Below are 115,343 nucleotides of genomic sequence, written 5' to 3' on the forward strand. Positions count from 1 at the left end.
GGAAAACATTCCTGTAAATGGGGTTGTGTTGCCCATAACAACAATATATTTAGATGCGCTAGAAGGCGGTCGTGTAGAGGAAAAGTTTGTAGAAGATGGCGCTATAATGAAAAAAGGGGAGCCTATTATAAGATTGTCTAATACAGATTTAGAATTAAGTCTTGTTAATCAAGAAACATCGGTATATAATTTACTAACGCAAATGCAAATTTCTCAAAATGCAGCACGTCAAAATACAATCAATAAATTAAATCAGTTTACCGATGTTGAAAATAACCTAATAGAAGCAAAACGCGTTTATGAGTTAAATACAATTTTATATCAGAAAGAGGCTATTGCGCGTCAAGATTATGAGTCCTCTATTAATAATTACAATTATCAGAAGCAACGCATGCAATTAGCAAAAGCAGTCTTACGAGAAGATTCTACATCTGCAAAACAAGAAATAAATCAAGCTAAGAGTTCTTATGCTAGGACTCAAAGTGCCTTAGCACTTATGCGAAGAAAGGTCGAGGATTTAGTTGTTCGAGCTCCAATAGATGGTCAATTAACAGCTTTAGATGCCGAAATAGGTCAATCTAAGCAAAAAGGAGAGCGCTTGGGACAAATTGATGTTTTGAGTGGCTATAAGGTAAGGGTCGATGTCGATGAGCACTATATATCAAGAATTTATAATGGACAAAAAGGCATTGTTACTTTAAACAATAAAGTGTACCATTTAGTCATTAAAAAAGTATTTACACAAATTGTTAATGGGCGTTTTCATGTCGATATGCAATTTGAAAGTGATATTCCAGTAGGGATTAGGCGGGGACAAAATTTACAAATAAAGGTTGCATTGAGTGCAGAAAAACAAGCGTTTCTGGTACCAAAAGGAGGTTTTTTTCAAAAAACAGGAGGCAATTGGATTTTTAAGCTAAGTGATGATGAAACTACGGCATATAAGGTAAATATCCGTTTGGGGAGTCAAAATACCGAATATTATGAAGTTTTAGAAGGGGTAAATGATGGTGATAAGGTTATTACTTCAAGTTATGATACCTATGGAGACACTCAAGAACTAATATTAAAATAAAGGCAATTAATTAAAAGAAGAATTACATGATACAAATAACAGATTTAGAAAAATTTTATAAAACAGAAGAAGTACAAACCATAGCGCTAAATAAATTATCCTTTACTGTTAAAGAAGGAGAATTCGTTGCTATTATGGGACCTTCAGGCTGTGGAAAATCTACATTATTAAATATTTTAGGGTTATTAGATGATCCAGATGGCGGGAGTTTTAAATTCAATGGAAAAGAAGTTGCTGGATATAATGAACGTAAGCGATCAGACTTGCGTAAACATAATGTAGGTTTTGTATTTCAAAGCTTTAATTTGATTGATGAGTTAACTGTTTTCGAAAATGTTGAATTACCATTAATTTATACTGGAGTTAAGCCAGCACAAAGAAAAGAACGCGTAGAAGCAGTTTTAGAAAAAATGCAAATCATGCACAGACGCAATCACTTTCCTCAGCAATTGTCAGGAGGGCAGCAGCAAAGAGTAGCAGTTGCAAGAGCCGTTGTAAATAATCCTAAGCTAATCCTGGCAGATGAGCCTACAGGGAATTTAGACAGTACCAATGGTAATGAGGTTATGGATTTACTTATAGAATTAAATGAAGCTGGCACAACTATTATTATGGTAACACATAGCGAACACGATGCTAAATATAGTCATCGCATTATACGTATGTTAGACGGGCTAAAGGTTACAGAAAATATTTTAATATAAAAGGAAAAGGCATTGGGAATGCAATTAATCAATCAAATAAACAATCAAAAAAATAAATAGTTATGATTAAGAATTATATAAAAATAGCCTTTCGTAGTCTCCTAAAAAATAAAGGTTATAGCTTTTTAAATATTTTTGGGTTGGCTATAGGGATTACGTGTGCGAGTTTGATTTTTCTTTGGGTGGAAGACGAAATGAGTTTTAATGCTAATTTTGAAAATGAAGATCAAGTATATTATGTGCCAACAAACCAGAAGTATGAAGGGGAATGGCGAACCTTTTATTCTACACCTGGACCATTAGCAAAAGCACTGAAAGATGATGTTCCTGGTATTATAAGAGCTGCAAAAACATTTAAAGATGATTTGTTATTTACTGTTGGGGACAATGCAATTAATAGAGCAGGACTGTATACAGATTCAGATATTTTTGACATTTTTGGACTTTCCTTTATCGAAGGAAATGCTGCAAGTGCTTTTAAGGCACCTGAAGCTATAGTTTTAACCCAAACCATCGCCGAACAGCTTTTTGGAGTCAATACTAAGGTTTTGGGTAAATCTATTAAGGTAAATAATACTACAAACTACTTGATAACGGGGGTTATTAAAGACCTTCCAGAGAATGTGAGTTTTCCTTTTGATTGGTTGGTGCCTTTTGAGCGATTTGCTATTGGAAAAGACTGGGTGATGGAGTATGGTAGTAATTTTACAGATACTTTTGTTGAGCTTTCACCAGAAGCGAATTTTGAATTGGTAGACTCTAAGGTGCGTCAGCTTTTAGAAGAAAAAACGGGAGATAAAGAAACCGTTGCTTTTTTACACACAATGAAAGATTGGCATTTAAGATCTAAATTTCAGGGCGGAAAAGTAGTAGGCGGAAGGATTGCTCATATTCGTCTATTTACAGCTATTGCAATTATTATCTTGCTCATCGCTTGTATTAATTTCATGAATTTATCTACCGCTAGAAGTGAAAAACGAGCAAATGAAGTTGGCGTACGTAAGGCCATGGGATCTGGGCGTTCTCGGTTAATGTCTCAGTTTATTACTGAAGCCTTATTAATGGCTGGTATTGCAGCAGTAGTCAGTATTATTATGTTATATGTATTGTTGCCTCAATTTAATTTATTGATAAATAAACACTTAGATCTAGAGGTAACAAAACCATTACATTTGTTTGTACTATTGATGATCACATTATTTTGTGGTTTTTTCGCAGGAATTTATCCCGCTTTTTACTTGTCTTCATTTAAACCTGTTGAGGTCCTTAAAGGAATAAAAGCAACCACAGGGAGTGCTACATTTATACGAAAAGGATTAGTTGTTGGGCAATTTACAATATCCATAGTATTTATTATAAGTACAATATTGGTTTATCAACAAATTCAACATGTAAAAAATAGAGATTTAGGATACGATAAAGAGCAGTTAATTCGAATGAATGTTAACGGAAACATAGTAGATAAATTCTCTGTAATACAGCAGGATTTAATAAAAACTGGCGTTGTAGAAGATGCCGCTTTTATTAATTCTCAATTATTATCAGGAGGAAATAATGGATCAGGATTAAAGTGGAAAGGAGGAGTAAATACAGAGGATGTGTTAATTTCTTTTAGGTATGTGAGTCCTACATTTCTAAAAACAACAAACATAAAAATTGTAGAAGGAAGGGGATTTAATAGAAATAAAGCATTAGATAGCGTGCATACAATTATAACAGAGTCATTTGCTAAATTAATGGGCGAGGGAAGTGTTATTGGAAAAACAATTAATAGAGGCGGAACAACTTATGAAGTTATAGGAGTTGTTAAAGATTTTTTATATGGTAATATGTACGGTACAAGTGATCCTGTAATGTTTCTTAATTCAGACGAACAGGCAAGATTTTTATATATTAAAACAAAAGAAGGCATAGAAACAAACACTATACTCTCTAGAATAGAAACTGTAATGAAAAAGCATAACCCTGCTTTTCCTTTTGAGTATGCATTTGTAGATGATGCATTCAATAATAAATTTAGAAGCGAACAACTTATAGGCAAACTATCTTGGATTTTTGCATTATTAGCGATTCTAATTTCCTGTCTAGGGCTGTTTGGTTTGGCGGCTTATACTGCAGAGCAACGTAGTAAGGAAATAGGTGTAAGAAAAGTATTAGGAGCTAGTATAATCGGAATTGTTAAATTACTCTCTAAAGATTTTTTAAAACTAGTCGTTGTTTCAATTTTAATAGCCGCTCCCATTGCTTGGTTGCTAATGCGAAATTGGTTAAATGATTTTGCTTATCGCATAGAAATTAGTTGGTGGATTTTTGTTGTCGCAGGATTGGTTGCGATATTTATTGCACTTATAACGGTTAGTTTCCAATCTTTTAAGGCGGCGATTGCTAAACCAGTCGATAGTTTAAAAACAGAATGATTATTGGTTGAGTTTTACTTAAATGGCATTGTAAAATAAAGTAACACGTTTTTAGAGGAGAATACTATTTTAAAAAGACTAAAAATGATTAAGTTGTCTATATTTTATGAGGGAATGTAATTCTAAAATAATTAACCGCTGTAGTCTTTTAAGAATTTAATACAAAAGCTCCTTTTACGGGAGCTTTTGTATTAAGCATTGAATTATATTTACAGTTATAACTCAAAATTATAACCAAAACTTAATTGTACAACGGTGTTCGTAGCCTTAATACCCATATTTCTAGGAAATGATGTGTACAATTGTTTGACGTCTATTAATTCATTAAATCCTTGATATAATAGAAATTCTATAAAAAAATCTTTTATATTAGTTCCTATTCCAAGATTAAGACCATAATCAGTTTTTTTTAAATCACCATAATTATATTTCCTTTTTTTTGTGTCTATCAAAAAACCGACTTGCGGGCCAGCTAGAATATATGGTTTATTAAAAAATTTAAAGTTAAGAGGCACATTTATATAGGAAACTTCATAATTAATATTAGTATTGAAATCTTCTCTATCTCCTTGTTGGGAAAATATAAGTTTAGGACGAAAGGCTATTTTTTCTGAAATGCTTAGTTCATAGGCAGCACCTATATGAAGGCTAAAAGAATTACTATGGATTCCTACACTTTTTAAAATTTGATCTGAAAATGTAGCTGCATTTACTCCAGCAAATACGCCTATTTTATTTTGAGATGTTGATAAAAAAGGTAAAAAGATTAATATTCCAATTAAAAAAGCTTTTTTCATTGTTTGAATTTTAGGGTTTAGTTCTTTTTATTATAATTGTTGTGAAATATAGTAATCAAAACTGAAATAGCATTTTTTATTTTAGTTAAGTAGTCTTACTCTAAACGAGAAACCTTTAATTTTTTGAATAGTTATACTTTATAGACCTTAAATAATTGACTACCGCATTCTATTTTAAAATGAAAAACTTGCCATTCGTTTAAAATTGTATTACAAGAATATATGTAAATAACAAAAAGACTAGTATTTTCCAATCTCTTGATCAGCAATAGGGAGCTATTTTCTATATGCGGTAACTTAGACCAAAACTAAAGTTGCGTCCTATATTAGATATATTATCTATTTTTAATCGCGACAGATGATTTATATAACTCTTATTTGTAAGGTTGCTTCCGGTAATATTAAAGGTAAAAGTATTTTTTAATATTTTAATATCTCCTCCAAAACCAGTACTTAATAAAGCATACGCATCTGTAGGTGTTTCAAAGGAACTAACATTGTTTTGTTTAAATGTGTTTTTTAATTTTATAAAAACATAAGCTTTAGTAAGCCAATTTTTTTCAAACTCTATACGTATCGTATTGGTTAAACTATTAGCAGGAATTAGTGGTAAATAAGTGTCATCATCTTGTTTCCCTGTAACAGTTTCAAAGCTACTTTCAACATGCAGCCAGTCTAGCGGGTGAGGATGTAGGTGAAACCCAAGCTCTCCTCCATATAAATTTGCGTTTTGTTGTGTGTAATTAAAAACAGGATCCTCATCAATTAAATCGCCGCTTGGAGATAGGTAGATGTAGTCTTTTATGCTGTTATAAAACCCATTAGCAAATAATTCTAAATGCTCGTTTTTAAATTCTAAAGCTAAATCTACTTGTATATTTTGCTCATTATTAAGCTCTGAATTTCCAATCTCAAAACGGTTGGTTCCTTCATGAGAACCAAAGCTCGTCAGTTCTGCTAAATTAGGCGCTCTAAAACCAGTCGCTAGGTTTAGGCGAGTCACAATATTTTTTGCAATGTTTGTTTTGGCTCCAATAGCACCATTAAAACTATTAAAACTTTTGCTTATTCCATTTTTAACAGCAATGTTTCGGTTGTCGAAACGCGCTCCCAATTGAACGTCTAAAGTTTCAAAATGGATATGAGAAGTTGTTAGTATACCAAAGTCGTTGGTTGTTGCATCAGGAATAAGCTGTTCTTCTCCGCTATTTGTATTGGTTTGGTGCATCCCTTGTACACCTACTATTGTTTCGAATTTCCCTAACTGTTGGAGGTTATATTTAATATCATAATTAGCTGTTTGAAGTTTCATGTGTAATGCTGGTTCCAAAACCGATTCGTCATGGTTTTCTTCTTCCTCTTCGTTATGGTCTTCTCCTTCATCATGATGATGGTCTTCAAATTCTTTTCTGTCGTTATAGGTATAGCCAATGTTTAAATCTAAGCTAGAAGTGTCAAAGAAAAGAGTTGATTTAGAACTAAATATATGATTGGTTAAATCTTGATAAGGCAATAATACACTTCTGGCAGTAGATTGTTCTCCGATGCCTTCAGGAATACCAAGTTTAGAATGGTTGACATTGTATCTAAAATCGGTTTTAAATTTAGATTTTTGGTAACCTATCCCTGCTTTAAAGTCTTGTTCTCTAAAGCGCGTATTAGTTACTCTGTAATCTTCAGTGTTATAATCTGAATGTTCTGATAAGAGTCCTCTAAATAAAAATTTAACGGTTTCTCCAGAAGATTTAAAACCGATATTGGAGGAATAGCCTTCCGTATTTGTAAAATAATTGCCATTAAAGTCGCTTGAATGGCTATTTTGAGAAGCGTATTTTTCTGGATTCAAGTATAATACGCCTCCTAAGGCATCACTACCGTAAAGTAAGGACGCAGGACCTTTTATAACTTCTACACTCTCTATTCCAGCATCGTTTACACCTAAACCGTGCTCACTACCAAATTGCTGGTTTTCTAATCTAATTCCTTGAGCATAAACCAAAACCCGGTTAGAGCTTAAACCTCTAATCACAGGTTTGCCTATACTTAAGCCTGTAGAAACACTTTCAACTCCTGCAATTTCAGTAATACCATTGGCTAAACTCGTAGCACCGTTTTGCTTTAATGTAGAAACATTTTCGCGCTCTACTTTCATAACATTATCACTTTGTAATTTATGAAAAGGAGTTGAGACTATGATTTCTTCCATTTCAATCGCTGATGGTTTTAGGGCAATGTTAAACGTTTCTAATGGAAGCTGAAGGCTTTGAGAAAAAGTTTCATAACCTATTAAGGAAATTACAATTTTTTGCTGACCTATGGGAAGCTGTGATAGTTCGAAATACCCATCAATATTAGTCGTTGTTCCTTTTTCTAATTGTGGAAAATAAATACTTACAAACTCTAAAGGGCTATTGGTGTTTTTATCTGTTATAGTTCCCGTAATTGTTTGTTGTGCAAATAAGCTTGTCATTGCTAGAAATAGCAAGACAGAAAAGTGTTTTTTCATTTATATTGTTATCGTTTAATAAATAGTACCTTTTTTCCTAAAGACTAGAAGGAATAAAATATTTTGTGCAATGCTTATTAAACAAATAAAGGAGGCCCTCGTAACGAAAAATTTAAGAATTCATAATCACTAATAAAGTGATACTGTGAGGAAATTGTTTTATGATTATTTTTTATTAAAATAAATTCTAAATCATTGAAATTTATCGAGTAAGCTGTGTTTACTTCGAACTTATAAAATTCACAATCTATATCTAAACTATGAAAATGGATTTTGGTTTGATCTTCACAAGTTATATGCTCGTGATTTTCTAAAAGATGTGTAAGCTTAACAACAGAAGGCATAATAACAGTTATAGTAAGTACCAAAACTGCAATTTTATAAAATAGATGTTGTTTTATGTTTTTCATTTATTTTAAAAACTTACCCAATCCAAACCTGCTTAGCATTTTCTTTTCGAAAGCCCAAAAGAAATTGAATTGCCCTAATAACCATCCAAAAGCAACTAATAAAATTTGATAAAAGACTAATCCAATGATAACATATAATATCCAGTAAACAACAATATTTAAGTTTTCTTTAGTAATTCCAATCAGTTTTATAATAGGGCGTCCAATAAAAACGGAAGAGGAACCTGTTATTGCAAAGACTATAAAAATACGTATCATTTCCCATTTGTATTCTACAATCCATTTGGTTTCCAGCTTTTTAAATAAGAATAAAAATAATTTTAAAAAGCCATAACTTAGAATAATGGTAACTATCATGGTAACCATTAAGGGATACGTTTTAGTTAAAATATTCGAAAGCTTAAATGCAGAATATATTACAGCTAATCCACCAAAAAAAGGAAATAATAGCTGCCAATTTTGTTTAATTTCCCAGCGACTTTTAAATTGCTCCATAAACTTTATTTTAAAGCAACAAATATAATTTAATTTATAGGAACTCTAGTACTTAAAAGATTCTGTTTATAGTTGTTTTGAAAGAAAAGGAAATAATTATATAACAAATAATTCACATCGTAACCATAATTAATATGTCGTTTATAGTCAATTTGTAATTCATAAAGGTTAGGATTATATTTGTTTACTTGTAATACTCTAGCATTCCATTCAGTAACATAACGAAAATTTTTATTTTCTAAAAACGTTTGGGTATAAAACCCTTTAGGTTTTGCTCGTGAAGCTAACCAAGAATTAAAACCAGGTTCTATAATTATAATTTCATATTCTAACGCAGCGTTAGATATTTTAAGTGTATCACTAATTTGTGTTTGTGAGTGCTCATTTTCGTTAGTAGTTTGCTTTGTCTGCTTAGATGTGTTACAACTAAAAGCTAAACTAAAGAGAAAAAGTATTAAAAGTAATTTTTTCATTTGTATCCTTATAAATTGTTATTTTCAATCAGAGAAAAGTAATTCAGATTTACCGTTCTGTAAATTAAATATTTAGTGTCTATTTCCTTTTCTTATATAAAAAAGAGTGATTTTTTAATAAAAATACAAAAATTACTAATGCATAGGTATTAAATATAATGTCTAATTTAAATAAAATATTGCCTCCTTTGTATTATTCTTTAGTAGGTTAATTTCTAAATAAACTAATATATATTACGCTGTTAACCGCTTTGCTTGAGGTGTTTCGTGTTTTTAATTGTAATTTAACTTTGGTTTAAAAGAAATTACTATCTTTAATTATATAATACAATAACGCTATTTTGAGCGCTTCCAAATCACTCCCTAATTTAAGCGCATAGTTCAAGAGAATAAAAGGTGAAAAATGAAGTATCAGCTTTTTGAAAAAATAAAATTATAGACATCATACAGAAATTAATTAAAAAGAAGCTAGAATAGAGATATAACCGGTAGTAAAAGCGATTTATGTTTAATTTTTTAAAACTAAAGTTAAAAATAACCTATGAAAAAAATAACAATTAGATTTACTATTGTTTTAGTGTTGCTCTTTACTATGGTTAAAGGTCTAGAATGGTGGATTGAATATAATTTTGAAGCGACGATTAATTCAAATCCCGAAAGAGCATATAATATAGTGTATTCCAATTTTGATTTAGATACTTTTTTTAAAGGCGTTACACTATATGATGTTAGTATCGCACCATTAAATCCTCAAAACGGAACAGTGATTAAAGGCAATGTAGATTATGCCACTATTAATGGACTCGAATGGATAGATTTGTTGCTTCGTAAAAGGTTAAATTTAGATGAAATAGCCTTTGAACATCCAAAATTTGAAGTAACCTTAAGTAATGATGTTACTAAAAAAACAAGTGGAAAAGGTTTACAATCTATGTTTGGAGACATCTTGTCTCGTGCAAATATTAATAATTTTCGCATAGACAATGGTGCCGTTGTGTTAAGAGACCCTATATCGCAGGATATAAAAGGTCAAGTAAAGAAAATACAAGTGCTAGCAACCGAAATAGATACCGACTCTTTGAGATTTAAGCACTTAATACCTTTTGAAATGGGGGATTTAGAAGTGAATATAGATAGTGTAGCTTTTGAACTTAACGATTACACACGTTTTAAATTGGATCGGTTTCATTATAATTTAAAAAACAAAGAAATTTTATTAAATAATGTGTCTTATGGTTATTTAATAGATTGGGTTGAAGTTAGTAAGCGAAAAGGCCATCAAACCGATATTGTAGAAGTGGATTTAAAAGCGCTTGCCATCAATGAGTTCGATCCTTCAAGCGATTTTTACACACAATTGGATATTGTTGCAAAACAAGTTAATGTTGATGGGTTGAATGTTAAATTGCATCGAAATAAAAATATCCCAAGGCCTAAAGAGGAGTATATGCCCACATTTCAAGAGGTTATAAATGAAATTCCGATCGCATTTCTTATCGATTCTGTTGCGATTTCTAATTCATCGGTGATTTATGGAGAACTTGGTGTTAAACGAATTGAATCGGGGGCACTAAAAATAGAAGGTATTGATGGCGACATATTGGGATTAACTAATATGCCCGAGGAACAAAAACGGTTAGGGAAATTAAATGCTAAAATAAAGGCCAGTCTTGTAGGGGAAACGGCAATCAATATTAACTTTAAAGCGCCATATCACAATGAAACTTTTTTGTTAGATGTTGCAGTTGGAGTTTTAGATATGACACATTTAAACTCCGCGATAAAACCTTTAGCAGGAATGGAAATGGTCTCAGGCCATATGAAGCGGATTCAATTTAATATGAATGCGGGAGAATACCAATCTCAAAATAAGTTGGTATTTGATTATGATAATTTATTACTCAAATTAATTAATGAAAAACGAAAGGACAAAGCTAAAAAAAAGGTACTACTCTCTGCAATTGTAAACGGCGTTGTACGAACAGATAATTTACCAGATCAAAAACGATATCTCATTGCAAAATATCAATCTGAAAGAAATGTATATCGCTCGCCTATAAACTATATTATAGAAGGCTTGATTCAAGGTTTCATGAGGATTGTACCAGGTAAATTAGTTCAAAAGTTAATTATAAACAAAAGTAAAAAGGATGCAAAAAAGAAAAAGAAGAAGAAAAAATCTTGACACTATAGTGTTATTTCTTCTTTAGCATATACAGAATGATTTTCGCTGTTTTTTGTGACTAGATACATTGTATAAAGCAGTTTAATAGACGAATAAACAGCTAAAAATAATCTCCCTTTAGGAAAAGAGAGATTAGTGATGTAATGTTTATTTTTTAATATAAAATAAGTTGCAGCTAAATAGATTTTTTTAAAATCGCATAGTTGTTCTTATATTGAACACACGAGGAGTTAAGTAATTTGGAATAGCATATTGTCGTTTGCTATATACATCTCTTACCCAAGTGTTAGTAATCGAATTTTGTGCATCAAATATGTTGAAAATTTCAAAACCAAATGAAAGGTCTTTAAATGCTTTTTTCCAGCCGCTATCAAACTGTTTTTTGGCATCAACAATTACGAATTGGAAACCAAGGTCTGCACGTTTATAATCTGGTAAGCGATTTTGAAATACGTATGGGTCTGCATAACTTGGGGAACCTCCAGGTAACCCTGTATTATATACCAAATTTAAATACATTTTCATATTCGGTATGTTGGGAACATAGTCTTGAAATAGTGCAGCAAATTTTAAGCGTTGATCTGTAGGTCTAGCAATATAACCGCGATCATTTATGTTTTCTTCAGTTTTCAGATAGCCAAAACTAAACCAGCTCTCTGTACCAGGTACAAACTCTCCGTTTAAGCGAAGATCTAAGCCATATGCAAAAGCCTTAGCCGAATTGTTTGCACGATAGCGTATACGAACGTTTTCAACAGTGTACGGATTAACATCGGTTAAGTTTTTATAATAAGCTTCTGTTGTTAATTTGAAAGGCCTATCCCATAATTTAAAACTATAATCATTTCCTAATACTAAATGAAAAGACTTTTGCGCTTTTACATTAGGTTGTACGATACCATTTGCATCTCTTAACTCTCTATAAAAAGGAGGTTGGTAGTATAAACCACTACCAATTCTAAATAACATATCCTTTTCCCAATTGGGTTTTATAGCAAATTGAACTCTTGGACTAAAAACCGTTTGCGATTCGTTTTCTAAGTTAGAATTTTCATCTGTTACAGTCCAGTTATGAGCACGAGCACCAACATTATACCAAACGTCACTATCTCCTAATTTAGAACGCTTGCTCCATTGTAAATACGCTTGAACACGATTTATCTGGGTATTATTCCTTGCCTGTACATTTTGAAATGCAGCCAAAGGTGTTGTGTCTGGAGTATAGGGTTGGTCATTAAACCCTCCAATATTTGGAGGATTTATAGAAAAACCAGCAGAATCTATAACTTCCCATTCTATTAAGCGGTCTCGAATATCTTCATTAGTATATTTTATAGACCATTTAAATTCATTTTCATTTACAGTGTACGTTCCTTTATGTTCTACTGTGGTAATTAAAGCATCCAGATCATTTCTACCATGATTTAATTGTCCGCCAATACCTTCACTAAATTCTACTTCACCTAAATCTTCATCTCCAATATTACTGTTTACTTGCCCTAAGCTGTATTGGGCTAAAATATCAAAATGTTCTTCCTCCGTTGTATGATAAGTAGAGGTAACTAAACTTAAATTTAAATTATCATTAACGTTGTAACTCCCTTGTAGAGCTCCAAAAAGAGTTTGATAAGCATCGCGTTCTTGCCCTTCATAAAACACTAAAAGCGCCAATGGATTGTCTAGTGTACCAAAGTTTGTTTGACGGGTTTGCGGTTCGTAATTGTATTTGTTAATCGCTGCGTTTCCTAGAAAACTTAATTCGAATTTGTCTGTAAATTGATACGTTAAATAACTTTGTAGGTCTACAAATTTTGGATCGTAATTAGTTTCTGTTTCTTTTGCATTTACTAATAGGCTATTATCTCTATAACGTAGCCCTGTTATTCCTGAGAACTTGGAGTCTTTACTTCTGGTTTCTACAGCTAGACTTCCGCCTAAAAGGCTTAAATCTGCAGCAATACCAAAAGCCGTTGGTTTTTTATAAGTAATATCTAAAACAGAAGACAGTTTGTCTCCATATTTGGCTTGAAACCCACCAGCAGAAAAATCAACATTGGCCACCAAATCACTATTAATAAAGCTTAAGCCTTCCTGCTGACCAGAGCGTATTAAAAACGGGCGGTATATTTCGATGCCATTTACATAGACTAGGTTTTCATCAAAATTCCCTCCACGTACAGAATATTGAGTACTTAATTCATTATTCCCACTAACACCTGGTAATGTTTTTAAAAGGTTTTCTACACCAGCATTTGCTCCAGGAATTTTTCTAATAACTTCTGGTTTTATGCTAACAATTCCTTCAACATCTTTTCGTTTTCTTCCGGTTAAAATAATTTCAGAAACCTGTTCTATATTAATGTTCATAACAGGATTAAATTCAAAGATTTCTCCGTTTTTTAAGTTTGCTGTTATTGTTATCTTTTTATGTGAAACATGAGAAAATACTAGCTTTACATCTGTGTTAGCAGGTATTTTTAACTTATAAAAGCCATTTAGGTTGGTTTGTGTACCCGCTTTTCCAGCTTTAATATTTACGCCTTCAATAGGTAAATTATGAGCATTTAAGATGACACCATTTATTGTTGCGCTTTGCGCGAAACCTAAAAGGGGCAAAATAAGAATGATAAGTTTTAGTAAAGTATCTTTGGTTGTCAAGGTTATATTGGTTTTACGCCGTTATAAAATTAGGGGTTAATCTATAATATAGTGCTTAAGGCATTTGAGCTAATTACTTATTTTCTGTAAAAGGTAGATTCAAATGTAGTGCTATTTCCTACATTATCCGTAACTATTACTTTTAAATTATTTTTAGTGTCTGTAACAATGCCATCATTGAAATCATATGTTAATATTTTTGTTTTGTAATCGTATTCCATTAAAATCCATTTTCCGTTTACGGTTGCTCTATAATTAGAGATGCCAGAGGTTTTATCGCTAATCTTGAGCTTTAAAAAGCGGTATTTACTTAGCCAAGAGCCATTTTTAAAATTTTTTGGAGTTATAATTGGAGCATCTGTATCTGTTGCTAAAACATAAGTTCCCAAATCCTTGGTTCGTGTACTTAAAATATTTCCTTTTCTTTTTGTACGTGAATAACTAGGGAAATTATTCCAGCCAACTAATTCTGCAATATATAACTGATTAATGTCTGTTTTATTATATTGACTAATATCGTAAGAAATGGTAAAATACTTTTTAACAGGAATAATAGGTTTGTGTAATGTTAAAGTATCGTTTTCTACACTAAAATCGATATGAAAATTATCATAAAACGTGTGTTTGGGAAAATTTACTGTAACATTCCCATCAGCTAAAATTTTAGCTTTATCTGAAATAATATAGTCTTGAGCAGTATTAGTTTCTTTAAAATCGTTAAGTTGTTTCTTTTGGCCTTTAATGGTAATATCCAAAAGGGTTGTATTTTCTTTAAAGTCACTAATTTTAACTTTATAAACAGATGCAGTGCTATCTGTAATAGTAATATAGCCATTATCACTAATATTATTATATAAGCTCAACGGATTGTTTTTTTCTACAAATAATTTCTGAAGCCTATGCTTTTCTGTTTTATAAAGTTCATAATCTATTAAACGATTTAAATGTTTCGTTTCAGCAAAAGAAAAGCGACTAAAATCAATTTCGAAATTTTGAATGCCGTTATAGTAAGTTTTTATATTATAGACCCCGTTTTTATTAGCTGCTAAATCTTGTCTGTCTATAGTTTCAACACTAAAGCCTATAGTCCCATAAGCAGCAATATCTTCAATCTTATAATCCCCGTTTTGTTGAGGAATTAAGCGTAGTTTTTGTTTTTCGGAAGCGCCATTAATATGTGCATTTTTACCAATAGGGTAGGCGTATACACTAGAAATAATAGGTTTTTTAGAATCCTTTACATCCATACCAAATAACATAGGGTTTACAGGTCTTTCTGCATTATCACGAATTTCGAAGTGTAAATGCGGACCACTAGAACTGCCAGTGTTTCCAGAGTAAGCAATAAGGGCGCCTTTTTTTATTTGCAATTCGTCTACAGTAGGAAATAACTCAATCTCAAAAGATTCTTTTTTGTACTGCTTTTTTTTAAGATAAGCTTCTATTTCTGGTGAAAACTTTTGCAAATGAGCATAAACACTTGTGTAACCGTTTGGATGCGTAATATATAATGCTTTACCATAGCCATAATGCGCAATTTTAATTCTACTTACATAGCCATCAGCAACACCAAAAACTTTTAGACCTTGCACTTGTTTTGTTTTAATATCGAGTCCGGAATGAAAATGATTAGGACGAAGTTCGGCAAAGGTTCCTGCTAATACAATAGTTATATCCAAAGGGGATCTAAAATAATCTTGAGGATATTGGGTTTGTCCAAAAAGGGAAGTGCTTAAAAGTAAAAACAATAGGAGCTGTCTCATAAAAAAATCTTGTTACTGCTAATGTATAAATTTGATAACAATTACCAAAGACAAATCCAAAAGACTAAGTCATAGTACTGATTATGAGTCTTAAGCCTACGTTTTAAAATTTATGAAAAAACAATTGTAAAATATCACCAATTAAATTAACTTTGTAAGCTAAGTATTGATAATTGCAAATGAGTAATATTGAAGATATTGTAGATGCTCTTGAAGATAAAGTTAGTAAAATTTTACACAAACTAGATGTTCTTAAGCAAACCAATATAAAATTATCTCAAGAATTAGAGCAATCTCGAAATATAATTCATAACCAAGGCTCTGAATTAGAGATTTGGCAAGAGAAATATGAAACCCTCAAAATGGCAAAAACAATACTGGGCAGTGATAATGATAAAAGAGAAACCAAACTCAAAATAAATACATTAATAAGAGACATTGACCATTGTATAGGCCAATTATCTGAATAGTGTAACATAGTTAATTTATGGCGGAAATGCTTAAAATAAAGCTTTCTATAGCAGATAGAGTCTATCCTTTAACCATACAACCTAGTCAGGAAGAAGGGTTGAGATTGGCTGCTAAGAAAATTGATGCTATGATAAAACAATTTGAGCAAAGTTATTCTGTTAGAGATAAACAAGATGTTTTAGCAATGTGCGCTTTACAATTTGCATCTCAAGTAGAACAGGAAGCTTTGAATAAAGAGCACACGAATATGCATATTGAAAAAAAGTTAGACGCTTTAAATAATGTATTACATTCGTATTTAAGCTCTTAAAATGTTCTTATAAATAAAATAAAGGTTACTGCCTACATTAATTATTTTTTTGATAAACTCAACGTTAATTCTTTAAAAAGGGTGAGTTTAAGTTGTAAAAGCGAGCTGTCATTTAGAACAGATACTTGATCAATTTGTTAGCCCTAAACTTATTTTTAAGGGGTTTATACAAAACTAAAATTAGTGTAGGCTTTTTTTATATTCTAAACTAACTAAAAATGGATAACACAATTGTATTAATTGTAGGCGGTATAGCTATAGGCGCAATAATAGGTTTTATTGCAGCTAAACTGCTAGAGAAAAATAATGCCTCCAAACTGATAAAGAGTACTAAGAAAACGGCTTCGGCAATTTTAAGAGAAGCAAAAAGCGAAGGAGAAAGTATTAAAAAAGACAAAATACTTCAAGCTAAAGAAAAATTTATTGAATTAAAATCGGAACATGAAAAAGTCATTCTTTCTAGAGATAAAAAAATGGCTGAAGCAGAGAAACGTACAAGAGATAAAGAATCTCAAATATCAAATGAATTATCTAAATCTAAAAAAGCTACTGCTGCTTTAGAAGCAAAATCAAATGATTATAATCATAAAATTGATGTTCTAGAGAAAAAACAAAGTGAATTAGATAGGCTTCATAAAAGCCAAGTAGAACAGTTGGAGGTTATCTCAAGTCTTTCTGCTGAAGAAGCTAGAGCTCAATTGTTAGAATCACTTAGAGGTGAAGCTAAAAGTGATGCGATGGCGTATGTACAAGATAAAATTGAAGAAGCTAAACTTACAGCACAACAAGAAGCTAAGAAAATTATTATAAATACAATTCAACGCATTGGTACAGAAGAAGCTGTAGACAACTGTGTTTCTGTATTTAATATAGAATCTGATGACGTCAAAGGACGTATCATTGGGCGTGAAGGACGAAATATTAGAGCGATTGAAGCTGCAACAGGAGTTGAAATTATTGTAGACGATACCCCTGAGGCTATTATTTTATCTTGTTTTGATTCTGTTAGACGTGAAATCGCAAGACTATCACTTCATAAATTGGTTACCGATGGAAGAATTCATCCAGCCAGAATTGAAGAAATAGTTAAAAAAACAAGAAAACAAATTGAACAAGAAATTATAGAGGTTGGTAAGCGTACTGTTATAGATTTAGGAATTCACGGATTAAACCCTGAGTTAATTAAAATGGTTGGACGTATGAAATACCGCTCATCATACGGGCAAAACTTATTACAACACTCCAGAGAAGTCGCTAAATTGTGTGGGGTAATGGCGGCAGAATTAGGTTTAAACTCAAAACTAGCAAAACGAGCAGGGCTATTACATGATATAGGTAAAGTTCCAGATGCCGAGACAGATATGGAAACACCTCACGCTATTTTAGGGATGCAATGGGCAGAGAAATATGGTGAAAAGAAAGAAGTTTGTAATGCTATAGGAGCACACCATGATGAGATAGAGATGACTTCATTATTATCTCCAATTGTGCAAGTTTGTGATGCTATTTCTGGTGCCAGACCCGGTGCCAGACGCCAAGTATTAGATTCGTATATACAACGCCTTAAAGATCTTGAAGATGTCGCTTTTGGCTTTAATGGTGTAAAGAAAGCTTATGCAATTCAAGCTGGTAGAGAATTAAGAGTTATTGTTGAAAGTGAAAAAGTAAATGATGAAAAAGCAGCTGATTTATCATTTAATATCTCTCAAAAAATTCAAACAGATATGACTTACCCAGGTCAAGTAAAAGTTACAGTTATTAGAGAGACACGAGCTGTAAACATAGCAAAATAAAAAGAAACACTTTTAGTAGTTTAAAAAATCCAGCTTAATTTAAGCTGGATTTTTTATTTAAGAATATGTTTTATATTTAAAATTAAATGTAAGACGCTATAATAAAAATCCTTTGAGTTTTTTTAAGAATCTTATGTGTTGTTAATTATTGCTGCATTTTTAAATAATAATCTGCAGAATGTTTACCAGAGCCATAAACTAGAAAAAAAATACAAGCCAATAGCGTAATAGAAGCTAATATTAAGTTGGTGGAGCTTAACTCACTTGTAAGTCCAATATATATGGCACCTACTAAGAGAGGGATTTGAGCGACGACTCCCCATCTTGTTAATAATCCAAAAGTGATTAAAAGCCCTCCTATTAAATGTGCAGGAATAACATAATGGAGAGCAAACATGCCTCCAACCATATCTTGTATAGGTTCAAATAGATTATTTAGAGTTTGCATATTTTGCATAAATTGAAGCCCCTTAATAAATAAGAAAACCCCCAAGGCTATTCGCAATAGGTCTATAGTGAAATAAGTGTGTGCGTTGGCCCACTTATTAAGAGTTTTGATCGTACCCATAATTTAAAGTGTTGATTTACAGGTTTTTAATATACGAAAAAAAACTTAAATCTCCTACACCTGTATAACCCCCAAATTGAATGGTTTTTCAATAGGAGAATGGTTCGCAGCTTCAATACCCATGCTAATCCATGTCCTTGTATCTAAAGGGTCTATAATGGCATCTGTCCATATTCTGGCCGCGGCATAGTAAGGCGATACTTGATCATCGTAGCGGGACTTTATTTTGTTAAATAAAGCTTCTTCTTTTTCTTTTGTAAAGGTCTCACCTTGCTTCTCTAAAGAAGCTTTTTCAATTTGTAATAAAACTTTAGCGGCACTATTTCCACTCATTACAGCAAGTTCTGCACTAGGCCAAGCTGCAATTAATCTAGGGTCGTATGCTTTACCACACATGGCGTAATTTCCTGCTCCATAGCTGTTACCAATAACAATTGTAAACTTAGGAACAACACTATTACTAACAGCATTAACCATTTTAGCACCATCTTTTATAATACCACCATGTTCACTTTTACTCCCAACCATAAAGCCAGTAACATCTTGTAAAAAGACTAAAGGTATTTTTTTCTGATTACAGTTAGCAATAAATCTAGTGGCTTTATCTGCGCTGTCATTATAAATAACACCTCCAAACTGCATTTCTCCTTTTTTAGTTTTAACCAATTTTCGTTGATTAGCTACAATTCCAACAGCCCAACCATCTATTCTTGCATAGGCGGTGATAATAGTTTGTCCATAACCCGCTTTATACTCATCATACTCTCCCTTATCTACTAATCGTTTGATAATGTCATACATATCATATTGATCTGCCCTAGATTTAGGAAGAATACCATATAGGTCTTCTGGATTGTCTTTAGGTTTTTCAGCCTCAATTCTATTAAAACCTGCTTTGTCATAATCGCCAATCTTATCTACAATGCGCTTAATTGTATCTAAGGCATCATAATCATCTTTTGCTTTATAATCTGTAACTCCAGAAACTTCACAATGGGTAGTTGCACCTCCTAAGGTTTCATTGTCAATACTTTCTCCAATAGCAGCTTTTACCAAATAACTTCCTGCTAGAAAAATACTTCCTGTTTTATCTACAATAAGTGCCTCATCACTCATAATAGGTAAATAAGCACCTCCTGCAACGCAACTCCCCATAACGGCTGCTATTTGAGTAATACCCATGCTACTCATTACTGCATTGTTTCTAAATATACGTCCAAAATGCTCTTTGTCTGGGAAAATTTCATCTTGCATTGGTAAATATACTCCAGCACTATCCACTAAATATATGATAGGCAATTTATTTTCTATAGCAATTTCTTGTGCTCTTAAATTCTTTTTACCAGTAATAGGGAACCAAGCACCTGCTTTTACAGTAGCATCATTGGCAACAACAATACACTGTTTTCCTTTTATATATCCTATTTTCACGACAACACCTCCAGAAGGACATCCGCCATGTTCTGCGTACATATTGTCTCCAGCAAAAGCCCCAATTTCTATACTTTTGGCTTTTTTATCTAGCAAATAATCAATACGTTCTCTAGCAGTTAATTTACCTTTAGCATGATGTTTTTCAATACGTTTTTCGCCTCCACCAAGTTTTATTTTGGCAAAACGCCTTTTTAAATCAGATAAAAGTAATTTATTATGGTCTTCGTTTTTATTGAAGTCAATATTCATATAATATAGTATTTAAGGTAAGCGGGCAATTTTTATGGAGCTAAAATACAAAAGTTTTAAAGTTAAATACCATAAAAAACATAATCTCTATTTACCATTAATTGTGAAAGATTTAATAAGTAAATATTTTAGATTTGGTTACTTTTACTATAGAAATAGATTTTTATATGAAAAAAATAATAGCCTTTGCTGGGAGTAGCAGTAAAACATCAATAAATAAAAAACTAGCGACTTATGCGGCTAACCAACTTACTAATGTTGAAGTAGAAGTATTGGATTTAAATGATTACCCATTACCTCTGTATGACATCGATTATGAAATAGAAAATGGAATTCCAGAAAATGCAAAGTTGTTTTTAGAAAAAATACAAAGTTCAAAAGGGATTGTATTATCCTTAGCCGAGCATAATGGTGCTTATGCTACGGTATTTAAAAATATTTTTGATTGGATGTCTAGAATAGATGGACAATTATGGTGTAATATCCCCATGCTATTAATGGCTACTTCACCAGGGGGAAGAGGAGCTGCTAGTGTTTTAGATTTAGCAAGCAAACGTTTCGAACACATGGGAGGGAACATTGTGTCTCAATTTTCATTGCCTTCGTTTAACGATAATTTTTCGAATACAGGAGTGGTAGACCCAGAGTTGCATATCGCATTAAAAAAGGCCATACATATTTTTAATGAAGCGATAGTATTAGCTTAAATATATTCTAAATGAAATATAATACGGTAAAAACATTAGGGAAAAGTGACTTTGTGAATATGGGAGCGGTTAGATTAAGACAGCCTATTCCTACGGAAAGTATAGAAATGATCGATCCATTTGTGTTATTGCACCATTACGGGCCGTATGCTATAGACGAAAAGAATAATCCTTTCGATTTGGGGCCACATCCCCACAGAGGTTTTGAACCCATTACGTTTTTATTACAAGGGGAACAGTTGCATAGAGATTCGTTGGGAAATAAAAGTGTAGTTGCAGCAGGAGATGTACAATGGTCTACAGCAGGTCGTGGTATTATTCATTCGGAAGGACCAACAAAGGAATTTGTAAATAAAGGCGGTGTTTTAGAAGGCATACAACTTTGGTTGAACTTACCTTCAGAAAAAAAAATGATTCCAGCAGCATATCAGCATATCAAGTACCATAATTTTAATAGTGTTAAATCTGACGATAAAAAAATATCAATTCAAATAATAGCTGGAGAATTAAAGCAGGTTTACGGTAAAATTAAAACGCAGACCGCTGTGAATGCATATTTAATTTCTGCCGAAAAATCGGGAATGGAAACAATAGATATTGCCAGCAATCATAATGCTTTGTTGTATTTAATTAGTGGTAATGTTTCTATAAATAATGAAGTGATATTAAGTGAAGGCGCCATTCAATTAATTGAATTTAAAGACGATGGTACTGGTTTTAAAATAGAAGCAATAGCAAATAGTAAATTACTGTTTCTTTCTGGAGAGCCATTACAAGAGAAAGTGACGTCTTGGGGACCATATGTTATGAATACACAAACAGAGATCATGGAAGCGCTTAGAGATTATCAGCAGGGAAAAATGGGTTTTCTTTCTAGATGATTAATTAAAGTAGATCATAAAAGATATTTTTTTGTCTAAAAAGACGATATTTGCGTTTTACTTATAAATTTAAATTAATAGTTTCAAAAAATAATTAAAAATGGCGATGAATAAGAATACGGTGCTAGCATGGGCTACCACGATAATGATAATTGTAGGATTGGCATTAATAGCACTTGGTGCATTTAGATATGATGATGTAGCTGGTTGGGGCTTTGCAGCAGTAGGAGTTGGCTTTTTTTCAATTGCATGGGTATTCAATGCTTTAAAGGGACGCGTTTAAGCGAATGGCCCATTTTTCATTTCAATTATTATAATAAAATAAATATATGTCTGACGATAAAAAAGTGATTTTTTCAATGTCTGGTCTTACCAAGACATTTCCTGGAGCTAATACTCCTGTTTTAAAGAATATTTACCTAAGTTTTTTTTATGGAGCTAAAATAGGTATCCTAGGTTTAAATGGATCTGGTAAATCTACATTGTTGAAAATTATAGCAGGAGTCGATAAAAATTTTCAAGGTGATGTTACATTCTTGCAAGATTATTCTGTTGGGTACTTAGAACAAGAACCGCAATTAGATGAGAATAAAACAGTTCTTGAAGTTGTAAAAGAAGGCGCCGCAGAAACAGTTGCTATTTTAGAGGAGTATAATAAAATTAACGATATGTTTGGCTTGGAAGAAGTTTATAGTGATGCAGATAAGATGCAGAAGCTAATGGACAGGCAAGCTGTGCTTCAAGATGAGATCGATGCTGCTAATGCATGGGAATTAGACACTAAATTAGAGATTGCTATGGATGCCTTGCGCACACCAGATGGCAATAAAAAAATAGGAGTGCTTTCTGGAGGAGAACGCCGTAGGGTTGCTTTATGTCGTTTGTTATTAAAAGAACCAGATGTGCTTTTATTAGATGAGCCTACCAATCACTTGGATGCGGAATCGGTACATTGGTTAGAACATCACTTAGCGCAGTATAAAGGAACGGTTATCGCCGTGACTCACGATAGGTATTTCTTGGATAATGTTGCGGGCTGGATTTTAGAGCTTGATAGAGGTGAAGGTATTCCTTGGAAAGGGAATTACTCTTCTTGGCTAGATCAAAAATCGAAACGATTAGCACAAGAAAGTAAGACCGCATCTAAACGTCAAAAAACACTAGAAAGAGAGCTGGATTGGGTTAGACAAGGAGCAAAAGGACGTCAAACAAAGCAAAAAGCTCGTTTGAAGAATTATGATAAGTTGCTGAGTCAAGACCAAAAACAATTGGATGAAAAATTAGAGATTTATATTCCTAATGGACCACGTTTAGGGACTAATGTTATCGAGGCTTCAGGAATTAGTAAAGCTTATGATGATAAATTATTATATGAAAATTTAAATTTTAATCTACCACAAGCAGGAATAGTAGGAATAATCGGTCCTAATGGAGCGGGTAAGACAACTATTTTTAGAATGATAATGGGTGAAGAGACTGCAGATAAAGGAACATTTACTGTTGGTGAAACCGCTAAAATAGCATATGTAGATCAATCTCATGTAAACATAGATCCAGAAAAATCGATTTGGCAAAATTTTAGTGAAGAGCAAGATTTAGTGATGATGGGAGGGAAGCAAGTGAATTCTAGAGCATATTTAAGCCGCTTTAATTTTAGTGGAAGTGAGCAAAATAAAAAGGTGAAGTTATTATCTGGTGGAGAACGGAATCGCTTGCATCTAGCTATGACACTTAAGGAAGAAGGTAATGTTTTATTATTAGATGAGCCTACAAATGATTTAGATGTAAATACATTGAGAGCGCTAGAGGAAGGTTTAGAAAATTTTGCTGGTTGTGCAGTCGTTATCAGTCACGACCGTTGGTTTTTAGATAGAATCTGTACGCATATTTTAGCTTTTGAAGGCGATTCTCAAGTTTACTTTTTTGAAGGAGGCTTTAGTGAGTATGAAGAAAATAAGAAAAAACGCCTAGGAGGTGATTTAATGCCAAAACGTATAAAATATAAGAAACTGGTTAGATAAACTTAAAAAATATTTGATATGTTAAAATAAAAAGCCTGCAAATACGCAGGCTTTTTATTTGTATTTAAAATTCATAATCATCTAAATCTTTTCTTTCTTTTTCTAGCTTATAGACATTTACTATGCTAATTACTAATAATACAAGCACAGCAATTAAAGCTATTGAAAGTATGGTTACTATTTTTTGGGAAACAATATTTTCTATAATAGAGCTATTATTAATTGAGTAGAACATTTTAGGTGGAATTATTGATTAAAGTCAAATCTGGTTATACAAATATAAAAATTTAATTAACTAAACCGAATGATTTTATATTTATTTAATTATCCTGTTTTATAGGGGCTAAGGAGGTTAAGTGTGTTTTACGTTATTTTTTTTATCGATTAAAGGGTGTTTAATACGTTTATCTGTATTTCTTGAAAAACAATTAATATTGTTAAAACCTTGTAAAACAGCAATATAAAATTTACTTAAGCGATTAACCCTAATTAATAGGTGCTTTAAACTTACAAACGAGGCTTATATTGTCTTTTAATCGATGGAAATTAATTTAAAAATAATGAATAGGTGTTATCTTAAGATTAACAATTTGTTATGTAATAAGAAATTACATTTAGAATGTACTTCTTTTTTCTTTTAATTTAAATACAATGTATTGTTTATTGTGAGAGGGCTTATCTCTTAAAATATAACATATAACAGCTTATTAGCTATTAAAATAATTCAATGTTATTCATCTAAGTTTTTTACTTAAATAAGACTTAACTTTAATGGCGTAAATAATAATATACAATAAAGGAAATGAAGTTTAAATTAGGTATTAATTGTTTATTGAATATTTATTTGTTCTTGTTAAAAACAGGAATGAGATAAGAAATGGTGTAGCTATAGCCAACACCAAAGTTACCACTATCATAAGTTTTGTTAAATCCAGGAATATAGTAGTTCTCGAAAGTACCAGGTTCAGTTTCAGAAACAATATTTTTTAATTGTATATTAAAACTAAAAAATAGATTGTTTAATATTTCTGCTTTAACACCTAAAATCAATTCGATCCAAATTGCAGAGAGTCCATCAACTTTTAAGGCTTCGTTAGTAGTGTATTGCGGGTGCCAAAATTGATTTGTATTGTAAACCGTATAGCTATTTAATTCTTGAGAGAAAGTGCTAAAGCCTCCTCTAAAGCCTGCGTAAATCATATTCTCCATATCTAACCAGTTGGTATACATGTTATAATCAAAACCCGCTTTAAAATAATTTCCAGAAGCTGTTGTACTTATAAAATCTGTACTTGTGTCCTTTTCTTCTGTTCCAATTTCTGCTGAGAGATACCAATTATGGGTTAATCTATAATCTCCGCTCAATTCGAAGCCCTTGTATTCATCATCTAATGAGGAGCGGATAAGTTTGCTTAAGTCTCCCCCTAAACGAAGTCCATATTTTTGTTGTATTTTCAAAGAATCTTTTTTAAGATCGGCCTTATCTTTTTGAGTTTCATTTTGTGCGTTTACGTTTACACAAAATAAGAAAAGGGTTAGAAAAAGACTAATGAAATAGGTTATAGTGTGCTGTTGTTTCATTTTCTACAGTTGGATTATCATTAACCGGAATAGCATTTAATATCCAGTTGTTTGAGTCAGGCTCTACAGTTATTAGTACATTTTCAAAAACACTTTTATAGCCACAAGCTCTAGAGACATAAATATCTTTTCTGTTGTATTCTATAGTGATTAGGTCTCCATTTCTAAGAGAAATATCATCTGTAGTATCATCAGGTGTACCATTATCGTCTATAAGGCTATAATCTTTATAAAGTATAAATTGAGTGCTGTTTTCAGTTGTTTTTAAAGGCAGTAGTACTTGTGCTGTGGTTATGTCATTAAAATCAGGTAATACATGCTCCATGTTATCGGCGTCTTCTACTCTAAAACCCACTACGTTTTTAGGACTATCTGTATTAGAATTGTTTAAAAAGTCAATAACTAAACTTGGAGTAGTTGGGGTTTCTTCAGGACAGATATCATCCCGTTCACAAGCCAGAATGAAGGTAAAACTAAGGAGAAGTAAGGTAATACGTTTTCTCATTTTCATATTATACTATTGTAACTGTAATGTTATGAAAGTTAATCTATTTAATAAATTAGTTATTTTATTAAGAGTATAGCTAAACAGTCTCTTTTTTTATAATTATTTTAATTTGTAAACATTAAGTGTAGTCTTACGATTTTTTGTTTAAAAATTTTATCAGAAATTTAAAGCGCTTTTTGATGGTAAGTACAAAGAATAAATCTAGGTAATGTACGAGCAGAAAGGTTTAAATATACATAACATAAACGTGATAAACAAAGCAATAATACCTCTATTGTTTTTTAGTTAATATCATAAGGATATAGCATATAAAAGCAAGGTATTGTTTTGTAATAAGTACACAAGGGCGAAGTTAATAATTTAGCTATTAAAATCATCTTAATTATTGCAATTTATTATATAATATTTAATCCTTTTTTGACTAAATATTTAATTAATAGTGGTATGCATTAATAACGGGAAAGATAATCTTAGTTCTATTATATCGCGCTTATATGTAGTATATTTAATATAACAGATTAGAGACTCTTAAAAATGTTTTTATTTCTTTTTGAAATCAAACCCCATATTCAGTTGTAGCATAATTGGCCAAATGTTTCTATTGCCATTTGTATCCAAATAGTATTGCGGTCCAATATCAAATAACAAGTCAAAATTCTTTCCATATTTTCTTTGTATTCCCCAAGTGGGACCAAATGCAAAATCAAAATCAGAACTACAATATACATTTTCCGCTATTGAATTCCCACGTGTTATAAATCACCTTTACTTTCTCTTTTAAAATTTCGAGATGATTTACTATATTGCTTTTACATCATTTCTTACAAGCTAATTTAGATGTATGTTCTATGGCCTTAGAGAACTCCTTTGTTATTCATATAGCCATTCAAATTTAAATGCAGAATGAGTCGTTTATCTGTAAGTTGGTAATGGTGTAATTTATTGATTATAAATATGTTATAAATTATTTCACGTTGATATTTAAATATATTAACTTTGAAAAAGTTCTAAATTAGTGTTTAGAACTCGATGAACCTTAAACTTTAAAATTATGAAATCAATTATTAAAATTACAGGGATACTACTTTTTGTACTTTCTTTAAGTTCTTGCAGTAAGGACAGCATTGAAGACATAAACGATAATCAGTCGATTGATAAAATAATGTCTGAAATTACTACACTTGGTAATGAAATTGAAAAAGCTGTTACATTTCAAATAGTTTTAGAAGGCGGTAAGTTTACTAAAAAGAATGTTGAAATTGTTGCTGATATTAAATTTATAAATGCTTTTAAAAATGGTTACAATGGCACATTTAATGCATTAAAACAAGGTACTGTACAAATTGATTGTGAAACTGAAGATGGTACTATTACTACTTATTGTGATGCCGCTGATGGTAGTTGTGTGGGTAGTGCAATTAAAAATTGTTTAGATAATGGAGGTTGTGCAAGGGTTTGCAATGCTAGGATTATTTATATTCCAAAAAAATTAAGTTAGAATATAATCATTGTGTAGCTTGTTAAAAAAGGGGAGGAGTACAAAGAACATTTCTTGAACAGGTTTAAGAAGATTAACTGTTCTTGTATTTACTTTTGTTTGAATTAAAATTTATATCAAACATGGAACAAAGAGTAAATATTTATGAACAGGAACCTAAAGCATACGACGGAATGTTTGCTTTAGAAGCCTTTTTAAAGCAATCGCCTTTAAGTAAACAGCAAATCTCATTAATCAAAATGCGTGCTTCCCAAATTAATGGCTGTGCCTATTGTATTAATATGCATACAGAAGAAGTAATAAAGGCAGGCGAAACACATCAACGCTTACATATGCTCAATGCTTGGAAAGAATCAAACCTGTTTTCGGACGAAGAGCAAGTGCTACTGAAAATTACAGAAGAAATAACATTGATCAATGAGAACGGTCTAACAGATAAAACATACCAAAACGCCCAGCGTTTATTTAACGATGAAACTATTATAGCTATCATTATGGCTGCAACGACAATAAATGCTTGGAACAGAATTGCTATAAGTACAAGAATGAAATAAGTAATAGAAAGCAGGTACCAGTAAAAGGTATTAATTATTATTAGGCAAGTTTCTAAAAAAGACCTATAAAACATATAAAGCTCCTTAAAAAGGAGCTTTTGTATTTAAATGAGTTAAATACAAAGTGCCAGAATAACGTAGAATGATTCTTAATTAAGGCTAAAACGCTTTTAGCTTAAAAACCAAGTGTTTATACGTGTAATTAAATTATAAACAATCTGTAATTTTAATTTATTGGAAATCTAATAGTTTCATAATTAACCAATAAAAATTCAAAATGTCATATTTAAATACACCAAGGCTTACCTTTTCTGGGAAGTTTCAAGCCGATCCATCAACTGTAAATAATGATCCAAATCATTTTAACAACGCCACTTTTCAACCTAACTATCAAAACTATAGAGACGAAAAAAATGCTAATGGTTGGTGGAACCCGGATGGCACAGGTAATTTTAGATTAATAGACCTTACTATTCAAAGTGTAACTTATCTAGATGGCACTCAAGCGAAAGACCCTAAGGATGATCCCATTATAGGGATGAGTATTATGGATACCGATAGTCGTGTTGCTGGGAAAATAGTTGATTTAGATTCTCAACAACAAATGGTTTCAGAAATATGGGGTTTAATAATACGTATCGGAAAAGGGGAAACAGTTTATGTAAAAGGCGATTATGAAGTGGCTGCATTTACAAACATATGGTTTAATCGTTCTACAGACAAAACGGGCGATGCTGGAGCAGGAGCAAGCTACCAGTCTATAATTAAAAACTTAGAATGGACTATTGAGAACTCAGGTTCTAGATATTTAAAAGAATTAAAAAAAACAAGTAGTAAAAGTTTATCGATTCAATTTACAGTAGACCGTTATAATGGCGACCATACTTCTCCGGAGTTTACTATAGGTAGAATGGCAGGTACTATTGGCCCTGCATTTGCAGGAGAGCCTATTCATCATGTAAGTGGGAGGCAGTTGTTTCCTAAGGTTTCAACAGTTAATTATGCTATGGCTATTGTTGATGAAAAACTTAAAAGAATCGTTTTAAATTTTTCTAATTCCTTACAGTTTGGCATTGCGCCTGAAAAGAAAATAGACATTATTGATACAGAAGGAAAGCCTGAAAAAATAAAGACAGCAGCTATAGGTGTTGTAGAAACAGCCAACTTAGTTCTTGCCGTAAATACAGGAACCGCCAATAATCCAAACTATATTTATTTAGGTAAAATAAATTATAAAGCATCAGGATGGTATGAACAAGGCTCAGGGATCTGTACTTTCCATTTATCCGATAAAAATTTAGCGCTTGTTCAAGTGAATCCATTAGTTATTCTAGATTATAAGTCCACACAAAATAACGTATTCGATTTAAACGAAACCGTTACATTAATGTTTCAAGAGCAAGTTAATTATGTTGTAGCAGATAACTATGTATATCGCTTAAATCCAAAAGAAAAAGCTCATGTTAATTTTTATGCAACGCAATTAGGGAAACCATTAGCAAATAAATCTATCGTTACACAGTTTGACTCAGATGAATTATTGCAACGTTCTGGAGGGCCTGCAGTTGGAGTCCCAACAAATGCTTTAAATTTTAGTGCAACTCTTACTACGAATAAAAAGGGGTTGGCTAATTTAGAATTAAAAGCCAATGCTCCAGGAAATCCGAGAGGTTTTATTGATGGACAGGTCTATGCTATTAATTACAATCTAGAAGGCGATTTTTTTGCAAATTGTAATCCTTCAAATTTTATTAGTGTTCTTGTTTTCGATACTGTAAATCCTAAAATAATAGCTAACCCTACATGGTCAGATTTACAACCTATAATGCAGTTGTTTTCTAATTTATATCCCCTTATGTCAAAAGGGGTGTTCAAATTAGCAAATGAAAACGTTGTTAATGAACATGCGAAAATTTTAAAATTTGTCTTTGCTAAGGATATATCCGATCCCAATTACATGCCAGTTACCAGAGACCTTTCTAAAGATAAGCAACAAATGATTTTAAATTATTTGGATGGCATTTTAAAAGCAAAACAAACGGGTGAAGCAAATACATAACTAATTAAATACATATTTTAAAAATTATGATTTTACTTAAAAATATAAAAATAGATTCTATTGGAGGTTTAAAAAATGCTGTACAACAAGCAATAGTATTAGAACATGCAACCATTCCGCCATACTTAACAGCTATGTTTTCTCTCGCAAATACTAAAAACACAAAAATAGCAGGGCTTATTCATTCTGTTGTTATTGAAGAAATGTTGCACTTAACGATTGCTTGTAATTTATTAAATGCAATAGGCGGAAGCCCCGTATTAAATAAACCTGGTTTTGTGCCTAAATATCCAGGACATTTACCCGGAGGTGTAGAAAAGAGTTTAGTTGTACCTATTGCTAAGTTTTCAAAGGAAATAGTTAAAACTGTTTTTATGGTTATTGAAGAACCAGAAACACGAATAGATATAAAATTAAAACGCACTACGGGTAGTAGTCGGTTGTTAGAATTGCAAGCAAAAGCAAAAGAGATGGAGGCTCAAAAAGAGATAACTATTGGAATGTATTATCACTACTTAAAAATAATATTAGAGATTCATGAAATTATAGCTCACTTAGAAAATAAAACCATTTTTATAGGAGACCCCAAAAAACAAGTGGTTGATAATAAATGGTTCCCTAAAAATGAATTATTCCCTATAACAAACTTAAAAACAGCTATAAAAGCAATAAACCTAATTGTAGATCAAGGCGAAGGGACTTCAACAGATCCTTTTATTGAAAGTAGCGATGAACCGAAAGGTGAGCATCAGCCAGCACATTTTTATAGGTTTGAAGAAATATACGAAGGTAAAACATTAGTAAAAGACCCTAAAGCAGCAGTTGGTTATTCTTATTCTGGCGAACCCATTCCTTTCTTTCCTGCACAAATACCAAATATGGCAGAAAATCCGAAAATGAGCAATTACCCTAAAAACTCTTTGGCGTACTTAAATAGTAAATTGTTTAATTATAATTATACAAGTCTCTTAAATAGTTTACACCAAACATTTAACGGCACACCTAATGCGTTAAATAATGCTATGGGCTCAATGTATGCTTTGCGATTATATGCTTTAAAATTAATGGCATTACCAGACCCTACAAATCCTGGGTATGTTGCTGGACCAAGTTATGAATACGTCACAAAGGATGAGTTAACTATAGCTGAATTAACAATGCTTAAAACTAATAAATCAACAGTAAAAATTTAAAATATGGCTAATACCATACATGCAACCATTCCCAATATAGTATTTCAGGATATGGTTTATAGTAAATTGTTAGATAATGAATTGCGTTGGCTGATTAACAATAGTGCTTTTAAAATTACAGAGGCATTAGAGGATCAATTTTTGGGTATTTATAGTTTAGTTTTTCGTTTTATAGCTAATGATAATGTTGAATGGGATACTAAAGAGTTAGCCTTTTTAGAAAAGTTATATCCTTCTTTTTCCAAAAAAGTGTGGACCAAGCAAACCATTTGTCGTGCAGTGCTTATGACTAAATTACCTCAAGAAAGCAATGCGCGAATTTTTAAAAACCTTCTCCAAAAAGGGAGCGTAAGAGAGCAAGAGGATTTTTATAGAAACCTTTTCTTTATCGAGAACACAAAAGCATTTATTCCGTCTGTAGAAGAAGGTATTAGAACTAATGTCACCGATATTTTTGATGCTATTGCATTAAATAATCCACATGCGGCTAGTTTTTTATCAGAAAACGCATGGAATCAATTGGTTCTTAAAGCTATTTTTATGGGGCGTCCATTATATAAAATATATGATCTTCTTAAACGAAATAATGAAAAATTAGCACTAATTCTTAACGATTATATTCAAGAACGATGGTCTGCAGGACGAACCGTATCTCCAGAAGTATGGCAATTAATGATTGGATATAGTCACCCTGTACTTCAAGCGACATTAAAAAAGGCTATAAATTCAAACAATGAACTAGAGCGTAGCGCTGCACAAATTGCTTTACAAGAAACAGCTCCAAGAATATTAGTAAATGATTCTGTGTGGGTTGATATCGGAAAAAAATTCAATAATATTAAATAATACATTTATGCAATATATAGATCCCCATATTCATATGGTTTCACGAACAACAGATGATTATGAAGCGATGAGAGCCGCTGGAATAGTCGCAATTATAGAACCTGCATTTTGGATGGGACAACCCAGAACTTCTGTAGGCTCTTTTCAAGATTACTTTAATAGTTTAGTGAATTGGGAACGCTTTCGCGCTTCACAATTCGGAATTAAACACTATTGTACAATTGGATTAAACTCTAAAGAAGCAAATAACGAGGCTTTAGCAGAACAGGTTATGGACTTATTACCATTATATGCTGCCAAAGAAGGTGTGGTTGCTATTGGGGAAATTGGTTATGATGATCAAACACAAGCTGAAGACAACTATTTTAGGCAACAAATAGAGTTAGCAAAACAACTAAAACTTCCAATAATGGTGCATACGCCACATCGCGATAAAAAAAAGGGTACTTTAAAAAGCATGGCCGTTTTGGAAGAACATAATGTAGCTCCATCTATGGTTGTTATAGACCACAATAATGAAGAAACCGTTAAGGCGGTATTAGATCGTGGGTATTGGGCTGCATTTACCATTTATCCTAATACTAAAATGGGGAATGAGCGTATGGTTGCGGTGGTTAAGCAATATGGTTCTGAAAGGATTATTGTAGATAGCTCTGCAGATTGGGGCGTAAGTGATCCATTGGCCGTTCCTAAAACAGCGGCACTTATGCAAGAACGTGGCATCTGTAAACAAGATATACATCTTACTTGTTATAAAAATGCATTAGATGTTTATGGACAGAGTGGTCAATTTAATGAAACCGATTGGATGAAAGAGATCACAATTGAAGCACAAGAACTATTAAATGGGAATTCTATTTTAAGAGGCCAAGAGTTTACTAAGAAAACCTATTCCAATATCATTGAAAATTAAATGCGGTTCACTTCTTTTATAAAAATAGCGAGGCCAGCTAATATTTTAACAGCTATTTCAGATATTATAGCAGGTTTTGCTATTGCGGGCATTTTATTTTACCCGTTTACTGAAGTTAAATTGGGCGCTATGATTTTATTAATACTAGCAACAATAGGTTTATATGGTGGCGGGATCGTTTTTAATGATATTTTTGACTTTAATGATGACAAACAAAACAGGCCTGAACGCGTATTACCTCGAGGAAAAATCTCTATAATTGAAGCCAAAATATTTGGTTTAGGTTTATTTGTTTTTGGAATTACCACAGCTTTCTTTGTCTCTGCTTTAAGTGGTATTCTAGCGGTTTCTATTTCAGTTTTAGCGTTGAGTTACGACAAGTATTCAAAACATTACAGCGTCTTGGGGCCTCTAAATATGGGTTTATGTAGAGCGATGAACCTTTTATTAGGAATGAGTATTCTTAATAATGTTATTAAACAGATGTGGTTTATAGGTTTGGTACCCTTAATTTTTATTGCAGCAATTACCTTGGTTGGACAAAAAGAAGCTTTTGGAAATAATAAAAAGGCTATTGTTAAAGCTATTATTTTAGATGCAATGGTTGTTTTGTTTTTTATCTTTTTAATGCTGAGTGGCCATTTAAATGTAGGGAGAACAATTCCTTTTTTATTGTTTTGGTTTGGAATTAATTTAGTCGCAAAATGGAGAGCTTTAAAACAAAATCACCCACAACGCATTCAACAAGCAGTAAAAATAGGAGTACTGTCATTAATCCCTCTAAACGCCATTTATGTGGCTGGTTTTTCAAATTGGTATTATGCTATTTTACTTCTTTGTTTACTGCCTATATCTATGTTAATCGCAAAATACGTTGCTGTTACTTAAATATAAAGTGAGAATAATCCAATTAAAAAACAAGGTCTAATTTATGAATAAAATAATACCACAAAACTTTGAAGTACAATTCAATTATAATATTTCATTTACCGAAGCCATTTTTAACTTAGACAATGCGTTATTAGCAAGTATACTAACTTCTAGAGCGGCATGTCAGAACCCGAAAGCCGTTGTGATTTTAGATAAGGGAGTATTTTTATGCCATCCTAATTTAATAAATAATATAAACGTTTATTTTAAAAAACACTGTCACAATATTAGCTTAATAACACCTTCATTATTGGTAGGAGGTGGTGAAAATATTAAAAATGATTGGAGTGCAGTAACGCAAGTTCTAGAGTTATTAAATACAGGAAAAATAGATCGACACTCTTACGTTATTGCTATTGGTGGTGGTGCTGTTTTGGATATGGTTGGCTTTGCAAGCGCGATTGCGCATAGGGGCGTACGTTTAATTCGTATTCCGACAACAGTCCTCTCTCAAAATGATTCTGGAGTAGGCGTTAAAAATGCTATTAATTATTTTAATAAAAAAAATTTCCTCGGAACATTTCAACCGCCATTTGCGGTTATAAATGACAAAAACTTTTTAACGACATTATCCAATCGGGATTGGCGATCGGGTATCTCTGAAGCCATTAAAGTCGCATTAATTAAGGATCCTTTATTTTTTGATTGGATAGAAAATAATATAACATCGTTAACCAGTAGAAACCTTGATGTTATGGAAGCCCTTATTTTTAAATGTGCACAATTACATACAGCTCATATAGGAACAAGTGGCGATCCCTTTGAGCAGGGATCTTCTAGACCTTTAGATTTTGGACATTGGGCAGCACATAAATTAGAATACCTCACGAATTATGCATTAACTCATGGTGAAGCAGTCGCTATAGGCATTGCTTTAGACGCTTGTTATTCCTACAAAACAGGGTGTTTACCTGAAACGGACTTAAAACGAATTTTAAATAGCTTTATCCGTTTGGGGTTTAATATAAATCATCCTTTATTGTTTGATTCAGAAACGCGTTATTGTATTAATCCAGAATTAATTTATGGTTTAGAAGAGTTTAGGGAACATTTAGGCGGTGTGCTAACAATAATGTTACTGCAAAAAATTGGTGAAGGCGTGGAAGTTCATAAAATGGAGGCCACTGAACTACATGCCTCTGTACAGTATTTAAACAGCTTTCAACCTGTAGAAAATTTAACAGCATGAAAATTGGATCCACAGGACATTTAAGTTATTGTACAAATATTCATTCCGGAGAATCCTGGTTAGATGTTTTTAAAAACTTAAAAGAGTATACGCTCAACATTAAGAAGCAAGTGTCTAAAAACAAACCGTTTGGTATTGGCTTAAGGCTTTCTAATCAAGCTGCATTGGAGCTAAGTGATAACGCTACATTAAAGGCCTTTAAAGAGTGGCTAAAACAAAACAACTTATACGTGTTTACCATAAATGGATTTCCTTTCGGGAATTTTCATAATGAAATTATTAAAGATCAAGTACATGCTCCTGATTGGACCACACCTTTAAGAAAAGCATATACCATATTATTGTTTAATATTTTAGAACAACTAATACCAGAGCATTTGGTTGGAGGAATTTCCACATCTCCAATATCTTATAAATATTGGTATACATCGAGTCAGACAATGGAAGCGGCCAAAACTATAGCTTGTGAATATTTAATAGATGTTGTAGCACATCTTATTCTTTTGAAGAAACGGTCGGGTAAAAGTATGCATCTTGATATTGAGCCAGAACCCGATGGATTTATTGAAAATTCAGAAGACTTTATAGCCTTTTATAACGACTATCTCTTAAAAAAAGGGGCGCGACTATTGATGAAAAAAAATAAATGCACCCTTAATGAAGCTTCTCTTTTTATTCGCGAGCATATTCAATTATGTTTAGACGTTTGCCATTTTTCTATTGCTTATGAAAAACCATTAGAAACCCTAACAAAAATGAACGCAAACAACATTAAAATAGGTAAATTACAACTAAGCGCGGCATTAAAATGTACTACTAAAGAGCATTCAATTAGTCAATTAAAACAGCGTTTAAGAGCTTTTCATGAACCAAGTTACCTACATCAAGCAGTAATTAAAACAAAAAATAATAATTACTTAAAATTCAAAGATTTAGATGCTGCTATTGATGCTATGACTTTAAGTAGTTTTAAAGAGCTAAGAACCCATTATCATGTCCCTGTTTTTTTAGCTGAATACCAAGAATTGAAATCAACACAAGAAGATTTAATAGAAACCTTAGAACTCTGGAAGGTAGAAAAATTTACAGCACACTTAGAAATTGAGACTTATACCTGGAATATCTTACCAGATAAAATGCAAACAGATATAACGAGCGCTATTATTAGGGAAATTAATTGGGTAAAAAATGAAATAGGCGAAAAATGATGAAACAAACTGTTGTTATTAATGTAGTAGGGCTAAGTACTAAGATATTAAGCGATAAAACATTATTTATTTCTAAATGGAGTACAAACGGTAAGCAATTGGCAACGATTGAACCTGTTTTACCAGCTGTAACGTGTAGTGTTCAAGCCACATATCTTACGGGAAAATGGCCATCGGAACATGGAATTATTGGGAATGGGTGGTATAATAAAGCGCTATCGGAAGTTCAATTTTGGAAACAGTCTAATGCTTTAGTTCAAGCCCCAAGTATTTGGGATGAAGCACGCGATATAAACCCTAAATTTACTTGTGCAAATATGTTTTGGTGGTATAATATGTATTCTAGTGTAGATTATGCTGTAACGCCTAGACCACAATATAGGGCTAATGGATTAAAAATACCAGATTGTTATAGTAGTCCAAGTGGACTTAGGGATGAATTACAAAGTAAATTAGGGCCTTTTCCTTTATTTCATTTTTGGGGACCAAGAACAACAATAAAATCGAGTAAATGGATAGCCGATGCGTCTAAATATGTTTCCAATAAATACAATCCTACGTTACAATTAGTATACATACCACATCTTGATTATTGCTTACAGAAATATAGTTATAACTCGACTAAAGTAAAAAAAGACATTAAAGCGTTAGACCTCCTTTTAAAAGACTTGATTGAATTTTACGAGAACAAAAATATAACGCCTATAATAATTTCTGAATATGGTATTTCTCCTGTTTCTAAGCCCATTTACCTCAATCGTATTTTTAGAAAAAAAGGATTATTAAGTATTCGCATAGAGAACGACAAGGAATTATTAGATGCTGGTGCGAGTAAGGCATTTGCTGTTGCAGATCATCAAGTAGCCCATATTTATTGCAAGCCACATTTTGAAGAAACAGTAAGGCTTTTATTAAAAAATATAAATGGAGTAGAAGAAGTCCTAGATAAAAAAGCACAACTGAAAAGAAATATTTGGCATAAACGCTCTGGAAATTTTATGGTTGTTGCAGAAAAAGAAGCGTGGTTTGCTTATTACTATTGGTTCGATGACAAATATGCGCCAGATTTTGCGCGTACCGTAGATATCCATAGAAAACCTGGCTACGATCCCGTTGAATTGTTTTTAAACACTAAAAAGAAAGGGTTAAAAATAAAGATCTTGATGAAAGTTTTATTTAAAAAAATGGGCTTTAGGATACTATTCGATTTTATATCACTTAATCCAACATTAATTAAGGGCTCGCATGGTAGAACAGCTATAGATCCATTAGAGAAGCCTATTTTAGTAGCCGCTGGAAATAAAAAGAACACTATAAAAGCGGTAGAAGTGAAAGCTATTATTTTAGCGCATATATTTAATAAATGTAATGATTCACCTAAAAAAAGAAATTAATAACTATATCAAATTAAATTTAAGCTAACCAGGATAACTGTTCATGAGTTTCTTATAAAGTAATCAATAGACTTCTTTTTTAAGAGTTCTTTTTTTGATAATCAGTACTTTGTGTTTTTTTTATTATAATTTATATTTCTTGCTATAAAATGACTTTTAAATGGCTTTAAAAACCCTATATTTATAGAACTCTAGCAGGAAAACTTAATCTGCTAGAAACCAATGCAAACAAACAAATAATATAGTAAAAAACAGAATGAATTTAGATTATCAAGCTCCAAACAGACCGTCATTGATCGATAAAGAGGTTTCTTGGGACAAGACTCAAATTATTATGAGTAAAACCAGTCCTAAAGGCACAATAGAATATGCAAATGAAGTTTTTGTAGACGTTAGTGGATATGAGGATTATGAATTAATGGGGAAACCGCATAACATTATTCGTCATCCAGATATGCCAAAGGTTATTTTTAAGTTACTCTGGGAGAAGTTAAAAAGTGGAGAGAATTTTCATGCAGTTATAAAAAATCTAGCACGATCAGGACGTTATTACTGGGTGATTACAGATTTTGAGATTGCAAAAGATGAAGAAGGCGAAATTGCAAATTATTTTGCCAGAAGGAGAGCGATTCCTCAAGAAGTTATAGTAAATCATATAGAGCCTTTGTATAAAAAACTCTCTCAAATTGAATCTGCAAGTGGTTTAGAATATAGTGAGAAATACCTTAATGGTTTTTTAGAAGAAAAGGGTAAATCTTATGTTCAATATATTATGGAATTAATATATAATCAAGAAAAACTAGACGATCCCTCTAAAGATGAGAAAAAAGGTTTTTTTGGTAAATTCTTTGGAAGATAACGATTGTTACATCTTCGTTAAAAGCACATTTGTTTTACAACAAATGTGCTTTTAATAAAGTAAATACTTAAATGTTCCTCACATACCTATACCTCTTTTTTATAATGAATATATTAAACAATTAAATTATAAATATTTGATGTGTTTTTAAGGATCTTTCATAGTGTCTCGTCCTGAAATATGGCTACAGGTTAAAATTGATTTTACTCTGGTAATTTATATATTCATAATTAGGCATTTTAATACCTAAAGATAAATTTAATCTTATCTCGATGTATAATTTAATTGCATTTTTAACAGTGCTTTTAGCATGATTTCAAGTTGCTTACATATATTTTATTATGTAATATACTTTTAAATAATAGCCTATTTACACTATTTTATTGTTTTTTTTGTTATAAAACACATAGGATATAATTAAAAGAATAAATGGAATTGTTGGGCCATAAGCGCCTCCATCATTAGCATTTAAATGAGCAATTAAAGCAGAAATAAAGTTAAGTGCAAATCCAATATAGGCTAATGTTTTGAGAAGTGAATTTTGTATAAACCAAATCACTAGTAGCCCTATTATTTTGGCAATTGCTAAGGGATATATGATTTGTGTAGGAACTCCTAAACTGACAAACATTTTACTGGTCATTTCATAGTTAACAAAATAAGTAATAGCTCCAGCTAAAAGCATAAAACTGAATAGGCCTGTTACTACATAATAGATTATTGAATCTCTTTTTTTCATTTTATAATTAGTTATTGTTTTATTTGGCAAACTTAATTTAAACGGTTTAATTTGGAAAGCTAGTATATTAAATATAGTGGTATCTAAAAGTATAGTATATGAAGGATAAGACGATAAAGGATATAAAAGTTCCTATGAAAGCACATTTTGGTAATTATATGATTCCTGTTAGAGATGCGTTGGAGGTTTTTAGTGGTAAATGGAAAATTCCAATTATAACCGCTCTTACATTTTATGAAACATGTGGTTTTAAAGAACTTGAACGAATTGTTGAAGGGATTACACCAAAAATGCTATCTAAAGAATTAAAATTTTTAGAAGAAAATTTATTACTTGTTAGAAAAGTAGAAAATACGCGTCCCGTAACAGTTACTTATAGTATTACAGCGTATGGAAAGACCTGTAAATCTGTAATGAGCGAATTGTACCGCTGGGGGACTGAACACCGAAAAAAGATGTTTAATATAGATGGGCAAGTTTTGGACAAATGTTAATTAAGTTGTATTAATAAAATGCTTAGAAAAACTTTAAACTGAAAGACATTCCAGCTTTTACATTTACAATATAACAGATAATTATATTTATTTTAAACTCATTTTTTAATGTATGTTAAAATACTTTAGTTAAAATGAGGTAATCAGCTATTTATGTAAAGTTGTATTTAGTGATATTTAAAAACAAATATTATTAAAAAGGGGTGTAGTGTTTAAAAAAAACAAGACTATTACGTGAGTAGGAATGATGGTATACGTTGCTAACTTTTAAACTAGGAATAGTTTTTTGTATACTAATTAGCCTTGGTAAAGCCATAGCTTTTTTTTACAATTTTCGATTTAGGTATCGAAAGGAGCAAATTGTAAATGCTATGACTTTAGACCTCGGCCTTTAAAAGGGAAATTCTAAATAAAATACCTTTTGAAAAACAGGCAAAAAGTATTTTAGGGTTTAAAAAGGGAACAAATTCAAATTATTCTATTGTTATGTCAAAAGTAGCAGCTACATCGGTTTCTCCACCAGCATCGCTAAGACCTGTATTAGGTTTTGTAGGTTCATGACGTAATGTAAATGTTAGTGTCCCTGAGCTCGCTGCTCCTGCTACAAGTGTAAATTCTGTTCCTAATGGATTGTTATTAGAATCGAAATTGTCGTAGGCAGTCGTTACTTCTAAGCCACCTGCTGGTGTATAAAAGAATTGATGTTCTAAACTTTCTTCTATAACCTCTTCTGTAATGTCTTCAGCAGGACTTTCAGTTTCGTTAAGTAGTTTAATAGTGCCATTGTAGACTGTTCCAGTTGTTAAATTACCAGAAACGTTAATAACAGGATCATTTGGTCCATCTCCATCTAAATCACGAGTTTCTAAGGTAATTGTTGTCCCTCCATTGTTTGGAGTAAGTGTTACAGTTACCGTTGTTATAACCTCTTCTTCATTTATAGGTTCAGGTGTGTCATCATCATTAGAACAAGCCGTAAATAAAAGGGCTATTAATGCTACTTTACTTAAGAATTTTACATTTTTCATTTTCTTTTTAATTTAAAATTAATAATTGATTTTTAGGTTTATTAAAAAATTTCTACCCAAATCGTCAGCATAGTAACGCATGCGATTCAGGTAATTTCGATAGGAGGTATTTAATATATTTGTGATACCGAAACCAGCGGTAAATGTTCCTCCTTTTTTATTTGTTTTTAAAACAATACTGGAGTTAAAATTGAGCAAATGGTATGCATTAGGAGGGGTACTCACATCAACATTTTCTGTTGTTTCAGTTTCTGGAATAAAGACTTCAAAATTATTATCAGGATATTCATTTTGTTTGAAATTATACACACTTTGTAAAGACAGTCGAATATTGTTTAATTGAGGGTTTTTATATACAATTTCATGTGTTAAGTTTGCGGGAGGCATATTTATTAGTGGAGTATCTCTAGTACGATCATAGCCTTTTACCAGTGAAAACTGATTCTTTAAGAGGAAGTTTGGCGTAAAACTGTATGAGGCATCCAAATCAAAACCGAGTAACTGTGCATTAGTTTGGCGGTATTCCCAGACTTGAAAATTACCTCTTATTGTTTGTCTAACTCCCGTAGGTTCATTAACGATAAAGCCAGAAATTGTATTAATATATGGGTTCACAGAAAAACTGAAGTTATCATTATTTCGCTGTAGTGTTAATGAAACCTTATGACCTATTTCTGAGTTAAAACGAAGGTCACCCAACTCAATTCTTGAGGCAGAATGATGCAAACCTTCACTGAAGAGCTCTGAAGGATTTGGAGAACGAGAGGAAATAGAATAATTAAAAAATAATTTATAATCCTTTTCAAAGGTATATGTTGTTCCTAACGTTCCAGAACCGTTATAAAAATGCAATTTCGGATTGGTTAATATTTGATTTTCATAGGTCTCTACAACGATTTCAGGAAACAATTCGTCATAATTACGCGATTCCCAAAAAGAGGTTTTATAGAATTTAAAAGCATCCATATATGTATAATCAAAACGCCCACCAGCTTCAAGAATCCATGCGTCATTTAAACGATAATCGGCTATGGCATATACTCCAAAATTGTACATATCATAATCGGGGATAAGTCTACGAACATCCGTATTGGGGTCTGCAAAGTTATTTTGATAACCACCCATTAGCCCTGTTTTTAAATGTATTTCATTGGTTATATGAGTGTTTAGATCTAATAAAAGCGTGTGTGTACTTAATTGTAAATCCAAAGCGGCATTATCTTTGTTTTCTCCACGTCTTATGTCGAATTCCAGACGATTGTTACGTTGGAAATCATATTGCAGACTCAATTTTCCAAAGTTATCAAACGTTTTAAAAGCTTTTAGCCGTGCAAGATGATGAGCAACCTCTTGTTTAGGGGCGTTTATATTATATGTAAAATCGTTAATTATTAAAGGGTTATCACTGTTTATTGCTTGCACTAAATCTTGTGCGCCGCCTAGGTGAGAGGCTCTTAATATCCCTATTTCATTTTTAAAAAGAGAGTAATAAGCTTCAATGCCATGGTTAAAACGGTTAAGGCCAACTTTTAAAGAAACATTACGCTCAAAAAGGCCAGTGTTACTTAGTATATAATCGGGAGCTTCAAAATCGCCAAAACGTTTTAATGTCCCTTGTGCTGATGCATACCAACCATTTTGATGGCTTTGAGTTATTTTTGATGTTATAGAAGCACCACGCCCATTACTTACTGCTGAAAATAGTGTTTTGCCATAGAGCGTATCTTTTACAGGTGGTTTTGAAGCTTCAGCTATAATAACACCACCAACAGCATCACCACTATATTGTAAAGCACTAGCACCTTTTATTACGGTAAGGTTATCAATAGTATTGATATCGAGGTTAGGCGCATGTTCAGCTCCCCATTCTTGATCTTCCATTCGGACCCCATTATTAATAATAACAACACGGCTGCTATGAAGGCCATTAATAAGTGGTTTTACTACTGTATTTCCTGTGTTTAGAGAGGAAACACCACTTACGCTATTTAGAGCGTCACCAAGTGAACCATTACTAAATTGTTCTAAGTCTTCTTTTGAAATTGTATTTTCATAGATTGTTTTGGATTTTTCTTTATAGGTTTTCCCTGCAAGCGTAATTTGATTAAGCTCTTCTAAGTGATGCTCTAGTTTAAAGGTTTTTTTAGTCTCTCCAGAGACTTTAACTGTGAAATCTCTTGTTACGCAGTAAGGATGAGAGACTTGTATAGTATAAGTGTCCTTGCATAGGTTTGAGATGGTAAATTTTCCATCGAAATCTGTTTGTATAATTTGTTCTGTACCCGAAACAATAAGGGTTGCTCCAATAAGTAATGAACCATCGTGAAAGTCGGTTACAGTTCCATAAAGCGTATTGTCACAATTTTGTGAAATAGCGGTAATACTGCTTAATAGCAGTATTAAAAAGGCATAGTTGCGCATATAAATTCTTAATTAACATAAAACGTATGAGTTTAATTTACTAAGAAAAAATAGGTGGTGCGCGTAACTGCTTATGATTTACTTTAAAAGAAAGGATTTGTAATGGTCTGAAATTTACATTAGCCTTTAGTATAGGTTTTGGTAATGTTAAATCAGGATATTTGATTATATCATAGTTAAAAGACGCTAGATGAAAACTGCATATTTCACATTTTGTTGTAGACTTATGAAAATGAGTCGTCTTTTCACTACATGTGCTATGCTCGTGATCGTCAAATAAATGAGTAAACTGAACAGCAACAGGTAGCATTAAAGCTACAAAGAGCAATAATGAGATTAGGTTTTTACCCCTCTGTTTTTGGTAGGTCATCTATCTTTTTTAATTACAAGCAAACAAAAATATAAAAATATTATGGGATTTAATCATTAAATTTTGATAATTAAAATATAAAAGACTTGATAAGTAGCGTTTTAAAGTAAACTATATAACGAATGCTAACGTTAACATCATATAAAAACGGTGTGTTGTAACAAGCTCTTCCTGTCTTAATTATATTTGTTACTTTAGGGAATGTTTTAATAATTATAATCAATAAGACTAATTTAGTTAACTTTTTCTATTGCCATATAAAGAACTGAAACTAAGCTTTTACTAATTTTAATTTTTGTTTAATGAGCGCAAAAACTAAAACGGATAACAAGCCAAAAAAAGAAAATCCTGCAAATAGGGGGAGTACAGAAGTGTTTACAAAGCTTCCAATATAGTTTGCGATAGGAACTGCCATAACAGTAGATATAAAGCCATTAATAGCAGAGCCGATACCAGCAATATGGCCTAAAGGTTGCATCGCTAAAGCGCGAAGGTTCCCGAAAAGCAAGCCTACTGCGAAAAACTGACATAAGAAAAAACCTAATAATACAGCGATATGTGGATTTCTCCCTTGATAAAATAGAATAATATATAAAACAGAAATAAGCGCATAAGCTATAGCGGCTACATAAGCAATTTTAAAGGAACCATATTTTATAACTAAACGACTATTCATAAAGGTAGAGGCACCAACGGCTAAAGCTGTACTCGCAAATAGATATGGAAACCATTCGCCCAAATGATATTGTTTTTCAAAAATTTGTTGTGAAGTACTTAAGTACACCATAAACGATCCCGTAATAAATCCCGAAACAAAAGTAAATGCAACAGCGTTTTTATGTTTAAAAAATTCTTTTGTTCCGTTTATAAATAGCTGCCATTTAAATGTAATGCGATGCGTTTTCGTTAGTGTTTCTGGTTGGCGTTTCCAAAACCAAATAATAATAATAATGCCAATGATTAGATTTGCGTTAAAAATGGCTTTCCAATCGGCAACATTTAAAAAGAATTGCCCAAATGCAGGAGCTATTGTAGGAATTAATATAAAAAAAGCAACAATAATAGACAGTACTTTTGCCATATAATCTCCATCGTAAGAATCTCTAACCATAGCTATAGCAATGGTTCTTGGAGACGATAAACCAATCCCTTGTAGAATTCTCCCCAGAATCATCATTTCAAAACTTTTAGTAGTGACGCAAATAATACTAGCAGCAATAAATATTAGAAAACCAATATAAACCATAGGCTTTCTTCCTAGGCTATCAGATAAAGGACCAAAAATTAACTGACCAACACCTAAGCCTAAAAAAATCATTGTGATGAGCTGTTGGTTTTCAACACTCTGTGTTGCTCCTAAAGATTCTCCTATATCTGGTAAAGCAGGTAATAAAGCATCAATAGATAACGCAACTAAGGACATTAAAGCGGCCATTAAAGCTACAAATTCGAACTTAAAAGATTGTTGTTTTTGCATAGGGCAAAATTACACTAAATAAATTCCATTTATACAGATTACAAGTATTATATTAGATAATAAAAAGTTAAATAATAACAGCATTATAATATGTTAATAGAGAGTATTATTAAATTATTTAAAAGAGATTTAAATGCTTTAAAGAAAGAGATAGAATTATATATAGACGAGCGAAATTTATGGCTATTAGATAAAACGATAAAAAATTCAGCAGGAAATTTATGCTTACATATTGTTGGTAATCTCAACACTTTTATTGGTGCATCGCTAGGTAATACAGGTTATATTAGGCATAGAGATTTAGAGTTCTCTCTTAAGGATGTACCACGTCTTGAGCTTATAGAACAAATAGATAAAACCATAGTTATTGTTGAACAGACTTTGAAAACATTAACAGCAGCCGATTTAGAAAAGCCTTATGTACGTCGTGCTTCCGAAGCACCTATGACCACCCAATACTTCTTAATTCATTTAACAATGCATTTATCATATCATTTAGGGCAAATTAATTACCATAGACGATTATTAGAATAATAGCATTAAGATCGTTTATAACTTTTCTATTTTTGCGTTCAAAAAAACAACTAAATGCAACATTTAAAAGAAGCTTCTGGATCTAAAAAAAAGCGAAAGGTAACTATGGCAGCTGCCTTCAGAACTATTATTTGGCCAAAACGGAATTATGTGTTTGTTGGTTTAATATTAATCGTTATTAGAAGCCTTTCGGGATTGGTTTTACCTATACAAAGTAAAGTGTTATTAGATAGCGTTGTGCCTAATAAGGATTATGAGCAGCTTTATAAACTTATCGCCATTGTTATTACTGCAATAACAATTCAAGCAACAACGTCTTTTTTATTAACACGGGTTCTAAGTGTGCAAGCACAATATTTAATTAGTGAGCTAAGAGCACAGGTACAAAAAAAGGTATTGTCGCTTCCTATTCGTTTTTTCGATAACACAAAATCTGGCGCTTTAGTTTCTCGAATTATGAGTGATGTTGAGGGCGTACGAAATCTTATAGGAACAGGTTTGGTACAGTTAGTGGGTGGAACATTCACTGCAATAGTCTCTTTAATTATTTTAATACGGATTAATGCCTGGATGACCCTTTTTGTATTTGTACCCTTATCTCTTTTTGCTATTATTGCTTTAAAAGCATTTAAATACATACGCCCAATCTTTAGAAATAGAGGTAAGATAAATGCAGAAGTAAAAGGGCGATTGACAGAAACCTTAGCAGGCGTGAGGGTTATTAAAGCATTTAATTCTGAAGCACAAGAAAATAAAGTATTTGAAAAAGGAGTTGAAAGGCTTTTTCAAAATGTAAAAAAGAGCTTAACAGCAAATGCTTTAATAATGAGTTCTTCTACCTTTTTAATAGGTGTTGCCACAACAGGTATTATGGGCATTAGTGGATATTATATGATTGAAGGTAGTATGACTTCTGGTCAATTTTTAGAATTTACTTTAATCCTTGGGTTTATGATTGCTCCTATAGTGCAAATGAGTAATATTGGAAGTCAACTTACCGAGGCTTTAGCAGGGTTAGATCGTACCGAAGAATTAATGAATATGGCTGCAGAAGACGAGGATTTAAATAGAGTAATTCCATTGGAAAATGTAAAAGGTGATATTGCTTTTAAAGCAGTTAACTTTCATTATGAAGAAGGAAAACAAATATTACATAATATTAACTTTAACGCTCCTTCTGGTTCTGTAACAGCATTAGTAGGAAGTTCGGGGTCAGGGAAATCTACAATAGCGGGTTTATCGGCAACATTCTTAAACCCACAATCGGGGCAAGTTTTAATAGATGGTAATGATTTGTCTAAAGTAAAACTGAATAGTTTTAGAAAGCATTTGGGGGTTGTTTTACAAGATGAGTTTCTATTTGAAGGCAGTATACGAGAAAATATTATGTTTCCAAGACCTAATGCTACCGAATCACAATTGCAAAAAGCAGTAGAAGCAGCATATGTTAATGAGTTTACCGATCGTTTTGAAGACGGATTAGAAACTTTAATAGGTGAAAGAGGAGTAAAGCTTTCTGGTGGGCAAAAGCAACGTATAGCCATTGCTAGAGCCATTTTAGCCAATCCGAAAATTATTATTTTGGACGAGGCGACTTCAAATTTGGATACGGAAAGCGAAGCTTTAATACAAAAAAGTCTGTCTGAGTTAACAAAAAATAGAACGACCATAGTTATAGCGCATCGTTTGAGCACAATTAGAAAAGCAGATCAAATTTTGGTTATAGAGTCTGGTAGAATAGCAGAGCGCGGTAACCATGATGCTTTAATAGCAGCAAAAGGACGCTATTATGAGCTGTACACATACCAGGCAAAAATTTAAAATAAGAATAAAAGGGGTAGACGCTAGTATTATCTGTTATGTAAGTTTGTTTTTATAGCTTAGCTTAGTGCTTTTTTATACGCTTCTAAACAGCGTTCACGCGCTATTTTATGATCTACAATAGGAGTAGGGTAAGATAATTGCTGTAAATTCGGTACCCATTTATTGATGTAGATCAATTCTTTGTCAAATTTTTTAATTTGAGTTGTTGGATTAAAAATTCTAAAATATGGTGCTGCATCTACACCACAACCAGCAACCCATTGCCAGTTACCAACGTTACTGGATAAGTCATAATCGTGAAGTTTTAATGCGAAATAAGCTTCTCCCCAACGCCAATCTATTAATAAATGTTTACACAAAAAACTAGCAACCACCATGCGAACACGATTGTGCATAAAACCAGTTTGGTTTAACTGGCGCATTCCAGCGTCAACTAGAGGATAGCCTGTTTCTCCAGCGCACCATTTTTTAAATTCAGATTTATTGTTACGCCATTTAATACGGTCGTATTTAGGCTTAAAACTATTTGTTGTAGTATATGGAAAATGCCAAAGAATTTGCATAAAAAACTCCCGCCAAATTAGCTCTTTTAAAAAGGTGGTATTATTTTGTTTAGCAGCTTTATCTGTTACTTTTCTAATACTAATAATTCCAAAACGAAGATAAACACTTAATTTAGAAGTGCTATCTTGAGCAGGGAAATTGCGAGTCGCTTCATAGTTGTTTATTAAGTTTGTACTTAGGGTATATGGCGGCATTTTTAGCGGACTTGTTATAAAGCCAATAGCATTTATAGAAAGATGCGGTAAATAATTACTTTTTAACGTTTGATGAAGTAATGTTTCCGAAGGATAAAAAAGTGTTTTTTTTAAACTATAAATATCTATCCATTTTTTTGAATATGGCGTATAAACTTTATAAGGGCTTCTGTCTTTTTTTACAATGTCATTTTTTTCAAAAATAACTTGATCTTTGAAGCTTTTAAAAGCAATGCCTTTAGAGGCTAGTAGCGTTTCTATAGCCAGATCTCTTGCTGTAGCATAGGGTTCATAGTCTGTGTTTGTATAGACTGCAGCAATACTGTATTTTACAAGTAGGTCTGTAACAATATTTTTGGGATTACCATAATACATTGCTATTCCCGAATTATAAGTTTGTTTTAGTTTATTACTTAAAGTTAGTATTGTATTGTAAATAAATATGACACGAGGATCAGCTTTAGGTAGTTTATCTAAAATATTTTTATCAAAAATAAAAATAGGTAATACAGGTTTGTCAGATTTTAAAGCCTCGTACAAGCCTCTATTGTCTTCTAATCGCAAATCGCGACGAAACCAGAAAATATTCACTTTTTGTTTCATATCTAAACTAAAGTTTTAATCTTGTCGTAAGAATTGTCTTTTTTTAGCCTATTAGTTGCATTCAGTCTATATTAAGCCTCTGTATTTCCCAAAAAGAGCTTCTAGTTTCTTGGAACGATAATCAAAAATTTCTTTTAATTTTGGTTTAACTATAAACGGATGTGCAAGCTGACCTAAGATTCCTAGAGGGAGTTTATAATCTATAATATCTTCCATTTCAACACCTCCTTTAATTGTTTTTAAAAAATGCTTATGATGCCACAATGTATAAGGGCCAAATCGCTGTTCGTCTATAAAATAGTTACCCTTTTCCATATGTGTAATTTCTGTTACCCATTTGGTTTTTATTCCCCATACAGGTGTTACAAGGTATTGGATAATCTGTCCTGCAAACATCGGTTTTTCTGCCCCAGAGAGTATTTTAAAACCCATATAATCTGGAGTTATGGTTTTTAAATTGTTAGGGTTCGATAAAAAACGCCAAGCCTGTTCCTTGGTAATAGGAAGGTTTTGTTTTTTATGTAATTGATATAGCTTCATAGAACTTATATGATTTATTCTTTTTAATTATTCAATACAACATAGGCATTTAGAGAGCTTGCGATTAATAGCCATATAATATAAGGGAGTAATAAATAGCTGATATTTTTTAAAGTCTTAAAGTAGGTGAAGAAAAAATATAAAATAAGACCATTTAATATAACAATTACGATTAGGCCTAAATTTATTAAATGCTGATTAAAAAAAACATAGTTCCAAATAACATTTAAAAAAACTTGTATTACAAATAATACTTTAGATTTAATGGTATTAGCTGTTATAAATAAATACCCTATATAAATGGAAAAACAAAGCATTATTACAGTCCAGGCTACACCAAAAACCCAGCCAGGAGGTGTCCATGGGGCTTTATTTAAGTTTAGATACCAATGCGATAGAGGCCCATTATCCATAAGCCAACTTCCTAATGCTAATCCGCTAAAATTGATTATTAAAAAGAACAGTATCCATTTTATTTTTTTCATACACTATAATAGATGTTCGTTTATTTGTTTTAAGTGATTATATTTTCTGGTGCATTTATGATTTTTAGTGATATTACAAGATACACCAATAATTGTTGTTTTTTTAATGTATGTTACTTAATTTAAGTGTAAATATCTATAGTATATTAAAATAACGTGTTGTAAAAAAGCCCCTTAAAAGGAGCTTTGAGTTTTTAATATGTCTTTAGGGTTTTATATTATAAAGCAGGTATTAACCAATTAATATAGTAAAATTAAAGGAAGTCAATCTTTTAATTAAATAGATAGGCTTTTCTTCCTTGAGAGTCGGGAATACCTATAATATTGTTAATATAATCTTTTTGTGCGATGAGCTTTCCTTTTTTTATATAACCATTAGCAAAAGGCATGCAAGCTCCCCAAGCGCCAGACTCTTTGCAATTGTTTAGGTCTGTTATTTTAACAATGGTGTGGTTTCCCGTAGTAATAACACAAGTTTTGTATTCTTTTGCTAATGATAATATATCTTTAATGTTATCTTTAGAAACCATTAAAATCTTACTGGCTTTATCTTCGGCAAATTTTTGGAATAAGGAAATAGGGTTTTCGCCTTTAACCTGCTCTAAGGATTTTGTATCAGCTAAGAATTCTGAAACAATATTAGAATTTATTTTTGCCTCGTTTTTTGGATTTGAGGTCGTGATCGTTTTACTCTCATTATCCGCTTTTTTTTCAGAGTTACATGCGAAAATTAAAGTTAAAAGTATAAGTGAAAATGCTTTTTTCATGGGTTGGTTTTATTAATGAATTTAAGTATTTATTTTGATTTTTAAAATAGTATTCAACACTGAAGTTATAAAGATAAGAAAAGAAATAACCTTAATCTAAAGAATTCCTTGGGACTCCGTTTAAGTGCTCTATATTATAGAATAATCGCATATAATTATGTTCAATATTTATACTTAGTTTTTCTTAAACCGATACAGAGTGTAACTTCTTGTTTGCTTTATTATGAATCAAATATATTTCTTAAAAAAAATATATTATAACAGGTAAAAGTATTTAAGTTGTCTTCGATAATAAAAAACTTAAGATTCATCAATATAAAAACACAGATTTATTTTACTCATAACTAATTAGTTGAGGTTTAATAAGGTGAAAAGGAGGCGTTCTGTGTAAGGAATGTAGTATAGGCTTGTCAAAATAAGAAACAAAATAATTAATAGATTTTAGCGATACAAACGGATGATGCATTTTCACTAAAATAATAAACAGGTTAATGATTTAAGTATGGGAACAGATTACAATACTATAGCAAAGGAATATCAATTCTCTAAAATGGAACCATGGCGAAAACATATAGAGGCTTACTCTTTATTTAATTTGGTAGGAGATTTATCCAATAAAAAGGTACTTGACTTGGCTTGTGGAGAAGGGTTTTATTGTAGACAGTTAAAGCAAAGAGGCGCATATAGTGTTGCTGGAGTAGATATATCAAAAGCAATGATTCAGCTTGCGCGTACGGCAGAGGAAGCCAACCCTCTTGGAATTACGTATTATGAGCATAATGTTTTGAATTTAGATTTAAATAATAAATACGACCTTATTACCGCTTCATATTTGCTTAATTATGCTAAAAACGTTGAAGAACTCATTCAATTCGGAACGGTTATCTCAAAACATTTAAATCCCGGAGGACGTTTTATAACAATTAATAGCAATCCGGATTATAGAGCGCCTGTAAGTACTTTATCTAAATATGGTTTTACACGCGAAAATGAAAACTACTTGGAAGGAGGAGAAGTGGTCTATCGTTTTTACCAATCTGATGGGAGTCATATTGAAGTTGTTAATTACCATCTTGAAAAAAGCACACATAATATAGCTTTAAAACAGGCAGGACTATCAAATGTTCAATGGCATAATACAGAACTATCTCCAGAAGGAAAAGATGCTTTTGGAATTGATTTTTGGAGTGATATGTTAAAACATCAGCCAGTTATAGGACTTTCATGCCATAAAAACTAAATATTTAACAACAGTGTAAACTTTAAATTAGTCTAAAAACTTAGACTTAAGTGCCTTTGTTGGCAACATACAGGACTCTTTTTTTCCATACCATTTATATCTATTTTTGGCAATATAATCATAAACCATATTTCTTATAATTGGAGGAATAATAAGAAAAAGGCTCATTGCATTATAGGGAAACCCTAAATGTTTCGCAATATATAATGCTGCTGAAGATTTAGTTTTTAAGCCATTTTCTGGAGAATACAATAGAATAGAATCCGTTTTAGAGGGATCTATATTAAAGGTGCTTATTATTTGCTGGCCAACATGACTTTGGAGTGATGCAAAACGAAAAACATCATGCTTATCCTGTTTTATTACATACTGAACAGTTGTGTTACATAGGTTGCATACCCCATCGAATAGGATTAATTTTTTATGTTGTGGTAAATTTATGTTCATTTAGTAAATAGTATCTGTCATTATAAATGAATGCGGTATAAAAAACAAGTCAAAGATATAAAACTATTTAAGTGCTTCGACTAATTCTAATAAATCCACATTAACATTTGTTGTGAAAATACCATAATTAACAATGGCTTTTCCTTTTTCTATGGTATCAATACTGCCTATTGCTCTACCGTCTTGCATTCTTACACGATCTCCAATTTTTAATACGGGTTTAGGAGCTTCAATTTTTATTTCTTTTCTTTTGGCTTCTTTCTTTTTTTTACGGATAACTTCAACTGTTATTTCTGCTTCTTTTTTTATTTCTATTTCTTTTGCCTTAATGGCTTTCTTTTGTTTTGTAGATACCTTTTTACGTTTAGAGTTTTCAATTTGTACCAATCTAAACAATTCAGACATTAAGTCTTTCTTTTTTTTGGTCTCAAAGTATTTTTCGCTAATATCGTTTACTTTTTGACCTAGGTAGATTAAACGTTGATTACTATCGTATAGTTCTTGATAGTTTTCTAGTTTCTTTTGTATTTTGTTATTTATAGATTCTAACTTATCGGCCTCAGTTTGTTTTTTCTTTTCGTTTACTTTAAGTGACTTGGATGTTTTTTCTAGTTTGCTACGTTCTTTTTGAAGTTTAGCTATGGTGGCATCAAAGCGTACTTTGGAGCGTTCTATTTTCTTTTTTGCACGATTTATTAAGCTATAAGGGATTCCGTTTTTTTGTGCAACTTCAAAGGTAAAAGAGCTCCCTGCTTGTCCTATAACCAGCTTGTACATAGGTTCTAATGTCCGTTCATCGAATAGCATATTGGCATTAATCATCTCTTCTTTTTCGGTTGCCAATACTTTAAGGTTAGCATAATGAGTTGTTATGATGCCAAAGGCGCTTCGTGAATAGAATTCTTCTAAAAAGGTTTCGGCTAAAGCACCTCCCAATTCAGGGTCGGACCCTGTTCCAAATTCATCAATTAAAAAAAGCGTGTTTTTATTACACTTTTTTAAGAAATAATTCATTTGTTTTAGTCTGTAACTATAGGTACTTAGGTGATTTTCAATTGATTGGTTGTCACCGATATCTGTTAATATTCTGTCGAATACACTTATTTTACTACGTTCATGTACAGGTATAAGCATCCCACTTTGAAGCATTAATTGTAATAAGCCTACCGTTTTTAGCGTGATACTTTTTCCTCCAGCATTTGGTCCAGAAATTACTATAATACGACTCTCTTTGCTAAGTTCTATAGTTTGAGGAAATGTTTTCTCTTTTAATTTTAGATTGTTTAAATAGAGTATAGGATGGTAAGCTTCTCTTAAATATAAATGCTTTTCTTCTGTAATCTCAGGAAGAATGGCATTCATAGATTTTGCATATTTAGCTTTAGCCGAAATAACGTCTATTTCTGTAAGAAAGCTTTGGTATTGTTCTAAAAGCGGTGAGAAATTCCGTAAATAATTGGTAACTTCTTTTAATATTCTAACAATTTCTTCACTCTCTTCATATTCTAAATTATTAAGCTCACGAGTATGTTGTAAGGTTGCTTCGGGTTCTATATAAACAATACTACCTGTTTTACTACCTCCCATTATGGCGCCCTTAACTTTTCGGCGATACATTGCTTTTACTGCTAAAACACGTTTGTTATCTACAACAGATTCTCTAATCTCATCTAGATATTCTAGGTTATGATACATGTTTAAGGCAGAAGTAAAACTAGAGTTTATTTTGCCTTTTAACAATCCTAAGCTTTGTCTAATTTCATATAATAAAACAGAGGCATTATTTTTTACATCTCCAAATCTATCAACAATACTGTCTACTTTTTCAATAATAGCTTTAGTGACCTCAAGAGTTGATGCATACGCATTTAACCCTGGATAATACTCTTCAAATTTTTTAAAAAAAGTAATAATTTCATTACTGGTAATTGAAATAGAAACTAATTTTTTTAAACTATGGGTTTCTAAATAGGTATTTTCAATACGTAATAATTGCAATTCTTTAGCAATAATATCGAAACCGTGATTAGGGATTCGATTATCGTTATAATAAGAGGATACATATTCATTAGTAAGCTGTAAGGCTTTAATGAGAGTGTTTTTATCTTTATATGGCGATATGTCTAGAGCTTTTGCATGTCCTAAATTTGTGATGCAATACTCACTTACTTGTTGCAAAACAGTAGAGAATTCTAAATCTTGCAATATTTTATTGTGAATGTTTATCATTTTCCCTTTCCTTAATTTCATTCAAGGAATTTTTCTTTATTATCGTGACTTTTTTCTATACAACAAAGTTACGGATTAGAAACGGAATTTATATACTTTAAGGAGGCGTAGGTTTATTTTACTTAATTGTTTTAAGTTCACACAAAAAACAATAATTTCTGTGTGAACGCTTATTAAGAGTATACATCTATTTCTGTAATACTAGACTATATGAGGTAAGTTAATTAATATTTATACGTTTGTATTTGTAAATATATATATTGTATTTAAGCTATTTATCGCCCATAAAAGTTTCAAACTTTTTTATAGCTACAAAAAAATCTTTCTTTTCTTTTATGTCTTGCAATTTTAATTGGAAAAGGACCTGACTATTAAAAAAATTGTAAGAGCATTCTAAAGGTGTGAAAAAGTCTTCTAATTCGATATAGCTTAATAAAATACTAACAGCATTATAAACATCATTTTTATTTTTAATAGAAATATTTTTAATATCTAATTTATCATGAAAAACAGTTTTAATGTGTGATTTATTGAATTGAAAAGAGTGCTTCATTTAATATTAGTTGGTTTGGTTTTGTTAGGATATAAACAAATATATAAAAACAAACATTAGACAACCATACGCAAGTTAAAGAAATAGAGGAACGGCTTAATATTTAGTTAATAGGTTATATTTTGATTGTTTATAGGTGAAATAACTGATTAAAAATCAAAAATCTTCAAAAATACCTAAGCCAAAAAGCGCAAAGTCATATTTTGAAGGGTCATCAGGATCTAGTGTTTTAAGTGCCATATCTAATTCTAATACTGATTTTCCATCATTTTGTTTACGCTTAAGTAATCCTAATTTTCTAGCTACATTACCAGAATGGACATCTAAAGGGCAAGATAAAAGGGTAGGAGAAATACTTTCCCAAAGACCAAAATCTACTCCAGAATTATCCTTGCGTACCATCCAGCGTAAAAACATATTGATTCTTTTTGCTGCCGAGTTTTTAAAAGGATCACTGATATGTTTTTGTGTACGTTGTAAATGTTCGATTTCAAAAAAATGTTGTTTAAAATAATGAATAGCTGTTTGTAAAGAGTACTTATTGGTATATTTAGCGAATACGGCTTCTAGACCGTTATGGGCGTTATAAATATGTTGTAAGCCTTGTATAAAAGTGATAAAATCTAAACCGTTAAAAGTACGGTGAACAAATGGTTTTAGTTGTTCTAGATCTGTTTTTTTGTGATTTATTACAAAATCATAAGGGGAGTGATCCAACAGTACCATCATTTTATTCGCATTGTTAATAATACTCTTACGGTTGCCCCAAGCAATTGTTGCACTTAAAAATCCAGAAATTTCAATATCTTCTGTTTTACTAAACTGATGTGGGATTAATATGGGGTCGCTCTCAATAAAATTTATAGTATTATATTGTTCGACTTTTAAGTCCAGGAAGTCTTTAAGCTCTGCTTTAGTCATCTAAAAGGTTTTTAGAGTAAAAGCCATCTTCTAAATTGTCTCCTCGTAATTGCGGAATACTATTAAAATAGGTGCTAAAATAATCGAGTTGTTGTTCGTTTAGGGCGGGTAAAGGAAGGTCTCCTGTTCCCCAAAAGAAATCAATTTTAGTAGGCGTTTTTAGTTGTAGGTTTTCTATGGTTAGAATTTCAAAATCGGTACTGTATCTTGTGTTTTTATGAGGAGTAATAAGGTAGCTAAAGGCAAATGTACTTGAGACTGTATGGTATTTTGTATTTGTTAAATTAGAATGATTAACAGGATAAAATAAAGGGATTGCCGTTAGTATTAAGGCGCTAATAATAGCCATGTTTATAAGCTTTTTTTGTTTTAAAAACAAAGCGAAACTAATTAATATAAATAACATTAAGAACGAAAAATAAAACCGGTATTGCGGTGCTAATGTAAATAAGATAAAAAGATTCAATAGCGCTAAACCATAAATATAAAGCATCGCACTTTTATACTTATATTTCCAAATAATAAAAGGGAAAACGCTTATAAATAATAGCATTAATTTATTGAAGAAACCATGGAGTTTGGGTAAAGTAAGCCATTTTTTTAAAAGCGTTATTGTTGTTGCATTTTCATAAGCTTCAATCGTTAGGCCAAAACCACTTGCTTTTGAATAATTTGTAATATACGTTACGATGCTTTTAGGGAGACTCCAACTCGTGTTCAAGGCTTTAAAGTTAGGTAAGGGGTAAATAATATTCCCTGTAAGGATACTGTTTTTAACAACCAATAAAACCAATGCAATACAGCCTATACTAAGTATTAAAGGGCTTGATTTTTTGGTTATTTTATAATATTTACAATAAATAATAAGTCCAAGAAGCATGATAAAAACTCCAGAAAGCTTTACCAAAGAAGAAAAAATGGATAGTATTACTATGGTTAAAAAGGCTTCCTTATTATAGCTAGAAAAACAAATAATGAATTGATGAAAAACAATTAAGGCTATAGTATAAATGGCGATATCGGCAGAAGGCGCCCCAATAAATTGAAAGAAGAATACGTTTAATAAAGGGAATAATCCTATAATGAGATCTAGAGGATCCTTTGTTTTGCTTTGCTTATATATGTTTAATCTAGTAAAGGCATAAAAGTTAGCAAGTAATAAACAAAAGCCACTAATATCATTTAAAGCGTGGTAGGCATAATAAAAATTAAAAGCACTCTGTAAAATATGCCAACCAGAGGTTTGGCCTAAAAACAAATGCAGATTAACTAAACCTTTTACAAAACCATAATTATTAAGCCATTTAATAGTTTGGATGTAGTATGATTCGTTATCAATAATAAAAGGAGGTGATGCGCATTGCGCTAAGGCTAATAGTATTAATACAAAAAAAATAGCTTTAAAAAAAGAAGAAAACTGATTAAAGGATTGCTTTATGTTTAATAATTCTTTTTTTATGGGAGTTTTAAAAGCGAATAATAAAAGAGAAATGAGGAGTATTTGTATGACTTGATAAGTGCCATTAACAGGAAAAAAGATAGCCCAAAAACCTGTAAAAAGAGTAACACCAAAAAGCCCAAAAAGTAATATAATTATACTATCTAAGTCATTTAGTTTTAGGAGGTGTTTTATAGAAACACCAATAATTAAACTTGTTATAAAAACATAACACCAAGAAAATAGTATTAAAAGCATTATGGGGTGTATTGGTTTGCTAAAGGCAATTTACAAATAGTTTATTAATTCATTAATACGAACTAATTTTAAATAGTCATAAATAGAACACCAGGGATAATTAACATTGCATTATAAGTCATATGGAGTAAGATAGCATAGGCTATTCCTAATTTTACTCTTAAATAACCTAAAATTAGACCTAAACAAATTTGTGGCGCCACCAAAACTGGAGACAAGAGTATAATATTAAACGTTAATTCGTAATTAGAAATGTGTATATAACCAAATATTAACGCAAAGGTGTAAAAAATATATTTAAACTTTTTTTTTGATTTAGAAAATAGGATTAAAGGGGCTCTAAAAACACATTCTTCAATAATAGGCGCTGCTATAGCTGCTATAAATATAACCATTAATGGACTGTATTTTTCAAAGAGTTTGTTTGAAGCATGATCCGCAAGACTTATGCCTGTGCTAAGCGATAAAACACCAATAAGTATGGCTAATAAAAACCCTATAATTAAGGATATAATAAGGGTATGAGATACAATTATAACTTTATTCTTTATCGAAAGTGTTTTAATAGGAATGGCATCTGGAGCTCTTAAATAATGTATAATAGTGTTAAAGGTTGAGATCATAAATTAATGGTCTACAATTTGTCCATCTACCATTGTGAGTTTTCGGTCTGCCAAATTAGCTAAATCTTCATTATGAGTAACAATTACAAAAGTTTGACCAAATTGATCTCTTAATTTAAAAAATAAATTATGAAGGTTTTCGGCACTTTCGCTATCTAAATTTCCAGAAGGTTCATCTGCAAATATGAGTTCTGGATTGTTTATTAATGCACGAGCTACAGCGACCCGTTGTTGTTCGCCACCAGACAATTCATTGGGTTTATGGTGATAACGATGCGATAATCCTAAGAAATCTAAAAGTTCTTTAGCACGTTTTTGGGCTTCAGTTTTAGATGTTTTTTTTATGAAAGCAGGAATACAAACATTTTCTAAAGCTGTAAATTCTGGCAATAATTGGTGGAATTGAAAAATAAAACCAATATGTTCGTTTCTAAATTGTGCTAGACCTTTTTCTGTTAAAGTATTGATCTCTTTTTTATTAATAACCAAAGAACCATTATCTGTTTGTGAAATTTTATCTAGGGTGCCTAAAATTTGTAAAAGAGTCGTTTTTCCGGTACCAGAAGCGCCAACTATAGAAACAACTTCCCCGCTTTTTATATGAAGATCTATTCCTTTAAGAACATGTAGATCGTCATAGTATTTGTGAATATTATTAGCTTTAATCATTTTAAAAATTTAATGTTTCAAAATACTACTTTAACATTAGATGTACAACTATTAAATGGTATTAGATTTTTTTGAAAATATGTTTTTAAGATTGTTATAATCAATGAAATAGACTACTTTCAAGGAAAAAGTATGACCAATGGATTGATCTAATAATTCATCTAAGCTCTCATTGTAACTTTGTGTACCGTTTTCATTAGAGTTAAAAATACGATTTCTATATTGAGCCGTAAGCAAACTTCCGGGTGCAAATTGACAGGAATATGTTAGGTTTAGATTCCATGTACTAAAATTAACATCTGGGTCTGAAACATCACTTTTAATATAATTATTTTCCTTAGTTAAACGCCCGTTTTCTTTTAAAGCAAATAAGTCCTCTTCGTATTGAACGGATGCCCAATAATTTCTAAAACTAAGTATGATACCATGAAAAGAATTGAAATTATAATTAGCAGAAATACTATTCTCAATAGTGATTTGATCACGTTGGCCATAAATAATATCGGTTATATTAGTGTCATCGGTATCTATATAACCTCGTTCTTTTAATTCTGTATCGTATTTAAACGAATAAGTCATAACAAACTTATCTCTAAGCTTTAATCTAGGCTCTATATCAAAGAAATAACTATTGTAGTTTCTGTCTTTTTCAAACAGGGTTTCATATCCTAAACGGGCGTCTAAAGCAAACGTTTTATTATAGTTAGAGGAGATCCAAACATCTGTATTTAACCAATTTTCAGAAATAAAATAACGACCATCTTCTCTAGGCCCAAAGTAATCATATTGCTTCCCAGGATTAGTTCCTAAAAAACCACCAAAGGCCATCAAAGTTCTTTTATGATTGGCAAAAAAATTAACATTAAAGTTTTTACCCGTGTATGTATTAGGTTTGTGTAGGTAATTAACATTTGCATTTACATTAAATCTAAACTCATTTAGTGTTTTAGTAGGTTCAAAAATACGATAGTTAGCATTAGCTCTAAAGGCGCTAAAATTATTTCTAAATTGAAGCCCCATATCATTGATATCATACTTTTTATCAGCGAGTTCATGTTCTACCGAAAAGCGGTATTTACCACTGTTTTTTCCGAAACCCAAACGACTACTAAAGCCATTTTGATTCCCATCGGTTAAATTTAAAGCACTCATTTTTGCTTCTGCAATTAAGCCATAAGTGTTTTTTTGGTTTATTAAATCGAAAAGTAGTCCGGTTACATTTGCATCTCTAAAAGGACCTTCTCTTGTTACGTTTGTATTGATTAGACTTACAGAGGAGTTTTTGTTAAATTGCTGATCTACCACTAGAATATTATAATTGGCCAATGGTTCTACTACTGCCGTTCGAGTTTTTTTAGTAATCGTATCTATAATTGTTATTTCTGTGTTTTCTGTTATAGCATTAAAAAAACCTATTCCTAATCCATCTTTTGTACGTCCAGAAACTTTAATAGCATTTAAGGTATTCACTTTTTTAGGCAAATCACCTTCTAGATCTTCATTATCAAGTAACTCACCTTCTTCACTAGGCTTGCCTCCTATACGTCTAGAATAAAATAAATTGCCTTTTCCAAAGAGATCTACCCCTTCTTTAAAAAATTGACGTTGTTCCGAAAATTGCTGTTCAAAAGGGCCCAGGTTTAATTCTACATCATCAAAGGCTGCTTGGCTAAAATCGGGAATAAGTGTTGCATCCAAAGTAAAGTTCTCTGTAAGGCCGTATTTAATATCTAAGCCCAGATTATAATCTTCTTTAGTCTCTCCATTAAAGCGATCTACAACGGCAGAAGCAAAAGGGTAAAAGCTTAAACGCGTAGGAGGTTGTAAATTTTTAAGACCTATCAATTCGGCATTATATAATCCAATATTGCCTTTTGTAGGATCTATAGGACTCCAAGTATATTGTGACCGATTATTTCTAAAATGACGATGAAACTGAATCCCCCAAGTTGGGTTTTCTTGTTTAGTAAAACGTAATGCACTGTAAGGTATTTTAACTTCTAGAACCCAACCATCGTCTACAAGTTTTACGGCGCTTTCCCAAACGGCATTCCAACCAAAATCTTCACCATTACTAGGGGACGCAACAGCATCGGCTTGTGTACCAGAACTAAAGATAAAAAACTCAGTGTCATTTTGAGCATCATTGTTTGGGTTTAAAATAATACTAAAAAAATCAGATTGTCCAAAATTATCTCTTTGTGTGAACTGGCGCATAATCTCATCTGGATTATCTTTTAAATATGCAGAAACAAAAATAGCATTATCATTATATGTCATTTTTACTATTGTTTTTTTGCTTTCTGGAAGTAATTCACCTATATCTGGTCGAAATTGAATGAAATCTGTAGCTATTTGAGCAGTTCCCCATATGGGATCGTCTAAAACACCATCTATAATAGGAGCTGTTTGTGTGCGTGTAATATGGTACACTTTTTTATTTTGCGCGTTTATAATAACTGAGAATAATAGAGCAGTAATGAGTAGGGATAAGTGCTTCATTAGGTTATGGTTGATTAATGATTGATAGTGTATAGACTGCTTTTTTTTTTAATTGTTGCAAGTCTAAGTTGCAAAACTACTTTTGTTGTTAAATTTTTTTCATAAATTAAAGTTAAAAAAAGGCTTTAAAGTAAGGAGAATCCATAAAAAGAGACTTATTTTTAACAAAATTTACAGTATGAAAATTGGGGAAAGTGAGATTGCTACATTTGCAAATGGATGCTTTTGGTGTACAGAAGCTGTTTTTAACAGAGTAGAAGGCGTAGAAAAAGTTATTTCAGGTTATACAGGAGGTTTTATAAAGCAGCCACCTTATCGAGAGGTATGTTCAGGTAGAACAGGTCATGCAGAAGGGATACAAATCTATTTTAACCCTCTGTTAACTTCATTTAGAACCTTATTGGAGATTTTTTTTGCTACGCATGATCCGACTACTTTAAATAGACAAGGTGCAGATGTTGGCACGCAATACAGATCTGCTATTTTTTATCATTCAGAAACACAAAAACAAGAAGCAATTCAGTTTATAAATCTATTAGAATCGGAGAACGTATTTGACTCTAAGATTGTAACAGAAATAACGCCTTTTGATATATTTTATAATGCTGAAGAAGACCACCAATCGTTTTATGAAAGAAATAAAACGCAACGGTATTGTCAATTTGTAATAGATCCAAAAATTAATAAATTAAAAACATATTATAGCGATAAGCTAAAAGAAAAAACACTATAAATATGCCTTACAAGAAGTTTGAAGAATATAGTATGAAAGTAACAGATGATGTTAGAGAACGTTATAAAAACATTATTGAAGATTTAGGGGAAGATACTAAACGTGATGGTTTAATAAAAACACCAGAACGTGCAGCGAAAGCAATGCAATTCTTAACACAGGGATATGAACAGGATGCTGCCGAAATTTTAAGAAGCGCAATGTTTAAAGAGTCATATAATGAAATGGTAATTGTTAAGGATATTGAATTGTACTCGCTTTGCGAACATCATATTTTACCTTTTTTTGGAAAAGCACATATTGCGTATATTCCTAATGGACATATTGTAGGATTAAGTAAATTACCACGAATTGTAGATGTTTTTTCTAGGCGATTACAAGTACAAGAGCGTTTAACAGAGCAAATTTTAGATTGTATTAACGATACACTAAAACCAGAAGGTGTTGCGGTTGTAATAGAAGCATCACATATGTGTATGATGATGCGTGGCGTGCAAAAACAAAATTCTACCACCACAACATCTGGATTTAGAGGTGCATTTAAAAACATTGAAACGCGTACGGAATTTCTAAAATTAATAACGTCTAATTTATCTTAATTCATTTTTTTTAATGTTATTTACTATGTGAAATGAAATTAAAATGAATTTAGAGGCAACAAATAAGTACGTTAAATTGTTAATGAGTCTGTGTTTTGACGCCATGGGGTATGTGTCTTTTATATTCCCTCCATTTGATATTCTTTGGGCGCCGCTTTCAGCTTATTTAATGACTAAGTTATATAAAGGGAAGCCTGGGAGAATAGCAGCTGTTTTTTCTTTTATTGAAGAAGCATTACCAATGTTAGATGTTATTCCTACATTTTCAATGATGTGGTTGTACACCTATGTTTTTAAGCAAAAAAAGACAAAACTAATGACAGAAGATCATTAAGTGCTTTTAGTTATTACTAAAAATTTTTATAGAGAGTAGTTACTATAATGCCCTTGTTATTTTTTAAAATAACAGATGATAATTGAATTTCTTCTTTTGGGTTATAGTTAAAAGGAGGCTTTAATAAATTTAAACCACTCTGTTTTTTTAATCTAGTGCCTTGTCCTGAAAGAATATCTTTATTCGGTAAGAAAGACTCTTTAGGGAGGTGTTCTGTTAAAATGATATATTTAAAGTCATCTAATTTACTAATTATACGCTGTATTTCAGCATTCGATAAATGTTGTAATACTTGTCTTAAAATGATACAATCACCAGTAGGTAAATCGTCTGTTGAAATGTCTAAACAATGGAACTCTAAGTTTTCAGCATTAAATGTTTTCTTATTGTGTGCTATAAGTGTTGGTACTATATCTATGGCGATATACCGACTAGTGTATTTTACAAGTTCTTTTCCAATATTAAAATCGCCACAACCCAGATCACAGACAACAAGAGGAGGCTTAAACGATGTTAAAAAGGATGTTATGGCCGCTATATATGGATTTATAATGTCTGGGTGGTGTGAGCCTTCTCCTGAATAAAAATCGGATTCGTTAGCACCCCAAAGATTCATTTCATAAACTTGCTGCATCGCCGCTTTAGTTGGCCAAGGTTTTTTTTCTTTTTTTTTCATAAGCATAATATATATTAAATGAGCGTAATTAAGCGCTATTCTCTAAAAGTTATATTTATTAATCTTAAAACTTAGTAATAAAATATAAAAGCATACTATTTTTATAAGGCTTTACCACTTATTATTAACGCTTAGGGAGTTAAAATTAGTTTTTGGCCTACTTTAAGAATACTGGTTTTTCTTATAGCATTATTTTTACATAAGCTAACCATAGGAACTTGATACTTATTTGATATTTTAGAGAGTGTATCACCACGTCTTACGGTGTATATTTTTTTTTGATTTTGATCGCTAGAGAGTGCTTCATCATAAGTTGTACAAAGCGTAATCTTACTTTGCCGTTTAGAATTATGAATAAAAGGTGTAGCCCATTTTTTAGAGACCCAGATGTTTTTTGCTCTTATTTTATTTTGCTTTCCAAAGTCGAATAAGTATTCTGGGTTTATTCGAATGCCTTTATAACTTATTTCAAGATGTAAATGACTTCCTCTTGCATTCCCTGTTGTACCACCTTTACCAATAATTTGTCCTTTTTTAACAAAATCATTTACTTTTACTAGCTGTTTAGATAAGTGCGCATAGGTTGTTTCTAAGCCATTAAAATGGCGAATCACAATGGTTTTACCATGACCAGCACGCGTTTTTACATAACGCACTTTACCGTCTAGCATCGCTATAACATTATCTCCTGTAATTAAATCAATATCTAGTCCTTTATGTGCCTTTTTGTTTCGCCATCCATAATGAGACGTTATGATCTTGTTGCGTTCTATAGGAGATGCAAATAAGGTATCTAAAAACGAAATATGAAAAGGGTACGTTTTTATGTGATTCTCGTAAGGATTAAAATTAATTGTATCCCAGTGTGCTAACTTTTCCTTTTTACCATAATTACTATGTTTTATAGCTGTTGAATCTCCATTTTTTATGAACTCATAGAGTTTTAGAATAGAAACACTATTGTTTTTTGAGATATAGATGTTTTTGTTCTGACTATATCCTTTAGAATAAAAAAACATAGAGCAAATGAGTATGGTAATTAATTTCATAAAGAGATTAACGGCATAAAAACCCCATAATTGCCTTTTAGGTTTTAATTAACAATATCAATTTTAGACTAAATATTACTTAAAATAATATAATACGAATTCGATTTATAAGTATGTTACGCGTTTTTAAAGTGCTTATTATTAATAAAACGTTTTACAATGCCATCACGTTAATTTTATTTCTACTTTTGTATTGTGAAAATTATCGCAGTCATACTATCTATGTTAACCTTAATGTCATCTACATTTTCATATGGCGATACATTTATTTTAGATACTGATAAAAGGATTCCCGAGTCTCATCTAATCGATGGGACTGCGATTCATGAAAATCACCATATTGATACTACAGAACACAAACAACACCATAATGAAACAGGTGAAGGGCATTCTGAGAATTCAAATTGTGGCGATGAATGTCACTTTTGTATTTGTACTTGTACCGCTCACAATATAGTGCCTTCTGTTTATAAAATGACTCATTTTAATTTAGAAGCTGTAAATTCTAAAATAGATGTCAATTATATTTCCTTGTATTCTAATCGTTATTTAGATTACATATTCCAACCGCCGCAATTTTAATTTAAACACTTGTTTTTACAAGACTCTTATCATTAATAACTTTTAAAATAATAAGAGTTATTATCTGTCTATAAATTAAAATTAAAATTAAATGATTAATAAACTTATTGCGTTTTCAATCAATAACAAATTTGTTATTGCATTGTTTACTTTAGCATTAATTGCTGGAGGAATCTATAGCGTTAAACATGTTCCTGTAGATGCTGTTCCAGATATTACAAATAACCAGGTTCAAATTATTACGCAAGCACCAAATCTAGGGACCGAAGATATAGAGCAATTTATTACGTATCCTGTAGAAATCGCTGTAGCTAATTTACCAGAAGTAACAGAGATCCGTTCTATTTCTAGATTTGGTTTGTCTGTGGTAACTATTGTCTTTAGTGATGCGTTAGATACGTATTTGCCCCGACAGTTAGTGTCCGAAAAATTAAGTGAGATTCAAGCGAATATCCCAGAGGGTTTTGGAGTCCCATTTATGGGGCCTATTTCTACTGGTTTGGGAGAGATCTACCAATATACATTAGACGTTGCACCCGAATTTAAAAAAGAATATGATGCTACAAAATTAAGAACCATTCAAGATTGGATTATTCGGAGGCAAATGGCTATGGTTCCAGGAGTTGTAGAAGTTAATGCCTTTGGCGGTCATGCGAAACAATACGAAGTTTCTATAGACCCCAATACGTTAAAAGCTATAGGTATAACCATAAACGATGTTTATAAAGCCTTAGAAAACAATAATCAAAATACGGGAGGTGCCTATATAGAAAAAAATCATCAAGCCAATTTTATTAGAGGCGAAGGGCTGGCGCGAACATTAGATGATATTAAAAATATAGTGGTTACTAATAAAGACGGAATCCCTATTACTATAAAAACGATAGGGACTGTTCAATATGGAAAAGCAACACGTTATGGAGCCTTAACTAAAAATGGAGAAGGAGAAGCTGTTGGAGGGATGATTCTAATGCTAAAAGGGGCGAGTACAGATGCTGTTGTAAAGGCAGTAGCAAAACGAATGGAGCAGATACAAAAATCACTGCCAGAAGGGGTGACTATAAAACCCTTTTTAGATAGAAGTAAACTTATTGCTAATACGACTTCTACAGTAAGAAATAATTTGATTGAAGGCGCTTTAATCGTTGTTTTTATCCTTGTTTTTTTCTTAGGGAATTGGAGAGGCGGGCTAATTGTAGCTTCTACAATTCCGTTATCCTTACTCTTTGCTTTTATTTTAATGCATGTTTTTGATGTTTGGGCAAATTTAATGAGTTTGGGTGCTATAGATTTTGGTATTATTGTAGATGGCGCAGTTATTATTGTTGAAAGTACGGTCTTTTTTCTGTATCAACGTATGAAAAAAGGAGCTGAAATTTCTTCAAAAATAAGAGATGAAGTAACCTATAAATCGTCCTCAAAAATGATGAATACCGCCTTTTTTGGACAATTTATAATCCTTATCGTTTTCTTGCCAATCTTAGCATTAGAAGGTGTTGAAGGAAAGATGTTTATCCCTATGGCATTAACCTTTAGCTTCGCTATGATTGGAGCTATGGTGTTATGTTTAACTTATGTTCCAATGATTACGGCAGTGTTTTTAAGAGTGCCTAAAACCGAAAAAAAATATTGGGGAGATAAAATAGTATATAGATTAGAAAATATTTATGAAAAAGGATTATTAAAGGTTTTAAAAAGGGGGAGAATAGTAGTTGTTTCTTCTGTAATACTATTGGCAATAGCTGTTTTCTCGTTTACAAGAATGGGAGGTGAATTTATTCCGCAGTTAGATGAAGGCGATATGGCATTTCACGCTATTTTAAAACCAGGGAGCTCTTTATCTGAAACAATAGCAACTACAACTAAAATAGAAAACATTGTAAAAGCTAATTTTCCGGAAGTTAAAGATATAATTAGCCGTATTGGAGTGGCCGATGTTCCTACCGATCCTATGCCAATGGATATTGCCGATGTGTTTGTTATTTTAAAACCTATTTCAGAATGGACAAATGCTTCAACCAAGGAAGAACTTATAGATAAAATAAAAGAAAAGGTTGAGGAAATCCCTGGTGTTAATTATGAATTTACGCAGCCTATAGAGATGCGTTTCAATGAGCTAATAACAGGAGTTCGAGAAGATATAGCAGTGAAATTGTATGGAGAGGATTTGAATGTTCTTGCTAAAAAAGCAGCAGAAATGGGTAAAATTATAGCTACGGTAAAAGGGGTTGCAGATATGAAAATAGAAGCAACTTCAGGACAGCCACAAATTACTATTGAGTATAATCGAAATAAAATTGCGCAATATGGTTTGCAAATAAATGAACTTAATAATTTAATTCAAACCGCTTTTGCTGGTGGTGTTGCAGGAACCATTTTTGAAGGTGAAAAGCGTTTTGATTTAGTGGTGCGATTAAAAGAAGAATTACGTCAAGACTTAAATAGCGTAAAACATTTGTTTGTAACCTTACCTAATGGCTCTCAGATTCCATTAAAAGAAGTTGCAACAATAAGTTATAAGGCTGGACCAATGCAAATTAGTAGAGATAACACGAATCGTAGAACTTATGTTGGGATTAATGTTAGAGGACGTGATATTAAATCGTTGGTAGAAGAAATTAAACAAAAAATAGAAGCGAATGTAGTCTTGCCATCGGGTTATTATGTAAGATATGGTGGGGCTTTTGAGAACTTAGAACGGGCAACAAGCAAGTTAAAAACTGTCGTTCCTATAGCGTTAGGACTTATTTTTATTCTGATCTACTTTGCATTGAAATCGCTTAAGCAAACCCTTATGATTTACATCGCTATTCCCTTAGCAACAATTGGCGGAATTTTTTCCTTAATGGTTCGTGATATGCCATTTAGTATTTCTGCTGGCGTGGGATTTATTGTGCTTTTCGGTGTGGCCGTTCTTAATGGATTAGTGCTTATAGATGGATTTAACGAACTTAAAAGGGAAGGGGTTTTAGATGTAAATGAACGTATTAGAAAAGGGACACGTAGGCGTATTCGCCCCATACTTTTAACCGCTTTAACAGATATGTTAGGCTTTTTACCCATGGCATTATCTGTAACATCGGGAGCAGAAGTACAACGCCCTTTAGCAACCGTAGTAATAGGAGGGTTACTAACATCGACATTATTAACGTTATTCGTAATTCCTATTTTATATAAATGGATTGAAAATCAAGAAAAAAATAAAATGAAATTAAAGAAACCAGATACTGTAGTAGCGACACTAATAGTGTTCTGTTTTTTATCTGTATCTCAAGCACAACAACAAAACATTTCAATAGAAGAGGCTGTAGTATTAGCTGAAAATAATTATCCTTCATTAAAATCGGCAAAGCTTTCAATAGAAAAAGAAATGGCCTTAAAAACCTTAGCTTGGGATTTTGGTGATACTGCATTTTTTAGTTCAGGCGAGGAGATTGGAAATGGAAATGACCCAACTTACACTACTATAGGAATAGGGCAAAGTAATATCGCTGTTTTTGGAATTTCCTCTAAGACTAAATTAGCTAATGAAAATATTAAGTTAGCAGAAGTTAATTTAGAATTAAGTGCATTAGAGTTAAAACAGAAAGTACAAATGGCTTGGGTTAAAGTTTATGTTGCTCGTAAAATATATAACTCGTATGTTGAAATAGACTCCGTTTTTTTAGGTTTAAATAGGGCTGTAGATTTACGATATGAGACAGAAGCCATTTCTAAACTAGAGTATAGCACTACACGTAATCAAGGAAAGCAAATTCAAATTCAAAAAACAACAGCTTATACGGCATATCAAATTGCAATACAAGAATTCAATCAATGGTTTTTTCAAGATAAAACGGTTTATGATGTGGTTTTAACTCCTGTTAATGCTTTTGAAGAAGAATTATTAACAACACAAGAGTTTATAGAAGATCATCCGTTAGCTAAGTATTGGGAAGGGGAGTTAAATGTAGCAAAAGCAAAGACTAAAGTTGTAAATTCTCAGTTTTTGCCCAAATTGTCAGCACAATATGGGTTTCAGAAAATAGGAAGTCAATCAGGGTTTAATAGTTATCAAATAGGTTTTAAAATCCCACTTATATTTAATAAAACGAAAGGGAATAGTAAAGCTTCTAAAATAGAGACAGAAATTATTAGTCAAAATAACAAAATAAAAGAGATGCAATTGCAGCGCATGTTCAATTCAAAACTAGCACAATTTGAGCAAGCACAAAGTAATTGGATATATTATAAAGAAGAAGCGCTACCTCTAGCAGTGGAACTTCGCAATGGGACTATTTTATCGTATAAGGAAGGCGCAATGGATTATCTAGAGTTCCTACAAAATATGAGGCATGCTATAGAGTTAGAAATAGATACCTGGAAAGCGCTTCAAGCTTACTTAAAAAATAAAATACAACTTTCTTATTTTTTAATTACAAAACCATAGTAAAGAATGTGTTGAATCTAAATTCAATACTAAAAAACATAATAATAATGAATAATAAATTGAATAGATACAGTATTATAATACTAATAATTGTTATTAACTTAACAAGTTGTAAACCCCATAATGATGCAGATTCTCATAATCATAATGAAAAAAGAAAACTCATAGAAAATAAAACCTCTAATAATGATGAATCGCATCATGAAGAAGAAAACACTCATAGTGAAGCATTGCGATTAACGCAAGATCAAGTGAGTATGCTAAATATTAAGATAGATACTATTCCAAAGCGAGCTATGAGTGGGGCTATTCAAGTTAATGGAATATTAGGAGTCCCTCCTCAAAATGAAGCTATAGTAACCACGACTTTAGGGGCTAATATAAGGCGCATTAAAGTGGTAGAAGGCGATAAAGTAAAGAAAGGACAAGTCTTAGCATATATTAGTCATCCACGAATTATTGAATTGCAAACAGACTATTTACAATCGTATAATAAACTTACTTTTTTAGAGCAGGATTATAATAGGCAAAAAAAATTATATGATGCTAATGTTGGTTCAGGGCGCGATTATGAACAAGCTAAATCGGCCTTTTCAAGTGCTAAAGGGCTAACCTTAGGTTATGAAAGTCAATTAGTACTGTTAGGCCTGTCTCCCCAAGAAATAAAAGCAGGAAAAATAGCACAAGTAGCACCAGTACGTAGTCCTATTGAAGGGTTTATTGAAAAGGTACTTATTAAATCGGGGCAATATGTACAACCAGAAACGGCTTTATTCGAAGTTGTAAATATAGAACATATTCATGCCGATTTAATGGTTTTTGAAAAAGACATTAATAAAGTTAAAAATGGTCAATTAGTAAAATTTAATGTAGAAGCATTAGGAAAAAAGGAAATGACTGCAAAAATTTATGCGATAGGTAAATCTTTTGAAGAAGGACCAAAAGCCTTACATATTCATGCTGAAATAGAGAATAAAGATAAAAATTTAATACCGGGAATGTATGTCAATGCCCGTATTCTTACTGAAGATCATTTAGAACAAGCATTGCCAGAAGATGCTATATTTCAAGATGGTGAGCGGTTTTATGCCTTTAGTGTAGAAAAAGAGGCGAATGGAATATGGGGCTTTAGGCCTCAAGAAATTATTATTAAATCTGTAAATGAGGGATTCGTAGCGTTTAGTTTTTTTAACAAAAGGAATAAGAATACTTTAATAGCACAAAGTGGGGCTTATTATTTAATGGCAGAATTAAAGAAAGGGGAAGCAGAACATTCGCATTAAGCTAGCTAGTCTTGAAAATAGTTATAAGAAGGTATGGAGTACTAAAAAAGGTGTTATTTCTGTATTTGAAGTATGTTCAAAAGCCTTTCGTTTGGATATTGCTAACATATTGAAATGAGAAAACAAACAACAAACCCCTCTTAAGATAAACTTTTGAGGGGTTTGGAAATTAACTACTTGGGAACAAAATCAATTTCCGATTGGGGATTGTCTGTCTGTTGGTATGCGAACAGTAAACGAGGGTAATCGTTCTGCAGCATGACAATTAATACAATTAGTCCGCAGCATGTTAAAGTTTCTATTAAAAACGGCTTTATCTTTTGCTTTTATAGATTTGTTTACTTCTGGTATTACAAAAGAAAGAAAATGTTCTGCAGACTGCGTGCGTTTAGGCCTACGTTCTAGTCCTAGTCTTATTGCTTTATCTATTTTTTGTAATTGGTATTTTGCATATTCCCAATTTTCATCTTGTCCTCCCCAGTATAATTCTTGGTAGCGGTATCCAACCTCTACCATTGTTTTATCAAAACCTCTAAATTGGGTTTCAATTGTGTTTAATTGTTCTTTTTCTGTACCTTTTATCCATTTTCCTTGAGCAGGGATATATTCAGTTTTAGTATTACATCCAATACATAATACGAGTACAAAAAACAGGCTTAGCATTCTCATAATTTATTTAATTTTTAATCCATTCAACTTCGATTTCTATATGTTTTTTGGGGAAGACATTGTTGTAGGGATATTTAAGCAGTTTGTAACTGCTTTATTCATTTAAGAGTTTTTTCTTTTTTAGTATTTTTAATAAAAAATAAATAGCATTTGTTATTAAGGCAGCATACAACCAAAAATTAAAATGAATACTTATTTTTTCTTCAATAAATGACATCTCAATCACATTAAATAACCAAAAAAGTATAAAAAGAGCTGCCATGCCATTTTTTTCCTTCTTTAAAATTTTTATCATATTAAAAGGGTATTTTGCCTTTTTAAAGTTTTTAAACGAAGGAATAAAAGCAGGAGTAACTTTAGACCAATTCAAATAATCATCTCCAAATTTTTGTCTTAAAAAAGCCTCTTCTGCGTACATTATTCGCTCATAATAAAGCATATAAAATAAGATGAAAGCGATAATAAACCATGTGTTTTGAGTAAGCATAGATACTCCAAGCCACATAAAGAAATTACCAACATAAAGCGGGTGTCTAACCAATGAGTATATTCCTGTAGTATTTAATTCGTTAGCTATTTGTCCTTCTTTTGTATTTCTGCCAGAAGTGTTTTTAGGAGTAAATCCTACAGTTAAGATTCGTATGATTAAACCTAGCAACCCAACGCTTAAACATAATAAACTATAGGGGTTTATAGTGTTATTTGGGGTGTTAATGTTGTTTTTTAAACCATATAAAGTGGTCATAAAAACGAATACGCCAACCCCTAAAATAATTAGTGGTAAAAAACTTCTATTTCGAAACAAGAAATCACCTTGTCCTTTAAATTCTTCTTGTAAAGCCATAATTTTAATTTTGTTTATACTGTTTATTGAATAAGTCCTCCAACAGGGAGACCACTAGGAACTTGAGTAGGGATTGTTTTATCAAAGCCTTCATCATTTAGAGTTTTTAAAAACGCGACTATTGCAGCTACGGTATCAGCATTATTATCAAAACTTAATTGTTGTGCATCAGCATCATTCTTTTCAATTTTGTCATAAAAATTAACAGCATCTGTTAAACTTGTAAACATACCGTTGTGCATATAGGGCCCTGTTTCGGTTAGGTTTCTAAGTGATGGCGTTCTAAACTTCCCGTTAATACCATTATCTACAAATCCTAATTTAGGGTTATTAGGCACTCCTAAATCATGGAGTTCGAAATCGGAAAACATCGGGCCGCTATGACATGCTGTACAGTTAGCGTTAATAAAAGCATTCATACCTCTTAATTCTTGCGCATTAAGAGCGGTATCATCTCCTCTTGCATATTGATCAAATCGACTATTATTAGCAATAAGCGTTCTTTCGAATGCTGCAATAGCTTTACTTATTTTATCACCATTAATAACAGTTCCACTCCCAAAAGAGGCATCGAATAACGAAACATATTCAGGGATAGCACTTAATCTAGCCGAAACGACACTAATAATTTCATCTTCAGAATAGAGTTCTCCTCTCATTTCTACCATAGATTTTATAGGTTCTAAAGATTGTTCTTCTAGCGACTTAACACGATTGTCCCAAAACATAGCTGTATTTAAGGGATCATAATCACCAAGAGCAGTAATGCCATTAAAAGCAGTGTTTAAAATAGTAGGAGCATTACGTTTAACTAAAGCGCCATCAGTTCTACTTGCAGAAAGACCATGACCACCTACACCTATACTTAAATCTAAATGTTCTGCATACCCATTGTCCGGGTGATGGCAGGTAACACAAGCGACATCGTTGTTCCCCGATAGGATAGGGTCCCAAAATAACATTCTTCCGAGTTCTGTTTTTTCAGGAGTATTAGAATTATTCGCTGGATCTATAACTGTTTTTGGTAGGCTCCCTACACGATCATCAATAGGCACATATTCGGTATTTGGCATACAGGATGTCGTAAACATAAATGCTTGAAGGAGGGTTGCTAGTATCACTGTATTTTTCAAAGAGACGATGTTGTTGTTCTGTTTTGTGTTCATGTGATGTAAGAGATTAAAATGAATAAAAAATTCCTAAGCCAATACTAGTCCCTTTAGTACTAAACTGAGCAGCATTAAATTGAAGGTTTAGGCATTTAGAGATTTGATAACCTATACCAAAATTAGCACTGAATCCAAACTCTGAAATAGTATTGTTAACCGTGCGATCTATTAATACGGTAGAAAGTTTTTCCTGCCAGAACAGGCCGCCTAAACTCGCTTGCAAAAATAAAGGCTTACCCCATAGTTTAGCGAAATCATATTCTGTACCTATACTGAGATCAAAAGCATACATATTCGCATTTTTTGTTCCTATATCTGTCGTGAATTTTGAGCTTAAAAAATGATGGAAATTTTGCTTATGAGCAATAAAGTATTGGAATTGAGTCCCGATATTAGTATTGTATATAGCATGTAACTCTCCTGTTAAAAAATAACCGCCATTTAAGCCCACTTGGAATGTTCGGTCCTCTTGTTCTTGTGAATAGCCAAATTGTGCTAATATTAAAAAGATAATGGTAACTAGTACTATTGGTTTTTCTTTTAAATTATGTATTGTCATGTTTAGGTGATTTTAATGCTAAAAAACGGAGATCTGGGCTTCGTTTAAAAAAAAATCAATGAGTAGTGCTGTTATTTCAGTAAAATAGCATTTAAAGCGATTGTATTATTAAAGCAGTATGAACTGAACTATTTGTCGATTTCACTGAAAAAAAGAGCTGTTTAGTTGAAATTATGCGAGCGTATATATTTATAATAGTACTTTTGATGGTTAGAAATGAATAGTTATCAAAAACATAGTGTAGTTTGGATATTGTATGGCTTATCGCTTTACTTTTTCTTTGAATACATCACTGATACGGTCACAGCTATTATCCATACACTAAGTTTTGTTGGGAATCAAATTATAGCATTTTATATAAATTTGATTGTATTATTACCAAAACTGTATCAAAAACATCGCTACGTATTATATGCTGGTATTAATGTTGTATTAATATTAGTAGGTTCTATGGCAAATACTTATTCTGAGAGTTTTTCACCAGAATCTTTTCATATCCATGATGGAAGCCCTAATATTAATATATTCGATTTAGAGCCTTTGTTTGCTCATGCTATGCCTAGTGTATTAGTTGTTTTTGGCGCTTTTATGCTGTTTGAATATTATAAACGAAAACAGCAAGAACAAAAAGAATTAGAAATTATAAAAGCAGAAAAAAACTTTTTAATCCAGCAAATAAATCCTCATTTTTTGTTTAATACTCTCAATAATATTTATTCGTTAACGATAGAGAAAAGCCCTAAAAGTTCTGAAGCCGTTTTACAATTGTCCAAAATGTTAGACTATTCTCTTTATGGAAACAAACAAGAGTTTGTACCCTTAAGAGCTGAAATACAATACATTAACAGCTTTATAAAACTGTTTAAACTGAAAGATGATGGCATACAAGGGATTAAGTTTAATTATAGTAATGTAAACCCAGAAAGTCAAATTGCCCCTATGCTTTTATTGCCTTTTGTAGAGAATGCTTTTAAACATGGGAATATAGAAGCCATAGATACTGGTGTTATTGAGGTTGTTATTGCTTCAACAGAAGAAACCATTGAATTTAATTGCACTAATAGTTATTCTATTTTAAAAAAGGTAGATAAAATAGGTGGTATTGGTATAACAAATGTAACTCGAAGATTAGAACTTTTATATCCAAACAAGCACACATTGTCTATTGCTAAAGACGAAAATAAGTTTAATGTGAATTTAAAAATATCCCTTTTATGAGTTATACATGTATTATTATAGATGATGAACAGCCTGCTAGGCGATTGTTAGAAAATCATTGTAAAAAAATAGGCGATTTAGAAGTGTTAGGAAGTTTTAAATCTGCTATAGAGTCTCTTTCTGTTATAAGAGATAATACTATTGATATCATTTTTCTTGATATACAAATGCCTGACTTTTCGGGGATAGACTTTTTAAAAACACTTAAACGACATAAAGCTAAAGTGATTTTAACGACAGCTTATAGAGAGTATGCTTTAGAGGGGTTTGAGCTAGATGCAGTAGACTACCTTTTAAAACCCATAGAATTTCATCGTTTTTTAAGAGCTATTGATAAAGTCAAAGAAATCTCTATAAATACAGTGCATAATACGGTTGATAAAGCAAATTTCGAGAATGAGGAATCGCTTCAAATTAAATCTAATAAAAAATTATACAAAGTTCCTTTATCCGATATTTTGTATGTGCAGTCTGAGAATGAGTATGTTACTTATGTTACAGTGTCGTATGGGAAATTAATGGTTTATGGAGCTTTAAAGGATGTTGTAAAGACACTTCCTGAATCTTCTTTTTTTAGAATTCATCGTTCTTATATAGTTAATTTAAACTGTATTAAATATGTAGAAGGGAGTCGAGCTTTTATTGCAGGAAACTTCTTTCCAATAAGTGAATCCTATAGAAAAGATTTTTTTTCTATATGGAAGTAAAAATTAGTTTGGTTTAAAAATATTGGTTTTTAAAGAGTTGCATTTTACTATAAAACAACTTTAAATTAAATATGTCTTAAGTTTGGTTTTTGAATACTAAATAGTTACTGTATAACCATAACTTTTACTTATTTTAGCAATTGATTTCCAAACCAAAATCAAAATGCTAAACAAAGCCCTTATCCTAGTTTTTGCACTTTTTTTATCCACTTCTTATGCTCAAGAGAATGAGAGTATAACCCAGCTAAAGGAACAGCTTGATACAAGCACAAACATAAAGGAACAAACTGAGAAACTATTAAAAATATGTAAAATCAGCTTTGCGACTAAAACGAAAACAGACGATGTTTTAATTTATGCAACACGTTTAGAGTCTATAGCAAAAGAAACTTCAAATAAATCTCTTTTAGCTAGAGCTTATGCCTTTAAATCTAGAGCTTTTTTTTTATCTTCAAAATATGAGAAAGCTATTAATTATGCAGAAAAAGCCATTGCGCTATTTTCTGAGAATAAACTTTTTGTAGATGCAGCAATAATTCGAAAGCGCTTGGGGAATATTCACCAAGCGATGTTTCATAATAAAGAAGCTATTAATAATTTTAAAAAAGCAGAAGCTTTTCTTCCTGAAAACGAAAAGCCAACATTATATATCGGGTTAGGTGCTGTAAGTACACAAACCGATGATTTAAATAAAGCGTTAACTTATTTTAATCAAGCTTTTGAAATTGCAAATAAACTAGGAGAGAAAAAATATTATTATAATATTTATGCTGGTATTGCAGGCGTATATCTAAAAAATGAAGATTATGATAAGGCTATAACCGCTTATCGAAAAGCATTGCAATCTGCTACAGAAGAGAGTGATTTTTTAGGACAAGCCATTTGTAACCATAATATAGCGGTAGTATATGATACTCTCAAAGAATATCATAATGCAAAAAAATATTTTGAAGAAACGATGACTTTTTTTAATGCGATTAGTCATAAGCATATTAAAGCCTCTACCTATCAAAATTATGCAAGTGTCTTAATTTCTTTAAATTTATTGGATGAAGCTGATAAAAATTTAATTATAGCCGAGCAACTTTATAAAGAGATCGGCGATATTGGGCGTGCAGCAGATATGTTAAAGACGAAAGCCAAATTAGAAGAAAAAAAAGGAAACTTGTTAGAAGCTGTAGAAATATTAAAGCAAGCTATAGATCTTCCAGAAAAAAATAGCATGACAGAGAGTATGCAGTTAAGCTATAAAACCCTGGCAAAAGTATATGAAAAATTAAAGGAGCCCTATAAGGCTATTGATGCATATAAAAAATATCAAACTATTACAGATAGTATTGATAATCGAAAAAAAGCTAAAGAAATAGAAGCATTAAAAATTAAATTTGAAATAAATTCATACGAGCAAGATTTAAAAATAAAGAATCAAGAATTAAAGTCTACAAAAGCAAAAAAAGAGATGAGTACATATCGTTCTATTTTATTAGCTATTGTTTCCTTAAGTTTGGTGTTTTTTATTTATAGACAGCGAAAATTAAACGAGGTTAATAAGAAGTCGCTTCTGGCCGAAAATGAAATAGCCAAGCTCAAACAGGAGCAGTTTAATAGCGAAATGAAGTATAAAAATAGCTTAATTACAGAATACGCCATACATATTAATGAACGAAATATGTTTTTAGATACTTGTGTGAATAAAGTTAAAAGTATAAAGCAATCTTCTAATGATAAGCAAACGGTAAGCCTTCTTAACGACTTACAATTTTATATAACTGAAAATATAGATATTAATAAAGAAAAAGTAGAGTTAGATAAACGTACTAAAGATACTCAAGAGTCTTTTGTTTATGAATTAAAAAAGAGACATTCAAAGCTAACCCTTAAAGAAACAAAAGTAGCCACGTATTTAGTTTTAGGGTTGACCTCCAAATCCATTGCCAATCAAATGGGGATAAATCAACAGTCGGTAAATAATTATCGGTTTTCATTAAGAAAAAAATTAGCATTAGATAAAGAGGAGGATTTAGTACTATTCTTAAAGAAAATGATTTCTTCATAAATGTTTAGAATCGTATTAAGTTTTAGCAGTTTCTTTTTATTACAAGTCAGATAGGTCATAATAATATGGAATGTATTCGTCTTTTTTTAATTAAGGGCATTCTTTTTATAGTAAACATTTTTTAGTCTTAGCCTTGCTATAAGCTTTCCATTTAAAAGGGAAATGGGAATTAGTACAATCTATTTATAAGTAAAACCAGATGTAGTAATTACAACTGCCTTTATATCAATACAAAATGCTAGGTCAAAAATTAATATTGCTGAATTTCGTAGAATATATGGGGCTTTAATGCCTTACTTATATCTAATTAAATCTTTTATTTATTCCAATTTTTTAGATACTATTCGAATACTATAGTAATAAATTCGTACTATTTTTCTTTGGTGAAATATTTTGTTTTTGTGTGATTTGTGCCTTTCAATAATATTAGAATAAAAATGGCCCCAATAAGTCTAAGATATGAGAAAAAACTTATACGTTATAATATATACATTATTTGCCTCAGTTACTTATGCCCAAGTTGGTATTGGTACAACTGCTCCAGATCATAGTGCCATATTAGAATTAAAATCAACGACACAAGGTGTATTAATACCAAGATTAACTGCAGTGCAGCGATTAAATATAGCCTCGCCTGCTAACGGGTTATTATTATATCAAACAGACGGAAATCAAGGGTTTTATTTTTACAATGGCACCAACTGGACCACTTTTGGAAATGGATCGGGATGGCACTTAACAGGAAATTCAGGAATAAATTCAATATTAAATAAAGTAGGGACTACAGATAACCAAGATCTAGTTATTGGTACTAATAATACTGAAGCCATTCGAGTAGCAGCTACTGGCAAAGTAGGCCTTGGTACAACGTCTCCTTCTAAACCATTACACATTGTAGGAACAGCACCCGTTTTAAAAATTGAAGATGGCCAAGAAGGTACAGGTAAAGTCTTGATTTCAGATAAGGAAGGAAATGCTATTTGGGAAAAAACATCGAATATAAATATAATTGATGGCGATTGGTATTTTACAAATGGAGAAACACTGGATGATACGATATATCATGAAGGAAATGTTGTTATAGGAAGAACAGGAACAAGTACGCATCACCTTCATGTAGACAATGGAGCTAACACAGGAACTACTATCGGCATTGGTGATGTAGAATATATTGAAGATGGAAATAATGCAGTGCTTTTTAGTCATAGGTTTGCACCAAATGCGAATAATACTATAGATTTAGGAAATGCGACTTACCGATGGAAAAGGGTTTTTGCAGTAAATGGAGCGCTACAAACTTCGGACGGAAATAAAAAATCAAATATTAATCCTTTAAACTATGGCATTGAGGCATTGATGCAATTAAAACCAGTCTCCTTTTATTGGAAAACCGAAAAACATAATGCCATAGAAATTCCAAGTAAAGACAAAGAATTAAAATTAGGGTTGATTGCACAACAAGTATTTAAGGTCATACCCGAAGTCGTTTATACTCATAGTTGGAAAAGTAAAAGTGAAGCAGATCCCAACACCTTTATTAAAAAGAAGAACGATTATTTGGGCGTAAATTATGAAGAATTGATTCCAGTATTAGTAAAAGCAAAACAAGAGCAACATAATAGAATCTTGAAATTAAAGCAAAAAAATGAGGCGCTACTATTACAGGTTAAAGAGTTAATTGCTAATAAAAAAGAATAGAGATGATGAAGTTTATCACTACAATATTTACGACCTTATTTTTTTGTTTGTACTCTTTCGCTCAGATAGGAATTGGGACTAATACTCCTAATAGTTCATCGGCATTGGATATTCAACATGATTCTAAAGGGCTTTTAATACCTAGATTAACGCAAGTGCAACGCGATGCTATAGTTGCACCTGCAACAGGATTAATGGTCTATCAAACAGATGCTGTTGTTGGTTTTTATTATTTTAATGGCTCTACTTGGACCTCCTTTGCAAGCGGTAATGGCTGGGGAATAAATGGTAATACAGGTACAACCGCTAATTCAAACACTTTAGGGACCACCAATGCTCAAGATCTAATTATTGCAACAAACAATAGAGAAGCCATAAGGGTTAGTGCTAGTGGTAATGTAGGGATTGGATTAGTCTCAAAGCCACCCAAAGCACCTTTAAGCGTATCGAGTTCATCAAATTATAGTTTTTCAGAAGATTTTAAACATGTTCCGCATGGTTTTTTGGGAACGTCTAGTAATGCTGCTATTTATATGATTAATAATAGTACAGGATGTAACCAAGCTAATGGTTGGGAAGTTCAAGCATTGGATATGTCTAACTATTATCCGTGTAGTGATTGTGACGGAAATAGAGCTGTTATTAATATAAACTCAGAATCGTGTAGTCATGATAATACTCTGGTTGTTAAATTAGGAACTATTGATTTTACAGTCATTAATGTCCTTTTTTCTTTCCAATATACAGATAGTAATTCAGCAGATCAATTTACAGCCGTATTGTATGACGAAACAAATAACTCTGTAGCGCATACTATTGTAGGCCCTTTAACATCAAGTCAATCTGGAAGTATTGCACAACAGATTACAGGGATTGCAAATGGACATGACTATTCCTTACGATTTCAACTCACAGCATATCAAAATTACGATGTTTCTATCGATAATATAAAGGTTTATGCAGGTGTATCCACTCCATTGTTAAGAATACAAGATGGTAATGAAGCCGATGGCCGTGTAATGTTTTCTGATGCTAATGGTAATGCCAGTTGGGGAGACTCTAGTGCTTTGTTAGCAACAGATAATGATTGGGCTTTTACTAGTGGTAATAATAATACCGATCCTATATATCATACAGGAGGAGTACTTATAGGGCCAGCTCAAACAAATGCCCTAACTAGTTTTCAACTAGATGTCGATATCAATTCTGCAAGTGGCGTAGAGATAGGAATAGGGTCACAAGAATATATCTTAGATCGATTGGTAGAGACTTCTATAAGTCATAAGGTTGTTCCCAAGGTTGATAATAGCTTAAGTTTAGGACTATCCTATAGGAAATGGAAATCTGTATACGCTGTAAACGGTGTGATTAACACATCAGATATACGAGATAAAACGAATATAACGAATTTAAATTATGGCATTGCGACATTATTAAAATTACGTCCTGTATCCTACAATTGGAAAAATGAGCAGTATGGTAAAACCGTTTTAAAAGACAAGCAAAAAACTAAAAAAATAGGCTTTATAGCACAAGAACTTAAAGCTGTAATCCCTGAGGTCGTACAGTCTTATGAATGGGACAATAACGATGAACAAAACCCAAATAGTTATACAAAGAATAAAAGTGAGTCGCTAAGTGTTAGTTATAGTGAATTAATACCTGTAGTTATAAAATCTACTCAAGAACATCAAGAGCTTATCAATCAAATAAAAGCGCAACATAATACAATTGAAAAATTAATTAACGAGGTTAAAAATTAGATTATGAAGTATTATTTTTTTCTATTGTTGTTTGTAACACTAACTACTAATGCACAGGTGGGAATTGGTACAACGACACCAGACCCAAGTTCAATTTTAGATATTGTAGATACTAATAAAGGAATCCTTGTGCCAAGAATGTCTATGGCAGAAAGAGATACAATCGCAAACCCAGCGCCAGGACTATTAATTTACCAAACCGACAACGCTTCAGGCTTTTATTATTTTAATGGTAATATATGGACTGGTTTAGGAGAAGGCTTAACTTGGAGCCTTACGGGTAATGCAGGGACATCTCCAGCAACTAGTTTTTTAGGAACAAGAGATAATCAGGATTTTACAATTACTACAAATGGTACGGAAGCGATGCGAATCGATAACAACCAAAACGTAGGGATTAATGTTCAGAATCCAACGGCTTTAGTACATATTAAATCAGAAATATCTAGAAGTATCCCTTTAGAAACAGGGTTTGAAGGGAATATAATAACCCCAGTATTTACTACAGGTGGCGATGCAAATTGGATAACAACGAACACTGTTAATGAATATCACTCAGGTACAGTAGCTATAAAAAATGCCGATATTGATGACAACGAGTCCACTTGGCTCGAATATTCTACTACTATTCCTGCTCTAGGTGGTATGGTCTCTTTTGCATTAAGTACTTCATGTCAAAAAAGATGGGATAATTTAAAATTTAGTATTAACGGGAGTTTGTATGGAGCATGGAATGGAGAAACGCCATGGGAGACGATCGCTTATGAGCTTGCCCCAGGTACTCATGTGTTTAGATGGGAATATGATAAAGGCTCTTATACCTCTCAATACAATGATGAAGTATATCTAGATGATATAAAAATAATAACTTATGGATCACCAACCCTTCAAATACAGGATGGAAATCATGCTGCCGGGAAGTTTTTAACTTCAGATGCTAATGGAGTTGCTACATGGGATAATAAAGAAGATATTGATGACGATTGGACTTTTGCTTTTGGAAGTAATAATACAGATCCTATATATCATGTTGGAAATGTTAGAATTGGGTCCACATTACCAACAACTCACAATCTACATGTTCAAAAAGAAACACGTTCTAGTGGCACAAAATTTGGATTAGGCTCGGTTGAATTTTTTACAGACGGTTTTACACAATTATACATAAGTGGCGATTTTACACCAATAAACACCAATAGTATTAATTTAGGATCATCAAGTAAACGATGGACCTCTGTTTATGCGTTAAATGGTGTAATTAACACATCAGATGAGCGGTTAAAAATGAACATAAAACCTTTAGAATATGGTCTAAAGGACTTGCTTAAATTAAGACCTGTAACTTTTAAATGGAAAGAAGAGAAAATCGATAATTTTGTTATTCCCAAAAAGGAACAAGAAACAAAATTAGGTTTAATTGCTCAGGACGTTTTAAAAGTCATTCCAGAATCTATAGAGACTCATGAATGGAAAGAATATGAGGAAAACCCAGGAGAATTAGTAAAAGCAGAGATGTATAGAATGGGAATAAGTTACAGCGAAATTATTCCTGTTGTAATTAAAGCCATCCAAGATCAAGAACTTATTATAAAAGATTTAGAAGCACAAACAAAAAAATTAGAACATCTTATTAAAAAATTAAAAAAAGAATAGCTCTTATTTTTTGAGTCTTAAAAAGTGTAAATGACTCTATGTATTATAGAACTGGCGCATAAGTTAATTTAAATCTATAAAACAGGTATAATATGTTACATTTTATAAGGGTTTATTTCAAGCCATTTCTTCGAAAAAATTATAATTTTGTAAGTTAAATACAAAATAAAGAAGATGCTAGAGCCTTTTTTTAGATCATTAAATATTATTGAAGCAGAATTAAAGCGTGACATCATTAACAATGCTTTTATTTCTACACATAATAAAAATGATATTTTAATTAAAGAACATGAATATATAAAAGTATTAAAAATTGTTTTAAAGGGGAGAGTTAGAGTCTTTCAAGAAAACGAAGATAGACAAATACTGATTTACTATTTAAATGCGATGGAAACGTGTACACTTTCGTTATCGGCATGTTTTCAAGATTATAAAAGTACTGTAAAAGCTATCGTGGATGAAGAATCCGAGATTTTAAATATTCCTGTTCGATTTGTTAAAGATTGGTCTTTTAAATATAAATCATGGCATAATTTTACCATAAATACGTTTTCTGAAAGCTATGGAATTTTAATGAGTAGCTATTCTGAACTTGCTTTTAATAATATAAAAGAGCGGGTTTTAATGTATATAATGAAAGCAGTTAACGAGCAAAATAACCGTACTATTAGTATGTCTCACCAGCGATTAGCTAATGAGTTTGGAACAACCAGAGTTGTTATTTCTAGATTACTTAAACAACTTGAAAAGGAAAACTTATTAAAACTTGGGCAAAAGCAAATTCAAATTCTTAAATAATACAAATACCTGTATCATTTGATACAGGTTTGCTCTACTTTTTGTGTCTAGCTTTGCACAAAACAATAAAAACAGATATTATGATTTTAAAAAAAACAGCAGCTGTAATCTGTATCGCTTTGATTTTCTTTAGCTTCACAAAGCAAGAGCACACAATAGCAGAACAAGAAGTTATAGAAGCAAGTACCCTTTGGATTAAAAATTTTAATAAAGGAAATGTTGATTACTGTGTAAACGCTTATACAAAAGACGCAGTAATGAGTGCTAAGCCTTTTGGAGTTTTTGAGGGGAAGAAAAAAATTGATGAATTTTGGAGACCTTTTGTAAAATCGGGTGCTACAAACTTAGTTTATAAAAATAAAACAGTAAAAGAAATAAACACTACTACAGTACACATTTCATCCGAATGGAGTATGAATGTAGGAGAAGGTGTTATAACTAAGGAAGTATGGGTAAAAGAAAAAGATGGTGTTTGGAGGTTAAAACAAGATGATTTTGAAGTCTTGAAACAGTATAAATAGACATTATATCCTTAAATAGAATAAAAATAAAAGCTCAAGATTAAATTCAATCTTAAGCTTTTATTTTTTAGGATCAATATTTAGTTTAGATAAAAAGATTACCAGTTCTTACGTTCGTCTGCTTTAAATGCCCCACGTTTGTGTAGTATCCACTGAGCCTCATTTAGAGGAGATACCCCTTTGTAAGCTTTATTTTTTTCTATAGCGTTAGTGGTTTTTTCATAACCATCTAAATCTAATTTTAAACGGCCTTTTCCAGACGTTGTTGCAGAAAACTTAATCGCATAATCCATGGCTTTTTCTACAGGAACTCTCCCTGTTAATGTAAATGTTTCTTTATTAAAATTAGGAGCATTAATATGAGCATTCATCAGGTTTAAATCACTAGAAATAGCTCCTAAAAAATCTTGATGTGCTCTTATTTGAAAAGCATACATAGGCTCTAATAAATCTGTGTCTGCTAATTCTAAACCGCGTAATACCCCCATAGGTGTTGCTAAAAGAAAGTCGCCTGGATTAGAATGTATATTGTGTTCAGAGCCGTTTATTAAAGTTATTTTAATATCTGTTACCTCCCAGCCTTTTATTCCTTGTCTTAAAGCCCAGGGGATCGCACGTTTTACTTCATTTTGATATTTTAAGGAAATGGCAGAGGTCCGGACTTTAGACTCAAAATGGACGCCGCTTCCTTTAATTGCAGGTTCTATCAGGAAAGTAAGTATAGCCCAACAGGGCTTAGGCATCCAATAGCGAACATAACCTTCTGCAGATTGTTTAGGCGTTTCTTTATAAATTACTTTAGGTTTTAGAAAATGAGCAGGAATATTAAAACGTTGTAATAAGCTGTCTTTTAAGACCTCGGTTTGTATGGGGCCCATAATACGCAAATGAAATTCACGCTCTTCTTTATACCATTTAAATTCCAATGTAGGATCTTCTATATTAAGTAACTCTAGCGCTTCTCCTAATTTTTTATAGTCCTTGCTATTGTCTGCAATAGCTTGTACACTTAATACAGATTGAGTAATTGTGGCATAACTATTATAGAACGTAGTCGTTCCTAAAACATCCCCAGCCAAAATGATATCAGAAGTTGTTATTACACCAATTTCTCCAGGATGCAATTCGCCTACAGATTCAAAAGCACCTAATTTACATTTAAGAATTTGATTTATTTTAATGGTTTTTTTTAATTGTTGAGACCAAATATTATTTTTAGTTTTAATAAGGCCACCATATATTTTAATATGTGCTAATCTTCCATGTCGCGAATCGTATTCGACTTTAAAAACTTTTGCAGAATTAGTTTTAATAGGACTATTTTGAGTCGTAAACAATGTCGTAATACTATCCAATAATAAGTCAATACCTATATCTAATTTTCCACTACCAAATACTACCGGAATAATTTGTTTCTTTTTAATTTGATGAGAAGCTTTTTGTTGTACTTCTACTAAATTTATATAATCTCCATTTAAATAGGTATCTAGAAAATTATCATCATTTTCAGCTAGATTTTCTAAACCTTTATTTATAATTGAATGCGATAGATAAGGTGTTAATTTTAAGAAATCAATTAATTGTGGTTGGGTGGGAATAGCTGTATCGACATAATTTAAAGGCAATAATTGTGCTTGTAAATCTGTTTCCAGATCTAAAAAAACCTGTTCAATATCTGCACCTTCTCTGTCAATTTTATTTACAAATATTAAAGCAGGAATTTTCCGTTCATTCAAGGCTTCCCAAAGGTTAAGAGTATTCGCCTGAACGCCTTCTACAGCCGAAACTATTAAAATAACGCTATCTAATACAGATAGCGCACGATCTACTTCTGCCGAGAAATCAATATGCCCAGGAGTATCAACTATGGTCATTGTAGTGTCCTTCCATTCAAAATCTACAGTAGCCGTTTTTATAGAAATACCACGTTGTTTTTCCATAGCTAATCCATCTGTAATTGCCGATCCTTTGTCTACACTACCACGTTGTCTGGTAGCACCAGCAATATGTAACATTCCTTCGGTTAAAGTTGTTTTACCAGCATCTACGTGGGCTAAAACACCAATCGTTAATTTCTTTTTATTAAGAGGCATATTATGCATAATATCTAAAGAGTTAGAATACAAAAATAAACTTCTAACTTGGTTATAACCAATAGACCTTTAATAATGTTAACAATACCTATTTTTAATGATAACAATCTAAATAGGGTATTATCTTTTTTATAAATTTAAAAGAAGATAATTTGTAATAATAAAATTTATTTGACTACCTAAAATTAATAAGCTTTAGCGTTTTTTTATTCAATGATATGAAATTTTATATATTTGTTTTATACAATAAAGCAGCCCTTTTGCTGCAAACTTATTTTCTATCTTAAGGAAGGCATTGGGATTATAAGTTTTATTACTTACGAAAAAACTTCGTATACCTTAATTAATTATAACTAATTGAGGTCTATGAAGTTTTTTGTTTATAAGTACGGTTTCATTCCATTATAAGTCAATCGATTATATATAATAAATAAAGAATAGTTTTAAAAATTGATAAATAAAATAGAAGTCAAGGTTAATTTGAGTTAAAAAATTAGATTGTATAAACCAAACAACTTATAAAAAGTGTAGAATATATTCTGAATAATTATGAACGTTAAAATAGTATGCAGTTAAACATAGAAAAAGTGATTCAGCTCACAGAAATTTTAATAACAGTACAAGGTCTTATTTTTGGGTTACGATTTATATTAACCAGTAAACAAAGTAAGCCTACTTTTTTTTTAGGACTGTTTTTAATAACATTTACATTAGATGGATTTAAAGTACTTATTGAAACCTTATTTTATGGGGAAGTTAATCCTAATTTAGAATTATCTCCTACTTCTACCTTTTTTTTAATATTGCCCATATTTTATTTATATGCAAGGCAGGTTTCGATAATAAAAAATAAGAAAACACAATATTGGATACTAGTACCAGGAATAATAGAGGTTATCATACTTTTAATAATATTTTTATTAAATAACCCTCAGTATTACCTAGAGTCTATATATTATATATTATACATATTTTGTGGAATAGTATTTAATATTTTGGTCGCTATAGAAATTATTAGGTTTTCAAAAAAACATAGTAGATTAGTAGAAAATCAATATGCGTCAACTTCTGGAATTCAACTTTATTGGGTGAAAAAATTTACTGTAAGTTTGCTTTTAATTTTAGCTGTAACATTACTCTTTAGTATCTTTTTTAATATGTTATACGTTGATTTATTTGTTATTATTTCTGATTTATTTATGGTCTATTGGCTTATTTTTCAAGGCTTCTCCCAAATTAAAATTGAGGCATTAATTGATTTAGAAGAAGAAAAAAAAGAAGATAAAACACCTATTCTCTGTGATAAAGAGACCAAAGAATTAATGAAAATAGTGGATCAAATAGATTATTATTTATTAAATAGTCAAAATTTTAAAGAAAAAGACCTGACTATTATAGATCTTGCCAAAGCAAATAAAATTCCACCTAAAAAAGTATCCAAAGCAATTAATCTTATAAAAGAAAAAAATTTTAAAACTTACATTAATCAATTGCGTATTGATGAAGCCATAAAATGTATAGAAAGTGAAGCATATAAAAATTTTTCATTGGAAGGAATTGGCTTAGAAGCAGGATTCAAATCAAAAAGTGCATTTTATGCTTCCTTTAAAAAAGCGAAAAATTGTACTCCGTTAGAATATAAACGACAAATCTTATTTAAAAAAGGTACTACAACCGTACTCTAGTACTTTACGTCTCTCATTTACAGTGTTATATAATATACCTTTGCACCATCAAACAAAGCAACTTTACTTTCTAACCTGAGAAAGATATTGAGAAAGTAAAGATTATAATTTGCATAACGCATATCTCAGTAGTCATACAAAATGATTGCTGAGATTTTTTTTAACAATAATTTTTAAATAAGAATGAGAAAAGTAGTTTTATGTGCAATAATTGCATTAGGAGCATTAACAGCCAAAGCACAACAAAATGTAGTAAAAGTTAATCCATTAGGTGCAATATTTGGAACAGCCGAGTTGAGTTATGAAAGGAGCCTATCAGAAAATAGATCTGTAGAATTATCTCTAGCGTACGGCGAATACGACGTGAATTTTGGCACTAATACTTCTAAAGAATCGTCTTGGGGTGTAGAAGGTAAATACAAATTTTATTTATCAAATTCTAAAGTTGCGCCAAACGGTTTTTATGTAACACCTGTTTTAACGTATTCAACATCCAATGTTTCCGAAGGGGACCTTAAAGGTGACGTATCTTATGTTGCAGGAGGAATAATTGGAGGTCACCAATGGGTTTTTGGTAAAGGAAATACAGGTTTCGTATTAGATTTAAATCTAGGAGGTCAGTTTACTTCAGTTAATAAAAGTGGAGATGTTATATCTACTAACATAGAGGACTTTATACCACGAATAGGTCTTGGTATAGGATATGCTTTCTAGATTTATAAATGAATAAATATTACAAAAATGAAGAATATAAAATTTATACTATTAGTAATAAGTACCGTTTTTTTTATTGCATGCAATTCAAATGACGATCATAATAATTCAGATTCATCATCAGAATATAAAGCAACGGCAATACCAGATGATATAAACAAATTAATAAAAACCACTGGAAATATTGAAGCAGAGAATGTTGTATTATATTTACAAGGAGGTCCTGTCTTTGAATTAGGAACAGAAGATTTGGATGCATTTACAGATGGGGTAGATTATTTAAAAGTATATGTGGAACAATCGCAAACTTTAAATCCAAGTTTACAAAATATAGATTTAACTTTTGAACAAGCCATTGCTGAAGATGCAATAAGTACAGCGATAGTACACAATGTCGTTACTCATTATAAAAGCATGGGGAAAAAAGTATATGTGATTGGACACTCATTTGGCGCTTTTTTATTAGCTAATTATTTAGCAGTATATGGTAATGAGGCAGATAAAGTGGTTATTATGGCAGGACGCTTAAATATGCCAGAAGTTGTATGGCAAGGATTTAGAGATGGAACTATTTATGATTTTCCAGATGGCATTACTCCACAGTTGGCCGATCCTAATGCCGAAGGTGGAATATTTACTAATGTAACAGCTACCCGTTTGGCAGCAGGTTTAGGTAAAAATAGATATATTCAACGCTTAGCAGATGTGGATTTAACTCAAGTCATTTATGTTTTTGCTACAAATGACCATCCAGTTGGAGCATTAACAGAAGAAGAAGTTAATTTTTTGATAAACAAACAAGCAACCGTTTTAGGAATAGAAGAAGGCGAACATGGAAGCATGTTTGAAACGCCATATAATACAGCTATTTTTAATGAATTAGTAAATTAATATAAAAAGAAAGATGAAAATAAAGTTATTTTATTTGATAGTACTAACAATTGTATTTTTAAGTTTTAGTACCAATATTTATGCACAAGAGCTTTCTGTAGTCGAAAGTAGTCGAGTTAGTGTAAATAAATTACCAGAATATGTAATTGTAACCTCTCAAAACACAAAATTATTAGGAGGAATAAATATTATAATTGATAGTAAAAAATCAAGTTACAAAAAGCAATTATTAGAATTAGAATCTATTTTACAAGATGGAGATAAACTAAGAGTACGAAATCAAACAGATTTATTGAATTCAATGTCAAAATTGGGTTACGAATATATAAATGCCTATAATGCAAGTGCTGTTTTACCATCTGCAAAAAATGATGATGTAGACGATATTTTTAATATTGTAGATGGAGGTGAGGGAGCATATAAAGTAAATATGGTATTTAGAAAAAAAATAAAATTTAGGGGCTAATACCTTTATTTTTTTAATACTACTGTATGTTTTACAGTATATATAAGTGGTAAGTTTTTAATAACTCAGGATTTAATTTAAATTCTGAGTTATTTATTTATTACTGTTTTAAAGCAATTCCTTTTTGCTTTTTAGTTTCTCCAACATAAGAGTACTCAAAAGTATAAGAAGTATTCGTTGTTGTCAATATTTTTAAATGAATATCTTTGCGTTCAGCCATATTCTTAGGGTTAATCGTTTTAAATATTACTTCACAATCATTAATCCATCGTAATTGCGACGAATCAATTTTTCCGTTATAATTTTCGATTTGTAAATCATGCGTTCTTGTAAAAGTTGATTTGTATTTTTCACCAGCAATAACAACTTCACTTTTAAACGTTCCTGTTTTAAAATCTGTACAGTTACGCTCTATTTGATAACAACTACTAATAGAAATTAAAAGTATAAATAGGATTAGGGTTTTCATTATGTTTTGTTTTATGCAAAATTAATAAATGAAAAGAGGATAAATGCATTTTATAACAAAAACCATAGTCTTTATAAATCGCGTATTTAAATTTTTTACGGATCATGATGCGAATACGCAAAATATATGAGGGCGCAATTTTAGAAGAAAAAAGGAATATTATTGTAATGAGAAATTTAGTAACAGACCAAGAAATGTTTTTTGATTAATAATTACCTGAAATGTAAAAAAAGAGTGTCTCTATAAAAATATACAGCATGCTTAATTTTTATGAAAAGAGAAATTCATTTTGTATAAAGGCTTTTTTATAAATGAGTACTTAAAAAAAACGGATTGTTAATTTGATTTGAAGCCCTTGGTTATATTTTTTAGAAGATGATAATTAAAATAAGTGCTCTTCATATTCTAAAGCAGTTTATTTTTTTACATAACCAAAATCTAAATTAATAATGACATTAATTTTTAATAAAAATGCATTTTACAGTAAAAAATATAATGGCTCATAAATCGCGTATTTAAAAATTTTACGGATCATGATGCGAATAGGCAAAATATATGAGGACGCAATTTTAGAAGAAAAAAGAAATATTATTGTAGTGAGAAATTTAGTAACAGGCCAAGAAATGTTTTTTAATTAATAATTTCGAGAAATGTAAAAAAAGAGCGTCTCTATAAAAATATACAGCATGCTTAATTTTTATGAAAAGAATGCGTTTTGCATGAAGGCTTTTTTTAAATGAGTATTTAAAAAAAACGGATTGTTAATTTGATTTGAAGCCCTTGGTTATATTTTTTAGAAGATGATAATTAAAATAGGTGCTCTTCTTATTCTAAAGCAGTTTATTTTTTTACATAACCAAAATCTAAATTAATAATGACATTAATTTTTAATAAAAATGCATTTTACAGTAAAAAATATAATGGCTCATAAATCGCGTATTTAATTTTTTTATGAATCTAGATGCGAATACGTAAAATTTATTAAGGCATATCAACAGTAAAAGAAAATCATTTTTTGACTAATAATTTTCGAAATTTGAAAAACTACCATCTTTATAAAATATAACAATGCGTTCAATTTCTTTTTTAGTAGAAGCAGGTGCATGTTGTACATCAGGATAAGGGAATTGATTCGTTTTAGATTCAGTATTTGAAAATAAATTTTGTTCTTGGATTTGCTTTGATGGATTTATTGTTTTTTGCTCAGAAATTTTTTGAGCAGGAAAAGAGCCTTTACCGTTCATTAACCAATACAATTCAACTTCAGGAAAAGAGGAGAGAACTTTTAAAACAAATTCTAAACTCGGTTTATTTCTTCCAGAGAGTATATGTGAGATACTGGAACGTTGCACACCTATTTTTTCAGCAAAAGAAGAAGCGCTTTCACCGTAATACTCAATGATTTTTTTTAGTCTTTTAGTAAAATCTTCACTGTTTAACATTGTAAACAAAAGGGGTTTGATTAAGTTGTTTACAAATGTAACTATTCTAGTTTACATAACATAATAAATAGTGTTAATTGTTGATTATCAATAAAATACATTGATTAATCACTTTAATTAAACAACTTTAACTTACTGAAAAAGAGGGGATTAAGCCATTTCCTGTGAAACAGTTGCATTATTAGCAATTTAAGGGATCTTTTAGTGCGCTTTAAAGGACTTAGTGTAAACATCTGTAAACACAAACAACTCAAATAACTGTTTACATTTGTAAATTTATTAATGTTTACATTTGTAACCTTATACAGACTAAATGACTTTAAAAACACTAAGCTCTTTATTTAAAAAGCATAAGGAAACAACTCTTTATGGACGTTACATAGGTATCAAACATATTAAACCTCTATTAATTAAACATAAAAATAGTTTTAATATAGAGGTTGCTGGTCAATCCGTTTTAGAAGAAGACATTTATACCGTAACCATAGGCACTGGCCCTAAAAAAATATTAATTTGGTCACAAATGCATGGCAACGAGTCCACAACGACTAAAGCCCTTTTTGATGTTTTTAATCTTTTAGGGAGTGATAATCTAATCGCAAAAGCAATTAAGGAAAGCTGTACACTAAAAATAATTCCTATTTTAAATCCAGATGGCGCAAAAGTATATACTCGTAAAAATGCTAATGGAATAGACTTAAATAGAGATGCTCAAGACTTGTCGCAACCAGAAAGTAGGGTTTTAAGAGCTTGTTTTAATACGTTTAAACCACATTTTTGCTTTAATCTACATGGGCAACGTACCATCTTTAGCGCAGGGAATTTTAATAGGCCAGCAACCGTATCCTTTTTAGCGCCAGCTCAAGATAAAAGCTGCTCTATAACAAAGAATCGTAAACAAGCTATGGCTTTAATAGTTAAAATGAATGCTTTCTTACAAAAAGAAATACCAGGTCAAATTGGGATTTATGACGATGCTTTTAATCATAATTGTGTTGGAGATACTTTTCAAGGGTTTAACATTCCCACAGTACTATTTGAAGCAGGACATTACGCCAATGATTACGATAGAGAAGAAGTAAGACGTTTGATTTTTAATGCGCTTATAATAGCTATAAATGGCGTTATAGAAGGAGCGAAGTCCTTTACCGACTTAAACAATTATTCAACAATTCCGCAAAATCAAAAATTGTTTTACGATGTTATAATAACCAATGCTAATTTTAATGGCGAATTGTTAGATATAGCCATACAATATGAAGAACGATTAATTAAAGACAATATTCATTTTATTCCCAAAGTCGTTAAAATAGCTAATTTATCAAGCTACTTTGCTCATAAAACCATTGATGCTAAAAACAGTACGGTTTTTATTTCAGAAAATAAGGTGATAGAATTGGGCGATGAAAATGATTTTGTAATCATTAACAATGTAAAATTTTTATTAAATTTCTTAAAACCATAAGTTTTAATATTTATAATTCATTGAAATTGTATTATTTTTGCTTTATATTTAATAAAAAACAAAATGGCAAAATTTAAACTAGACGAAATTGATCATCAAATTCTTGATATGCTGATAGATAATACAAGGGTGCCTTTCACAGATATCGCTAAAAAGTTATTGATATCTGCAGGAACGGTACATGTTAGAGTTAAGAAAATGGAAGATGCAGGAATAATTAAGGGGTCTTCGTTAACATTGGATTATAGAAAGCTTGGGTATTCCTTTATCGCTTATGTAGGCGTATTTCTTCAAAATACATCGCAAACAACTTTTGTTTTGCAACGTATAAATGATATTCCTTTCGTTACTGTAGCGCACGTCACTACTGGGAAATTTAATATCTTTTGTAAAATTAGAGCGCGCAATACAGAGCATGCGAAAGATATTATTTTTATGCTGGATGATATTGATGGCGTTTATAGAACCGAAACAATGATTTCTCTTGAGGAAAGTATTAACGATAAAAAGCGTTTAATGCACGATATTTTTAGAGAACTATAACGTTTTAACACTTTATTATAAAAACCTTTCGTTGATTCGAGAGGTTTTTTTGTTACATTTAATTTTTTAAAAATAGATATTAAACTATGAATGCGACCCAATTAAAACAAGACGAATACTTACCATATTTTGATAATTATATTAAGCAAGCAGGCGATATTGAGTTGATAGAAGGGTTGCAATCTAGTATGGAAAACATGATCGCTTTCTATGAATCCATTCCCAATGATAAACTTGAGTTTAGATATGCTAATGGGAAATGGACTATTAAAGAAATAATTAATCATTTAATAGATACGGAGCGTGTTTTTGTGTACCGCGCTTTACGTTTTGCACGTCAAGATTTTACAGCTCTTAGTGGTTTTGACGAGGGGAATTATGCAAAAGAAAGCGAAGCGAACATAAGAACTTTAGACGCGCTTATAGAGGAATATAGGTTGTTGCGTATGTCTACTATAGCTATGTTTAAAAGTTTTAGCGAAAAAATGCTAAAAAGTAAAGGGATGGCAGGTAACGGAGCCGTTTCTGTTAGAGCTATGGGGTTTTTAATTTTTGGTCATGAAAAACATCATGCTAATATTATTGCAGAGCGTTATTTATAGCTTATTTTTCTTCATCAACTTCTAGATCGTCTATAATAATATGACCAGATTTATTAAGTAATAATGAGTCTTTTACATTAAAATTAAGCATAGTGTAGTGAAGCTTACTGCTTATTTTTACAAGGTAAATGGTGTCTTTAGTTTTAACCTCTACAGCTTCTATGGTTTCATTATTATGGTTGTCGAAAATAATAATATCGCGGTCACCATAGCCGTCAGGGAATTTCTGAGTTAATAAATTTAAAACTTCAGGGGTTAATTTTTTGTAATCTACGATAACTCTTTTCATAGTAACTATTTTAAATTAGTAATTACTCAAACAGGGGGTTATTCCATGAATTTCAGTCTATAAATTTACAATTTTTAATTTAATTTTAATTGTTGTAAAAGTCAAAAGCATCTATTATTAGATTATTAGCAACAGTACAGTTGATTTTTGTTTTGCCAATATCTTTAAGGAGTACAAAGTTTATATTCCCATGCTCATTCTTTTTATCATATTTTAAAAGTTCCATTATAGGGGCGTAGTCTTCTTTAGTTATTACAACATGGCCGTAAATCCCTTTTATAACCTTCTTTATTTCTTTACTTTTTTCTGTAGGAAAATTAAGCATGTGTTCAGATAGATATGTTGCTAGAACTATTCCTATAGCTATAGCTTCCCCATGTAGAAGAGTTTCTTTTTCTGAAGCGCTTAGAAAATAAGATTCTATAGCATGTCCTAATGTGTGCCCATAGTTTAATGTTTTACGTAGGTTTTCTTCTAAGGGATCTTTTTCTACAATTTTCTTTTTAATTAATATAGATTCAAAAATCAAAGTATCTAAGTCTTCAAGTGATAGTTTAGATAAGTCCTTTAACTTGCTCCAATATAGCTCATTGTGTATTAATCCGTGCTTAAGCATTTCTGCTAATCCTGAACGCATTTCAAGTTGTGGTAATGTTTCTAAAAAAGAAGTGTCTACAAGCACCATTACAGCTGTATTAATGACGCCTACTTGATTTTTTAAGCTTCCCAAATCAACTCCCGTTTTTCCTCCAATAGAGGCGTCTACCATTGCTAAAAGAGAGGTTGGAACATTTATAAAGTTTATTCCACGTTTAAACGTAGAGGCTACAAAACCACCTAAATCTGTAACAACTCCGCCGCCAACATTAATTATAAGACTCTTACGGTCAGCATTTAGTTCAGATAAAGCATTCCAAACACCAACACAGGTTTCTATATTTTTATTTAATTCCCCTGGTGCTATTTCAATAATTTCAAAAGCTGTTTCTATTTCTGTTTTAGCTAAAAATGAAGGAAGACAATGTGTGTGTGTGTGTGTGTCTACTAAAATAAAAATTTTAGAATAATTTGTAGCCTTTAGATGCTTGTTTAAAGCGGTATAGCATGCTTCATTTAAGTATATAGTGTAATCTTGTGTAGATATAGATGTCATTTTAAAGCGTATAAAAGTAGAATGTGAAAATAAGGCGTTTTTTATTAAATAATGTATTAGTATAATTATATTTGTACAAATATATTTGTACTAAACTTATGAGCCAAGAAAAAATCTTCGATAATACAGAGATAGCATTCTCATTGAAAAGCGATTCAGAGTTGGAACGTGCTTATTTCCTATTTAAAATGATCGCAAATCAGCCTTTAGTTAGGATCGGAACAGCGGTTACTAATTTTGCATTGAAGGCAAATTTACCAATAGAAGGATTAATAAGAGCTACTGTTTTCGACCATTTTTGTGGCGGTGTTAATGAGGAAGATAGTCTTAAGGTTATAGATAAGATGTATACAAAAGGAGTGTGTTCTGTATTGGACTATTCTGTAGAAGGCAAGGAGACTGAAGAGCAATTTGAAGAAGCAACATCAAAAATATTGAATATCATAGATTTCTCGGATGAAAAGAAAGCGATGCCTATAGTGGTTTTTAAACCAACAGGGCTAGGGCGGTTTTATTTATTTCAAAAGAAAAGTGAAGGTGGCGTTTTTACTAAAGAAGAGCAATTGGAATGGGAGCGTATCGTTAGAAGGTTTAATACCATTTGTAAGCTGGCGAGTGAGAAAGACGTAGAAGTTTTGATTGATGGGGAGGAAAGCTGGATGCAGGATGCTGCCGATGATTTAGTAGAAGAAATGATGGCGGTTTATAATATAAATAAACCAATAGTGTATAATACATTACAAACCTATAGATGGGACAGGTTGTTGTTTTTAAAGAAATCTCATGAGCGTGCAAAAAAAGAAGGCTTTAAGCTAGGCTTTAAGATTGTAAGAGGGGCGTATATGGAGAAAGAAAGGACTAGAGCAGAGGAAAAAGGTTACAAATCTCCCATCTGTAAAGATAAGCAAACAACAGATGATAATTTTAATGATTGCTTGAAATATATTTTAAATAATTTAAATGATATTTCAATATTTATAGGAACTCATAATGAAGAAAGTTCTTATTTAGCAATGGATTTAATGAAAGCGCTAAAATTAGATAAAGGAGATAACCGTATTTGGTTTGGGCAATTATATGGAATGAGTGATCATATCAGTTTTAATTTGGCTGCAGAAGGCTATAATGTAGCTAAGTATGTGCCATTCGGGCCTGTAAAAGATGTGATGCCTTATTTAATTCGTAGAGCAGAAGAGAATACCTCTGTGGCAGGCCAAACAAGCAGAGAGTTATCTTTATTGAAAAAAGAAAGGACTAGAAGGAAAACAATGGAGTGATTTGCTTTATATAGAACGATTTTAAAAAAAACAGAGCTACACATAAATAAAAAAATGTGTAGCTATTTTTTTATAGCTCTTTTAATCTAGAAATTCGATATGCTTTAATGTTGCTGCTTTATCACAATTTTCAATTGTTAATGCGGCATTTTTTTTATTTAGAGTGCCTTCTATGTGATAAATACCACAAGGTTCTTTTCTAGGCTCGCTTTTTGAAAAAACAACGTCTCCTTTATGTAATATGTAATTTATTGCTATTGTATCTATTTTTTTAGAAACTATAAATGCCTTGGCTTTAGAGCTATAAACAATGTGCTTCGTATTTATATTCTTTAGTGTTCTTGCTTCTGGACTATAACTACAAGAGGTCTTTTTACCGTTAAGAAAAAAAGCTAAAAGTATTAATCCTATTGAGAAACCGCCAAGGTAATAACCTATTCTATGTATTAATTTCAATTTTCTAAATTTTAATGGACTGCAAATTTAAAATATTATAAGATTAATATCACTATATTTTAAATCAAACCACTCGGCAACGGATTTATTTGTGAGAATACCGTGGTAAAAATACAAGCCGTTTTTTAGGCCTTTGTCCATTCTTAGGGAGTTTTCAAGTCCACCGTCTTCAGCAATTTTTAATAAATAGGGTGTAAAAATGTTACTAATTGAAGCAGATGCCGTACGAGAATATCTAGCCGGTATATTAGGAACGCAATAATGAATAACGTTATGCTTTCTAAACGAAGGTTGTTTGTGTGTTGTTACTTCACTTGTTTCAAAACAGCCTCCCATATCAATACTAACATCTATAATAACAGCGCCTTTCTTCATTTGTTCCACCATAGATTCACTTACAATTACAGGAGCTCTATTTTCTCCTCTAATAGCGCCAATAACTACATCGCAACGTTTTAAAGCTTTATTTAAATGTTTGGGCTGTATAGTAGAAGTGTATAATGTGCGTCCTAGATTCGTTTGTAAGGATCTTAGTTTTGTAATGGAATTATCGAATACCTTAACATTAGCACCAAGTCCAATTGCGCTTCTTGCAGCGAACTCACCAACGGTGCCAGCACCCAATATTACAACTTCTACAGGAGGTACTCCGCTTATATTACCGAACATTAGCCCGTTACCTTCATTCGCATTGCTTAGTAACTCTGAAGCAATTAAAACAGAAGCCGTTCCTGCAAGTTCGCTTAATGCTCTTACTGCAGGGTAAGTGCCATCATTATCTCTAATAAATTCAAAAGCTAAGGCTGTTATTCTTTTACTTGCTAAAGCTTCAAAATATTTTTTATTTTGTGTTTTTAGTTGTAGTGCTGAAATTAAAATGGTCTGTGGGTTAATCAGTTTTAATTCTTTAAGGGTAGGAGGTTCCACTTTTAGAATCATAGGGCAAGAATAAACTTTTTCTGTATCGTTTGTTATTTCCGCACCAGCTTCACAAAAATCTTTATCACTAAAATTAGAACCATTGCCTGCGCCAGATTCTATTAAAACCCGATGACCATTATTTACAATCGCGGAAACGGCATCAGGAGTAAGGCATACACGTTTTTCTTGAAACGCGGTTTCTTTTGGTATCCCAATAAAAAGCGCGCTTTTTTTCTTGAATATCTCCAGCGTTTCTTCTTGAGGTAATAATTGCGCTTTAGAAAAAGGTGTAATTGGTTTTGACATTATAATAATGTTGTGAGATTTAAATTAAAAAATCAAATTACGAATAAAATTTGAATGATAATAAAATCTACTAAAAATACTGATTAATTTTAGCCCAAAGCCCTACGGGTTTAGCTCTTAATTCATCTTCAAGCTCTTGAATAGATTTGTCAACAGAATTTAATCTATTAAAAATTCGTGCTCTTATAAGGTATATGCTTGGAATAATAATCGCTATAAAAGGAATAATGTGAATTAATTCAAATTCGTCAAAAAAATAGGTGTTAGATAAGGAGAAACTAATAATTTGGTATAGGTACATAGCAATAGGGGCAAGTAGGGCATGGTACCACCAATGACGACAAGTGAAAAACCAGATAATCAATAAAAACAATGGAATTATTTTACCAGTAAGTGTCCAAACAACTATTTGAGTACTTTCATAAATTTCACTGTTAAAAGTATAAATGAAAGTATCCCACACAGGTTGATTAGGAACTGCTTCATAGATGTAAAAAAGATATGGTGTTATAGCTATAAATGTAGCAATTATGCTGCCAACTAAAATAACTTTTTTATTATCCATTCCTTGGTACTTTGATTTTTCTTCCATCTATTTCGGTTTGTGTTTCTATATTTAAATCAAAGATATTCGTTGTAAAAAACATGCCTCCAAAAAAAAGTAATGTGATTAGGTTTTTTTTTGCCTTCATAATTGCTAGTCGTTTGTTGAGTTAATTAATTCAAATGTAGCTAAAGGCCGTTTTTGTTTTTTTTGGTAAATGTTAAATAAATGTTAAAACTGGTTTTTTTTCATTTTTTTATTACGGGTAAAACCGTACTATCTAAAAAAAACGTTTTTTGTCTTATCTTTAAATGTTATTAATTATTTAAAATATACATTATTTAATACAAGTGATCTTGTATTGGTTTTATTTAATGTGATGTTTAAAATAGTATGATTTGTTTGTATTAGGTGTGTTAAAATATCTGGCCATTCAACAAAAATCCAACCAGTACTATTTAAATAATCTTCTATACCAAAATTGTAAAGTTCTGCTTCGTCTTCTATGCGATACAAATCAAAATGAAAAATTGAAGTTTCTTTTGTTGCGTATTCATTTACTATAGAGTAGGTCGGACTACTTATAGTGTCTATACAGCCCAATTTTGTAGCAAGAGCTTTAATCAATGTTGTTTTTCCAACCCCCATTTCTCCATTAAACAATAGTATTTTTGAGGTGCTGTGTTTTAAAATTTGTTCGGCTACAGCATTGACCGTTTCTAATGAATACTCTATTTCCAAAGCGTATTATATTGATTAAATAATGTAAACTTAAGTTTTTTTTATGATTTATAGGATATGAAATATTCTATTCAAATTTATTTTGGGTTAAGTACAACAAAAGGTATAATCATTTCTTCCAAAGAAACACCGCCATGTTGATAGGTGTTTCTGTAATAGCTTACATAATGATTATAATTATTAGGATAAGCAAAAAACAAATCAGTTTTAGCGAAAATAAAAGCACTATTCATTGAAATAGATGGTAAATAAATTGCTTTGGGGTTTTTAGCCGCTAAAACATCCTTCTCTTCATAGCTTAGACTTCTGCCTGTTTTATATCTTAAGTTTAAACTTGTGTCTCTATCTCCTATAACTTTGGATGGGTTTTTAACATTAATTGTGCCATGATCTGTTGTTATAATTAATTTAAAACCCATTTGTTGTGCTTGTTGTATCATCTCTAGAAGTGGAGAGTTTTTAAACCAACTTTGGGTTAACGATCGGTATGCTTTGTCGTTAGAAGCTAATTCTTTTACAACATCCATTTCGGTTTTGGAATGTGAAAGCATATCTACAAAATTATAAACAACAACAGTAAGGTCATTATTTTTTAATCCTCTAAAATTATCGGCTAATTTTTTTCCTGATTTTAAATTAGTAATTTTAAAGTATTCATATTTTAAATGCGATAATCTTAAGCGCTTCATTTGCGCATCTAAAAAATCGGCTTCATGCAAGTTTTTACCTCCTTCATCAATATCATTTTTCCAATATTCTGGGTGGAGTTTTTCCATATCACTAGGCATTAATCCTGAAAATATGGCATTACGAGCATATTGTGTTGCGGTAGGTAAAATACTATAAAATGGTTCTTCTGTTTTCTTTTTATAGTGATTTGTTACATAGGGCTCAAAGGCTTTCCATTGGTCGTAACGTAAATTATCTACAACAACGAGTAAGGTGGGTTGTTCTTTACTTAATTCTGGTGCGATTTTATCTTTGAATAGATTGTGAGATAAAGTCGGGGAATCAGTATTAGGTTCAAACCAAGAAGAATATTCTTTATCTATAAATTTTCCAAATTGAATATTAGCTTCGTTTTTTTGCGATTCTAGAATTTCGAACATTCCAGTGTCTTCAATATCTTCTAATTGTATTTCCCAGTAAATTAGCTTTAAATATAAAGCGGCCCATTCTTCATAAGAATTTACCATAGATAGATCCATAGCAATTTTCCTGAATTCTTGCTGGTAATTGGATGTTGTTTTTTCAGATATAAGTCTTGAATGATCTAAGTTTTTTTTAAGACTTAATAGAATCTGATTGGGGTTTACAGGTTTTATAAGGTAATCTGCAATTTTATTACCAATAGCTTCTTCCATAATATACTCTTCTTCGCTTTTGGTAATCATTACCACAGGAAGCGTGTCTTGTAGCTCTTTGATTTCGTTTAAGGTCTCCAAGCCGGTTAAACCAGGCATGTTTTCATCTAAAAAAACAATATCAAATTTGGTTTCATCTAAAATTTCTAAAGCTTCTGTGCCACTATTACAAGTCGTAACAGTGTAGTTTTTTTTCTTAAGAAAGAGAATATGAGGCTTTAAAAGATCTATTTCATCGTCAACCCAAAGAATATTGATAGTGTTCATGTATATTTGTTTATATTATTAATAAGAAATTAAGACAGCTTGTATACAATTAACAAACTTAAGATTTTAAACGATCCAATTTACGGATTTATTACCATCCCTAATTCATTAATATTCGATTTAATTGAACATAAATATTTTCAAAGATTACGTCGAATTACCCAAATGGGGTTGTCGTACTTGGTTTATCCTGGTGCTCATCACACACGATTTCAACATGCGATTGGTTGTATGCATTTAATGCTTAAGGCGGTTAACGTGTTGCGTTTCAAAGGAATATCTATTTCTGAGGATGAGGAAAAAGCATTATGTGCTGCTATTCTTTTGCATGATATTGGGCATGGTCCTTTTTCACATGCAATGGAACATAGTATCGTAAATAAGATCTCACATGAGCATATTTCAATGCTTTTTATGGAACGTTTAAATGATGAGTTTAACGGAGATTTAACATTAGCTATAAAAATATTTAAAGGCGAATACCATCGTAGGTTTATGTGTCAGCTTATTTCTAGTCAAATTGATATGGATCGAGCAGATTATTTAAAGCGCGATAGTTTTTATACAGGAGTAGCAGAAGGGAATATTAATAGTGAACGTCTTATTACAATGCTAAATGTTAAAAATGATGCCTTGGTTATTGAAGGAAAAGGTATTTATAGTGTTGAAAAATTTTTAGTAGCTAGGCGATTAATGTATTGGCAAGTTTACTTGCATAAAACCGGTTTAGTTGCAGAGCAATTAGTAATTAGAGTGTTAAAAAGAGCAAAAGAATTAAGCCACAATGGGATTGAATTGCCTGCCAGTGAAGCATTGTCCTTTTTTTTAAACAATGAAATTGATATAAAAAGCTTTAATACTGAAAGTTTAGAAATTTTCTCTAAATTAGACGATTATGATATTGTTTCCGCTATGAAAATGTGGCAATCTCATGAGGATTTTGTTTTAAAAAATTTATGTGAGATGATTTTAAATCGGAATTTATTGAAAATTAAAATGAAAAAGAAGAAAATAAAAGAAGCGTCTTTAATTGAATATAAAGAAAAACTTATTGATGAATATGGTATTACTGATGCTGAAGCGAGTTATTTTGTGTTCACAGGATCGGTTTCAAACCAAGCTTATGAACAGAAAAAAGAAGGAATAAAGATTTTATATAAAAATGGAAAAATCGAAGATATAATTAAAGCTTCAGATCAACTTAATTTAAAAGCACTTTCAAAACCCGTAACTAAATATTATATATGCTATCCAAAAGAAAAAATGTGATAATTTTTCCTATTTTTGCGAGTAATGAAGTTTAAAGCAGAACAAATAGCTGATATTTTAGAAGGAAAAGTTGTGGGGGACTCACAAGTAGAAGTGTCTAAACTATCAAAAATAGAAGAAGGAGAGCAAGGGGCACTAACCTTTTTGGCTAATCCTAAGTATACACCTTATGTGTACACCACAAAAGCATCCATTGTAATCGTAAATAAGGATTTTAAACCCGATCAAAAGGTTGAATCTACATTAATTAAAGTTGAAAATGCGTATCAGTCATTTTCAAAGTTGTTAGAGTATTACAATAAGGTTAAATTAAATAAATTTGGTGTAGAACAGCCAACATCGATCTCTGCATCTGCAACATTGGGTGAAGATGTATATGTAGGAGCGTTTACATACATTGGTGATAATGTAAAAATTGGCGATAATGTAAAAATATTTCCAGGATCATACATTGGTGATAATGTCGTACTAGGAGATAATTCAGTCGTTTTTGCTGGTGCTAAAATTTATTCAGAATCAATTATCGGAAAACATTGTGTTATAAATTCGGGCGCAATTATAGGAGCCGATGGTTTTGGTTTTGCACCTCAAGAAAACGGAGAATATAAAAAAATCCCGCAAATAGGAAATATAATTATAGAAGACTTTGTCGATGTTGGAGCAGCAACAACTATAGATAGAGCCACACTAGGTTCTACAGTTATTAGAAAAGGGGTGAAGTTAGATAATCAAATTCAAGTTGCACATAATGTTGAAATCGGAAAGAATACCGTAATAGCGGCTCAAACAGGAATTGCAGGCTCAACCAAAATTGGCGAGAATTGTCAAATAGGCGGGCAGGTAGGAATCGCTGGGCATTTAGTTATAGGTAATGGAGTTCGTATTCAAGCACAATCTGGAATTGGAAGAAATATAAAAGATAACGAAACACTTCAAGGCTCACCAGCATTTAATTATGGTGATTGGAATAAATCTTATGTGTATTTTAAAAATTTACCGAAATTGGTGAAAATAATAAATGAATTAGAAAAAAAAGAAAATGGGAATAGTTAGTACTGAAATAAAGCAGAAAACAATAGGTAAGGAGATTTCCTTAAAAGGAGTTGGCTTACATACAGGAAAAAATGTTACATTAACCTTTAAACCCGCTCCAGCAAATTCTGGGTTTGCTTTTAAACGTATAGATTTAGAGGGTAACCCTAGTATGGAAGCTGATGCAAACTATGTTACAAATACACAAAGAGGGACTTGTTTAGAAAAAAACGGCGTGACCATACAAACCTGTGAGCATGTATTAGCAGCATTAACAGGGTTAGATATCGATAATGCTATTCTAGAATTAGATAATTCAGAACCTCCTATTATGGATGGGTCTTCTAAGTTTTTTATTGAAGCCATAGAAAAAGCCGGTATTGTAGAGTTGGAGGCTTACAGAGAAGAATATGTTGTTACCGATATTATTTCATATTCTGATGAAGAAACAGGAAGTGAAATATTGGTAATGCCTTCAAAAGAATATCAAGTAACCACAATGGTTGATTTTGGAACTAAAGTTTTAGGAACTCAAAACGCAACTCTAAATCGCTTGTCCGATTTTAAAAAAGATATATCAGATTCTAGAACATTTAGCTTTTTACACGAACTAGAATCCCTTTTAGAGCATGGTCTTATTAAGGGCGGAGACTTAAACAATGCCATTGTTTATGTTGATAAAGAGTTGTCTCCAGAAACAATGGAGAAATTAAAAATAGCTTTTAAAAAAGAAAGCATCGCTGTAAAATCAAATGGCATTTTAGATAACTTAACATTACACCATCCAAACGAAGCTGCAAGACATAAACTACTAGATGTTGTTGGAGATTTAGCATTAATTAGAACGCGTATTAGAGGAAAAGTTATCGCTAATAAGCCTGGTCATTTTGTAAATACTCAGTTTGCAAAAAAAATGACCAAAATTATAAAGAATGAAAGACGGAATAATGTGCCTGTAATAGATTTGAATAAACAACCGGTTATGGATGTTAATCAAATTATGGACATGCTTCCTCATAGACAACCATTTCTTTTAATAGATAAAATATTTGAACTTTCAGAGAATAGCGTTACAGGAATGAAAAATGTAACAATGAACGAGCCTTTCTTTGCAGGTCATTTCCCTGGAGCTCCTGTAATGCCTGGTGTGTTAATTGTAGAAGCTATGGCGCAAACAGGCGGTATCTTAGTTTTGAGTACTGTGCCTGATCCAGAAAATTATTTAACCTTTTTCATGAAAATGGATAAGGTGAAATTTAAACAAAAGGTAACACCCGGAGATACTTTAATTTTTAAATGCTCATTAATTACGCCTATTAGACGTGGTATTTGCCATATGCAAGGTTATGCTTATGCTAATGGAAAATTATGTGCAGAAGCAGAATTAATGGCGCAAATAAGTAAAGTAAAATAAAAATATATAATATAATGCAATTGGAGTAAATCCAAAGCATATCGTTATTTAATATAATAAAAAATAAAGAAATGAACCAACCATTAGCTTATGTGCATCCAGGTGCTAAAATCGCTAAAAATGTAGTGATCGAACCTTTTACTACAATTTATAATAATGTAACTATAGGAGAAGGAACTTGGATTGGAAGTAATGTAACCATTATGGAAGGCGCACGTATAGGTAAGAATTGTAATATCTTTCCAGGGTCGGTGATTTCAGCTGTACCTCAAGATCTAAAATATAACGATGAGGATACACTAACTATAATTGGTGATAATGTTACCATTAGAGAATGTGTAACTATTAATAGAGGGACAACAGATCGAATGAAAACAGTTATAGGAAATAATTGTTTGATTATGGCTTATTGTCATATTGCTCACGATTGTATTGTTGGTAATAATTGTATTTTTTCTAATAATACAACTTTGGCAGGACATATTAATGTTGGAGATTATGTCGTGCTGGCAGGTATGACAGCCGTGCATCAATTTTGTTCTATTGGAAACCATGCTTTTGTTACAGGAGGCTCACTAGTGCGTAAGGATGTTCCGCCTTACGTAAAGGCAGCAAGAGAACCTTTGTCTTATGTAGGAATTAATTCTGTAGGACTTAGAAGAAGAGGGTTTTCAACCGAAAAAATAAGAGAAATTCAAAATGTGTATAGATTATTATATCAAAAAAACTATAATAATACACAAGCTTCAGAGATTATAGAAGCCGAAATGGAAGCAACAACAGAACGAGATGAAATTCTTCAATTTATTAAGAATTCGCATCGTGGAATAATGAAAGGTTATTTCAAATCAAATTAAAAATAAAAGCATTTTAGCTAACAAATAAAAACCATACACAATGGCAAGTACATCAGATATTAGAAATGGATTATGTATTAAGTATAATCATGATATTTTTAAGATAATAGAATTTTTACATGTTAAACCAGGAAAAGGCCCCGCATTTGTAAGAACCAAACTAAAAAGTGTAACGACAGGTAAAGTCATAGATAATACGTTTTCTGCAGGACATAAATTAGATGATGTACGTGTAGAAACACATAAATTTCAATACTTATATAATGAAGGTGAAACCTTTCATTTTATGAATACAGAAGATTATTCTCAGATCGAACTGCAAAAAACAGTATTAGATTCTCCAGGATTAATGAAAGAAGGTCAGGTCGTTACCATTTTAATAAATTCTGAAGATAATATGCCACTTTCGGTAGATATGCCAGCGAGTGTAATATTAGAAGTTACGGCTACAGAACCTGGAGTTAAAGGGAATACGGCTACAAATGCTACCAAACCAGCAACAGTTGAAACAGGAGCAACAGTAAATGTGCCTTTATTTATTAACGAAGGCGATAAGATTAAGGTTGAGACCGAAAAAGGAACTTATAAAGAACGTGTAAAAGAATAAGGCAACAGCAGCGTGTCTTTTTATATTCGTAAACAGGAAATCCTTTTTATACTTACTGATTAAATGAAATTTTCAAAACAATATACTTTAAAAGCGATTGCTCAAATTATAGACTGTGACTTTATAGGAGCCGATGATTTTCCTGTTTTAGGAATGAATGAGATACACGTTGTGGAATCTGGAGACATTGTTTTCGTAGATCACCCTAAGTATTATAATAAGGCTTTAGAATCTGCAGCAACAATCATTTTGATTAATAAAAATGTAGAATGCCCTAAAGGTAAGGCGCTTCTTATAAGTGACGATCCGTTTAGGGATTTTAATAAACTGACTTTACATTTTAAACCCTTTCAAAAGAGCAATGAAAGTATCTCGCCTTCTGCTAAAATTGGGAAGCACACAATTATTCAACCGAATAGTTTTATAGGGAATAATGTAAGCATTGGCGATAATTGTATTATTCATTCTAATGTTAGTATTTATGATGACACCCTTATTGGGGATAATGTAACTATACACTCAGGATGTGTCTTGGGAGCTAGTGCTTTTTATTATAAAAATAGACCAGAAGGTCTTGATCAACTTATTTCTGGTGGCCGCGTTGTTATAGAAGATAATGTAGATATAGGAGCGCTTTGCACTATAGATAAAGGGGTTACTGGTGATACGACTATAGGAGCGGGGTCTAAATTGGATAATCAAATACAAATAGGACATGATACTGTTATTGGAAAAAAATGTTTGATAGCATCTCAAGTAGGAATAGCAGGCTGTTGTATTATAGAAGACGAAGTTACTATTTGGGGACAAGTAGGAACAAATAGTGGTATACGAATAGGCAAAAAAGCTATTATTCTTGGGCAAACAGGGGTTACAAAATCCGTAGAAGGCGGCAAAAGTTATTTTGGAACACCTATTGAAGAAGCTAGAGTGAAATTAAAAGAACTAGCTTACCTTAAGCAAATCCCAAACATCATAAGTAAATTAAAAAGTAATAATTAATACGGATCTGCAACTAATAAAAACCTAGGTCCTTAAAAATAAAAAGTTTAGCTTTAATCTTGTTATATGTAATATTAATAAGCAAGGCTTTATTAAAAAATACAGTTTCTTTTTGGGAAAGAAAAATTTAAAAAATAGCTTAGTAAATAGTAATCAAAATATTACTTTTGCTGTTAAACAGAAACCTCTTAATAGGTTTCAAAATATAAATAGAAAATTACCTAACATAAATATAAAATGAGCGTTTTAGTAAACAAAGATTCAAAAATAATAGTTCAAGGATTTACAGGTAGTGAAGGTACTTTTCACGCAGGTCAAATGATTGAATACGGAACAAATGTTGTTGGTGGAGTAACACCTGGAAAAGGGGGGCAAACGCATTTAGATAAGCCTGTTTTTAATACTGTTGCAGATGCTGTAGCAAAAGTAGGTGCAGACACCACAATTATATTTGTACCACCAGCTTTTGCTGCCGATGCTATTATGGAAGCTGCTGATGCAGGGATAAAAGTAATAATTACAATTACTGAAGGGATTCCTGTTGCAGACATGATTAAAGCTTCAGATTATATTAAAGGAAAGGCATGCCGCTTGGTAGGACCTAACTGTCCAGGGGTAATAACTCCAGGAGAAGCCAAAGTTGGTATTATGCCAGGTTTTGTATTTAAGAAAGGTAAAGTAGGAATCGTTTCTAAATCAGGAACATTAACTTATGAAGCTGCAGACCAGGTTGTAAAACAAGGATTAGGTATAACAACTGCTATCGGTATTGGAGGGGATCCAATAATAGGAACAACAACAAAAGAAGCTGTAGAGTTGTTAATTAACGACCCAGAAACAGAATGTGTTGTTATGATTGGAGAAATTGGAGGCCAATTAGAAGCAGACGCCGCTAAGTGGTACCAAGCAAGCGGTAGTAAAAAACCAATCATTGGTTTTATTGCAGGAGAAACAGCGCCAGCAGGACGTACAATGGGACATGCTGGAGCAATTGTAGGCGGTAGTGATGATACTGCTCAAGCTAAAAAAGCGATTATGAAAGAATGTGGTATTCACGTCGTAGATTCACCTGCAGAAATAGGGAAAAAAGTGGCTGAAGTTCTAGGATAATAGACTGCAATTAAACAAAAATAGAACGCAGCTTTTTTTGTTAAAAACTGTTAAAATATTTGTAATAAACAAACGTTATAAGTTCGTTGGCTTTACATTAGCTAACGAACTTTTATTTTTAATTAAAACTAACAAAAAATGAAACACCTAAAATTAGTTTTTGCACTTATGCTTGTAGCTTTCATCTACAGTTGCAAGAAGAGCAATAACACTAGTAATGTAGTAATGACCTATGAAACCGAAAGCAAAACAGATGCTAACGGTTTTAATTATGAGGTTGTTACAAATGACCCCACAGGATTGCGATTGTACACTTTAGACAATGGTCTAAAAGTTTATTTAAGTAAAAACACAGATGAACCTAAAATACAAACCTATATAGCTGTAAGAGCGGGTTCTAATTATGATCCAAAAGAATCTACAGGATTAGCACACTATTTGGAACATATGGTATTTAAAGGAACAGATGAAATAGGGACTATAGATTGGGAAAAAGAAAAAGTATATTTAGATCAAATTGCCGATTTGTATGAACAGCATCGAGCTGAAAGTGATCCAGATAAAAAATTAGCATTATATAAAAAAATTGATGAAGTTTCTTTAGAAGCTTCGAATTATTCTGTCGCTAATGAATATGATAAAATGACGAGTTCATTAGGTGCTACAGGAACCAATGCTCATACTTGGTTTGAAGAAACTGTTTATAAAAATAAGATTCCTGCAAATGAACTTAGTAAATGGTTGGCATTAGAAGAAGAACGTTTTAGCCAATTGGTGTTGCGTTTATTTCACACGGAGTTAGAGGCCGTATTTGAGGAGTTTAACAGAGGTCAAGATAATGATAGAAGAAAAAGTTACGCTGCAATGTTAGAAGGATTATTCCCTAACCATCCTTATGGTCAACAAAAAACAATAGGTACTGCAGAGCATTTAAAAAACCCTTCTCTAATAGATATTAACAATTACTTCGATAAATATTATGTGCCTAATAATATGGCTATGGTATTGGTAGGAGATTTGGATTTTGAAAAAACAATAAAGGAAGTTGAAAGTACTTTTGGTAAGCTTAAACGTAAGGAAGTAATGCATCCAGTGTTGCCAAAGGAAGCACCTATTAACACTGTAATTGCAAAAGAAGTATATGGGCCTACTGCAGAAGGAGTTACTCTAGCATTTCGCTCTGGAGGTGTAAATACAGAAGACGAGAAATTCGTGACGCTTTGTGATATGATATTAGCAAATGGAAATGCTGGATTAATTGATTTGAATTTAAATCAAAAACAAGCAGTACAACGCGCAGGGTGTTCCCCAACATTCTTAAACGATTATGGTTACCATAGTTTTAACGGTGCTCCAAAAGAAGGGCAGAGTTTGGATGAAGTAAAACAATTGTTATTAGATCAAATAGCATTACTTAAAGAAGGTGCTTTTGATGACTGGATGATTGAGGCTGTAGTTAATGATTTAAAAAAATCACAATTACAACAGTATGAAAATAGTACAGCGTTAGCTTCAGCTTATTATAATGCTTATATTCACCATGAGGATTGGAAAAAAGAAGTAGCGTTTCTAGATGCTTTAAAAGCCATATCTAAGGAAGAATTAGTAGCGTTTGCGAATACATTTTATAAAGATAATTATGTGGTAACCTATAAACGTAAAGGTGAAGATAAAAACATTGTGAAAGTTTCTAACCCAGGAATTACACCTGTAAAATTAAACAGAGATAAAGCTTCAGAATACATAAAAGAATTCAATAATAAAAAGTCTAAAGCATTAGAACCTGTATATGTTGATTATACAACAGCTATAAAAGAAACAAAAACGGATAATGGTTTAAAAGTTTCTTATATCGAAAATGAAACCAATGATTTGTTCAACTTGAATATTATTTTTGATATGGGAAGCGATAACGATAAAAAGTTAGGCTTAGCAGTTGGTTATTTAGCATATTTGGGTACAGATAAATATTCAGCAGAAGCGTTAAAAAAGGAATTCTATAAATTAGGGATAGATTATTCTGTTAACACTGGTGGAGAGCAAACATTTGTAGGTTTAAGTGGTCTTAAAGAGAATTTATCTAAAGGATTAGAGTTATTGGAACATCTATGGGAAAATGCAGTGCCAAATCAAGAGGCTTACGATAAATATGTGCAATCTATAGCAAAAGGAAGGCAAAATAATAAAACAAGTAAAGGAAGTATTTTGCGCTCAGGGTTATTGAATTTTGCAAAGTATGGTGAAAATTCAAGATTACGTAACATTATTCCTGTTAGTGAATTACAAGCGATAAATCCACAAGAATTAGTGGACTTAACAAAAGGAATAAAAAATTATAAGCAACGTATTTTTTATTACGGTAAAGATGTTGATGCTGCTGTAGCTGCAATTAATACGCTTCATAAAGTACCAAGTACTTTAAATGAATATCCAGAAGCGATGGCTTATCTTGAAAAAGAAACAGGAGGAAATGTTTATTTTGTAGATTATGATATGGTGCAATCTGAAATGATGTTTTTAGCAAAAGGAGAACCTTTTAAAGCAGAAAATATGGCTGCTTCTACATTATTTAATACTTATTTTGGAGGCGGATTATCTTCAATTGTTTTTCAGGAAATTCGAGAATCGAAATCTTTAGCGTATTCTGCATGGTCAAATTATGCAACAGCTCGTAAAAAAGAGGACGCTAATTATGTCATGGCATACATTGGAACACAGGCAAATAAAATGCCAGAAGCCGTAGATGCAATGATGGCTTTAATGAGTGATATGCCTGAAGCTGAAGAACAGTTTAATGCCGCAAAAGAAGCAACATTAAAAAAACTAGCTGCACAACGGATTACAAAATCAAATGTTTTTTGGAATTATGAAAGGCTTAAAAAGTTAGGTATCGATAACGATAATCGTGAAGCGATGTATAATGCCATAAAAACGATGACAATGGAGGATCTTCGTGAGTTTTTTAACAAAAATATAAAAGGAGAAAACTACAATGTAATGGTAATAGGAAATAAGAAGGATATTAATTTCGATGCCTTACAAAAATTAGGAAAAGTACAAGAAATGGATGTCGATTACTTATTTAACTATGAAAAGCCTGAAGAAGTAAAACTATAAGTTTTTTATAAGAAATCTTGTAAAGACAAGGATAATCTCTTAGTAAAAACCTCACAATTAATTGTAAATTGTGAGGTTTTTTTTATTCTTAACACAGAGTAATTGTTATATTTGAAATTGTAAAGATAAATTCATTTTAATAGTCAACAATTATAAATTAATAATAACTGTTGGAATAAAAAAATAGTAAAGTCAAATGAAAATATTAGAAGGTAAAACAGCCATTATAACAGGGGCGAGTAGAGGAATAGGAAAAGGTATAGCACAAACATTTGCACAACAAGGTGCTAATGTAGCTTTCACCTACAGTTCGTCTGTAGAGGCCGCAAAAGCATTAGAAGAAGAGTTAAATGCTTTAGGGGTAAAAGCAAAAGGTTACCAAAGTAATGCAGCCGATTTTTCTCAAGCGCAAACATTGGCTGAAGACGTTCTAAAAGAATTTGGAGCTATAGATGTATTAATTAACAATGCAGGAATAACAAAAGATAACCTTTTAATGAGAATGGGAGAGGGCGATTTTGATAAGGTAATAGAAGTAAACTTAAAGTCTGTATTTAATATGACTAAAGCAGTTCAACGTACGATGCTTAAGCAACGTAAAGGATCTATCATAAATATGAGTTCTGTAGTTGGCGTTAAAGGTAATGCAGGGCAAGCTAATTACGCAGCCTCTAAAGCAGGAATCATTGGGTTCTCAAAATCGATTGCTTTAGAGTTAGGGTCAAGAAATATTAGAAGTAACGTCGTTGCGCCAGGTTTTATTGAAACAGAAATGACAGCTAAATTAGACGAAGACATTGTAAAAGGATGGCGAGCAGCCATTCCATTAAAAAGAGGTGGTACGCCTGAAGATATTGCTAATGTCTGTGTATTCTTAGCTAGCGATATGTCTGCCTATGTTACTGGACAAACATTGAATGTTGATGGCGGAATGCTAACTTAATATTAAATCTTTTAAACATAAAAAATCACTTAAATTATGAAAAAAACAATTTTACTATTTGTTTTAATGCTAGTTATTGTTGCGTGTCGTTCAGCAGCTTAAAAAATAAAAAACTCTAAGCCCATACCATGTTATGGGCTATTTAATTTAAAAAAAAATGAAAAAATCCCTACTATTTTTATTATTATCGGTTTTATTAATTAATTCAACTATTGCACAAGTTTATGTGGGAAAGATAAAGCCTAGTAAATCGATTTATACAAACAAACCTAAAGTATTAAAAAAAGATGACTTCGATAGGTTTAAAAAAACAAAAACTTTTTTTGTGTATAACAAAAACATTTATGAATCAACATTTTCTAGAACAGAGTTTGAACGTTTTATAGATGAAGTTTGGACGGTTACAGAGTTCGAGGTTATTAATGCAGATGAAATTCTAGAGAAAGTTAAAATAGGTAATTCAATAGCTTATTTTACATCTAGTGAATTGGTTACTATTGGAATTTATGATAAGGGAATAGAGAATACTCGTTTAGAGTTTGGTGTTGTTAAAGAGTTTAAGAAAAAGAAAAAGAAAACGTATTTAATTACAGATATTGTTGCTGATGTATTTATAAGCATCGGAACCAGGTCATTTATTAGTCATAGTGATAAAGATCTTATTTCGTTAAATAATAAACCTATGAAGATGACTGTAGGAGCTTCTCAATTTGCAAATTATATAAAATTCGTGAATAATAAAATAGAGTATAACCAGTCGTATATTTCTTGGGGAGATTATGTAGATAAAAATGAAATTAAAAACCTTAAAACAAATAAGCTATATCTTACGTATTTAAATATAGCAGGGAGCGCTTATGGAAATGGAGTTGTTAGTAAAGGAGAGCAAAAAAAATTGGATGCATTTTTAGATAAATATAAAAAAGAATACAATTATAAATTAGTTGTTTTAATGACGGAAAAAGAATTGTCGGATTTAATTCTAGAAAAAAAGAAGAACAACGAAAATATCTATTATCTTACGACTAACCTAAGCAGACACTTTAAAGTTGTTAATATTTTTGATATAAAGGGAAATATAATCTTTCAAAATTACCAAGGAACTTCATGGATGCTTAAGGTAAAGGATATGAAAGATATAAACAAGGCGATTGAAAAAGGAAAATTTTAGATTTAGAAATAGTTTTTATTCAATTAAAAAATGAAACAATAAATAGTTGACGACACAAATATTACTATATATTATACTGGCTGGAATTATAGCGCTTTTATTAGCGCTTTTTCAATATAAAAACAAATCAAAAGGAGGTTTGAAAAAAAATCTCTTTTTGATTTTTTTAAGATTCAGCTCTGTTTTTGGGATACTATTACTACTTGTAAATCCTAAATTAGAGC

105 protein-coding genes and 1 other RNA gene (2 of these 106 only partly in view) are annotated in these 115,343 nt (G+C 31.6%); 60 read left to right on the forward strand and 46 right to left on the reverse strand.

The window, feature by feature from the left end:
* The 3 genes from AC2D8I_RS00695 to AC2D8I_RS00705 all read left to right on the forward strand — a co-directional run.
* Nucleotides 1–1,075, forward strand: the 3' portion of a protein-coding gene (locus AC2D8I_RS00695; RefSeq protein ID WP_484704059.1) for an efflux RND transporter periplasmic adaptor subunit. Its footprint begins 173 nt before the window's first position; 1,075 of the gene's 1,248 nt are visible here — the last part of the coding sequence; the start codon falls outside the window, past its left edge; it ends in the stop codon at nucleotides 1,073–1,075.
* Nucleotides 1,076–1,101: 26 nt separating this feature from the next.
* A complete protein-coding gene (locus AC2D8I_RS00700) occupies nucleotides 1,102–1,779 on the forward strand; it encodes an ABC transporter ATP-binding protein (RefSeq protein WP_484704060.1) in 678 nt (225 codons plus the stop codon).
* Between the two features lie 62 nt (nucleotides 1,780–1,841).
* Nucleotides 1,842–4,196 carry an ABC transporter permease gene (locus AC2D8I_RS00705; protein ID WP_484704061.1) on the forward strand — a complete coding sequence of 785 codons (2,355 nt, stop codon included), beginning with the start codon at nucleotides 1,842–1,844 and terminating at the stop codon, nucleotides 4,194–4,196.
* Nucleotides 4,197–4,411: 215 nt separating this feature from the next.
* Here the strand turns inward: AC2D8I_RS00705 and AC2D8I_RS00710 are convergent, their stop codons facing one another.
* From AC2D8I_RS00710 to AC2D8I_RS00730, 5 genes are all read right to left on the reverse strand, one after another.
* Nucleotides 4,412–4,993 (reverse strand): porin family protein, encoded by a 582-nt coding sequence (locus AC2D8I_RS00710; RefSeq protein ID WP_484704062.1) that lies wholly within the window; start codon nucleotides 4,991–4,993, stop codon nucleotides 4,412–4,414.
* A 283-nt stretch (nucleotides 4,994–5,276) separates the two neighbouring features.
* A complete protein-coding gene (locus AC2D8I_RS00715; protein WP_484704063.1) occupies nucleotides 5,277–7,499 on the reverse strand; it encodes a TonB-dependent receptor in 2,223 nt (740 codons plus the stop codon).
* 77 nt (nucleotides 7,500–7,576) lie between these two features.
* Complete coding sequence (locus AC2D8I_RS00720) at nucleotides 7,577–7,909, reverse strand: hypothetical protein (RefSeq protein WP_484704064.1); 333 nt, start codon at nucleotides 7,907–7,909, stop codon at nucleotides 7,577–7,579.
* A complete protein-coding gene (locus AC2D8I_RS00725) occupies nucleotides 7,910–8,404 on the reverse strand; it encodes a DUF6787 family protein (protein ID WP_484704065.1) in 495 nt (164 codons plus the stop codon).
* A gap of 29 nt (nucleotides 8,405–8,433) precedes the next feature.
* Complete coding sequence (locus AC2D8I_RS00730) at nucleotides 8,434–8,877, reverse strand: DUF6146 family protein (protein WP_484704066.1); 444 nt, start codon at nucleotides 8,875–8,877, stop codon at nucleotides 8,434–8,436.
* Between the two features lie 541 nt (nucleotides 8,878–9,418).
* On the opposite strand from AC2D8I_RS00730, the gene AC2D8I_RS00735 reads away from it, so the two are divergent.
* On the forward strand, nucleotides 9,419–11,062 hold the full coding sequence (locus AC2D8I_RS00735; protein ID WP_484704067.1) for a hypothetical protein: 1,644 nt from the start codon (nucleotides 9,419–9,421) through the stop codon (nucleotides 11,060–11,062).
* A 189-nt stretch (nucleotides 11,063–11,251) separates the two neighbouring features.
* On the opposite strand, the gene AC2D8I_RS00740 is transcribed toward AC2D8I_RS00735, so the two are convergent.
* Together AC2D8I_RS00740 and AC2D8I_RS00745 are read right to left on the reverse strand one after the other, a co-directional pair.
* Nucleotides 11,252–13,720, reverse strand: a complete 2,469-nt coding sequence (locus AC2D8I_RS00740; protein WP_484704068.1) for a TonB-dependent receptor — start codon at nucleotides 13,718–13,720, stop codon at nucleotides 11,252–11,254.
* A gap of 77 nt (nucleotides 13,721–13,797) precedes the next feature.
* Nucleotides 13,798–15,483, reverse strand: coding sequence for a M23 family metallopeptidase (locus tag AC2D8I_RS00745; RefSeq protein ID WP_484704069.1), 1,686 nt, complete (start codon nucleotides 15,481–15,483; stop codon nucleotides 13,798–13,800).
* Between the two features lie 179 nt (nucleotides 15,484–15,662).
* Between AC2D8I_RS00745 and AC2D8I_RS00750 the strand changes: the two genes are divergently transcribed.
* From AC2D8I_RS00750 to rny, 4 genes are all read left to right on the forward strand, one after another.
* Entirely contained in the window at nucleotides 15,663–15,953 is a 291-nt protein-coding gene (locus AC2D8I_RS00750; protein ID WP_484704070.1) for a hypothetical protein, read from the forward strand.
* A gap of 17 nt (nucleotides 15,954–15,970) precedes the next feature.
* On the forward strand, nucleotides 15,971–16,264 hold the full coding sequence (locus tag AC2D8I_RS00755; protein WP_484704071.1) for a cell division protein ZapA: 294 nt from the start codon (nucleotides 15,971–15,973) through the stop codon (nucleotides 16,262–16,264).
* A 56-nt stretch (nucleotides 16,265–16,320) separates the two neighbouring features.
* Nucleotides 16,321–16,430: non-coding RNA, 6S RNA (gene ssrS, locus AC2D8I_RS00760), on the forward strand.
* Nucleotides 16,431–16,482: 52 nt separating this feature from the next.
* Nucleotides 16,483–18,057, forward strand: coding sequence for a ribonuclease Y (rny, locus tag AC2D8I_RS00765; protein ID WP_484704072.1), 1,575 nt, complete (start codon nucleotides 16,483–16,485; stop codon nucleotides 18,055–18,057).
* Nucleotides 18,058–18,202: 145 nt separating this feature from the next.
* Here rny and AC2D8I_RS00770 read toward each other — a convergent pair whose 3' ends face one another.
* Both AC2D8I_RS00770 and AC2D8I_RS00775 read right to left on the reverse strand, forming a co-directional pair.
* Nucleotides 18,203–18,625, reverse strand: coding sequence for a DoxX family protein (locus AC2D8I_RS00770; RefSeq protein ID WP_484704073.1), 423 nt, complete (start codon nucleotides 18,623–18,625; stop codon nucleotides 18,203–18,205).
* 54 nt (nucleotides 18,626–18,679) lie between these two features.
* On the reverse strand, nucleotides 18,680–20,308 hold the full coding sequence (locus AC2D8I_RS00775; protein ID WP_484704074.1) for an acyl-CoA carboxylase subunit beta: 1,629 nt from the start codon (nucleotides 20,306–20,308) through the stop codon (nucleotides 18,680–18,682).
* A 167-nt stretch (nucleotides 20,309–20,475) separates the two neighbouring features.
* Between AC2D8I_RS00775 and AC2D8I_RS00780 the strand changes: the two genes are divergently transcribed.
* The 4 genes from AC2D8I_RS00780 (at nucleotide 20,476) to ettA (ending at nucleotide 23,917) form a co-directional block, all read left to right on the forward strand.
* Nucleotides 20,476–21,015 (forward strand): NADPH-dependent FMN reductase, encoded by a 540-nt coding sequence (locus tag AC2D8I_RS00780; protein ID WP_484704075.1) that lies wholly within the window; start codon nucleotides 20,476–20,478, stop codon nucleotides 21,013–21,015.
* Nucleotides 21,016–21,026: 11 nt separating this feature from the next.
* On the forward strand, nucleotides 21,027–21,896 hold the full coding sequence (locus tag AC2D8I_RS00785) for a pirin family protein (RefSeq protein WP_484704076.1): 870 nt from the start codon (nucleotides 21,027–21,029) through the stop codon (nucleotides 21,894–21,896).
* 100 nt (nucleotides 21,897–21,996) lie between these two features.
* The gene (locus AC2D8I_RS00790; protein WP_484704077.1) at nucleotides 21,997–22,179 is read left to right on the forward strand and encodes a CAL67264 family membrane protein; all 183 of its coding nucleotides are present in this window, start codon (nucleotides 21,997–21,999) and stop codon (nucleotides 22,177–22,179) included.
* 46 nt (nucleotides 22,180–22,225) lie between these two features.
* Nucleotides 22,226–23,917, forward strand: a complete 1,692-nt coding sequence (ettA, locus tag AC2D8I_RS00795; RefSeq protein ID WP_484704078.1) for an energy-dependent translational throttle protein EttA — start codon at nucleotides 22,226–22,228, stop codon at nucleotides 23,915–23,917.
* Between the two features lie 64 nt (nucleotides 23,918–23,981).
* On the opposite strand, the gene AC2D8I_RS00800 is transcribed toward ettA, so the two are convergent.
* The 3 genes from AC2D8I_RS00800 to AC2D8I_RS00810 form a co-directional block, all read right to left on the reverse strand.
* Nucleotides 23,982–24,152, reverse strand: a complete 171-nt coding sequence (locus AC2D8I_RS00800; protein WP_484704079.1) for a hypothetical protein — start codon at nucleotides 24,150–24,152, stop codon at nucleotides 23,982–23,984.
* 605 nt (nucleotides 24,153–24,757) lie between these two features.
* Nucleotides 24,758–25,498: a DUF6048 family protein gene (locus AC2D8I_RS00805; RefSeq protein WP_484704080.1), complete on the reverse strand. Its 741-nt coding sequence runs from the start codon at nucleotides 25,496–25,498 to the stop codon at nucleotides 24,758–24,760.
* A complete protein-coding gene (locus AC2D8I_RS00810; RefSeq protein ID WP_484704081.1) occupies nucleotides 25,464–26,009 on the reverse strand; it encodes a DUF6452 family protein in 546 nt (181 codons plus the stop codon). Before AC2D8I_RS00810 ends, AC2D8I_RS00805 begins: the two co-directional genes overlap by 35 nt.
* Before the next feature lie 1,048 nt (nucleotides 26,010–27,057).
* On the opposite strand from AC2D8I_RS00810, the gene AC2D8I_RS00815 reads away from it, so the two are divergent.
* From AC2D8I_RS00815 to AC2D8I_RS00865, 11 genes are all read left to right on the forward strand, one after another.
* Nucleotides 27,058–27,504: a hypothetical protein gene (locus tag AC2D8I_RS00815; protein WP_484704082.1), complete on the forward strand. Its 447-nt coding sequence runs from the start codon at nucleotides 27,058–27,060 to the stop codon at nucleotides 27,502–27,504.
* A 122-nt stretch (nucleotides 27,505–27,626) separates the two neighbouring features.
* The gene (locus tag AC2D8I_RS00820) at nucleotides 27,627–28,058 is read left to right on the forward strand and encodes a carboxymuconolactone decarboxylase family protein (RefSeq protein ID WP_484704083.1); all 432 of its coding nucleotides are present in this window, start codon (nucleotides 27,627–27,629) and stop codon (nucleotides 28,056–28,058) included.
* 277 nt (nucleotides 28,059–28,335) lie between these two features.
* Nucleotides 28,336–30,117 carry a hypothetical protein gene (locus AC2D8I_RS00825; RefSeq protein WP_484704084.1) on the forward strand — a complete coding sequence of 594 codons (1,782 nt, stop codon included), beginning with the start codon at nucleotides 28,336–28,338 and terminating at the stop codon, nucleotides 30,115–30,117.
* A 26-nt stretch (nucleotides 30,118–30,143) separates the two neighbouring features.
* Nucleotides 30,144–31,310, forward strand: coding sequence for a ferritin-like domain-containing protein (locus tag AC2D8I_RS00830; protein ID WP_484704085.1), 1,167 nt, complete (start codon nucleotides 30,144–30,146; stop codon nucleotides 31,308–31,310).
* A 3-nt stretch (nucleotides 31,311–31,313) separates the two neighbouring features.
* Nucleotides 31,314–32,156 (forward strand): EboA domain-containing protein, encoded by an 843-nt coding sequence (locus AC2D8I_RS00835; RefSeq protein WP_484704086.1) that lies wholly within the window; start codon nucleotides 31,314–31,316, stop codon nucleotides 32,154–32,156.
* A 7-nt stretch (nucleotides 32,157–32,163) separates the two neighbouring features.
* Complete coding sequence (locus AC2D8I_RS00840) at nucleotides 32,164–33,069, forward strand: TatD family hydrolase (RefSeq protein ID WP_484704087.1); 906 nt, start codon at nucleotides 32,164–32,166, stop codon at nucleotides 33,067–33,069.
* A complete protein-coding gene (gene eboC, locus AC2D8I_RS00845; protein ID WP_484704088.1) occupies nucleotides 33,070–33,957 on the forward strand; it encodes a UbiA-like protein EboC in 888 nt (295 codons plus the stop codon). It begins immediately after the preceding gene.
* A 43-nt stretch (nucleotides 33,958–34,000) separates the two neighbouring features.
* Nucleotides 34,001–35,188, forward strand: coding sequence for a 3-dehydroquinate synthase (locus AC2D8I_RS00850; protein ID WP_484704089.1), 1,188 nt, complete (start codon nucleotides 34,001–34,003; stop codon nucleotides 35,186–35,188).
* Nucleotides 35,185–36,396 (forward strand): metabolite traffic protein EboE, encoded by a 1,212-nt coding sequence (gene eboE / locus AC2D8I_RS00855; protein WP_484704090.1) that lies wholly within the window; start codon nucleotides 35,185–35,187, stop codon nucleotides 36,394–36,396. Before AC2D8I_RS00850 ends, eboE begins: the two co-directional genes overlap by 4 nt.
* Nucleotides 36,393–37,790, forward strand: coding sequence for an alkaline phosphatase family protein (locus tag AC2D8I_RS00860; protein WP_484704091.1), 1,398 nt, complete (start codon nucleotides 36,393–36,395; stop codon nucleotides 37,788–37,790). The genes eboE and AC2D8I_RS00860 overlap by 4 nt, the downstream gene beginning before the upstream one ends.
* Nucleotides 37,791–38,046: 256 nt before the next feature.
* Nucleotides 38,047–38,649, forward strand: coding sequence for a PAS domain-containing protein (locus AC2D8I_RS00865; RefSeq protein ID WP_484704092.1), 603 nt, complete (start codon nucleotides 38,047–38,049; stop codon nucleotides 38,647–38,649).
* Nucleotides 38,650–39,019: 370 nt separating this feature from the next.
* Here AC2D8I_RS00865 and AC2D8I_RS00870 read toward each other — a convergent pair whose 3' ends face one another.
* Nucleotides 39,020–39,388: a DoxX family protein gene (locus AC2D8I_RS00870; protein ID WP_484704093.1), complete on the reverse strand. Its 369-nt coding sequence runs from the start codon at nucleotides 39,386–39,388 to the stop codon at nucleotides 39,020–39,022.
* 98 nt (nucleotides 39,389–39,486) lie between these two features.
* On the opposite strand from AC2D8I_RS00870, the gene AC2D8I_RS00875 reads away from it, so the two are divergent.
* Complete coding sequence (locus AC2D8I_RS00875; protein ID WP_484704094.1) at nucleotides 39,487–39,882, forward strand: winged helix-turn-helix transcriptional regulator; 396 nt, start codon at nucleotides 39,487–39,489, stop codon at nucleotides 39,880–39,882.
* Nucleotides 39,883–40,355: 473 nt separating this feature from the next.
* Here AC2D8I_RS00875 and AC2D8I_RS00880 read toward each other — a convergent pair whose 3' ends face one another.
* The 4 genes from AC2D8I_RS00880 to AC2D8I_RS00895 form a co-directional block, all read right to left on the reverse strand.
* The gene (locus AC2D8I_RS00880) at nucleotides 40,356–40,910 is read right to left on the reverse strand and encodes a type 1 periplasmic binding fold superfamily protein (protein ID WP_484704095.1); all 555 of its coding nucleotides are present in this window, start codon (nucleotides 40,908–40,910) and stop codon (nucleotides 40,356–40,358) included.
* 18 nt (nucleotides 40,911–40,928) lie between these two features.
* Complete coding sequence (locus tag AC2D8I_RS00885; RefSeq protein WP_484704096.1) at nucleotides 40,929–43,331, reverse strand: TonB-dependent receptor; 2,403 nt, start codon at nucleotides 43,329–43,331, stop codon at nucleotides 40,929–40,931.
* Between the two features lie 40 nt (nucleotides 43,332–43,371).
* The gene (locus tag AC2D8I_RS00890; RefSeq protein ID WP_484704097.1) at nucleotides 43,372–43,701 is read right to left on the reverse strand and encodes a hypothetical protein; all 330 of its coding nucleotides are present in this window, start codon (nucleotides 43,699–43,701) and stop codon (nucleotides 43,372–43,374) included.
* 271 nt (nucleotides 43,702–43,972) lie between these two features.
* Nucleotides 43,973–45,178, reverse strand: coding sequence for a multidrug effflux MFS transporter (locus AC2D8I_RS00895; RefSeq protein ID WP_484704098.1), 1,206 nt, complete (start codon nucleotides 45,176–45,178; stop codon nucleotides 43,973–43,975).
* A gap of 90 nt (nucleotides 45,179–45,268) precedes the next feature.
* Here AC2D8I_RS00895 and AC2D8I_RS00900 point away from each other — a divergent pair, with 90 nt between their 5' ends.
* Both AC2D8I_RS00900 and AC2D8I_RS00905 read left to right on the forward strand, forming a co-directional pair.
* Nucleotides 45,269–45,712 (forward strand): DinB family protein, encoded by a 444-nt coding sequence (locus tag AC2D8I_RS00900; protein ID WP_484704099.1) that lies wholly within the window; start codon nucleotides 45,269–45,271, stop codon nucleotides 45,710–45,712.
* 54 nt (nucleotides 45,713–45,766) lie between these two features.
* Nucleotides 45,767–47,533 (forward strand): ABC transporter ATP-binding protein, encoded by a 1,767-nt coding sequence (locus AC2D8I_RS00905; RefSeq protein ID WP_484704100.1) that lies wholly within the window; start codon nucleotides 45,767–45,769, stop codon nucleotides 47,531–47,533.
* Nucleotides 47,534–47,592: 59 nt separating this feature from the next.
* Here the strand turns inward: AC2D8I_RS00905 and AC2D8I_RS00910 are convergent, their stop codons facing one another.
* The 4 genes from AC2D8I_RS00910 to AC2D8I_RS00925 all read right to left on the reverse strand — a co-directional run bounded on the left by AC2D8I_RS00910 (nucleotide 47,593) and on the right by AC2D8I_RS00925 (nucleotide 50,689).
* Nucleotides 47,593–48,897 (reverse strand): cryptochrome/photolyase family protein, encoded by a 1,305-nt coding sequence (locus tag AC2D8I_RS00910; RefSeq protein ID WP_484704101.1) that lies wholly within the window; start codon nucleotides 48,895–48,897, stop codon nucleotides 47,593–47,595.
* Nucleotides 48,898–48,963: 66 nt separating this feature from the next.
* Entirely contained in the window at nucleotides 48,964–49,437 is a 474-nt protein-coding gene (locus AC2D8I_RS00915; protein WP_484704102.1) for an SRPBCC family protein, read from the reverse strand.
* Between the two features lie 23 nt (nucleotides 49,438–49,460).
* Complete coding sequence (locus AC2D8I_RS00920) at nucleotides 49,461–49,922, reverse strand: TspO/MBR family protein (protein WP_484704103.1); 462 nt, start codon at nucleotides 49,920–49,922, stop codon at nucleotides 49,461–49,463.
* Nucleotides 49,923–50,194: 272 nt separating this feature from the next.
* On the reverse strand, nucleotides 50,195–50,689 hold the full coding sequence (locus AC2D8I_RS00925) for a hypothetical protein (protein WP_484704104.1): 495 nt from the start codon (nucleotides 50,687–50,689) through the stop codon (nucleotides 50,195–50,197).
* 502 nt (nucleotides 50,690–51,191) lie between these two features.
* Here AC2D8I_RS00925 and AC2D8I_RS00930 point away from each other — a divergent pair.
* Entirely contained in the window at nucleotides 51,192–51,929 is a 738-nt protein-coding gene (locus tag AC2D8I_RS00930; protein WP_484704105.1) for a class I SAM-dependent methyltransferase, read from the forward strand.
* Between the two features lie 27 nt (nucleotides 51,930–51,956).
* Here the strand turns inward: AC2D8I_RS00930 and AC2D8I_RS00935 are convergent, their stop codons facing one another.
* The 8 genes from AC2D8I_RS00935 to AC2D8I_RS00970 all read right to left on the reverse strand — a co-directional run bounded on the left by AC2D8I_RS00935 (nucleotide 51,957) and on the right by AC2D8I_RS00970 (nucleotide 61,569).
* A complete protein-coding gene (locus AC2D8I_RS00935) occupies nucleotides 51,957–52,376 on the reverse strand; it encodes a thiol-disulfide oxidoreductase DCC family protein (RefSeq protein ID WP_484704106.1) in 420 nt (139 codons plus the stop codon).
* A gap of 63 nt (nucleotides 52,377–52,439) precedes the next feature.
* Entirely contained in the window at nucleotides 52,440–54,605 is a 2,166-nt protein-coding gene (locus AC2D8I_RS00940; protein ID WP_484704213.1) for an endonuclease MutS2, read from the reverse strand.
* A gap of 271 nt (nucleotides 54,606–54,876) precedes the next feature.
* Nucleotides 54,877–55,158, reverse strand: a complete 282-nt coding sequence (locus AC2D8I_RS00945) for a hypothetical protein (RefSeq protein WP_484704107.1) — start codon at nucleotides 55,156–55,158, stop codon at nucleotides 54,877–54,879.
* A 156-nt stretch (nucleotides 55,159–55,314) separates the two neighbouring features.
* Nucleotides 55,315–56,079 carry a TIGR02757 family protein gene (locus AC2D8I_RS00950; RefSeq protein ID WP_484704108.1) on the reverse strand — a complete coding sequence of 255 codons (765 nt, stop codon included), beginning with the start codon at nucleotides 56,077–56,079 and terminating at the stop codon, nucleotides 55,315–55,317.
* Complete coding sequence (locus tag AC2D8I_RS00955; protein ID WP_484704109.1) at nucleotides 56,072–57,775, reverse strand: DUF8201 family protein; 1,704 nt, start codon at nucleotides 57,773–57,775, stop codon at nucleotides 56,072–56,074. The genes AC2D8I_RS00950 and AC2D8I_RS00955 overlap by 8 nt, the downstream gene beginning before the upstream one ends.
* 68 nt (nucleotides 57,776–57,843) lie before the next feature.
* On the reverse strand, nucleotides 57,844–58,398 hold the full coding sequence (locus AC2D8I_RS00960) for a CPBP family glutamic-type intramembrane protease (RefSeq protein WP_484704110.1): 555 nt from the start codon (nucleotides 58,396–58,398) through the stop codon (nucleotides 57,844–57,846).
* A gap of 3 nt (nucleotides 58,399–58,401) precedes the next feature.
* The gene (locus tag AC2D8I_RS00965) at nucleotides 58,402–59,067 is read right to left on the reverse strand and encodes an ABC transporter ATP-binding protein (protein WP_484704111.1); all 666 of its coding nucleotides are present in this window, start codon (nucleotides 59,065–59,067) and stop codon (nucleotides 58,402–58,404) included.
* Between the two features lie 51 nt (nucleotides 59,068–59,118).
* Nucleotides 59,119–61,569, reverse strand: coding sequence for a DUF5916 domain-containing protein (locus tag AC2D8I_RS00970; RefSeq protein ID WP_484704112.1), 2,451 nt, complete (start codon nucleotides 61,567–61,569; stop codon nucleotides 59,119–59,121).
* Nucleotides 61,570–61,747: 178 nt separating this feature from the next.
* Here AC2D8I_RS00970 and msrA point away from each other — a divergent pair, with 178 nt between their 5' ends.
* From msrA to AC2D8I_RS00985, 3 genes are read left to right on the forward strand one after another with little or no spacing between them, the layout of a single operon-like run.
* The gene (msrA, locus tag AC2D8I_RS00975; protein WP_484704113.1) at nucleotides 61,748–62,302 is read left to right on the forward strand and encodes a peptide-methionine (S)-S-oxide reductase MsrA; all 555 of its coding nucleotides are present in this window, start codon (nucleotides 61,748–61,750) and stop codon (nucleotides 62,300–62,302) included.
* 2 nt (nucleotides 62,303–62,304) lie between these two features.
* Nucleotides 62,305–62,901: a GTP cyclohydrolase I FolE gene (gene folE / locus AC2D8I_RS00980; RefSeq protein ID WP_484704114.1), complete on the forward strand. Its 597-nt coding sequence runs from the start codon at nucleotides 62,305–62,307 to the stop codon at nucleotides 62,899–62,901.
* Between the two features lie 43 nt (nucleotides 62,902–62,944).
* Complete coding sequence (locus tag AC2D8I_RS00985) at nucleotides 62,945–63,235, forward strand: hypothetical protein (RefSeq protein ID WP_484704115.1); 291 nt, start codon at nucleotides 62,945–62,947, stop codon at nucleotides 63,233–63,235.
* Nucleotides 63,236–63,251: 16 nt separating this feature from the next.
* On the opposite strand, the gene AC2D8I_RS00990 is transcribed toward AC2D8I_RS00985, so the two are convergent.
* Together AC2D8I_RS00990 and AC2D8I_RS00995 are read right to left on the reverse strand one after the other, a co-directional pair.
* The gene (locus AC2D8I_RS00990) at nucleotides 63,252–63,911 is read right to left on the reverse strand and encodes a class I SAM-dependent methyltransferase (protein WP_484704116.1); all 660 of its coding nucleotides are present in this window, start codon (nucleotides 63,909–63,911) and stop codon (nucleotides 63,252–63,254) included.
* 131 nt (nucleotides 63,912–64,042) lie between these two features.
* Nucleotides 64,043–64,960 carry a peptidoglycan DD-metalloendopeptidase family protein gene (locus AC2D8I_RS00995; RefSeq protein WP_484704117.1) on the reverse strand — a complete coding sequence of 306 codons (918 nt, stop codon included), beginning with the start codon at nucleotides 64,958–64,960 and terminating at the stop codon, nucleotides 64,043–64,045.
* Between the two features lie 234 nt (nucleotides 64,961–65,194).
* Between AC2D8I_RS00995 and AC2D8I_RS01000 the strand changes: the two genes are divergently transcribed.
* The 3 genes from AC2D8I_RS01000 to AC2D8I_RS01010 all read left to right on the forward strand — a co-directional run bounded on the left by AC2D8I_RS01000 (nucleotide 65,195) and on the right by AC2D8I_RS01010 (nucleotide 71,254).
* Entirely contained in the window at nucleotides 65,195–65,542 is a 348-nt protein-coding gene (locus tag AC2D8I_RS01000) for a hypothetical protein (protein ID WP_484704118.1), read from the forward strand.
* A gap of 91 nt (nucleotides 65,543–65,633) precedes the next feature.
* Complete coding sequence (locus AC2D8I_RS01005; RefSeq protein ID WP_484704119.1) at nucleotides 65,634–69,971, forward strand: CusA/CzcA family heavy metal efflux RND transporter; 4,338 nt, start codon at nucleotides 65,634–65,636, stop codon at nucleotides 69,969–69,971.
* Between the two features lie 47 nt (nucleotides 69,972–70,018).
* Nucleotides 70,019–71,254, forward strand: coding sequence for an efflux RND transporter periplasmic adaptor subunit (locus AC2D8I_RS01010; protein WP_484704120.1), 1,236 nt, complete (start codon nucleotides 70,019–70,021; stop codon nucleotides 71,252–71,254).
* A gap of 189 nt (nucleotides 71,255–71,443) precedes the next feature.
* On the opposite strand, the gene AC2D8I_RS01015 is transcribed toward AC2D8I_RS01010, so the two are convergent.
* The 4 genes from AC2D8I_RS01015 to AC2D8I_RS01030 all read right to left on the reverse strand — a co-directional run bounded on the left by AC2D8I_RS01015 (nucleotide 71,444) and on the right by AC2D8I_RS01030 (nucleotide 74,495).
* Nucleotides 71,444–71,923 (reverse strand): hypothetical protein, encoded by a 480-nt coding sequence (locus AC2D8I_RS01015; protein ID WP_484704121.1) that lies wholly within the window; start codon nucleotides 71,921–71,923, stop codon nucleotides 71,444–71,446.
* Nucleotides 71,924–72,017: 94 nt separating this feature from the next.
* Nucleotides 72,018–72,767: a methyltransferase family protein gene (locus AC2D8I_RS01020; RefSeq protein ID WP_484704122.1), complete on the reverse strand. Its 750-nt coding sequence runs from the start codon at nucleotides 72,765–72,767 to the stop codon at nucleotides 72,018–72,020.
* A 23-nt stretch (nucleotides 72,768–72,790) separates the two neighbouring features.
* A complete protein-coding gene (locus tag AC2D8I_RS01025) occupies nucleotides 72,791–73,900 on the reverse strand; it encodes a cytochrome-c peroxidase (RefSeq protein ID WP_484704123.1) in 1,110 nt (369 codons plus the stop codon).
* 46 nt (nucleotides 73,901–73,946) lie between these two features.
* Nucleotides 73,947–74,495: a hypothetical protein gene (locus tag AC2D8I_RS01030; protein ID WP_484704124.1), complete on the reverse strand. Its 549-nt coding sequence runs from the start codon at nucleotides 74,493–74,495 to the stop codon at nucleotides 73,947–73,949.
* A gap of 216 nt (nucleotides 74,496–74,711) precedes the next feature.
* On the opposite strand from AC2D8I_RS01030, the gene AC2D8I_RS01035 reads away from it, so the two are divergent.
* From AC2D8I_RS01035 to AC2D8I_RS01070, 8 genes are all read left to right on the forward strand, one after another.
* Nucleotides 74,712–75,713 carry a sensor histidine kinase gene (locus AC2D8I_RS01035; RefSeq protein ID WP_484704125.1) on the forward strand — a complete coding sequence of 334 codons (1,002 nt, stop codon included), beginning with the start codon at nucleotides 74,712–74,714 and terminating at the stop codon, nucleotides 75,711–75,713.
* Nucleotides 75,710–76,420, forward strand: coding sequence for a LytR/AlgR family response regulator transcription factor (locus tag AC2D8I_RS01040; RefSeq protein WP_484704126.1), 711 nt, complete (start codon nucleotides 75,710–75,712; stop codon nucleotides 76,418–76,420). The genes AC2D8I_RS01035 and AC2D8I_RS01040 overlap by 4 nt, the downstream gene beginning before the upstream one ends.
* Nucleotides 76,421–76,583: 163 nt before the next feature.
* The gene (locus AC2D8I_RS01045) at nucleotides 76,584–78,476 is read left to right on the forward strand and encodes a tetratricopeptide repeat protein (protein ID WP_484704127.1); all 1,893 of its coding nucleotides are present in this window, start codon (nucleotides 76,584–76,586) and stop codon (nucleotides 78,474–78,476) included.
* Nucleotides 78,477–78,935: 459 nt separating this feature from the next.
* Complete coding sequence (locus tag AC2D8I_RS01050; protein ID WP_484704128.1) at nucleotides 78,936–80,174, forward strand: tail fiber domain-containing protein; 1,239 nt, start codon at nucleotides 78,936–78,938, stop codon at nucleotides 80,172–80,174.
* A 2-nt stretch (nucleotides 80,175–80,176) separates the two neighbouring features.
* Nucleotides 80,177–81,937: a tail fiber domain-containing protein gene (locus AC2D8I_RS01055; RefSeq protein WP_484704129.1), complete on the forward strand. Its 1,761-nt coding sequence runs from the start codon at nucleotides 80,177–80,179 to the stop codon at nucleotides 81,935–81,937.
* A 3-nt stretch (nucleotides 81,938–81,940) separates the two neighbouring features.
* Nucleotides 81,941–83,590, forward strand: coding sequence for a tail fiber domain-containing protein (locus AC2D8I_RS01060; protein ID WP_484704130.1), 1,650 nt, complete (start codon nucleotides 81,941–81,943; stop codon nucleotides 83,588–83,590).
* A 174-nt stretch (nucleotides 83,591–83,764) separates the two neighbouring features.
* Nucleotides 83,765–84,388, forward strand: a complete 624-nt coding sequence (locus AC2D8I_RS01065) for a Crp/Fnr family transcriptional regulator (protein ID WP_484704131.1) — start codon at nucleotides 83,765–83,767, stop codon at nucleotides 84,386–84,388.
* Nucleotides 84,389–84,468: 80 nt separating this feature from the next.
* The gene (locus tag AC2D8I_RS01070) at nucleotides 84,469–84,909 is read left to right on the forward strand and encodes a Cif family virulence factor (RefSeq protein WP_484704132.1); all 441 of its coding nucleotides are present in this window, start codon (nucleotides 84,469–84,471) and stop codon (nucleotides 84,907–84,909) included.
* Between the two features lie 98 nt (nucleotides 84,910–85,007).
* Here AC2D8I_RS01070 and AC2D8I_RS01075 read toward each other — a convergent pair whose 3' ends face one another.
* Entirely contained in the window at nucleotides 85,008–87,011 is a 2,004-nt protein-coding gene (locus AC2D8I_RS01075; RefSeq protein ID WP_484704133.1) for a GTP-binding protein, read from the reverse strand.
* 557 nt (nucleotides 87,012–87,568) lie between these two features.
* Between AC2D8I_RS01075 and AC2D8I_RS01080 the strand changes: the two genes are divergently transcribed.
* The 4 genes from AC2D8I_RS01080 to AC2D8I_RS01095 all read left to right on the forward strand — a co-directional run bounded on the left by AC2D8I_RS01080 (nucleotide 87,569) and on the right by AC2D8I_RS01095 (nucleotide 90,758).
* Nucleotides 87,569–88,687, forward strand: coding sequence for a helix-turn-helix domain-containing protein (locus AC2D8I_RS01080; protein ID WP_484704134.1), 1,119 nt, complete (start codon nucleotides 87,569–87,571; stop codon nucleotides 88,685–88,687).
* Between the two features lie 183 nt (nucleotides 88,688–88,870).
* The gene (locus tag AC2D8I_RS01085; protein WP_484704135.1) at nucleotides 88,871–89,401 is read left to right on the forward strand and encodes a DUF3575 domain-containing protein; all 531 of its coding nucleotides are present in this window, start codon (nucleotides 88,871–88,873) and stop codon (nucleotides 89,399–89,401) included.
* A gap of 27 nt (nucleotides 89,402–89,428) precedes the next feature.
* Nucleotides 89,429–90,292, forward strand: coding sequence for an alpha/beta fold hydrolase (locus AC2D8I_RS01090; RefSeq protein ID WP_484704136.1), 864 nt, complete (start codon nucleotides 89,429–89,431; stop codon nucleotides 90,290–90,292).
* A gap of 13 nt (nucleotides 90,293–90,305) precedes the next feature.
* Nucleotides 90,306–90,758, forward strand: coding sequence for a hypothetical protein (locus AC2D8I_RS01095; protein WP_484704137.1), 453 nt, complete (start codon nucleotides 90,306–90,308; stop codon nucleotides 90,756–90,758).
* A gap of 100 nt (nucleotides 90,759–90,858) precedes the next feature.
* Here AC2D8I_RS01095 and AC2D8I_RS01100 read toward each other — a convergent pair whose 3' ends face one another.
* A complete protein-coding gene (locus AC2D8I_RS01100; RefSeq protein WP_484704138.1) occupies nucleotides 90,859–91,227 on the reverse strand; it encodes a DNA topoisomerase IV in 369 nt (122 codons plus the stop codon).
* A 1,019-nt stretch (nucleotides 91,228–92,246) separates the two neighbouring features.
* Nucleotides 92,247–92,669, reverse strand: coding sequence for a helix-turn-helix domain-containing protein (locus tag AC2D8I_RS01105; RefSeq protein ID WP_484704139.1), 423 nt, complete (start codon nucleotides 92,667–92,669; stop codon nucleotides 92,247–92,249).
* Between the two features lie 313 nt (nucleotides 92,670–92,982).
* Between AC2D8I_RS01105 and AC2D8I_RS01110 the strand changes: the two genes are divergently transcribed.
* From AC2D8I_RS01110 to AC2D8I_RS01120, 3 genes are all read left to right on the forward strand, one after another.
* The gene (locus AC2D8I_RS01110; RefSeq protein ID WP_484704140.1) at nucleotides 92,983–94,134 is read left to right on the forward strand and encodes a M14 family metallopeptidase; all 1,152 of its coding nucleotides are present in this window, start codon (nucleotides 92,983–92,985) and stop codon (nucleotides 94,132–94,134) included.
* A gap of 63 nt (nucleotides 94,135–94,197) precedes the next feature.
* Complete coding sequence (locus tag AC2D8I_RS01115; RefSeq protein WP_484704141.1) at nucleotides 94,198–94,677, forward strand: Lrp/AsnC family transcriptional regulator; 480 nt, start codon at nucleotides 94,198–94,200, stop codon at nucleotides 94,675–94,677.
* 86 nt (nucleotides 94,678–94,763) lie between these two features.
* Nucleotides 94,764–95,279 (forward strand): DinB family protein, encoded by a 516-nt coding sequence (locus AC2D8I_RS01120; protein WP_484704142.1) that lies wholly within the window; start codon nucleotides 94,764–94,766, stop codon nucleotides 95,277–95,279.
* Nucleotide 95,280: 1 nt separating this feature from the next.
* Here AC2D8I_RS01120 and AC2D8I_RS01125 read toward each other — a convergent pair whose 3' ends face one another.
* Nucleotides 95,281–95,568 carry a hypothetical protein gene (locus AC2D8I_RS01125; RefSeq protein ID WP_484704143.1) on the reverse strand — a complete coding sequence of 96 codons (288 nt, stop codon included), beginning with the start codon at nucleotides 95,566–95,568 and terminating at the stop codon, nucleotides 95,281–95,283.
* Between the two features lie 85 nt (nucleotides 95,569–95,653).
* Nucleotides 95,654–96,721: a 3-dehydroquinate synthase gene (gene aroB / locus AC2D8I_RS01130; RefSeq protein WP_484704144.1), complete on the reverse strand. Its 1,068-nt coding sequence runs from the start codon at nucleotides 96,719–96,721 to the stop codon at nucleotides 95,654–95,656.
* Between the two features lie 98 nt (nucleotides 96,722–96,819).
* Here aroB and AC2D8I_RS01135 point away from each other — a divergent pair, with 98 nt between their 5' ends.
* Nucleotides 96,820–97,998: a proline dehydrogenase family protein gene (locus AC2D8I_RS01135; protein ID WP_484704145.1), complete on the forward strand. Its 1,179-nt coding sequence runs from the start codon at nucleotides 96,820–96,822 to the stop codon at nucleotides 97,996–97,998.
* Between the two features lie 81 nt (nucleotides 97,999–98,079).
* On the opposite strand, the gene AC2D8I_RS01140 is transcribed toward AC2D8I_RS01135, so the two are convergent.
* The 6 genes from AC2D8I_RS01140 to porX form a co-directional block, all read right to left on the reverse strand.
* On the reverse strand, nucleotides 98,080–98,454 hold the full coding sequence (locus tag AC2D8I_RS01140; RefSeq protein ID WP_484704146.1) for a hypothetical protein: 375 nt from the start codon (nucleotides 98,452–98,454) through the stop codon (nucleotides 98,080–98,082).
* A gap of 27 nt (nucleotides 98,455–98,481) precedes the next feature.
* A complete protein-coding gene (locus AC2D8I_RS01145) occupies nucleotides 98,482–99,681 on the reverse strand; it encodes an alanine dehydrogenase (RefSeq protein ID WP_484704147.1) in 1,200 nt (399 codons plus the stop codon).
* Between the two features lie 70 nt (nucleotides 99,682–99,751).
* On the reverse strand, nucleotides 99,752–100,273 hold the full coding sequence (locus AC2D8I_RS01150; protein WP_484704148.1) for a hypothetical protein: 522 nt from the start codon (nucleotides 100,271–100,273) through the stop codon (nucleotides 99,752–99,754).
* A complete protein-coding gene (locus AC2D8I_RS01155; RefSeq protein WP_484704149.1) occupies nucleotides 100,239–100,373 on the reverse strand; it encodes a hypothetical protein in 135 nt (44 codons plus the stop codon). The genes AC2D8I_RS01150 and AC2D8I_RS01155 overlap by 35 nt, the downstream gene beginning before the upstream one ends.
* Nucleotides 100,374–100,546: 173 nt before the next feature.
* Nucleotides 100,547–100,966, reverse strand: coding sequence for a tRNA (adenosine(37)-N6)-threonylcarbamoyltransferase complex ATPase subunit type 1 TsaE (tsaE, locus tag AC2D8I_RS01160; protein ID WP_484704150.1), 420 nt, complete (start codon nucleotides 100,964–100,966; stop codon nucleotides 100,547–100,549).
* A 77-nt stretch (nucleotides 100,967–101,043) separates the two neighbouring features.
* Nucleotides 101,044–102,597 carry a T9SS response regulator signal transducer PorX gene (gene porX, locus AC2D8I_RS01165; RefSeq protein ID WP_484704151.1) on the reverse strand — a complete coding sequence of 518 codons (1,554 nt, stop codon included), beginning with the start codon at nucleotides 102,595–102,597 and terminating at the stop codon, nucleotides 101,044–101,046.
* 39 nt (nucleotides 102,598–102,636) lie between these two features.
* Here porX and AC2D8I_RS01170 point away from each other — a divergent pair, with 39 nt between their 5' ends.
* From AC2D8I_RS01170 to AC2D8I_RS01220, 11 genes are all read left to right on the forward strand, one after another.
* Nucleotides 102,637–103,866, forward strand: a complete 1,230-nt coding sequence (locus AC2D8I_RS01170) for an HD domain-containing protein (protein ID WP_484704152.1) — start codon at nucleotides 102,637–102,639, stop codon at nucleotides 103,864–103,866.
* 24 nt (nucleotides 103,867–103,890) lie between these two features.
* On the forward strand, nucleotides 103,891–104,919 hold the full coding sequence (gene lpxD, locus AC2D8I_RS01175; RefSeq protein WP_484704153.1) for a UDP-3-O-(3-hydroxymyristoyl)glucosamine N-acyltransferase: 1,029 nt from the start codon (nucleotides 103,891–103,893) through the stop codon (nucleotides 104,917–104,919).
* Nucleotides 104,906–106,312, forward strand: a complete 1,407-nt coding sequence (locus AC2D8I_RS01180) for a bifunctional UDP-3-O-[3-hydroxymyristoyl] N-acetylglucosamine deacetylase/3-hydroxyacyl-ACP dehydratase (protein ID WP_484704154.1) — start codon at nucleotides 104,906–104,908, stop codon at nucleotides 106,310–106,312. The genes lpxD and AC2D8I_RS01180 overlap by 14 nt, the downstream gene beginning before the upstream one ends.
* A gap of 71 nt (nucleotides 106,313–106,383) precedes the next feature.
* Entirely contained in the window at nucleotides 106,384–107,169 is a 786-nt protein-coding gene (lpxA, locus tag AC2D8I_RS01185) for an acyl-ACP--UDP-N-acetylglucosamine O-acyltransferase (protein WP_484704155.1), read from the forward strand.
* Between the two features lie 40 nt (nucleotides 107,170–107,209).
* On the forward strand, nucleotides 107,210–107,776 hold the full coding sequence (gene efp / locus AC2D8I_RS01190; RefSeq protein WP_484704156.1) for an elongation factor P: 567 nt from the start codon (nucleotides 107,210–107,212) through the stop codon (nucleotides 107,774–107,776).
* Nucleotides 107,777–107,839: 63 nt separating this feature from the next.
* The gene (locus AC2D8I_RS01195; RefSeq protein ID WP_484704157.1) at nucleotides 107,840–108,778 is read left to right on the forward strand and encodes a UDP-3-O-(3-hydroxymyristoyl)glucosamine N-acyltransferase; all 939 of its coding nucleotides are present in this window, start codon (nucleotides 107,840–107,842) and stop codon (nucleotides 108,776–108,778) included.
* A 237-nt stretch (nucleotides 108,779–109,015) separates the two neighbouring features.
* Entirely contained in the window at nucleotides 109,016–109,888 is an 873-nt protein-coding gene (gene sucD / locus AC2D8I_RS01200; RefSeq protein WP_484704158.1) for a succinate--CoA ligase subunit alpha, read from the forward strand.
* A gap of 138 nt (nucleotides 109,889–110,026) precedes the next feature.
* The gene (locus tag AC2D8I_RS01205; RefSeq protein WP_484704159.1) at nucleotides 110,027–113,005 is read left to right on the forward strand and encodes a M16 family metallopeptidase; all 2,979 of its coding nucleotides are present in this window, start codon (nucleotides 110,027–110,029) and stop codon (nucleotides 113,003–113,005) included.
* A gap of 196 nt (nucleotides 113,006–113,201) precedes the next feature.
* Nucleotides 113,202–113,948: a 3-oxoacyl-[acyl-carrier-protein] reductase gene (gene fabG / locus AC2D8I_RS01210; protein ID WP_484704160.1), complete on the forward strand. Its 747-nt coding sequence runs from the start codon at nucleotides 113,202–113,204 to the stop codon at nucleotides 113,946–113,948.
* 157 nt (nucleotides 113,949–114,105) lie between these two features.
* Nucleotides 114,106–115,119 (forward strand): hypothetical protein, encoded by a 1,014-nt coding sequence (locus AC2D8I_RS01215; RefSeq protein ID WP_484704161.1) that lies wholly within the window; start codon nucleotides 114,106–114,108, stop codon nucleotides 115,117–115,119.
* Between the two features lie 46 nt (nucleotides 115,120–115,165).
* On the forward strand, nucleotides 115,166–115,343 hold the start of the coding sequence (locus AC2D8I_RS01220) for a vWA domain-containing protein (RefSeq protein WP_484704162.1). Its footprint extends 1,856 nt past the window's final position; 178 of the gene's 2,034 nt are visible here — the first part of the coding sequence; its start codon is at nucleotides 115,166–115,168; its stop codon lies beyond the right edge, outside the window.

The organism is Lacinutrix sp. YIN62 (assembly GCF_057219185.1).

What these genes read in the sequence shown, in the direction of transcription:
- AC2D8I_RS00700 (WP_484704060.1), top strand. Translation starts at nt 1,102, where the DNA reads ATGATACAAATAACAGATTTAGAAAAATTTTATAAAACAGAAGAAGTA.
- AC2D8I_RS00705 (WP_484704061.1), top strand. Translation starts at nt 1,842, where the DNA reads ATGATTAAGAATTATATAAAAATAGCCTTTCGTAGTCTCCTAAAAAAT.
- AC2D8I_RS00710 (WP_484704062.1), bottom strand. Translation starts at nt 4,993, where the DNA reads ATGAAAAAAGCTTTTTTAATTGGAATATTAATCTTTTTACCTTTTTTA.
- AC2D8I_RS00715 (WP_484704063.1), bottom strand. Translation starts at nt 7,499, where the DNA reads ATGAAAAAACACTTTTCTGTCTTGCTATTTCTAGCAATGACAAGCTTA.
- AC2D8I_RS00720 (WP_484704064.1), bottom strand. Translation starts at nt 7,909, where the DNA reads ATGAAAAACATAAAACAACATCTATTTTATAAAATTGCAGTTTTGGTA.
- AC2D8I_RS00725 (WP_484704065.1), bottom strand. Translation starts at nt 8,404, where the DNA reads ATGGAGCAATTTAAAAGTCGCTGGGAAATTAAACAAAATTGGCAGCTA.
- AC2D8I_RS00730 (WP_484704066.1), bottom strand. Translation starts at nt 8,877, where the DNA reads ATGAAAAAATTACTTTTAATACTTTTTCTCTTTAGTTTAGCTTTTAGT.
- AC2D8I_RS00735 (WP_484704067.1), top strand. Translation starts at nt 9,419, where the DNA reads ATGAAAAAAATAACAATTAGATTTACTATTGTTTTAGTGTTGCTCTTT.
- AC2D8I_RS00745 (WP_484704069.1), bottom strand. Translation starts at nt 15,483, where the DNA reads ATGAGACAGCTCCTATTGTTTTTACTTTTAAGCACTTCCCTTTTTGGA.
- AC2D8I_RS00750 (WP_484704070.1), top strand. Translation starts at nt 15,663, where the DNA reads ATGAGTAATATTGAAGATATTGTAGATGCTCTTGAAGATAAAGTTAGT.
- AC2D8I_RS00755 (WP_484704071.1), top strand. Translation starts at nt 15,971, where the DNA reads ATGGCGGAAATGCTTAAAATAAAGCTTTCTATAGCAGATAGAGTCTAT.
- rny (WP_484704072.1), top strand. Translation starts at nt 16,483, where the DNA reads ATGGATAACACAATTGTATTAATTGTAGGCGGTATAGCTATAGGCGCA.
- AC2D8I_RS00770 (WP_484704073.1), bottom strand. Translation starts at nt 18,625, where the DNA reads ATGGGTACGATCAAAACTCTTAATAAGTGGGCCAACGCACACACTTAT.
- AC2D8I_RS00775 (WP_484704074.1), bottom strand. Translation starts at nt 20,308, where the DNA reads ATGAATATTGACTTCAATAAAAACGAAGACCATAATAAATTACTTTTA.
- AC2D8I_RS00780 (WP_484704075.1), top strand. Translation starts at nt 20,476, where the DNA reads ATGAAAAAAATAATAGCCTTTGCTGGGAGTAGCAGTAAAACATCAATA.
- AC2D8I_RS00785 (WP_484704076.1), top strand. Translation starts at nt 21,027, where the DNA reads ATGAAATATAATACGGTAAAAACATTAGGGAAAAGTGACTTTGTGAAT.
- AC2D8I_RS00790 (WP_484704077.1), top strand. Translation starts at nt 21,997, where the DNA reads ATGGCGATGAATAAGAATACGGTGCTAGCATGGGCTACCACGATAATG.
- ettA (WP_484704078.1), top strand. Translation starts at nt 22,226, where the DNA reads ATGTCTGACGATAAAAAAGTGATTTTTTCAATGTCTGGTCTTACCAAG.
- AC2D8I_RS00800 (WP_484704079.1), bottom strand. Translation starts at nt 24,152, where the DNA reads ATGTTCTACTCAATTAATAATAGCTCTATTATAGAAAATATTGTTTCC.
- AC2D8I_RS00805 (WP_484704080.1), bottom strand. Translation starts at nt 25,498, where the DNA reads ATGAAACAACAGCACACTATAACCTATTTCATTAGTCTTTTTCTAACC.
- AC2D8I_RS00810 (WP_484704081.1), bottom strand. Translation starts at nt 26,009, where the DNA reads ATGAAAATGAGAAAACGTATTACCTTACTTCTCCTTAGTTTTACCTTC.
- AC2D8I_RS00815 (WP_484704082.1), top strand. Translation starts at nt 27,058, where the DNA reads ATGAAATCAATTATTAAAATTACAGGGATACTACTTTTTGTACTTTCT.
- AC2D8I_RS00820 (WP_484704083.1), top strand. Translation starts at nt 27,627, where the DNA reads ATGGAACAAAGAGTAAATATTTATGAACAGGAACCTAAAGCATACGAC.
- AC2D8I_RS00825 (WP_484704084.1), top strand. Translation starts at nt 28,336, where the DNA reads ATGTCATATTTAAATACACCAAGGCTTACCTTTTCTGGGAAGTTTCAA.
- AC2D8I_RS00830 (WP_484704085.1), top strand. Translation starts at nt 30,144, where the DNA reads ATGATTTTACTTAAAAATATAAAAATAGATTCTATTGGAGGTTTAAAA.
- AC2D8I_RS00835 (WP_484704086.1), top strand. Translation starts at nt 31,314, where the DNA reads ATGGCTAATACCATACATGCAACCATTCCCAATATAGTATTTCAGGAT.
- AC2D8I_RS00840 (WP_484704087.1), top strand. Translation starts at nt 32,164, where the DNA reads ATGCAATATATAGATCCCCATATTCATATGGTTTCACGAACAACAGAT.
- eboC (WP_484704088.1), top strand. Translation starts at nt 33,070, where the DNA reads ATGCGGTTCACTTCTTTTATAAAAATAGCGAGGCCAGCTAATATTTTA.
- AC2D8I_RS00850 (WP_484704089.1), top strand. Translation starts at nt 34,001, where the DNA reads ATGAATAAAATAATACCACAAAACTTTGAAGTACAATTCAATTATAAT.
- eboE (WP_484704090.1), top strand. Translation starts at nt 35,185, where the DNA reads ATGAAAATTGGATCCACAGGACATTTAAGTTATTGTACAAATATTCAT.
- AC2D8I_RS00860 (WP_484704091.1), top strand. Translation starts at nt 36,393, where the DNA reads ATGATGAAACAAACTGTTGTTATTAATGTAGTAGGGCTAAGTACTAAG.
- AC2D8I_RS00865 (WP_484704092.1), top strand. Translation starts at nt 38,047, where the DNA reads ATGAATTTAGATTATCAAGCTCCAAACAGACCGTCATTGATCGATAAA.
- AC2D8I_RS00870 (WP_484704093.1), bottom strand. Translation starts at nt 39,388, where the DNA reads ATGAAAAAAAGAGATTCAATAATCTATTATGTAGTAACAGGCCTATTC.
- AC2D8I_RS00875 (WP_484704094.1), top strand. Translation starts at nt 39,487, where the DNA reads ATGAAGGATAAGACGATAAAGGATATAAAAGTTCCTATGAAAGCACAT.
- AC2D8I_RS00880 (WP_484704095.1), bottom strand. Translation starts at nt 40,910, where the DNA reads ATGAAAAATGTAAAATTCTTAAGTAAAGTAGCATTAATAGCCCTTTTA.
- AC2D8I_RS00885 (WP_484704096.1), bottom strand. Translation starts at nt 43,331, where the DNA reads ATGCGCAACTATGCCTTTTTAATACTGCTATTAAGCAGTATTACCGCT.
- AC2D8I_RS00890 (WP_484704097.1), bottom strand. Translation starts at nt 43,701, where the DNA reads ATGACCTACCAAAAACAGAGGGGTAAAAACCTAATCTCATTATTGCTC.
- AC2D8I_RS00895 (WP_484704098.1), bottom strand. Translation starts at nt 45,178, where the DNA reads ATGCAAAAACAACAATCTTTTAAGTTCGAATTTGTAGCTTTAATGGCC.
- AC2D8I_RS00900 (WP_484704099.1), top strand. Translation starts at nt 45,269, where the DNA reads ATGTTAATAGAGAGTATTATTAAATTATTTAAAAGAGATTTAAATGCT.
- AC2D8I_RS00905 (WP_484704100.1), top strand. Translation starts at nt 45,767, where the DNA reads ATGCAACATTTAAAAGAAGCTTCTGGATCTAAAAAAAAGCGAAAGGTA.
- AC2D8I_RS00910 (WP_484704101.1), bottom strand. Translation starts at nt 48,897, where the DNA reads ATGAAACAAAAAGTGAATATTTTCTGGTTTCGTCGCGATTTGCGATTA.
- AC2D8I_RS00915 (WP_484704102.1), bottom strand. Translation starts at nt 49,437, where the DNA reads ATGAAGCTATATCAATTACATAAAAAACAAAACCTTCCTATTACCAAG.
- AC2D8I_RS00920 (WP_484704103.1), bottom strand. Translation starts at nt 49,922, where the DNA reads ATGAAAAAAATAAAATGGATACTGTTCTTTTTAATAATCAATTTTAGC.
- AC2D8I_RS00925 (WP_484704104.1), bottom strand. Translation starts at nt 50,689, where the DNA reads ATGAAAAAAGCATTTTCACTTATACTTTTAACTTTAATTTTCGCATGT.
- AC2D8I_RS00930 (WP_484704105.1), top strand. Translation starts at nt 51,192, where the DNA reads ATGGGAACAGATTACAATACTATAGCAAAGGAATATCAATTCTCTAAA.
- AC2D8I_RS00935 (WP_484704106.1), bottom strand. Translation starts at nt 52,376, where the DNA reads ATGAACATAAATTTACCACAACATAAAAAATTAATCCTATTCGATGGG.
- AC2D8I_RS00940 (WP_484704213.1), bottom strand. Translation starts at nt 54,605, where the DNA reads ATGATAAACATTCACAATAAAATATTGCAAGATTTAGAATTCTCTACT.
- AC2D8I_RS00945 (WP_484704107.1), bottom strand. Translation starts at nt 55,158, where the DNA reads ATGAAGCACTCTTTTCAATTCAATAAATCACACATTAAAACTGTTTTT.
- AC2D8I_RS00950 (WP_484704108.1), bottom strand. Translation starts at nt 56,079, where the DNA reads ATGACTAAAGCAGAGCTTAAAGACTTCCTGGACTTAAAAGTCGAACAA.
- AC2D8I_RS00955 (WP_484704109.1), bottom strand. Translation starts at nt 57,775, where the DNA reads ATGCTTTTAATACTATTTTCTTGGTGTTATGTTTTTATAACAAGTTTA.
- AC2D8I_RS00960 (WP_484704110.1), bottom strand. Translation starts at nt 58,398, where the DNA reads ATGATCTCAACCTTTAACACTATTATACATTATTTAAGAGCTCCAGAT.
- AC2D8I_RS00965 (WP_484704111.1), bottom strand. Translation starts at nt 59,067, where the DNA reads ATGATTAAAGCTAATAATATTCACAAATACTATGACGATCTACATGTT.
- AC2D8I_RS00970 (WP_484704112.1), bottom strand. Translation starts at nt 61,569, where the DNA reads ATGAAGCACTTATCCCTACTCATTACTGCTCTATTATTCTCAGTTATT.
- msrA (WP_484704113.1), top strand. Translation starts at nt 61,748, where the DNA reads ATGAAAATTGGGGAAAGTGAGATTGCTACATTTGCAAATGGATGCTTT.
- folE (WP_484704114.1), top strand. Translation starts at nt 62,305, where the DNA reads ATGCCTTACAAGAAGTTTGAAGAATATAGTATGAAAGTAACAGATGAT.
- AC2D8I_RS00985 (WP_484704115.1), top strand. Translation starts at nt 62,945, where the DNA reads ATGAATTTAGAGGCAACAAATAAGTACGTTAAATTGTTAATGAGTCTG.
- AC2D8I_RS00990 (WP_484704116.1), bottom strand. Translation starts at nt 63,911, where the DNA reads ATGAAAAAAAAAGAAAAAAAACCTTGGCCAACTAAAGCGGCGATGCAG.
- AC2D8I_RS00995 (WP_484704117.1), bottom strand. Translation starts at nt 64,960, where the DNA reads ATGAAATTAATTACCATACTCATTTGCTCTATGTTTTTTTATTCTAAA.
- AC2D8I_RS01000 (WP_484704118.1), top strand. Translation starts at nt 65,195, where the DNA reads ATGTCATCTACATTTTCATATGGCGATACATTTATTTTAGATACTGAT.
- AC2D8I_RS01005 (WP_484704119.1), top strand. Translation starts at nt 65,634, where the DNA reads ATGATTAATAAACTTATTGCGTTTTCAATCAATAACAAATTTGTTATT.
- AC2D8I_RS01010 (WP_484704120.1), top strand. Translation starts at nt 70,019, where the DNA reads ATGAATAATAAATTGAATAGATACAGTATTATAATACTAATAATTGTT.
- AC2D8I_RS01015 (WP_484704121.1), bottom strand. Translation starts at nt 71,923, where the DNA reads ATGAGAATGCTAAGCCTGTTTTTTGTACTCGTATTATGTATTGGATGT.
- AC2D8I_RS01020 (WP_484704122.1), bottom strand. Translation starts at nt 72,767, where the DNA reads ATGGCTTTACAAGAAGAATTTAAAGGACAAGGTGATTTCTTGTTTCGA.
- AC2D8I_RS01030 (WP_484704124.1), bottom strand. Translation starts at nt 74,495, where the DNA reads ATGACAATACATAATTTAAAAGAAAAACCAATAGTACTAGTTACCATT.
- AC2D8I_RS01035 (WP_484704125.1), top strand. Translation starts at nt 74,712, where the DNA reads ATGAATAGTTATCAAAAACATAGTGTAGTTTGGATATTGTATGGCTTA.
- AC2D8I_RS01040 (WP_484704126.1), top strand. Translation starts at nt 75,710, where the DNA reads ATGAGTTATACATGTATTATTATAGATGATGAACAGCCTGCTAGGCGA.
- AC2D8I_RS01045 (WP_484704127.1), top strand. Translation starts at nt 76,584, where the DNA reads ATGCTAAACAAAGCCCTTATCCTAGTTTTTGCACTTTTTTTATCCACT.
- AC2D8I_RS01050 (WP_484704128.1), top strand. Translation starts at nt 78,936, where the DNA reads ATGAGAAAAAACTTATACGTTATAATATATACATTATTTGCCTCAGTT.
- AC2D8I_RS01055 (WP_484704129.1), top strand. Translation starts at nt 80,177, where the DNA reads ATGATGAAGTTTATCACTACAATATTTACGACCTTATTTTTTTGTTTG.
- AC2D8I_RS01060 (WP_484704130.1), top strand. Translation starts at nt 81,941, where the DNA reads ATGAAGTATTATTTTTTTCTATTGTTGTTTGTAACACTAACTACTAAT.
- AC2D8I_RS01065 (WP_484704131.1), top strand. Translation starts at nt 83,765, where the DNA reads ATGCTAGAGCCTTTTTTTAGATCATTAAATATTATTGAAGCAGAATTA.
- AC2D8I_RS01070 (WP_484704132.1), top strand. Translation starts at nt 84,469, where the DNA reads ATGATTTTAAAAAAAACAGCAGCTGTAATCTGTATCGCTTTGATTTTC.
- AC2D8I_RS01075 (WP_484704133.1), bottom strand. Translation starts at nt 87,011, where the DNA reads ATGCATAATATGCCTCTTAATAAAAAGAAATTAACGATTGGTGTTTTA.
- AC2D8I_RS01080 (WP_484704134.1), top strand. Translation starts at nt 87,569, where the DNA reads ATGCAGTTAAACATAGAAAAAGTGATTCAGCTCACAGAAATTTTAATA.
- AC2D8I_RS01085 (WP_484704135.1), top strand. Translation starts at nt 88,871, where the DNA reads ATGAGAAAAGTAGTTTTATGTGCAATAATTGCATTAGGAGCATTAACA.
- AC2D8I_RS01090 (WP_484704136.1), top strand. Translation starts at nt 89,429, where the DNA reads ATGAAGAATATAAAATTTATACTATTAGTAATAAGTACCGTTTTTTTT.
- AC2D8I_RS01095 (WP_484704137.1), top strand. Translation starts at nt 90,306, where the DNA reads ATGAAAATAAAGTTATTTTATTTGATAGTACTAACAATTGTATTTTTA.
- AC2D8I_RS01100 (WP_484704138.1), bottom strand. Translation starts at nt 91,227, where the DNA reads ATGAAAACCCTAATCCTATTTATACTTTTAATTTCTATTAGTAGTTGT.
- AC2D8I_RS01105 (WP_484704139.1), bottom strand. Translation starts at nt 92,669, where the DNA reads ATGTTAAACAGTGAAGATTTTACTAAAAGACTAAAAAAAATCATTGAG.
- AC2D8I_RS01110 (WP_484704140.1), top strand. Translation starts at nt 92,983, where the DNA reads ATGACTTTAAAAACACTAAGCTCTTTATTTAAAAAGCATAAGGAAACA.
- AC2D8I_RS01115 (WP_484704141.1), top strand. Translation starts at nt 94,198, where the DNA reads ATGGCAAAATTTAAACTAGACGAAATTGATCATCAAATTCTTGATATG.
- AC2D8I_RS01120 (WP_484704142.1), top strand. Translation starts at nt 94,764, where the DNA reads ATGAATGCGACCCAATTAAAACAAGACGAATACTTACCATATTTTGAT.
- AC2D8I_RS01125 (WP_484704143.1), bottom strand. Translation starts at nt 95,568, where the DNA reads ATGAAAAGAGTTATCGTAGATTACAAAAAATTAACCCCTGAAGTTTTA.
- aroB (WP_484704144.1), bottom strand. Translation starts at nt 96,721, where the DNA reads ATGACATCTATATCTACACAAGATTACACTATATACTTAAATGAAGCA.
- AC2D8I_RS01135 (WP_484704145.1), top strand. Translation starts at nt 96,820, where the DNA reads ATGAGCCAAGAAAAAATCTTCGATAATACAGAGATAGCATTCTCATTG.
- AC2D8I_RS01145 (WP_484704147.1), bottom strand. Translation starts at nt 99,681, where the DNA reads ATGTCAAAACCAATTACACCTTTTTCTAAAGCGCAATTATTACCTCAA.
- AC2D8I_RS01150 (WP_484704148.1), bottom strand. Translation starts at nt 100,273, where the DNA reads ATGGAAGAAAAATCAAAGTACCAAGGAATGGATAATAAAAAAGTTATT.
- AC2D8I_RS01155 (WP_484704149.1), bottom strand. Translation starts at nt 100,373, where the DNA reads ATGAAGGCAAAAAAAAACCTAATCACATTACTTTTTTTTGGAGGCATG.
- porX (WP_484704151.1), bottom strand. Translation starts at nt 102,597, where the DNA reads ATGAACACTATCAATATTCTTTGGGTTGACGATGAAATAGATCTTTTA.
- lpxD (WP_484704153.1), top strand. Translation starts at nt 103,891, where the DNA reads ATGAAGTTTAAAGCAGAACAAATAGCTGATATTTTAGAAGGAAAAGTT.
- AC2D8I_RS01180 (WP_484704154.1), top strand. Translation starts at nt 104,906, where the DNA reads ATGGGAATAGTTAGTACTGAAATAAAGCAGAAAACAATAGGTAAGGAG.
- lpxA (WP_484704155.1), top strand. Translation starts at nt 106,384, where the DNA reads ATGAACCAACCATTAGCTTATGTGCATCCAGGTGCTAAAATCGCTAAA.
- efp (WP_484704156.1), top strand. Translation starts at nt 107,210, where the DNA reads ATGGCAAGTACATCAGATATTAGAAATGGATTATGTATTAAGTATAAT.
- AC2D8I_RS01195 (WP_484704157.1), top strand. Translation starts at nt 107,840, where the DNA reads ATGAAATTTTCAAAACAATATACTTTAAAAGCGATTGCTCAAATTATA.
- sucD (WP_484704158.1), top strand. Translation starts at nt 109,016, where the DNA reads ATGAGCGTTTTAGTAAACAAAGATTCAAAAATAATAGTTCAAGGATTT.
- AC2D8I_RS01205 (WP_484704159.1), top strand. Translation starts at nt 110,027, where the DNA reads ATGAAACACCTAAAATTAGTTTTTGCACTTATGCTTGTAGCTTTCATC.
- fabG (WP_484704160.1), top strand. Translation starts at nt 113,202, where the DNA reads ATGAAAATATTAGAAGGTAAAACAGCCATTATAACAGGGGCGAGTAGA.
- AC2D8I_RS01215 (WP_484704161.1), top strand. Translation starts at nt 114,106, where the DNA reads ATGAAAAAATCCCTACTATTTTTATTATTATCGGTTTTATTAATTAAT.